Genomic DNA, 115343 nt, shown 5'->3' on the forward strand with positions numbered 1-115343 from the left:
TGGAAACCATCGGTCAGGGTTACACTCAATGGTGCGCTGATCTCGCTTTCTCCGTTATAGGCTGATATAACCTTTTGGGCGGAAGAGCGGCTGCAGAACAGCAGAAATGCTGCTGCAGCGCAAAAATATTTTAGATGTTGTTTCATAGAGGCGTTAGTTTTTATAGTGGTAGTCGGTTTGTTTTAAGATATTTCCCTTTTGGTCTTTAACTGCCTTTAAACGCTGAAAGGCATCGTATTCATAAATGGTCGCCATCCCTTTCGCGTCTGTTTGGCTTGTCATGCCAACCAGAGGTTCGTAATCAAAAGTGGCTATTTGAGCATTTTTTGGCTGAAAACGAATATTGTCAATCTGATAGCCCTCATTAATAGCGATACTATAGGCAGATGTTTCGACCAAAATATCATCTAATACCACAAAAGACCAAAGTCCAGTATTCTCTTTTTTCCAATAACTCAAAAGGTAAGTGCCGTTAGACAAACCGGATATGCTCTTTGTATATCCTCCAATTTTGCTATACCTTCCAGATTTACTATCCCCAACAGTACTTAATCCAGAGCCGGTATATTCTTCAAAGTTTTCATAAAAAATATCTGTAGCCCTAACATTGTTGCCTTGCGCAAGGGGAACAGACAGGTTATTGCCCCACAAAAAACTTGTAACGGCACCCCGATCTGCTGCCTGTTGCGTAAGCCGGTTTTTATAATCATAGGTCATACGGAGCCGACTGGTGTAAGTTGCATTTTTTAAGAAAAGACCGTTTATAACTGTTGAGAAATTAAAAGCGCTAAGTGGTGTGGCAGTTTCAGAGACCAACACCTGTTTTAAGGTAGGCTGATCAGGGTTAAATACGTTAATTGTACCTGCAAAGTACTTTTTAGTTAAATTTGTACCAGGGGTGACCAGTTCTGTAAAAGATTCAAGTGGAAGAATAATATGTTTCTGTTGCAGTAATTTAATACCACCTGAAACAGAGTCAAGGCCAGATGCATTATTCAGATCAGGATAATCCTGTGGATATTTAAAATAGGTATTTAAGGTATCTCCCCGAGAATTCCCAACGGACTTTTTAATCAACTGAAAGTGTCCCTGTGTTTTGTCATACATATAGTTTTCATAAGTTACCTGTGCCTCGTTGCCAGCCATATCATACTCAGTATGTTCTTTTCTCATAACAACATTACGGTAAACGGGAATAGCAAACTGATGTGCATATATTTTGAATTCCTGTCCACCATCATATCCGGGTGAAGTATAACCACTCAGTCCCTGATTGAAGAGCATTTGCCAGATTCTCCGGGGTGTTGCCCGGTCATAGTAATAGTAATCTCTTGCTACCGGTACAAGATTACCAGCAGCGAGTTTATAGTGCTTTTCCTCGATCAGATCTCCCCTTCCGCCAGGAATGGATGGAACAGTAGCCATTACTGGATTTATAATTCCGGCAGAGCTTAACTGGTTGCTGAAATAAAGCATGGAATTAACATTAAAACTGCTTCCTGCATTATAATTGAACTCTGACAACCCGTTTAGATTACCACTAGTGCTTTCAGAAACTTTTACCGTAGCATACCCAAAACATGGAGCATCGCGCCCATCGCTGAAAGGATAAATTGACTGACCATAGCGGTAGCTGAAAATATTTAAAGCATCTTGATGTGGACCCTGTTGAAAATGATCAGATCCCTGTTGCGAAACGTATATAGGCAGGTCATCCTCCCTCCCATCGATATAGGTGAACTTTTTGACATTATTTGTTTGTGTAAGCGGGTCATAATTGGTAATCTTACTGACCCGTAGACCGCCTGAATAGATAGTTTTATTTACATAAATAGTAGTACTACTGATCTTCTCAACATATACCTGGAGCCTGACCTCGCAGTTATTAAAAAAAGCCTGTGAGTAGGGCTCAAAATATACGCGGTAATTACTGCCTCCCTTAATAACAACAGAAGTATCCTGAACAGGTGTGTAACTTGAAGAAGAAGTTGGGATTCTTTTTAAAAAGCTTCCGTTTTCATACACCAGAATATTAAAAAAATAATCTGAAGGATAGGTGCCATGTCTATCAACCAGGCAAAAAATCTTGAGTCGCCTATTGTTCCAGTTATTTGCGGCAACCAGATTACCATTCGCGTCCATAAAACCAGAGACTGACAGTGCAGTCGCTCCTGAAGCTTTGTAGCCATTGCTTACCGTATCCTTATAAGTCGTTACAGGTACATTTCTGATAAACTGATTGGTTTCATATTCAAACGTTGATTTACCCCCAGTAGGATATTGAACAGACGTTAAAATATTAGCTTGCATATTAATTGAACTTGCTTCCCTATCTGCACCCGGAAGAGATTGCCAGGCACCATTTGAAAAAACATCACCACCCGGTATAAACTGACCGTTAAATGCTCCGTTAAAATACCCCCAATGATCAACAGAATACGACAACTTTGCGGGAAGGTTGATATTTTCATTGTAGGAATAAACAGTTCTTTTGTTTATGCTTGTCTCTAAAGAATCTGATTCGGTCACACTATTCAATTTAAGCCTTTTTGTATGGTTATCATCGGTGTACTGGTTAAGCTGCACATTTGATATACCGCCAAATCCGCTGGACATAAAATAGTCATCATTCTCAAGAACAACTTTTTTGATCAAAGCCCCCCTATTGTTTCTAATCTCAATGGCTTTCAAACGGCGGGCGTTCTGAAGATCTTTCCGCTGTTCGGCATAAATAAACTTCACAAATCCATCAGAGAAGTTTATCTTGTTGATATTGAGCTGTTGGTAGATCGAGTAACTGGCCGTGGTAATAACACCACGGGATTGTACAGTATGTGGAGAAACATTGCCCACAAGCTGTGTTTCACCGATGGCCGGTAAGGGATGCGTATAATTCTGTGTTGAATACAGGTAATCAAAATTAATTTCTCCATTTATAGGTGATACGATTTTAGTAAGCCACCAAGTATTTAAGTTATGTGAAACACGGTTTCCAACATAATAAGGATCGCTCGAATTGGTAGAATTTAACTGTTTTTGGGTAAAAAAATAGACAACACCCTTTTCATCGGTAATTTTCCAGTCGGGGTAATATCCATTAGGTATGATTTCGATCTTTAATGAACCATCGCCCAATAAAACCGGCTTAAAATCATTATCAAAAACAAACTTATAGCTACGCTCACCAATATTGATCATATAAAGATCAGATGCAAAATCGGGAGCCTTACCGTCGTACCCCACCTGGAAGTTATAAAAATATTCTTTTTCTACTCCTTTATGCGGAAGGGATAAACCGCTGTAAATAACTCCCGATGCGCCATTCGCTGTAAACTGGTTAAAGTTATTTACCCATAAATAATAGTTATTCTGATAACTGATATAAGGATTTTTTGACTGTTGGATTATTTCTGGATCATCTGGCATATCCTGATAATTATTGGAGAACCCCCCTTCAAAATCGGGAGCCCCACGGACACTGCTGACAATTGTCCCCCCTGCGCTGAGAGCCCATCCGAGTCCAATTTCACTGGCCTCTTCTTTAACCTTTAAACCTCCTGCATGATACATCAACGAGATTGGTAAATTAAGGTCACCATCCCTTATTGTATAAACGGGATAAGTTATACTGGGTATTCCGGAAAAGTTACTGACTGGGATGAGCCCAAATTTACCCAATGCAGATACATCTGGAGCAGGAGGGATTAGCATTGGTGGTTTTACTGTAGTTTGCCCGCTAATCATTTGACAAAAAAGCATGGACGATAAAAGGAGAAATATCCTTAGGATAGAGAGGCGACGTTTCATTTTCAGGTATTTAGTAATAGATTCTGTATGATATTAAATATTGAATAGTAAAGAGGGAATAAATGAGTAATGAACTAAATAAACCGTGATAAATCGGGCAACTAAATACCTGTGTTTTATGGCTTAAATTCGAAATATTTATTGGGCGTAAATTATTGTAGAGCATTAATATTAGAATGTTTATGGTTTAAAAACTACTGCTCATCTGGAACATCGGCAGGTACATCGCAATCAGGATTACTCCTACCACCAAACCTAAAAAGATAATGATCAAGGGTTCCAGTAAGCCACTGATGGCGTTTGTTTTATATTCTACTTCTTCGGTATATTGTTCTGAAAGCTGTTCGAAAAAGTACTCCAAGCGGTTTACCTCTTCGGCGATCTTGATCATCTGGATAAATTTTGCAGGATAAAAATCGTATTTGGAAAGGGCCATAGAAAGGCTACTGCCCAAAAGGATATCTTTTTCGGCCAATTTGAGCGAACTCTCCACAGGATAAAAAGTAATCATCTGCCTCACCAGTTCCAGGGCCTGTAATAATGGGGTATTGGTTTCGGTGAGTAAACGCATGGTATTGGCAAAACGGGCCAGGTAGATTTTCCGGGTAATTTCGCCCACTATTGGGATGCGCAGCAAAAGCAAAGCCGCCCCTTTTTTAAACCAGAATTTATTTCTGTTTACAAAATAGAGGATCACAATGGCAACAATTACCAACAGCATGAGGTAGATATAACGATCGAACCAATCGGAAAAACTTACGATGAGTGAGGTGATATAGGGGAGTTTGCCCCCAAAACGTTTAAAAACATCGGCAAACATGGGTACCACAAACTTGATCATAAAAAACACTGCCGCGAAAGAGGTAAATAACACCAATAAGGGGTAGGTAATGGCACCGATGATTTTCCGTTGCTGACTGATTTTCGATTTATAATATTTCGCTAACTCGCCCAATACCTCGCCCAGCTTACCTGTTTCTTCTCCAATTTTTACGCTATAATACTCGTAAGGGCTGAATTTGGATTCGGCCTGCATGGTTTCTGATAATGATTTCCCTTCTATTACCTGTTTTTGTACCGAAGAAAAAAGTTCCATATCCTTTTTCTGGGTGTAAGAACCGGCTGTAAGTTCAAGCGCCGAACGGATATCAATTCCTGATCGGATCAGCGTACCCAGTTCATTATAAAAACCTTCTTTTTTCTTGTCAGATAGTTTGCCCTTTCCAAAAGAAATGTCTTTGCTTAAAAAAGCAAAAAAACCTGCGCCTTCATTTTCTTTGAGCGGTGTGTCTTTTTTGCGGATTTTTGATATATCTATTGATGGCATGTTATTTAAGTAAATCGTGGGCACTGTACATTTTCCCTATGGTAACCGGAATCATCCGCTGTTTCTCCATTTTGAGCTTAAAACTGATATGATCAACGGTATCCAACTCAAGGGCTTCCCTTCCTTCAAAAAGAAAAGCCGCCTCTACCGGGCTTACATGAAAACTATCGGTACGCAAGCCTTCTGCCTTTCGCAATATTGCCGAATCGGCAAAGTTGTAGGTGATGCTTAAGCTATCGCCAAGGATATTGATCCCTGATTCAGTCCTGATCAGGTACTTTCCTTTCAGGATATCTTTTTCCATCGTTCTTCGCAGGGTAAGCACTTCTTCAGCCAAAGCATTCCTTTTCTGAAAGGCCTGAAAATAATCTCCGATCATGTTATATGCAGTATAACAGATACTCATACATACCGCAGCCAGGAGCATGGCAATGGCCACCTCCATCATGGTATAAGCTTCAATTTTCTTTGTTTTCATTGTTCAATTTTAAAAGAAACCTGATGTTACCTGCCGGAGTTCCATGGTCGCTTGCCTTAATCTCTAACAGATCAGTTCCTGATGAAGCTTGTTCGGTTTTAATCAGTTCATAATCTACACTATCGATAACCAGGTGTTCCTGTTCAATTTTTCCATTTTTGATCACCTGAAGCCTAAGCGATTCCAGCTGTTGATTGATCTGAACTTTACGCATCGAAACCCCACCGCTCAGCACGTTAGAAAAAAGCCCCATGGCAATAGAAAAAACCACCATGATGATCACCATCGCGATTAACACTTCAATCAGTGTTGATCCCTCCAATTTCTTTCCTTTCAATTTTCCCATCTGAGTATCTTTTTATTTCCCGAAACCCCTGTAAATATGGCCGAAGTGAGGTAAACACGGTTTCTTGCCTTTCTATTTAAGGTTACATCTACCAGAAAATTTTCATATAGTGTTGTTGGCGTTTGCATGATAAAACGGTTACAGGAAACCTTTCCTTCTACCTTTATTTTTTTTTCGAGTTTGATCAACCCGGTCGCATAGATCTCGCCCTTAACCACTGTTTTTTCGCCCAGACTAACCAAGGTCTGCAATGCCGATCTTTTGGGCTCATAACTGAGGATGATGCCTTCAAAAACAACGTTACTGCCCAAAGTAATCTTTGCCTGATCAACTATTTTCTCCTTGCTGATCAAGGCCAGCACCGATGGGTAACTGAGCGCAACATCATTCCCTACGATGATCGAATCGCGTGCAAAAAGCTGACAGTTTCCTTTAAAACCATCGGCAATGACAATGCTTTTTGCATAGATGATGGTATTATCGAGTTTTGCGTCGGCAGAAATCCGTACTGTTGTATCCGAATAGAGCGTAATCTGACCCGATAGGTTATTGTTTATTTTTGTTAAACGCGACACATCAAATTCTTTTGCAGCAGCGAAAAAAGAAACATGCTCATTGCCTGCTGTTAATGCAGAAAGCGCTGACGGATCAAAATCCAGTTTCTCTTCTATCTTGGTAATCCATTTCTTTTCAAGTCCGCCGAGCGTTCTTTTGCTCTCCTGTATCTTTCCATAAACCAATTGATCGCCCGAATATGGCCTGCTCTCTACATAAGATTTCCTCATGCCCGCTTTAGGCACTTCCACATCACCTGTGATCCGCGTATCGCCGCTAACCGACAAGGGCCGGTCTTCATCACTCAGGTATACCGCTAAAGCATCATTGGTGGTTTCGAGCCCCATCAAAAAACTGCGCTTAAGTGTATCACTCAGCACAAAACTTTTTACTGTAGCAAGCGTGAAGATGCCCCATTTTTTTTTCGCGATGAGCACACTATCTGTTTGATCGCCGAAAAGATCCAGGCCTTCTAAATTATCGCTTGTATTTTCATTTCCGGTAAGTACATAGGCAATGCCCGAGTCCATATTCCTGCTTAGCCTGGCCATCCGCATTTCTTTCAGGTAGCTTCCACGATAATGCGCGGCCAACATGATCAGCGATGCACAGATCACCGCAATCAGGAAAGCTACAATTATAGAAAAGTATAAAGCGCCGGCTTTGAGCATTCTATTTGATTATTGATTTATTAATTGTTGGTATTGCTGAATTGTTAATTGACAACAGAAAACTGATAACTTAAAACTGTTTACTGATCTAGTTTTTTCTTCAATTTATCAATTTCTTTTTGTTGCTGAATAATGTATAGTGTCAATTCTTCAACCTTTTGTAGCAATTTCGTTTGCAATTCGCTCACGCCAACACCTTCCTGCTGCATGGTTTTAGCCATTGGTATTTCTGGCAGATGTTTATTTTGTTTCACAAATTTTTCCAACTCCGCAATTGGCCGCAAACGATAACCGTTTTCGAATACAAAATCGGCTCCTGTGGTATTCACTACAATTTCATTAGCACGGATTTTACCACCCACATCAACCTTATAAGCATTATTGCTTTGACTCGTTTTTCCAATCAAAAGGTTACCTCCATCTGTAAGTTGCATCGCCGGATCGGCAACAAACGGAGCATCTACCGTTTCCTGACTTGCACTCTTTATAAAAAACTTAATTCCCCCGAAACTGAAGTTATCTCCAAGTACGATCGCATTTCTCGACATATTGGGATAAGAATATACCAATCCAGCCATTGTTGAATTTGGCTTTAAACCATGTGCCAGCACCAAACCAGCCGAAGAATACATACTTCCTAAAGTATTATATTCGCTCAAACCAGCGGCACCAAAACCGAGATAATTTCCACCAGTTGGATTTTCAAGGTTGATACTGCCATTAACCGTGAGCTTTTGCGTAGGATTTGCCGTACCTATCCCAATGTATTTATTTGGCATTATTCTCAGCGCAGTGTTACCACCGCCGCGCCAATTGAATTCAATCGGCAACCTATTCCCATTCGGATCGAGAGGTGCCTCAATCATTAAACCATATGGAAATTCGGAATAAATGACCGTTTGTTGGTAGGTAGAGCCATCAAGGCCACCACCCCAGATAGAGAGCGGTGAGTTTTGGGCAAAGCTATTTTGAGCGGATAGCAGTAACCCAAAGAGCATCAATTTAAATAATGATTTTATTTTCATGTAATTGGTTATGGTTTGATTTTGTCTTTTTTCTGAATAATTTGGTTAAACTTCTGATCGAGATTGGCTATTTTTTCTTCTAGGTTTTTAAGCGCTTTGATTTCTTTATCCTTCTCGATCAAGTGCAGCGTAAGTTCTTCGATCTTTTGAAGCAAAAGTTTGTTCATTTCTCCTAGTTCGATTCCGTTTTCTTTTACGTCCTGTGCGCTGGGTATACCCGGCAGGTGTTTGTTTAGTTTAATAAAACGATCCAGATCTGCCAAGGAAGATATCTTATAATCTTTTTGGAATACAAAATCAGGCCAGCCTGTTGCCTCCACTTTAATTTCTTTTGCCCTGATATTGCCATTAACAGCCAAACGCTCTGTACCAAAAACCTCCGTGCCGATACCAACCTTACCATCTGCGCCCACAACCATGTGAACGTAATATTTACTATCCACCCAATTTGTAGTACCGATTAAAAAGCGGTCATCCCCACTCCCATAATCATCACCTATATTTACCCTTAAATCGCTCAAATTATTCGTCCTGTTAAGTCGATAAATCGAGAGCTCATCTGTATTTGAAGTTACTCCATTAAATGTGAGTCTGTTCCCTGCCCCCGTTACCGCCCCTGCATCTGCGCCAATAGATAAATCACCATTGATGGTTTGACTTTGTGCTTTCGCCACAACTACAGTGATCATAAAAGCGAGCGTTAAATAGATTTTTTTCATAAAATATAGTTTAGTTGATTATTGTCTTTTTTTAAGGTGATCGAGCTGTTTTTGCTGCGCTATACTTTCTTTTTTAAGTTCGATAACATAAAGCGTCAACTCTTCTATTTTTTTGAGCAATAGTTTGTTCATCTCGCCGAGCGCTACTCCATTTGCCTGTGCTTCTTTTGCAGATGGCATTTCTGGCAGGTGTTTATTGGCTCTGATATAACTTTCCAATCCTTCCAACGTTCCAACATTGTAACCTTCCTCAAAAACATAATCAGGCCAGTTGGTGGCTTCAACTTTGATTTCGCGGGCACGGATGTTTCCGTTTACTGAAAGTTTTTCGTGTGGCGTGGCTGTGCCAATACCAAAATTGCCATTGGTTGATATTGTAACAGCCTTAGTTTCATTGTTACCAACAGAAAATCCAATGCCATCAAAAGCTCTGATCAACAGATCATTTCCCGTACGTTTAAAGCCAGCAATTATATTGCCTCCTAAATCAGTGTGTTTTAGCCAGTAACCATCAATGCTATTATACTTAAGATTTACTTCTCCTGCTACTTCAAGTTTAGAAGCTGGCGTGAGCGTGCCCACACCTAAATTGCCCCCAGAGAGCACCATAAAAGTTTGGCCCATATCTCCCCACAATTGTTCTCCTGTAGCCGGATTGCGTTCCCACCACGTTCTGGTATTAACCTGTGGTTGTAAAAACGAAACATCAACCGCAATGCCATCATGTAATGAAGCAGATAACCAATCGCTGCCAGCATTATTACGGTATAACCATGACTTATGCATCATATTATTTGCTATTGTTGTTCCTCCAACACTCGATATTTCGAATGCATCTCCTTTAGCTGCGCCTAATTGAGCCCGTGCTTGACTTAGAAAACTCCCAATGAGTGTAAGCGCTAATATTATTTTGTTCATTTTACTGTTTTTTTAAGTTCGATTTTATTCATTCGTTCAAGCATTTTCTGGAGAACCGCGTCTTGCTGATCCTGTTTTACCCTCAATTGTATATTTTCAGCTTCTACTTTTTTAATTATTTCATTTTTATCGATGAGATAAAGCGTTAATTCTTCTATTTTTTTAAGTAAAAGTTTGTTCATGTCGCCCAATTCTACCCCATTTGCCTGTACTTCTTTAGCGGAAGGAATTTCTGGCAAGTGTTTATTGGCCTTAATGTAGCTTTCCAACTCTTCTAGCGTTCCAACCTTATAACCTTCTTCAAAAACATAATCTGGCCAGTTAGCCGTTTCTACTTTGATTTCCTTTGCCCTGATTTTTCCGTTAACGGAAAGTTTTTCGCGTGGCGTGGTAGTACCTATGCCAACATCGCCTTTACCTGAAATTGTTAATTCTTCTGAATAAAAACTAGAGAAACCTGATGGTATAAGTTGAACATAATCCAGGTAAACATCTGTTATTCCTGGCTGGAAATTCATTCCCCTCATTTCCAGATTGGTGATTCCGTGTGGAATAGTTACAGGAATGGTAATCAGCTGCCACTCATTATTGGTTTTAAACATATTCGGTGCAATCCAGATGGCACTATGTACAACAATACCATACTGGCTTACAACATCAAGCATAAAGAGACCGGAAGAAGCGCTATTGGAGGCTACCTTTATTCTTGCCTGCAATAGATAATTACCAGCAGAAACAGTGATATAAGGCCCTGCCCAAATCGTACCACCATCTGCTGTAGCCGGCCTGAACATACATGTACCCCCATTGGCTTTAGTATCATTAACCATCACGGTTCCTTGGATAACATTCAAACCATTGCTTTCATCCTGAAAAATGGTTGATATGGAGCCCTGTGAAAAACAGTTGCTAAAAATAGCCACAAGGATTAGGCTTATAAATAATTGTTTCATTATTGTATTTATTTTTTATTCTTATTTTCCAAAGCATCCATTCTTTTAAGAAGTAGATCGATCTGTTTATCTTTCTCGATTAAATGTAGCGTGAGCTCCTCTATTTTTTTCTGTTGTATATTCAGCACTTTGCCTAATTCAAGACCATTGGCTTCAATTTCTTTTGCAGTTGGCATGTCCGGGAGGTGTTTATTCGTTTTAATATAACTTTCCAATCCTTTCAACGTTCCAATATTGTAACCTTCCTCAAAAACATAATCAGGCCAGTTGGTAGTTTCTACTTTCACTTCTCTAGCCCTTATTGTACCATTTACCGCTAGCTTTTCATTTGGATTTAAGATTCCGATCCCAACATTACCAGAACTTACCCTGAGTCCACCGCCTCTAATATCAACATAGCTTTTTTCATAAGAGGCGATAGTTTCTAATATTATCCCAGTGTCCCATTGTAACTTTAGCTGTTGAAAAGCTGGTCCATTCCAAGGACCAGGCGTGCGATATATGCCATAATTCAAAGGTGCACCATTAAACCAGGTAATTCCATCTGGTGTGTCTGTACCATCGTTTACATCGTTGAAACTAATTTTTGCCGCTGGGTTTAGCGTACCTATGCCAACATTTCCGCCATTAGTAGGAAATACATTTTGTGCTGACACTATTCCAAAGCAAGTACTCAGGCATGCAAGAGCGAGAATTTTCTTCATATTTTAATGTTTAATTTTTCTTAATAGCTGCGAGTTCTTTGATTACTTGATCGATCTGAATCTGTTGCTTTTGATTTGTTTGAGTTTGTTTTTCCAGCTGTTTCTCCTTTTCGATCAGATGAAGGGTTAACTCCTCAACCTTTTGCAATAATTTAATATTCAACTCGCCCAGGTTTACCCCATTTTCTACCATCTGCTTGGCGGTCGGTACTTCGGGCAAATGTTTGTTTTTCTTAATAAAAGCTTCTATTTCTACCAGACTTTGTAATTTGTAATCCTTTTCAAAAACAAAGTCAGCTCCAGTGGAATTTACTACAATTTCGTTTGCACGTGCCTTTCCGTTAACATCCAGTTTATAAGACAGATTATTCTGGCTCGCTTTACCAATTAACACATTACCGTTATCACTTATAGCGAATCTTGAGCCCATAACAGAAGTATCGTGATTATAACTCCAAAACTGAAGCGAATTGCCGTATGGGCCAGTCATATTATATATGGCCCAACGATAAGCTAAATCATTAGCCGTTTTAAATGGGTTCTCAAGTATGAGGGCTGCACCTTCATTTGAGCCTGCACTGGCAGAGATGTTGCCAGCAACTGATAATTTTTGATTTGGATTAGATGTACCAATACCAAAATTGCCATCTTCATTACTTACCAATAAAGATCGCCAACTTCCCCATCCCGTACTTTCATACCCAGATCGAAGATAAATTTTACTATCATCACCAAAAGCCAGTTCATGGGCTCTTCCACCACTATCATCAGACCAGCCTCTTAATCCCAATACAGTTTGGTAATATCCAGCTGACAAACCTGCCACTGATGTGGCCTTAAAGTGGGCCTCTACCGAACGGCTATAAGAACCAGGTACAGTTGGCGTTGCCCTTGTATCTTGTACTGTTAATGTGGTTTGTGCGAATAAAATCTTTGTGCTTGATAATATTAATGCCATTATAATATACTTTTTCATGTTCCTATTTTTTAGTTTTAAACAGGGACTCCAACCTCGCAATTCTTTCCTCTTGTGATTGGTTCTTTAGCCTCTCTTGATTGAGTTCTTTTTCTTTTTCGATCAGATACAAAGTGAGTTCTTCTACCTTTTGCAACAGTTTAATATTCAGCTCTCCCAGGTTTACCCCGTTTTCTACCATTTCCTTCGCAGTTGGTATTTCAGGCAAGTGTTTATTGGTTTTTACAAACTTTTCCAGTTCAGTTAAATCAGAGAGTTTATAATCAGGCTCAAACACAAAATCGGCACCTGCATTGGTAGAGACTTTAATTTCACGGGCACCAATTTTTCCGGCTACAGTAAGCATATCGGTTGGGCTATTGGTGCCAATACCCAGTTGACCATTAGCGGTTAATACCATCTTTGCAACATTCCAATTGGGGGAGCCATTCTTACTGGTATAGAAATTAATTTTATGATCTTCTGTTGAAACATTGCCTATATATCTAAAATGACCAGCATAAATATTTAAATCATTGCCATAAGTTCTTATTTGTGCATCATAATTATTCTCAACACCTAATTCTAAACTCGGATAATTATCTACAGAACCTATTTTTAAACCAACTGTACCATTCGCGGCACCAGCGCCTAGTGCAATGCTTAATTTGGCAGACGGATTTAAAGTACCTATGCCTACGTTTCCACTTTCGGGAAATGTATTTGTTGCTTGAGCCAAAACAACAGCATAATTTACGGTGATGAATAATAATAAGATTAGGATTTTTTTCATGGTTTATTTTTTGTTGGTAATTGAATTTTGGCTATTCGGGTGCTCCAGTTTTTTTAATCGTTCTTCGAAGGCAACTAAAAGCGCAGTCTGCGAGTTTAACTTTTTTTCTAACTGCATGGCATTTTTATCCTTCTCTATTAAATGTAAAGTGAGTTCTTCTATCTTCTGCTGCTGCAATCGCACTACCTCGCCTACAGCAAGGCCGCTGGCAGCTATTTGTTTTGCAGATGGCATTTCTGGAAGATGCCTGTAAACCTTGATATACTGTTCTAGTTTTGGCAAGGAAATTATTTCATAACCTTCATCAAAAACATAATCTGGCCAGTTGGTGGCTTCTACTTTTATTTCGCGTGCTCTGATATTGCCGTTTACAGATAATTTTTCACGAGGTGTTGCAGTTCCAATGCCAACATTATCCATAAAGTAAGTGTTACTGGAAACCAAGAATTCTTCCGTTAAATCGAGAGCAGTCAAATTAGTAGGAGGATCCAATTTGGCAAGAGATGGTTGCCAGTTTCCAGAAACTGAACTAAGTGATAATACCGCTTCCAGCCCGGTATAACTGGGCATTACGGCATAAAACTCCCAAGTAGACTGATTGACTTGGATCACACGGATTGAAGAGATAATTTTCGTTCTACCTGTATTGTAAAAGCTCCCTGAAGCAAAAAAACCATTCGTCTCCGAAACGCCGTTACTGGTTCTAAAATGGATTTGGCATTCCCCATTTTGGTGATAATTTGCGTTATAACCGCCTCCTGAAACAATCTGGATCGACGCATCTGCTCCTTGTTGCTGTAATGTTAATGTTCCTAGACGGAACCAGCCAAAAAAACCACCAGTATTACCTAAGTTGATATTTTGGGCTTGTACACCCGCAGCCATGCTAAGAACAATTAATAAAAGATAAATTTTTTTCATTAGTCTATTTTTTTTGTCACAATACCATAACACCTCTTACTTCTTTTGTTTTATTAACAATTGTAACTGTTGTTTCAATTCGAGATAACCTTTCTTCAATCCTTCTATCTGGGCTTGCTGCACTTTCATAGCCAATGCTTCTTTTTCAATGGCTTTCTCCTTTTCGATTAAATGCAAAGTCAATTCTTCAATTTTCTCTTGCTGTAACCTAACCATTTCGCCCAGTTCTAAACCATTGTTGACAATTTCTTTGGTTGTTGGCATTCCCGGCAGGTGTTTATTTGTTTTAATGTAGCTTTCCAATCCTTTCAGGGTTCCAAGGTTATAACCTTCTTCAAAAACATAATCTGGCCAATTGGCAGATTCTACCTTAATTTCCTTTGCTCTAATATTACCGTTGACAGAAAGTTTTTCGCGAGGGGTAAGTGTACCAATACCGATCTGCCCATTCAGATCTAAAAACATTGCTGTCTGGTATTCGAGTGCTTCATAACTGCTCTTACTCTTTGCATACTGAAATTGTAAGCCTGGGCCACCATTATCAATATTAGCCATTAATCTTATACCGTACGAGTTTTCTACTGAATTATGATTAACCATTTCCAGGGCCGAATTTCCATTTCCTAACTGGCCAAGCTGAAGCCTCTCGAAATTATAGTTACCAGGAATAAGAACCTGCTTTGGCTGATTTGAGCTGTTAAAATCGCCCAATTGAAGCAAAGCCATTGGATTATTGGTGCCTATTCCTACATTCCCATTATATTGCCAGGTCATGGCATGTTGATCTGGAACATTACTCTGATTATTTGCTCCGTTCACATATAGATCTAACCTTGAACCCCAATAATAAGGTCCACCATGGGCAACCCTAAACTCGGCTGATTCATTATAACTATAGTTTCCTGTACCAAACCGCGATAACTTTAACGTTGTCTGAGCAGCCGAAACCACGCCTGCTGGTTTGCTGTCTGGACCAACGAATATTTGAAGCGGTGCATCTGGAGTGAGTGTACCGATACCTGCCGCTCCATTTGGAGGAAAAGTATTCTGCGCATAAGCCAAGCTGCTGCCAGATAATAAGGAAAAGATTATTAAAAACTTAAAATTCATGACTTATGGTTTTTGTTTATCGGTATTAGATTTGTACTCAAGAACTTCCACTCTTTCGATAAGCGCATCGATTTTCTGATCCTTTTCGATCAGATGTAAAGTCAGTTCTTCAATTTTCTCCAATAATTTTTTATTCATCTCGCCCAGTTCAATACCATTTGCGGCAACTTCTTTAGCCGAAGGCATGCCGGGTAAGTGTTTGTTTTCTTTGATGTATAAATCAAGGTTCTTTAAACTGATTATAGGATAATTCACTTCAAAAACATAGTCGGGCCAAAAGGCAGATTCTACCTTGATTTCGCGTGCCCTGATTTTCCCTTCTACATTAAACTTTTCGTTTAAACTTGCTGTTCCAATCCCAACATTTCCATTAGTACCTGAAATAACCAGCGAATTATTGGTCACAAGCGTACCGTCGCCATTGTAGACCTGGATATGCAGATTTTGATCGCCTCCGCCATTATTGATCTGAAAGGCCTTTCCTGCGGGATCAAAAATTTCTCCTGTTGCCGATTCCCGGTTAAACGCTAATGTGCCGAAATAGGGATTTGAACCAGGATGAATGCTTATTCCCGTACCATTGCCTGATCTTAAAGTTAATGTCGATCCTGGTGTTGTGGTTCCAATGCCTACATTTCCACGAAAAAAACTAGATCCACCTAGGCCAGCAGCCAACGATATGTTGGGTTCTTCACTACTCCATACTGAAAAACGAAAATCATTGCCAAGGCTAGCTATACGGGAAGCACTGCTATTGGACCACCACATCATACTGCTATTATGCCTAATACCACCTGCAGCATCACTACCGATTACAACATCTGCACCATAAGGATTGGCGGGATCGATAACATTGTTACCAGTAGTTACAACCTGAGTTTGAGCCATGGTTATACCGCTATAAAGTAAACAGATGGAAAATAATTTAAATTTCATTGTTTCAGTTTTTAATATTGAATAATCCCTGATTTTTTTATTCTAAAGGTGATTGGTTTTAGCTTTTTAGGTTAATCGTTTCGAATCAAAGCCTAACGTTTTTTGTATTTTACTTTGAGTTTGCGATTTTCAAGTTCCAATGTGCTTAGCTTTTTATCCAGGCTGATCAGATGCAGGGTGAGCTCCTCTATCTTTTTTTGCTGCATTTTTACCATTTCGCCCAATTCCAGGCCATCGGCTTCAATATCTTTCGCAGTAGGCATGTCAGGTAAGTGTTTATTCGTTTTAATGTAACTTTCCAATCCTTTCAACGTTCCAACATTGTAACCATCGGCAAAAACATAGTCGGGCCAGTTGGCAGATTCTACCTTGATTTCCTTTGCCCTAATATTACCGTTTACCGATAATTTTTCTGAAGGTAGATCAGTACCTATGCCTACGCTACCATTAATTACATTGAGGTTACCTACATAAGTATGCGCATTGTCTCTGATCTTATCATAGGTGGTTACTATGCCACCATTGTCATTTAAATTCTCGTCACTGACAGAACCCATTTCCGATGATCCTGCTAAAAGATTGCTTATTTTAAAGGTTCCCAAATCAGCGCCTAATGCTGCTTTTACCCATATCTGACTTTCTGCTCCAAGATTTAACAGCGCGAATTGAGGTTGCAACCATGCATTATAACCCATACTATGGTGTTCCTGAATAGCAAAACTCTGTGAATTGATAAACTGAAACTTACCGGAAACCAACGAAGGCGTATGTGCAGTAGTATGTGTATAGGTATATTCGAACGCACTGTGCATACCACCGACCTTAGCCACCAGGTACCATTTCCCATCGGCAGGCAGGCTGAACTGCTGTGCAGATAAGCTCATTATAGCGCTAAAAAGAGTGATAATTAAAAGGTATAAGTGTTTCATTTGATTTTTTCTTTAAGTTCCGATATTTCCTTTTGCTGTTTGACTAGCACATCTGATTGCTCGTTCATTTTATGCTCGTGTTCGATAAGGTGCAAAGTGAGTTCTTCTATTTTCTTGAGCAAAAGCTTGTTCATTTCCCCAAGTTCGACACCATTTCTTTCTACTTCTTTGGCAGAAGGCATTCCTGGCAGATGTTTATTCGTTTTAATGTAACTTTCCAATCCTTTCAACGTTCCAACTTTGTAACCTTCTTCAAAAACATAATCTGGCCAATTGGTGGCTTCAACTTTTATTTCTTTAGCACGGATATTACCATTGACTGAAAGCTTTTCACGCGGAGTAAGAGTACCTATTCCTACATTACCAAAAGCATCTATCCTCATTCTTTCCAGATTAGAACTAGTATTAAAGCTGATAAACCCTCCTGTTACATCTTTGCCTCTGTGGAAATTGATAGAACTGTTCGTTTCGCCGTAAAAGTTATGTAAAATTGAAAAGCTTTTTCCATCCAGAACATTTGTATTGAAACCTTGTACACCTACAAACGTTCCATTTCCTGTCCCATCACCTTCGGGTAACCTTCCTAATACCGCACCTAACATCCCATCAGGAATATGCGTTGCAATATCTAATACTCCCCTAGGATTAGTGGTACCAATACCAACGTTCCCATTAGTTTCTAAAAGAACTTTCGACCAGGTTTGTCCTGCATTATTACTAGTTTTTCTGAAATAAAGATTCTGATCAAAAAAACTACCTGCAAATTGCATGGCAAAATTATTTACTGAATTACTATGACGAACATCTAATAAATGCCACCAGTTGCTGGCTCCAGCAGGATAGTTTATTGGGTTAACTGTTTCGAAAAAACCCGATACAGCCCCTGCATTGCCCTGAAGACCGGCATTGTCTCTGGTTTGGGTCTGTGCGATAGAAGCTAGCGGAAAAATGCTAATTAATAGGAGAACCGATAATTTGATGGTATTTTTCATTATTTCAATTTCTTTAAAATTTCTTGAAGGATCTTATCTTGTTGAATCAGCTTTGCCTCGAGCTTGGTTACCTGCCCGCCTTGTGTGCTAAGCTGTTTATCTTTCTCGATTAGATGCAGGGTTAGCTCCTCTATCTTTTTCTGCTGTAATTTAAGTATTTCACTTACTGCTATTCCATTCGTTTCAACTTCCTTGGCGGAAGGCATTTCGGGCAAGTGTTTATTCGTTTTAATGTAATTTTCCAATCCTTTTAACGTACCGATATTATAGCCTTCTTCAAAAACATAATCTGGCCAGTTGGTAGATTCTATCTTGATTTCACGCGCCCTAATATTACCATTAACAGAAAGTTTTTCGCGGGGTGTAAGGGTACCCATCCCAATGTTGCCGATACCATCAATTACAATATCATCGCCATAGAACCACTGTTGACTACTTCCATACTTATTGAACATTCTACGGGTTCCCAAAATCATTTTCCCCGTCGCATTGCTATTGCTACCATTACCGGCTACAGTGATAATCCTTCCCTGCCCCCAAGGATTACTTCCATCTGTATTACCTGGTATTACAAATTCAATCTGCGCTCCTTTATCTTCAAACCGTCCCCCCGTATTTGCCCGGATAAGCAGGTTACCAGCAAAATCATTTGCATTCCCTTGATTGAGTACATTTCCGTCGCCGGTTGTCGTCAGGTGATTTAATACTACTTTCCCCTCGCTTTCGGTAACAACCTTTAGCCAGGGTTGGCTGGGATTGTTATTGACTTTTCTAAAATAGAGGTGCTGATCGTAGAAGCCCCCTGCAAACTGCATGGCATAGTTATTTGCCGGGTTGCTATGGCGAACATCTAATAAATGCCACCAGCCACCTGCCCCAGCCGGATAATTTATTGGATTAACCGTATCAAAAAAGCCGGATACTGCTCCAGCATCTCCCTGAAGACCAGCATTGTCCCTGGTTTGGGCCTGACTTATAGTGACAAGGAAGAAAATATAAAATAGTGTGAGTGCGGATAATTTGATGGTATTTTTCATTTTAGTTTCTTTAAAATTTCCTGAAGGATTTTATCTTGTTGAATTAGCTACGCCTCGAGCTTGATTACCTGCCCGCCTTGAACGTTAAGCTGTTTGTCTTTCTCGATCAGGTGCAGCGTGAGTTCTTCTACTTTTTGTAAGAGCTTAATGTTCAGCTCACCAGCTGAAATTGGCTGTACCCCCACAAACTCGATATAATCGCCAATGGAAAAACCTGCAGGAAAGGTGACGTTAGTTTCATAACTATCAGCCAAACGGTGAGCCGGATTTTTATTTATTTTTTCAATGGCCTGAACGCTGTTAAAAAAAAACACCATTAGGATTAAGATTAAGCGATAATTCTTCATCTTCTTTTAGATTTGGTTTTTAGGCTTTGCTGACTGATTATTTTTTTCTCCAGCGCTTTAATTGTTTTTTGCTGTGCGATTAAATGAAGCGTAAGCTCTTCTTGATTTTTAAGGAGTTTTTTTACTAAATCGCCCAGTTCTACCCCATTGCTTTCTACTTCCGTAGCACTAGGCATTTCTGGAAGATGTTTGTTGGTTTTAATATACTTTTCCAGTTCTCCAAGTGAAGCGATCTGATAATTTTTTTCAAAAACGTAATCTGGCCAATTGGTAGATTCTACTTTAATTTCTTTGGCCCTGATCATGCCATTAACAGCTAAACGCTCAGCCGGATTTGTTATTCCGATCCCAACGTTCCCTAAAGCTGTACCATCTGTTTTAGTTGCCAGCACAATAGCGCCATTCATTGATTTGATTACATCCAGGTCACCACCATCCGCATTGTTTCCAACACCAAAAGGATACTGATAAACTCCTCTAAGCGCCCAGTTTTTTGCACCTGTAATACCCGAATATTCCAAAGAAACAATTCCCATTACATTTTTATTGGGGAGGTTGGCCTGATCTAAAATAACTTTGATATTGCCATTTACCACAAGCCGTTCACTTGGACTTTCTGTACCTATTCCAACATTTCCTCCTCCTTTCAACGTCAAAACTGTTTTATGCCCGTTTTTGTACGCCCCTAGTACCAAATATGGATCAGCAGGATTGCTTACATAATTTAAATGAAATTCATCTTCCGAACCGGTAAGCCCTTCCGAAAAAGATCCTTTAAACAAAATGGTTCCTAAACCTCCGCTTACACTGGGCGCTAGTCTTAACACCGGCCTTTGTCCTTCTATCTGCAATACGGGCCCTCCGAAATAAGCATTTGGATTTGTAGTACCAATACCAACATTTCCTGAAGTTGGAAAAGTATTTTGGGCAAACAGCGTTTTGCCAACAAATAGAGAGAGGATAATAAAGATGTTTTTTAATTTCATAACTTATTTTACTTTGGGTTTCTTATCTTTTTTAAAAATGGATTTTAACCATTTGGTAATCTTAACCGCTTTACCTGGCTGATAAGCCATCACTTTCCCTTTTTTGTAGCGGATTACCTGGATACTATCGTTACTGATCCGTTTTTCAAGCTTTCCGTTCAACTGCCCATCATGATACTTTCCTGTTTCCGACAAAACACCATCCTGATCATACTTTTCGAACCTGCCATTAGCCTTTCCAGAAGAATAGTGTACAATAGAATCTAGTTTTCCGTCTTCGCCCCAGCTTTTCCACTTACCAGATTTTAGGCCCATTTCAAAAAGTCCTTGGGTTTTAAGCCCTTTGGTATCGTAAAATTCATTGTATACCCCATCAAGCAATTTGCCACTATAACCACCCTGAGTATATCGGATCTGATTGCCACTAAACCAGGCATATTTCCGGTCTGATTTGACATCGCCCGAACCAATTTCTGGTTTTTGCACATAAAAAACGGCTTTGTAATGGTCGTAGTTAACCGTATGGGTATAGTTATCGACATTAAAATAAGATTTTATGCGTTGTGCATCTGCCTGAAAAAACAGCAGGCACAGCTGGAGTATGGTGATATATATGAACTTCATTATTTTATTGATAAAAATTTTGTCGCATTCTGGTATTCGACTTTTATTGAGTCGCCAACCCTTTTTATAAATTTTAAGCCATTGGCACGTTCCCCTTCACTTAGCATTACCTCTTTACCATTTATACTAATTATGGCTACATGTCTTTTTTCTGCACGATTAAAAATCTGTCCACTGTAAATAATTCCCGACCAGTTTACCTGTGGCTTTATTGGAGCAGCCATTGGCACAAAAGCCTGAACGGAAGACACCGGAACATTCACCGGCTCCGAAGATCCTGAAGCAAAAGGATCACTGTAATTCATTTCAAGCACCACTACATCTTTTGCGTGATCAATCATATTAAAATAAGGTTCACGAGCTGTACGGGTATTAACCTTTGCAGAATCTTCAGTTGCCATGCCCGTAAACACCCTATAAAAAATTATGCCCCATACCCCTGCAACACAGCAGATCAACAGATAGGTCATTTTCTTGCTTTTCATGGCTATTGGATAATAAAAGTTCTGATCTCACTATAGGTCCCTGCATTTCCGGCCTTGTCAAAAGCCCTTATCCGCCAGGCAATTGTTTCACCAACTTCTCCAGCATCAAAAATATGCTCTGTGGAAGTTACTGTTTGAGGGTAGCTCTTATTATAAGCGGTTTGTTCATCGCTTTTATATACAGAAACCTCATAGCGCTCTGCATCGGCAATCCTGTTCCACACTAATCTTACTGGTCTTGATACCGTTTGTTTGTTCAACGGCGTACTAAGGATTACCCGTTCTGGTCCTGTAGCATCGTAACTGAGGGTTCTTACCGTACTCCATTTTGAATTCTCAGTCGCGTTTTCTGCCCGCACACGAAATTGATAGGTACCTTCCTGGGTAAGGGTTTGCAAAAAGCCTAAATTAGTCGTCGTGATGTTCAGTGTCATATTCTTTTCATCCAGAAAATTATTATTATCCACCTGCAGGCGATAAACAGATGCACCGAAAAGTTTAAGCCACTCATACCGAATTTCAGGTTTCGAAAAATAAAGACCGCTTGACGGAACGGTGAGTTGAACACTTTGGTCGGTAAGGCTTGACTGAAAAATTTCCAGCGACCGGGTGCTGTAATTGCTCACGCTACTGCCGTTCTCTCCCCTTATGCGCCATTCGTATTTACCGGGATCCATGGTGTATACAAATTTTTCGGTCGTGATCAAGGTATCCAGCACCAACTTACTCACACTATCAAATTTGGGCGACACGACCTGCAACCTGTAAAAAAGTGCGTCGGCCATTGGGTTCCACCAGAAGGTCTGCTGATAGCTATTGGTTTCCAATCTGTTTGCCGGAGCCAAAATCTCTATTTTTCGGTTTTCTATGGAAGGTTCGATAAACTCACTACATCCTGCCAAAAGGAACAAAATGCTCCCCATCAAAACGCTAATATTCTTCTTCATATTTATAACTGTATACTAAATTCGCCTAATGCCTGTATCTTAAACAGCACTGCCCCAAAGGTAATCAACGCTGAGGCTAACCTGGAATAAGAGAAGATCTGGATTTCAGATTTTTTTCTAATCATTTTTTGCGCCTTTTTTTCAAAAAAAGCTTTTCGGTAAGTGTTTCCTATCAGTAATTTATTGCGCTCATCACCATTAAGTATGACCATGTTCCCTTCTATTGAAGTGATTTTTTCGTCGTTAATAATAAAGGATTTATGTATCCTGCTAAAACAACTGGCCGATAAACTATCTTCCATTTCTTTCATCGAGTTGTGGCATGAGAAACGTTGGTCATTTTCCATATAAAGTACCACATAATTCTGCATCGCTTGTATATAGATCAGCTGATCACATTTGATCAGAAATTCTTTTAGGCCTTTAGAATCTGCTTTGATAAAAAACGAATCTACTACATGTTGCTTCTTTGGGATGTTTACAGATTGGGCCAGCTGTGTAAGGTGATCGAATTTATTAATACTTTTCGCAAAGCGGCTAAAAGTAACTGGTCTGACAAGATAATCAAAGGCTGCATGTTCAAAGGCCTCGAAAGCCTTCTGGGTATCTTCTGAAACTAAAACAATTGAAGAAAACTGTTTGATCCGCTCCAACCAGTTACCGTTGCCCCCCAATAGGGCAACATCAACAAAAACAATATCTGGTCTGATGGAATAGACCGCATCAAAACTTTCTGGCCGTTGCACTGAATACCCTTTCAATTGGGTAAGCGGATAATCGCTTATGTAAATGCAGAGCGACTCTACGGTGTACAGTTCACCGATTACGTAACAGCTAATCATGGAGCATTAAGTTAAATATAATATTGCTGCCTCATTTCAGGGCATTAAAAGGATACTACTATTGATTTTGGCACAAACAGCAACCGACTGGTTTGTTTATGGATCTGGGATGAAAAACACCTGCGTAGCAGAATAAATTGAGAGAAGCATTAATGATAGACAGGCACATATCGTTTGGGTTTTATCTGTGTAATATCCCTAAAAATAAATAAACTTCAAAAACAAAATACAAAAAAAGCTAATATCATCCAAATTAATTGTATTTGAGCAAATACAATTGAAAAGTTAATTTTATTTCAAAAATTAAGGCTACAATAACAAACAAAAAAGTAATTTTAGAACTACAAAAACAATCTAATAAATTATTAATATCTGCGTAAAAGCCTTTTTAAGCGAGAAAATTCTTGTGTTTTCAATAGTCTTTTAGTTACATGCAGTTTCCTTTATTAAAATCAAAAATTCTAAATATAACCCTGAACCACGACTTACGTGACATTAAAGCCAGACTTCTCAAACTTTGACTACTCAAGAACTAACAAAGCCCCGTAATTTGCTGGCACAACGTTTCAACGATGGCGCTAAGATTACCCAGCTCGCCAAACTACATTCCCGCATCTATGGAGCAATTAAAACAAGGCTCCTTAAACTTAAACTCCCATAGAAATAACAAAGCCCGGCAAGCTTTTAAACTGTCAGGCTTTGGATATTATATTGATACGAGCGACACGCTCGCACCAGCATGGGGCATTCTAAACAAGCAAAGCCCAACATTTCTGCTAGGCTTTGCTAAGATTCTATTTATTTCTCATACCCGCCATGCTATGTCATCTTATTGATATAAGTATATTTTTGTAGATATAATTATTCCAGAATCATTTTCAAACTTAACGAAGTTACCGTAAGTGGGATCTTTCAACATTTTTGCAGAATAATTATTTTTATATACTCTAAAATTGATGTCTTCTATCGAATATGGAAATTTAAGCGTTTGTTTTTTTAGGATAGCGGAATGAGGAGGAATCCTAATCAATTTTGGCAATAAAAATTGATTATAATTGACCCCAGCGTCCTGTTCAGATATGGAATCGGCATTAAGCCCCTCTATTTTCTTGTTGGTAATTATTGTTTTACCAAATTGACTGTAATAGTAATTTAATGTCTTGTTTAAATTCTTCTTGTAAACAGCTTCATTATACAGTGTATCACTTAACGTCGAGAATTGGCACCAATAGTCATCAGGTATGTAATAAACACTATTACTTACGTTCTCTATTCGAAAAAATAGAGTTTTTGCATCTTCGTTTGCAACAACATATATGTTTAAATCCTTTAAGTTAGATATATTCTTAACACTGTTCTTACAGGAAGTAAAGGAAAATACTATCAATAAAACAAAAAACAAATTATATAATTTTCTCATCTCAATTCTCTTTATGATTAGGATCTGCTTGTCTCTCTTTATTTTGCCCTGGTAAAAGCTGCTTTCTTACTTTATTTTCATTTGAAACTGCATTACCGGTATCTGTTTTGGTAATTATTGGAATAGCGTGCCCTACCAATTCGTGTGCTAAAATGTCTGCAGGATTATCTCTTAAAATTTGTCCATTAGTATCTTTTATCATTTGATTAGGATTATCCGAAATTGTAACTTCGGCAACTTTTGTGGTACTTACAACCTTCCCTGATGCATCCTTTTTGGTCATTACACCCGATTGAGTAACTCCGCCTCCTGCTACCAAATCAACACTCTTAGCCTGACCATTTCTATCTGTAAAAGTTGAAGCTATTTTTATACTTATTAGATCTGGGTCTTTAATAGCTGCTACCAATTTGTCTCTATAATAATCCGATTTGCCTACGGACGACTTAGACTCCATGGCATATAACTTTCCTTGAGAATTAACACCAAACTTACCTGAGGACAAAGAATTAATATAGCCCAATACCTTTGCTCTATCAGCTTTTGCTATAATAATATCTTTGCCATCTGGATCAATATACTTCAATGGGTTGTTCGCCACATACGCGTAAGGCGATAGCATAAAATATTTTTCTGAATGCGGATCCATGGTTGTAAATCGTCCAATTACCGGATCATAGAACCTTGCGCCGTAATCATACTGCTCCCCTAACTCATCCTGAACCTCTTTTCCATTGTAAAGATATTTATTATTACCGAAAACAGCATTATTGCGCTTGCCAAAAGGATAATAATTATCCACCTGCAACTGTCTGATCTGGTTGTTGTAGATATCAAAAGTATAACGCACATTTCCCAAATGGTCACTGAGGTTGTAGTGGTAGCTATAACTGTTGTCGCCATTGCGCTGTGCTACCCCTTCTTCGGTATGGATAATATCGATATTGCTGCCCTCATATTCAATCCCATCTATATATTCCCGGGTTGTGGTCAGGCTATTTTCTATAGCCACCTTCCTAAGTTTATCGCCTGAAGCATCATACACATATTGAATTACCTTTCCATTGCCGCTCGCCCCAGAGGGTAGGTTCAATAGGTTATAGGTTAGATTCATTCCATTCCGGCCGTCGGTTGTAGCATTTCCATTTGCATCATAACTATAAGTGCCTGCAACATTATCCACCCTGTCCAACCTGTTCCCATTGTAATAATATTGGTTCATTGCACCACCGTTGCGGCTTAACTGGTTAATGTTGCCCATGTTATCATAGTTCAACACCTCGCTCATGTAAATGCCCGTACTGGTACCATTGGTCAACCTGTTCAGTGCATCGTAATTATAGCTGAAGACATTGGGCGAAGTAGCAGGAGAAGCATTCTGGGACCAGAACTGTTTACTGATATTACCATTGTACTGGTTCTCCCCATTTTCCTGGTAACCCAGCTGAATACTGAATTCGTTACTAATGCTGCTTTTCAGCCAGCCACGCTCATTGTAGGCCATTGCCGTAACCTGCATTCCGTTGTGCAACTTTTTCTGTGTCAGCTGACCGATTTCGTTATATACATACTCACTTAAAAGCTCATTCACTCCCGTAACACTGCCGTTATTGATCTGTTTATAGGTTTGAACTTTCCTGCCTATATGATCATAACTATAACCGGAAAGCACGGTTGTTACCGCTCCGTTGGCTTCGTGTGTCCTAACACTTGAGGTCAGTTCGCTGGCAAAGTTATAGTTGTTCACCGTACGGTCTTTTCCACCCAAACGATTATCAGAAATCGTTTCCTTCACCCGTCCATCCTCATCGTAGTAGGTTACCGTAAGCAGCTTGATAGCAGTACCCAGTATCCTCACAAAACTTCCTGTAGTCAACCCGCGGGTACGGGTACTTACCCCTACACTTGCAGCGTAAGCACTGGTATAACCTGGAAAGTTGTAATCATCGTAATAGTTCATGTTTAGAAATTCGACATTGGCATACTCTTCACCAACCTCGGGATGGGTATTGTGGCTGTAACCCTCCGCAGTAGCCGATGTACGGTCTTCCCACTGGATGCTTACGCCATCGTTGTAAGTCTGCATCCCTGGGCGGTTAATACCTTGTCCATTTTCAACACCCGTAAGGATCACCCTGCCCAGCGCATCGTATTTTATCCAGCTCCATTGGCTCAGTGCGCGCTGGTTTGCATCCTGGGTGTGGGTAACCTGATCTAACTTATTGTACACCAAATACTCCCAGCCCTTGCCTGGCACCTTTTTCTCTACCAGGCGTCTCCGTCCATCGTAACGGTAACCGTAAATAAATTGATCGAAAACGATTTGCGTTTCATCAAAGCTGTTTAGCGCGGCCTGTCCATTCTCGTTTACCGCCGGCGGTAGTACATAACGCAGGTTGCCCAGATCATCGTACACATAATAGGTATTGAGGCTTTTGCCATCTGCTTCCCAGACCCGTTTTAGCACCACGCGTCCTTCAAAATCCTTGAACTCATCTGTAGTACCCGCTTTCAGGTCGCCTGGTACCCAGTTTTCGTCCTTACTGGTGGTTTTGTATAGTTTACTTTGCGGGTACACCGTTGCTGCTGCGCCATTATCGGTACCATTGATTATCCACAGCTTCACCTCGTTTTCAAGGTTCGTGCCGTACGCTGCCTTTACGGTATGCCCACCGCTGATCTGCCAGTCTTCACCTGGAGCGCCCTGCTGTAGTACACGGTTTAATGGTGAGGCCTCGAACACCGTTTCTGCAAATGGATAGGCCGTGGCCTTTATCCCGCCTGTAGGGGAATTGTAAAAACCCGCCTGATCGGTAAGTGCACCTGAACGGTAATTCCCTGTCGTTCCGGTCAGTGCTGCGTATGGCTGGTACTTTATCGCTTCGCGACCAAAGGCATCGTAGGCAACAGGCTGTACAATATCCTTAAAGCCCGGGCTGCCCTGTACCTGAATGGTCTGCAAAGGTCTGCCCAGGCCATCGAAATACTGGATCGTTTCGTTTACCTCACAAATGCTGCGACCTGAAAGATTGTTCGGATCCATGCCCGGCTGTTTGAATATCCTCGTACTGATGTAGTTCTGGCCATTGCTGGCCGCCGATACAAAAGGCACGCAGTTTATATAGCTCAGCCCTGTGGTAAAAATACGCACAGAGCCGGTAGTATGGAAACCATCGGTCAGCGTTACACTTAAGGGCGCACTGATCTCACTTTCACCATTATAAACCGATACAACCTTTTGGGCGGAAGAGCGGCTGCAGAGCAACAAGAATGCTGCGGCACAAAAATATTTTAGATGTTGTTTCATGAGGGCGTTAGTTTTTATAGTGGTAATCTGTTTGTTTTAAAATATTACCGTTCTGGTCTTTAATTGTTTTTAAACGCTGAAAGGCATCATATTCGTAATAGGTAGTCATGCCTTTGGCATCGGTCGAACTAGTCATTCCTATCAGTGGATCGAAAGTATAAGTAGTTATTTCCGCATCAGATGGATAAATTCTGATGTCATCATAGGCCGTACCCCCACTTAATAATTTACCATTAGTGGTATAATCCTCTTCCTTGAATTTCCATAAACCTGAAGTTAAATAGAAATAGCTAATCCTATACGCTCTTGAATTGGGTCGGGTCCAATTTACAGTATAAGCACCATCATAAAATTTCAGCCCTGAATGTGAAGTCCCTGATACTCCCTCGGCCTCTTCAAAATTCTGGCAATAAAACTCATTTTGTGCTGCATTTTTAATTTCTGCGATTGGATATTGATCATTGTATCCCCATTTGTAACTATAAACAATACCTGATATTCTTTTTTGCTGTACCAGGTTACCTTTTGAACTATATAAATCCATTGAAGCTATCGGAAAATAACGGCTGTCTTTTGATACTGCTCCAGATGTTACCGAAGAAAGACTGAAATCGGTTAGCGCTTTCGAATTTTCGACCCTGTACATGGTATCAGGTAACACCTGATTTGGCTTATATGAAATAAACTGACTTGATAACATCGCAGCGTTAGCACCATTTACATCTTGCTGGAAGCTTGTTTTTTCAATTTCAGCTGAAAGCACATTTTTGGCCTGGAGGTTCTTTATGCCTAAACTGATATTATCTGCGGCTGTAATATTTTCATATTCGGGGGCATACCTAGTCTTAGTTACTGTTAACCCACCATTGCTCTTATTTTTCTTGATTTCAATCGGAAATAGATGTAAAAGCGGCGAAGCATAATTATAGACAGTTTCTTCGAGGGTTGGGCTTCCACCATCAAAGAGCTCCTCCGTTGTTTTATTCAATTGCGTTAATCCTGATTTAAAATCATATATTCTATAGCTATACAAATTGGGAATAAGCTCTTGAGATCCTGGAAATCCTCGTCTTAAATATTTTGCCATTGCCCCCTGAACTGTTTTCATAAAAACAGGACTATTATAAACATTGGTAGTTTTTTTTACCAAACTAAATGTGTTGGCAACATATTTATAATCTTCTTGCTCTAGTAATAGTCCTCTTTGCCAATCCCGGCTATCAGCGGGTGGATAGGGGAAATTATTTACAGGCCCAGCACTTCCTCCATAATAATCCGGATAATTTTCTGGTGATGTGTATCTAAATACACTTTTACCATTAACAGCAGCATTTTCAGGGTCTATACTTTTAACCGTTACCTCAGCATAACCAACATTACTACCTTGGGTTGTGCTTAAGGGATAATTTGTATCACTATTGATTACTTTGTAAATCAGCTCTTGTGGAAAAGAAGTAAGCTCTCCTTGAATAAGATATACCTCACCATAACTATACACGTGTTTAACATCTGAAAGTAATGAGCCTGAACTAGCATCATCAGCAAATTTATATTCGTAATTTTTTTGTAGGTTTTTACCAGAAACGGGATCAAAATCCTTCATGGATTTTATTCTTAACCCACCTACATTTCTTACCGCCGGCCCGGGTTGAGCTGGAAAAATATTTGACCAGCCATATACCTTTGCATAGGGTAGTTCGTGAAAGGCATTAAAATAGCTGTTGTTATCAATAAAGCTAGCAACTGGTTTAAACACCAATCTATAATTTCCGGGCGCCAGGGGAAAAGTATAATTATATTCGACTGTGCCATTGGTCTGATTAATTGTTTTTTGGGCATTAGCGTCAATGTCAAACATAGAAACCACTACAGTTCCCGATGTGTTAAGAATTTCAAAACTCATTGATCCGGATCGAATAGGCTGAAAGGGATAGCCTTTGATCTGCATATTTATACTAGTGGTTGCAGCGGTTGTTATAACACTAAAATCCTTATAATATTTTTTTAGCCCACCTTCAACGTAGGAATTATAACCCAATGAGCTATATTGTAAATAATTTATGTTGAGATCGTGGGACTGCGGTTCTGAAGTAGGCGGTAATAAGGCTGTCGATTTAACCTGATGCAATTCATAATCGAATTGGGTATTTCCGCCTGTAGGGTAAGTTATTCTTTTTAGCGTGCCACTTTTACAATAGGCTAAATTTGGATCTTTCCCCAAAAGCACATAACTTTCATTAGCCAGGTAATTTCCCGCCAATTGGTATGGAAGATAATTATTAGCTTGGAAAGTATATCCATTATAGTATCCCCAGTGATCTCTCGATTTAGAGTCTCTTGGAGGTAATCCTGTTTCATATTCCATAACATAAGACTTTCCCATTAAATTGGAACTACTTAGTTCCCTAACATTTTCTAATACTAATCGTCTATATTTAGTTTGGTATTGATCATACTTTAAAAAATTATCTTCAACGCCCGTTCCGGTTCCATCAACATCTACCATTGAAGTCCCAATCATATATTTGTAGTCAAATCTGTATTCTTTTTTAACATGCCCATCCAGTTCTTTTATATTAATTGAGGTAAGCATCTTATCACCAATTAAATCCCGTCTATCTTTATCGTAGTTGAATTCAATATTACCGTTTGAAAACGATATCATTTTTAATCTTTTACTTTCGCTTGTCGTTCTATTTACATTTGAAACCAGTGGCTCTTTAACAAATTCAATTCCAGCTAGTATATCCGTATTTAATAATACATACCGCTGATCGGAGCTCGGCATGTCATAACTCAAAGGATAATTCTCATATGTAAAATTGATTTCATTTCCTACCACAGGAATTATTTTTGACATGTACCAACTATTTATTGAAGCTGGAAGAGTGCCTACGCCATGCGGATCAGGTTCAGAATTTGGATTACTCTGTTCATATCCCATATTCTTTGTTATCTCGTAATCGTTAAACTCATAAATAGTTCCGTCTTCAGTTGTAACTCTCCAGCCTCTCAAATCAGAACTCCCGTTTGCTCTTATTGGTACAATGCCAATTTTTTGGTAAGGAATGATGGTGACTTCATCATTGACCCCTAAAAAAAACTTACCTGATTTTCCAGAAAAATTAAAATAAAATACATCAGGCTGATAGTCTTTTTGACCTGAAGCTATTTCTTCGAGCTCCTGTGTAGTTGGGTTAGTAGGTATAGAGAAATTGAAATTTCTTAATTCGTCAGGGGTACCATACATACTGCGGTTAATGACTCCTCCAGCATTTAAATTCCAGCCCAACCCTACAAATGATGCATATTCGGTAACCTTAATACCGCCCGCATTATAATTAAGTTCAATCGGAAGCGTCACACCTGTTTCTTTAATCTCATAAAGCGGTATGTTAATTTTAGGTACTCCAGTATATAATCCAATATCTGCGTTCCCATACTGCCCAAGTGAAGAAGCATTTGGAGAGGCGGTGACCACTTTTTTTAAATCGTTATTCCCAGATGTGGTTTGTGCATCGCAAAAGGAGGCATAGAAACTCATCAAGAATAGTAATAAAATATTAATTTGTTTCATGGTTAATTCAAATTGTTTCTAAATAAATGATTGCTATAGTTTTTTTGTTTATTGTGATCGGTCTTAATTTAATCAATTTGGAAAAGCTCGCTACTTTGATGGATTTGATTGGATGTTCTTCTTTAACCGATAAAGACATTTTTTTTTATTTCTTTTGTTTTATCAGAAGTTCCTTTAACTCAAGGTACCCTTTTCTTAATTCCTCTATCTGCACTTGCTGCTTTCTAGTCATTGAGGCTTCATTTTGCAGCTGTTTATCCTTTTCGATTAGATGCAAGGTAAGTTCTTCGACTTTTTGCAATAGTTTAATGTTCAGCTCACCGAGGTTTACACCATTTTCTACCATCTGCCTGGCAGTCGGGATCTCCGGCAGGTGTTTGTTGGTTTTTACAAATTTTTCGAGTTCTGCCAACGCTGGGAGTTTATAAGCAGGCTCAAACACAAAATCAGCACCTGCAGTGGTAGAGACCTTAATTTCACGGGCACCGATGTTTCCCGCTACGGTAAGCTTTTCTTGCGGGTTAGTGGTGCCAATGCCTACATTACCTAGGGCAGACCCATCAGTTTTAGTGGCCAGTACGGTATTTCCGTTTAGTGATTTAATCACATCCAGATCCCCACCATCGGCATTGTTACCCACGCCAAAACCATGCTGATATACACCCCGAAGTGCCCAGTTTTGTGCCCCTGTAATTCCTGAAAAACCTAATGAGACAATACCAGCCACATTTTTATTGGGGAAATTAGCTTGATCCAGAATAGCCCTAATGTTTCCATTTACCACAAGCCTATCATTTGCGGCGGCTGTGCCAATACCCACATTGCCCATCAAAAAGCTGGCTCCGCCGAAATCTGCCGCAAGAGAAACATTAGGCGTTTGTGGAGTAGCCCATGCCGAAAAATTAAGGGAGGTACCGCTACCACTGATGCGGGTAGCACTATAGCTAGACCACCACATCATACTACCATCATGCCTCGTGCCCCCATCACCGTCGCTTCCGATTACTACATCAGCTGCATAAGGATTAGCTGCATCAATAAGATTGTTTCCTGTAGTTAGTACTTTAGTTTGCGCAGAAGCAACACTGGCTGAACACAGCAAGATTGAGAACATTAAAATTTTCATGTGATTTGATTGGTTTTGGGTTAAAATTTAAAAGGGTATTGGTTTTCAGACCTCTAACAGCTACAGCTAAATTATTTCGTCTTTTTATTCAGGGTTTTGACGTACACATCCTGAGTTTTAACTTTCTTACTTAAGCTAATCAGGCATGGGTTATCCAGCTTTGTGAAAATGCCGATAATAATTGAAAGTATGAGTAACCTGACGAGGGAGCATTGAATAATTCATGTTAGTTTAGATTTGGATGGAACAAGGGCATGTGGTCAATCAGTAAAATGGCACAAAAGCAAATTAATCCGCATTTATTGGACAAACCGAGCCATCTGTACTTTTATTGGCCGAACTGGTTGAGCAATTAATTAAAAAGATTCAGAAATATTACCCTGTTTAGAAGTTGCTGAGAGGAAATAAAACTGGAATGGGCAGAGAAAGTTCTGAGAGACATATCTATTCTTGTTTAATATTTTTAGATGGCACGAAATACCATTTTTGAAAAAACAAAAGCAAAAAAATTACACGAACATATCAGTTTTTGTGACCAAAATTATTATGCTTTATATTGAATGTTATCTAGAAAAAATGTCAGCATATATAACTTACCTAAAACAATGCCTTCACCGCACTATCTATAGTTTGCCTACTTATAAATGGAGATAAAATTTGTTGTCATATAAAAAAATTGATATGAACAGAATATGGTCAATTAATTAGTCCTTCCTTTAAAAGTCACTAAATGCAAAGTAATATAGAATTTTGCTGTGTCGTAAGTGCCATAGTAAGCAGAATCAGCTGTAAAAAGAGTTTATATTAGACACCCAGTAATTGGCTTCCCTTTACGTCAAGCTTGTAATATCGATCACACCCGCATCTTCACTTTATATCTTTAAATTTCCTTCTCCTCATAAATAGTATACTATCTTAACTAATTAAAAACATCCCTCAACCACTCAGCGGCTAAGAGGATACAATGAAAAAATTTCAGTTCCGTAAACTGAAAAAAATTCAGAAAAAATGAAAATTTTTCAGTTTGAGCGTCATAATCACTTTATTTTCACCGTTGGCATAGCGGTTGATTAATCAAAATTGGACCATCAGCGTCCAGAGAAAATTAATTGATTTATAGTCCATTTATTATTAAAAATTTTAAAGGAGAAAACACTATGACATTGGTTAAATTCAATCCAGAAAAAAAGAACAGTTCATTATTGCCAGGCTTTAATGACATCTTTGAATCAGTACTTGGCGACACTTTTTTTACCGACCGTCGTTTAAGCAACGTTCCGGCTGTAAACATCTCGGAGTCAGCCGATCACTATCACATTGAGCTTGCTGCACCCGGACTTAAAAAAGATGATTTCCGCGTTTCGGTAGAAAGGGATATGCTCACGATCTCAACTGAAACAAAAAACGAAAACCTCAGCGAAGGAAGAACTTATAACAGAAAAGAGTATAGTTATTCAGCCTTCACAAGATCTTTCACACTTCCGGAAAGTGCTGACATTGAAAAGATCAGTGCAAGCTATAACGATGGAATTCTGAAACTTGAACTTCCTAAAAAAGAGGAAGCCAAAGTGGTCGCTAAACAGATCGAAATCCAATAAAGAAATGCCGCATATAGCGGCATTTTTTTTACCATAACATCGAATCAATAAGTTTTTAAGAAAGAATACAATGCGCGAGAATGGAAGGTAAATCCACAGGCTTTCGCACTAAAAGCGCTTTGCAGGATTAATTAATGGCAAACTGAAATAAAAAACCGAGCCCTTTGTTAACTGGCTTTCTGCCCATATCTTTCCGCCATGTCTCTGGATAATCTCGGCCGATAGATAAAGTCCTATTCCAAAACCGGCAACAGTACTCATCCGATTGTTTTCTACCCGGTAAAACCGTTCGAATAGTTTTGGGATATCGTTTTCATCTATTCCCATCCCATGATCCATTATGCGGAATACCGCTGTACCGTTCTCCAGATAACTGTCAATAATTATTTCACTATCGGCCGGCGAATATTTCACCGCATTACTGATCAGATTATTGACCACATGCCCGAGTTTGTCCCTGTCTGCGTTCACAAAAAAACCAGGCTGGAATATGTACTTTATATTATGGTTGTTTACCGTTGCAATATATTCCTCTACCACTTCCTTAAGCAGGACAGACATTTCTATGGGCTGAAAATCCATCAGCATTTTTCCCGATTCCAAACGCGAGAGGTTGAGAAAACCATTGATCATACCAGTCATTTTATTGATCTGGCGCTCAGCGCCCTGGAGAGCTTTATCTGCAAAGCCGTTCATCGTACCCCTGGCTTTCAGCTGCATAACCTGAATATAACCTTTCATGGAAGTAAGCGGTGTCTTGAGTTCGTGACTAACCATTGCAATAAAATCGTTCTTCCGCTGTTCATCCCTTTTCTGATCTGTTACGTCCATCAAAACAGCGTAAAAGCTATCAAAATCGCCATAGCTGCCTTTTTTTAACTTGCCTACGATCCTCATCCAACGGTTCTCACCGGAAATAAGATGTCTGATCGGATAGGTATAATCCAGGGGCTTTCCAAGATTGATGCAGTCGTGAAGAACCCCTTGAAGCGCTGATAGGTATTCGGTACCCACACTGCTCAGCACCATTGTCCAGCTCACCTCCCCCTCCAAGGGCAGACCACAGAGTTTCCTGAACCGCTCTGATACTTCAACACGTCCTGTTTTGATATCCAGGTTACAACTGCCCAATTCAGCGGCATCGAAAGCAGACTGTAAGTTATCTTCACTCTCTCTCAGTGCATCGAGTGCATCTTTAAGCTGAGCATTCACTTCTTTCTGAAGATCATTGACTGCTGCAAGTTTTTCATTGATGGTCTCGAGCTCCTGTGTTCGTAGCCTGACTGTATTTTCAAGATTTTCATTGAGTTCATCTGCATTTTTTCTTGCCGCTTCAAGTTCCCTGTTCCTCGTTTCCAAAAGCAACTGGTTTTTCTTCAGCTCGCTCAGATCGGTAATAATGACGCTCAGTGAAGTGCCTTCATCAAGGTTAAGCGCCTTTAAAGAGAGTTGAACTGCCAAGGAAGTGCCTGAGCTGTTGATGATATCGACTTCTGCCCTGGTGTCTACTTCCCAGGCTCCATCGATTGTTTCTCGAACAAAGGCCTGATCTTCTGTTGAAAAAAATGCCAGAAAGTTCAGACCGATAACCTTTTCTAAAGGTAGCCCCAAAAGCCTGGCGAGTTGTGAGTTGCAATACAATACCCTGTATGATTCATCGAGCGTAAGTGCGCTTTCGGTCATCTGCTCGATAAAGATCCTGTAGGTATGATCAGCGCTCTTAAGCGTAAAAAGCTGATGACCATCCTGACCATTTACAATCAGGGCATCAACTTCTCCAGAGCGAATTGCATGGATAATGTCGTTGGCCTCCTCGAGCTGGATACGAAGTTCTTCATAGGCCCGCTCGAGCCTGATATGTTCACTTGACTTCTGCATAACTTAATAACTGATCCCCAAACCTTTCAATACTTTCGCACGGTCAGAGCAGTCCCCGATCAGCTTTCTGATCGGAACTGGCGATTTTTTGATCAACATCGGGATGGCTGTCACATCTTCTTGCTGCACTAACAAGGGCTGCTGATGTGCATCAATGATTTCCAGCTCATACCTGCCGGCAATAAATTCCTCGCATATTGTACGGATGTTGACAACTGCCCTTGCGGAAACTGGTGATGCACCTGCAATGAAAAGCCTAAGCGAAAAAAAATCGTCGCTTTGGGTACTGTCTGGATGATCGGGGTTTCCTATCGGCATAACTAATTATTAATCTTTGTACGTATGTCCAGTCCCACCAGAACCTTTTCCTCATTTGAAAGGTCACCTATAATTTTGCGGACCGGTTCAGGCACTTTTTTTACCAGAGTCGGAATGGCAAATATCTGATCACCTTCAGCCAGCTGTGGTTTTTCCAAAAGATCGATCACCTCAATGCTATATTTTCCTTTCAGGTGCTCCTCGCAGAGTTTTTTCAGGTTTTCCAGTGCAACTACCGATTTATTGGTTTTACCGGCCACATATAGCCGGAGTTCATATGCTTTCCCCACTATTTATTTGTTTTTGTTTACGTTTTTTTCTTTCCGACTATCATCTCCCCTGCGCAGATCGGCAATTTTGCTTATCGTTTCGCCCATGATCTGTTTTTTTAAAGCCTCCTCCACATAAACTTTATTGAGTTCCTCTTCTGCTGATTCATATTCTGATCTTAGACTTTCAATCTTTGATTCTAAAATTTTCCGTTTGCGTTCGAGTTCACGGTCCTTACGGCTGACAGCCTGGGCGTGGATGACCTCGCCAGTTTGCTCCATAAGCATCCTTGCCTCCCGCGCCGAGCCGGTTAGCACGCCATCCTCGGTAAGATATACATCCACCAGATCTAATCCCTTATCTGTAATCACAAATTCGCGTATCTGGTTTGAATGTTTCATTCCCCGGGATTTCATGATATACAATCCACGGTTCCGCTCACCGTTGCTTTCGATATCACGGATCAAAAGCCAGGCATCTACAAGCGAAGAAACCCCTTCATCGGTTTGTTCGTTAACTATATTATTAAGGGTGAGGGCCGTAAACATGACGGTAATCTGTTCAGCCTGCAGAAAATCGATCAGGCGTACAAGCATGGTTTTCACGTCGCTAACCGATCCTATTGTGATCAGGTTGGTAATCGGGTCAAGTATAACAACAGATGGCCTAGACTTTTTGATCGCCTTATGGATCGCCACCAGATGCATTTCCAGTCCGTACAAGGTAGGGCGTGAGGCGTAAAACTCAAGCGTTCCTTCCTTAAGGTGTTTTTGAAGATCTATGCCTATAGAACGCATGTTTCTGATGATCTGTTTTGGGGATTCTTCGAAAGCAAAGAAAAGGCATTTCTCTCCCCTCAGGCAGGCCGCATTGGCGAATGTTGCTGCTATGCTGGTCTTGCCCGTACCGGCCGTACCTGAAACCAGAATACTGCTCCCTTTATAAAAGCCAGAATTTCCCAGCATTTTATCCAGCGAAGCAATACCTGAGGGCAAGCTTTTTGTGGAAACCTCATGATTCAGCTGCAGAGAGGTAACAGGAAGCACTGAGATGCCCTCATCGTCGATCAGAAAGGGATATTCATTGGTTCCGTGGACCGATCCACGGTACTTTACAACCCTAAGCCTCCTGGTGGAGATCTGGTTGATAATCCTGTGGTCAAGTAAAATAACACAGTCTGACACGTACTCTTCAAGGCCCTGACGGGTAAGTCCATTTCCTCCTCGCTCACCTGTTATGACCGCCGTAACGCCCTTCGATTTTAGAAACTGAAAAAGTCTCCTGATCTCTGCCCGCAGCACTGCCGTATTATTTAGTCCCGAGAAAAGGTTCTCGATGGTATCAAGTGCTACTCTTTTTGCGCCTATACTGTCAATTGCGTATCCCAGTCGGATAAAAAGTCCCTCCAGATCGTACTCTCCGGTCTCCTCAATTTCTGCACGGTCAATGTGCACGTAATCCAACCTTATCTTTTTATCCTTTTCTAATTGTTCCAGATCAAATCCAAGTGATGCTACATTCGCTTTAAGTTCCTCGGCCTTTTCCTCAAAAGCCATAAATACGCCAGGTTCACCGTAATCCATGGCTCCTTTTACAATGAACTCTATGGAAAAAAGTGTTTTTCCAGAACCGGCCTCACCACAAACAAGTGTAGGTCTTCCCGAGGGCAGCCCGCCTAATGTAATCTCATCAAGTCCGGAAATACCGGTAAGTGTTTTAGGAATTGTACCAGCTGAGCGCGTTTCCTGTTGATTTTTTGATTTAGCCATTTATTTTTTAACGCTTAAATCTATTAGATAATAGTAATATTGATCAATTCTTTTCAAACAAACAGGGAATGTTAAAAAATGTTTGCAATAAGGAAATATATCGCCCACCGAAAATACTTTTTTTAACCTGGGCAACAGCCTTACATCCGTTGCAAGCCAACAAACAAAGAAGAGAAATCTTATACCCGTCCGTTCATCCGACATCACAGGTTATCCTCAGCTATATGGCAGAACATATAAAAAGCGGGCATGCCATACCGCTGCCCGCTTTTAAGGTGTTAGGCATTTCCGCCTGCATTCCCGGCAAGATCTCCCCCTACGTCATCTTCATCATCAATTTCACCGGTAAGCCCCCGTTGAACCTCGTTATCATCGGCTTCTTTTTCTTCGTTGGGACTTATTTGCGACTGTTCATTGCCGTTTTCATCTTCGTTGTCTTCTTCTTTTGGATCGATGTAATTTTTCATAGTATCTGTTTTTATTGTAAAACAGATACTTTATAACTATAGTTTCAAAAAAATTAGCAAAAGCGGCACCACATATGTTTCCTGCTCAATAGCTGGTCGGGATAGGAAGATTCGAACTTCCGACCTCCAGCACCCCATGCTGGCGCGATACCTGGCTACGCTATATCCCGTTTGCTGACTTCCCTTTATGGAACACAAAAATTGATACAAAGATATATCACATTGCACTTTTGAAGGAAAAATTTTTAAAAATTTTGAAGGATTTTTGATTTTTAAACAGAAAAAATGGACAGCGTTTCCCTTAAACTTTTTAACAATGCAGATGTTATATAAAAATGGAAAACATAGAACAACTCATTATATCTGCTGCAAGAAAAGGCGATACCGAGGTTTTAAAAGAATTAATACGCAGAGGAGCGAATATAAATTTTAAGGACGATAAAGGTTATACCGCTTTGATTATTGCCTGCTACAACAACCAGCTGGAAGCGGCAGCATACCTGATTGCTTCGGGAGCAGACTTAAATCTTGGAGATCAGGGAGGCAACACAGCTTTAATGGGTGCAGCATTTAAAGGCTATACCGATATTGCAAAACTATTGATTGAAGGTGGGGCAGACATTAATCTTCAGCATGGAAACGGCGGGACTGCATTGATGTTTGCCGCAATGTTTGGCCGCAATGAGGTTTTAAAACTACTTTTAGACCATGGCGCTGAAACCGGGCTCCTAGATATCAGGGGACAGCATGCATTAGATCTGGCCATTTTGCAGGGGAACGAAGCCGGAGCTGAATTGCTTGAATTATACAGCAAAAATGCTAATCTTGCAAAAGTGCCTTAACCAGCCCTTTCCACTGAGGATATGAAAAACCCAGTTTGGCCGCCATACCCACCATAAAATTCCTTCCCTTATCATAAAGGCTGCCATTGTCCGTATTTGGAACTTCATTTCTAGCATGTTCTTCGGCACTAACAGATCGTCCGCTCTGTGTAACGATAAAGCTTGATGTAGCCTCACTTTTTAAAAAGTGGGCCGTTTCCTTTTTTCGTGACAAGGGGTGTGCGCAAGGCCTTACCCTCATGGATAATGTCTGCTTTTCACCGTCGCTTTCGGTAATAATCTCCTCGATTTGAACCCAATCATAGCCCATTCCAGCCTGGGTTCCAGGACCAGGAATATCGATTCTAATATAATCATTTAACTGCGCCTGCCTTTCTGCGCGGATGCCTTGAGGATCGATTAATTGGAATGCGGATATGCCTGCGTAACGCCCCCATTCATTTACAGACAATAATCTGGTACACGCCCGTTCAAAAACCTGTACCGCTTCTGCAGGGGTGCTACAATCTCTGCGTTCTATCACATCCATTTCGCTACCTGTATATTGGGCAGGTACGGCTTCTAAGTTGTTTTTATTTTCCATAGCGAATAAATTTGGTGAAGGCCAACAGCCTTCACCTGGTTTGTACCTTAAACTATGCTGGTATTTTTCTTTGAACTTCACGGTCCCAAAAGCGGTGCAGGGCAATCATTTCTGCAAAAGTCTTTGTAAGGGCATCAAGATCCTCAGTAATCAAAATACCTTCACTTAATGCAGTACCGTCGGCGTATTCTGCTGGTAGCTTTTTAGCGAAATAAGTAGATTCCAATACCTGGAGCGCCTGTTTGTCGGCAGCAATTGCCTTACAATGTTTGAAAGCCTCATTTAAGAAATGAATGGCATTGGCTTCTCCACTAAGTGCATTAACTGAATTAGCACCCCCAGGCACATATACTGCATCATAAAGAACGGATGCTGCTGTTAAAAGACTTTCATCCACTGCAATATTTTTACCACCTGCAGAAATAATTTCGCCCAACCTTGGCGCTATAATATGTGCCACCGCTCCTTGTGCAACAAGGAAATCTTTAACCTTGCTAAGTGTCTGTTCATTTACTCCATCTGCCGCAAGTATTGCAATTTTTCTTGACCTGATGGTATCTTTGATCGTTGTGGCCATACTTAGCGCTACAGACCTTGCAAGGCTTCCTTTAGGGTTTACAGAAGCATAATCCTTCCTTTTGCCATCAGCTGGCAAGCTATTGTTAAGGTCTGCCAAAGGGATTTTTGGAATCTGCAAACCTAATGCCTGCGCAACTGCCTCAGCCAGGCCCTTATCTATCTGAATTAATACAGCCAGCATACGCTCCCTTACAGGAATGGCCTTTACTTTGCCGAGTTCAAAACTAAGGGCATCGATAAGGTGGTTCTTTTCGGCATTGCTCTGTGAATTGAAGAACAAGCGGGCCTGCGAAAAATGATCAAAAAAACTTCTGCTCCTTGCCCGGATCTTTCTGGCATCAATTGCTTCATTATGACTTACAAAGCCACCTTGTGCAGCCGGTACCTGCCTTGGGTCGTTTGCGGCGAGTCCGTTCGGACCATAACTGGTTTTACCCCTGTTGATTGTTTGGCGCATATGGCCATCGCGTTGGTTATTATGCACGGGAATTACAGGTCTGTTAATCGGGATTTCATGAAAATTTGGTCCTCCCAATCGGATTAGCTGGGTATCGGTATAAGAGAACAATCTGCCCTGCAATAGCGGGTCATTAGTAAAATCGATACCCGGTACTACATGGCCAACATGGAAAGCAACTTGCTCCGTTTCCGCGAAAAAGTTATCGGGATTTCTGTTCAGTGTCATCTTACCAATGCGCTGTACGGGAACAAGTTCTTCAGGAATCAATTTGGTAGGATCCAAAAGATCAAATTCAAACTTAAACTCATCAGCTTCAGGAACGATCTGCACGCCAAGTTCCCATTCTGGAAAAGCGCCGGCCTCAATGGCATCCCAAAGGTCCCTTCTATGAAAATCGGGGTCTTTGCCCGAAATATTCTGTGCCTCATCCCAGGCTACCGAATGAACACCCAAAAGTGGCTTCCAGTGGAATTTCACAAAATTGGCTTCACCGTTGGCATTCACAAATCTAAAAGTATGTACGCCAAAACCCTCCATCATGCGGTAGCTCCTTGGTATGGCACGATCACTCATCAGCCACATAATCATATGCGACGACTCTGGCATTTGAGAAATAAAATCCCAGAAAGTATCGTGAGCCGAAGCGGCCTGTGGCATTTCATTATCAGGCTCTGGTTTTACTGCATGGACAAGATCTGGAAATTTAACCGCATCCTGGATGAAAAACACTGGCATGTTATTGCCCACAAGATCAAAATTCCCTTCCTGGGTATAAAATTTTACAGCAAAACCCCTTACATCACGAGCCAGATCTGTCGATCCCCTGGAGCCTGCTACGGTTGAAAACCTAACAAACACCGGAGTTTCTGCTCCCGGATCGCATAAAAATGCAGCCCTGGTTAAGTTAGACATGTCTTCGTATACCTTAAAAACGCCATGTGCAGCAGAACCTCTGGCATGCACTACCCTTTCGGGTATGCGTTCATGATCGAAATGTGTAATTTTTTCCCGGAGGATAAAATCCTCTAAAAGTGTTGCGCCTCTTTCTCCGGCTTTGAGCGAATTCTGATCATCGTTAATTTTGACCCCATGGTTAGTTGTTAGAAATTCGCCTGTCGAATCTGCAACAAATGATTCCAGTTTGGCCGTCTTACCATTTTCTGGCTGGGCAGGTTTATTTTTTCCTTTTGGTGTTTTCTTGTCCATAGTTTTTTTAGCTTAAGCCTCTTTTTGGGCTGTTAACATTTAATTTTTTTCTGCGATTAATGCATTACTGGTTGAGGGAAAAACTATCGGCCATGTGCCGTCTGCACGGACAAAGTTTATCTTTGCCAATGTATTTTCGTCAACAATCTCTATAATATGGTTCCGCAGTTGAGGAAAAAAGAAACAATAGCGAGCAAAATGAAGACCTGATTTTTCATAAGATATTTTTTACGGCACCGGATGTATTTTCGATAGCATATAGAGAACCTGCAAAAACAATAAATGGTTTTAACAATTTGCTCTAGCCTCTTCCGTATCAACTCGTTGGCCTCAAATCCCGATAAAGAATATCAAAAAACATTTTTTGGGCAGAATGGGTTGTACAATAATGATGAAGGAAAAAAGAACGGTTGTAATTACAGGCGCTTCGAGCGGTGCCGGCAGAGCAATGGCTACAGTATTTGCTCAGAATGGAGATAAATTGGTGATCTCTTCCCGCAGTATGGACGAACTCACATCACTGGCTACAGAATGTGAATTATTCGGTGCAGAAGTGTTAACAGTTGAAGCCGATGTATCCGATTATAAACAGGTCATTAATTTGGCAGCGGCCGCCGATAATTTTGGACCTGGAATAGATATCTGGATAAATAATGCCGGTGTACTTGCTATCGGCGAATTTGATGTTACACCAATGGAAGTTTCGGAGCAGGTGCTGCGCACCAATCTGCTTGGCTACATGAACGGAGCCCATGCTGTACTCCCGTATTTTAAAAAACATGGATCAGGTATCATCATCAACAATATCTCTATTGGTGGCTTTCTTCCTGTACCTTACGGTGTGGCCTATTCTGCAAGCAAATTTGGTTTGAAGGGTTTTAGTGCAGCCCTTAAAACAGAATTATCCAGGTACCCCAATATTTATATCTGTGATGCCTTTCCGGCATTTTTAGATACACCAGGGATCCAGCATGCGGCAAATTATACCAGAAAAAGTTTAAAACCTGCACCTCCGGTATACGATCCGATGCGTGTTGCGCTAAGCATACTTAAACTTTCTAAGCAACCGAAACCACAAACGATGATTGGAAGTACTTCGATACTGCTCCGCCTATCTTATGCCATTTTTCCGGCAATTACAAGGGGTATAGCCGGAGCCGTGATACGTAGTTACTTAAAAAGTGCACCTGACATCGAAAAAACAAATGGCAATATTTTCTCTCCGCTTCCTTTTGGTAATGCCATACATGGCGGTTGGGGAATGCCTGGAAAACCTAAGGCGCACCGTAAATACCTGGCCGGCGGACTACTTCTCTTTGCGGGCGCAGTGCTTTTAACAGCCAAAAGTTTATCACAACTACCTAAGGGATAACCAGGTGCTTTACAATTTAGCGGCCGTAAAGTTCGGTTTCTGATTTCAACCAGTTTATCGTTTTTTCGGTAATAAATCCTTCATCTACCCGCCATGCCCAGTTACCCGATGCTTTACCCGGCGTATTCATCTTAGCGGCATCACCCAACTGCATAATATCCTGCATGGGAATTATTGCAATTTCTGCAATTGAAGAATAGCAAAGCCTGATCATGGCCATATTAACATTCGTTTCATCAACCCTGGCACCAACATAGTTCGATAGCCGTTTTCGAAGCGCTTCATCTGTTTCATTTTTAAACCATCCCAAAGTTGTATTGTTGTCGTGCGTTCCGGTATAGACAATAAAATTCACTGAATCAAAATTGTGTGGAATATGGGGAGAAACGGCCAGGTCTTCGCCAAAGGCAAACTGTATTACTTTCATGCCGCGCAAGCCGAACTGTTTTCTTAAATGGACTACATCTTCGGTAATTTCGCCAAGATCTTCGGCAATAAAAGGAAGTTCGCCGAATTTTCCTTTCATAGATTTAAAAAATTTAGCGCCGGGCCCAGGTTGCCAGGTACCATTTACCGCATCATCAAGATCAGCTGCAACCTGCCAATAACTCGCAAAAGCCCTGAAATGATCCAGACGTACAAGGTCGTATATTTTACTGCTTTTTTTGAGCCGGTTCTTCCACCATTTAAATCCCTCATGCTCCATCCGCTCCCAATTGTATATCGGCATTCCCCACAACTGCCCTTTTTCATTAAAATAATCTGGAGGTACCGCCGCAACAACGGTTCTGTTTCCGTTTTTATCAAGGAGAAAATTTTGAGGTTCTGCCCATACTTCAACCGCATCGTAATCCAGATAAAATGGAAGATCGCCGATCAATCCTATTCCCTTTTTATTTGCGTAGGCCTTTAATTTGTACCATTGACGGTAAAAAATAAACTGGCTCCATTTTATTTCCTCAAGCTCGGCAAGGTAGTTTTTTTCATATTCAGCAATTGCCTTTTTATTTTTAGACTTAAACTTTTCTGGCCAGTTAAACCACTCACTATTTTTATAAGACTGTTTTAAATGGGTATAAATAGAAAAATCAGTGAGCCAGCGCTCTTCAGCCTTACAAAACGCGTTGTAGCTTGCAATCAGTTTTTTGTTGCCCATACTTTTAAAGCGCTGATAGGCCTTACTTAAAACACGCTCTTTCATTTCTGCTGTTTTTTCAAAATCAACTTGTGCTGTTATTGGTAATAGGAAAGCATCAAGGTCGCTTTTATTCAAAAGCCCATCTTCGAACAAAAATTCCGGACTAATGAGCATGGTATTTCCGGCCATAGCAGAACTGCTGGAATAAGGGGAATACCCGTTCTCCTTTTTTACCGGATTGAGGGGCAGAATCTGCCAATAGCTTTGCCGCGAAGCATAAAGAAAATCTACAAATTTATATGCGCTGGGGCCCAAATCGCCGATACCAAAACTGGATGGTAAGGAACTGATGTGCATCAACACCCCGGCAGAACGTCCATTTTTTTTAGGGGTTAACCTGATTACCGCCAATTGAACTTCGTTGAACAACTGGCTGATGCGTATACCCCTCTGTAACGGGTCCTTAGCCCCTTTTTTCCCCGTAAGTAGATTTTCCCATGTTAAGAGTGCCTCCTGCGGTAAAATAACAGCAGTATCTTCCCAATCGAAATCGCTAATTGGTACATTCTGAATTTTACAGCATTTGGCAAAACCCAGGGGAACAACCGTTATTATCCAGTGGTGTTTGTACCTCCTTGCAAAAGCACAGATATGGTTACTATACTTACCTTCAACCGTTAAGGGTATATAGGTACCAAGTTCGAAAACATCTGCTTCGGATTTTCTGATCAATAGCAAAGTTTTGGTTAACCACATTTTCAACTTTCCAGAAAACCTGTCTTCCCAAAGTTTTTTATAGTCAGCAGGTGTTTCTAGATCCTCCATCATTTTGAATCTGCTGTTATAATCAACAGGTCTTCTATTATCAGGATCAACAAGGCTTAAATCCCATAATTCGGTTCCCTGATAAATATCCGGCACACCAGGACAGGTAAATTTTAAAGTGAGCTGCGCTAAACTATTGATTATTGCAAAATCTGAAATTCGCTTCAAAAAGTCTTTGATCAATTTTCCGCTTTCCATCCTTTCATTTAAAATAACCCGCGAAAACTTATTCAGTTTATGCTCGTAAACCTCATCCGGACTTGCCCAGTCTGACCGTTTTTTGGATTCCCGCAACGCTTTTACAATAAACTGTGCTAAACGGTTATCAATATCATGCTCATCATCTTCTAAAAAAGGAAAGGCCCCAATAATGGTCTGCAGGAGCAGATAAACATCATTGTCGTGTAACTGTTTATAAGCTGGCACCTTATGCTGTAAACTGCTAAAAATACGCTTAAGCTGTTCAACCAGCAGGCTCCACTCCTCAGGAAGATCGCTAAGCACATTCAATCTGGCCCTTACATCCTCCCCTTTTTTGGTATCGTGGGTAGCACTCGCATTTATACTTAGTGGCCATTGCTGCTGGCGATTCTGCATTTCATTATGAAACCGATCAAGCGGTATCCCGAATGCATCCGGAGCATCTCCAACTTCACTGTGACCTACAAAACGGTTGTAGGTAAACATCAGCGTATCTTCAACCCCCTTTGCCATTAACGGACCGGTAAACTGCATACAGCGTTGAAAAAACTGACCAACTTTTTGGCTATACGCAGGATCTGCATTTCGGGGCTTTTCTAAAAATATGGTAGATAACAATTCACCTGCTTTACCCAGTTTTTTATCACCGACGAGGGGCATTAGCAGGCTGCTGATTTTCTTTTCATCGATTTCTGAAAGTGGGAAACTATAATTGTAATACCGATATACAGGCATGCGGATAAGGAACCAGCCAAGCGCCTTTTTTAGTTCTGCGTTTTCTATAGAAGAAAAACCAGGCGGTTTAAGTGGCAAGAGCATTTCAAATAGGTTATCCAATTCGCCCTGCATGTGTTTAAACAATATATTATGTTTTTTTTCATAGATCAGCTGAGATGGATCGAGTTTTTTTCCGGTTACCCGCTTATATAGGCTGGTAAAAGGTTTCTCGGCCTGCCTATTGGTAAAAAGATTGTTTACCATTGCCATAAAATCATAACCGGTATTTCCCTGTACCTTCCAGTCCAGCGGCATCCGCTCTCCCTGTTCCAGAATTTTTTCCACTACAATATAAATTTCCTTTCCAACTGACTTCCGGAGGTTTTGTAAATAGCCTTTAGGGTCATAAAGCCCATCTACATGGTCGATTCTCAATCCCTGAAAAACCCCTTTATCAATCAGTTCGAAAATATAGCGGTGATAAATATCGAATGTTTCCTGATGTTGCATGTTCAGGCAGATCAGACTATTGACTGTAAAAAACCTTCGGTAGTTGATTTTATGATCGGTTTCCTGCCAATTACACAAGCGGTAATGCTGATCGTTGACAATCTGTTTTAAAACAGCTGTATTGCTGTTAACTTTCCTAAAATCGAGTAATGCCAGCATTTTATGCGTATCAGCATTAACGGGCCAATTGGTTTCACCATAACACAGATAATATTCGCCTTTAACTTTCTTGAGCTGTATTGTCTCCTGCTTTATAGCTTCATCAAGCGCCTCACCTAAAAAAGGAACCATTAATCGTCCATCGTCCTTTTCCAGATCAATATCAAAAAATCGGGCAAAATCTGAGGAATTGCCTTTTTGAAGCACATCCATTAACCAGGTATTACCGGGATGAAAGGCCATGTGGTTGGGAACAATATCCTGAAGCCACCCAATCCTTGCATCTTTTAGTTTTTTAGACACATTTAACAACTCTGCCTCGGTACCGATCTCAGGATTTATCTTTAATGGATTTATCACATCATAACCGTGCATACTGCCCGGAACGGCTTCAAAAATAGGCGATGCGTACAATGTACTTATTCCCAATTCGGTTAGGTATGGGATAATACGATCAAGCGATTTAAGGTTAAAATCTTTGTGGAACTGAATGCGGTAAGTGGCGCTAGGTTTATACATCTTTTTTAGAAAGAATAAGAATTGATTCGGGAAATAGGGTAATTTGTTGACCAGGAGGTAAGCTGTTTATTTCTTCGTGTGGTTCATTCCAAACCAATGAGGAAGAGTTAAGCAACACGGCCCAATCTTGAATGGTTTCACCTGTCGAAAGGTTTTGCTTTTGATCTGAAAAGTTAAACAGCACCAGTATTTTTTGTGTACCCTTCCATCGGCTTAACATTAAACATTTTTTTTCTGGGTAAGCCACTGCCTTAACGTTCTTTCGATCTAAATCTGCAAGCACCTCATTTTGCTTTCGGAGTGCAATCAATGTTTTGTAATAAAACAACATTTTAAGGTTTAACGGCACTTGCAGTTTTCGCCAATCCAGTTTTGAATGCTGAAAAGTTGATTCGCTTTGTGGGTCGGGCACGGCTTCATCTCCATGAAAAGCCGAAAACTCCGCTTTTCTGCCTTCTCTAACGGCTTCGACCAGATGGTGATCACTGTGACTTACAAAAAACTGGAAAGGATTTGTTTCCGCCCATTCCTCGCCCATAAATATCAGGGGTAAAAAAGGGCTGCAAAAAACGGCAGCAGCCATCACTTTTAACATTTCAAAGCTCAGCAATGCAGCAGTCCGTTCGCCTAGCATGCGATTACCGACCTGATCATGATTTTGTGAAAAAACAACAAATTTATTACCTGAAACATCGCCTATGGGCTCGCCGAACTTTTTCTGCCTATGGGGTGAATATTGTCCATCGTACACATAAGCGCTGTTAAAAGATTTAGCCAGATCATCCACGCCGTTAAAATCTGAATAATAACCTTTTTGTTCCTGACCTGCGCAAACCCTCAACGCATGATGAAATTCATCTATCCATTGGGCATCCATACCATAGCCATACTCTTTTTGCGGCCTGATAAAACGGCCATCGTTCAGGTCAAGTTCAACAATTAGTTCATAAGTTCTGCCGGTTACCTGAGCAAGTTTTTCGGTATGTGATTTAATCTCTGCCAGAATATGAACAGGGCTAAAATCTTTAATTGCGTGTACCGCATCTAGCCTAAGGGCATCGATGTGAAAATCCCTGAACCACATTAGTGCATTTTCGATAAAGAAATCCCTTACCGCATCGCAGCCTGCATCATCAAAGTTAATGGCCTGCCCCCAGGGCGTATGGTATTTATCAGTAAAGTACGGGCCGAAATCTGCAAAATAATTCCCTTCTGGCCCTACGTGGTTATAAACCACATCCAAGATTACGGCCAACCCCTTCGCATGGCAGATATTAACGAGTTGTTGTAATGCCAAAGGACCACCATAGGTATTTTGTACGGCAAAAGGAAATACACCATCATAACCCCAATTCCTGCCGCCCGAAAATTGTGCAACGGGCATAATCTCGATGGCGGTAATGCCGAGTTCAACAAGGTAATCGAGTTTTTTTTCGATGGCGGCAAAATCTCCTTCAGGTGTGAAAGTTCCGGTATGGAGTTCGTAAATGATGAAATCTTTCAGTGCAATTCCCTGCCAATTGTTATCCGTCCAAGGGAAACTTTTCAGATCAAAAGCTGTTGATACCCCCTGCGGTCCTTCGGCCAGGAGTAACGAGGCTGGATCTGAACGCACAAATTCCTTCCCGTCTTTACGGGTGCTGATTTTAAAGCTATAAGTTTCCAGTGGCTTTATTTGATCGGTTTGTAAATACCAATATCCATACTCCTCATTAAATAGATCAATAACCGCAGCGCTTTCTGTTATTAAAACAGCAACTTGTTCTGCAAGCGGTGCCCAAACCCTTATTTCTGCCTGTCCGCTTTCGTTAAAATTTAATCCAATACTTCTTTTTTGTATATCTATTCCCATTAAAGCCCTTTTTTAGGAGAACAAAAAAAAACAGGCCAAAGTTTTGACGGATATTTATTAAAATATGCTGGAATTTGCATAGGCCTAAAGCAAGCTCTTATGGCGTATTGCTAGGCTTATCATCTACTGGCTCCTGCATTTTACCCATTTGTTCAGCTAATTTGCCATCAGGGGTAATATTGCCCATGGCTACCTGCAGTTTGTTTTTAAATCCTGATACGACCATGTCTTTTCCGTCCATCATCGCTTCATAACCATCTTTAGCTACCGCTGCAGGATCAGCTAATTCGCCTTCCTGTACTATTTTTGAATCCATCATATCAGCTTTTCTAAAAAAGTCGGTATCTGTGGGGCCAGGTAGTAGAGAGGTTATCGTAACTGGCGAATCTTTTATTTCTGCACGCACCGCTTCGTTAAAAGAGTGCACAAATGCTTTTGTGCCATGGTAAACAGCCTGATAAGGCCCGGGCAATTTTCCTGCAACCGATGCAACATTCAAGATCTTCCCTGCTCCCCGTTTTACCATCTCTTTTAAATATAATTTGGTTAAGGTTACCAAAGAAGCAATGTTCAACTGGATAATTTTTAGTTCTTTACTTAGGTCGGTATCTATAAATTTGCCATAAACTTCTTGTCCGGCGTCGTTTACCAATACATCGATCTGCACATTTTTTGCACGTATGTTTTCATATAGGTCAAAAGCCGCGTCCCGTTCAGACAGGTCGGCGGTCATGGTGATTACCTCAACTCCTTCCGCTTCAAAAATGGCTGCTGCACGTTGTAACCTTGCCTCTTCCCGGCCAACAATAATGAGGTTAAAACCATCTTTTGCAAAAAGTTTGGCCAGTTCATAACCAATTCCACTGCTTGCACCTGTAATCAATGCAAAATGTTTTCTATTTTCCATGTTGTCGTATTTACTGTTTTAAAAAAATTAATCCTGATGAGGCGTTCCGCTATCTTCAGCGCGGTCTGTATCCGAATCCGATTTCGCTGCCTGTTTTGATAATTCCTTAGCAGAAGCCTCATCCTGATAAGCACTATCCGCATCACTTGCCTCAATCTGCGAATGAGGTACAATACCAACCTTATTTTCACTGTCCTGCTGATCTGTTTTTTTGTTTTCCATAGTTTTAAGTTTAAACCTTCGAATTATTTTCTGCAAGAAGCACGACCTTCGTTTTAAAACTTGTGCTTCATTAAATAAACAAGGTAAAACTGCTACAGGTTTGATTTATTTAACAGTTAAGGTATGTGGTTACAATACTGCTTAACATCCGATTAAATGTTTCTAAGCAGGCACAGTATTATCATATTTTGAGCACCTTAAAAAAGGGATGGCCTGGGGATTTATGTCCCAAAGGACAGCAAGAGAAAACAAAAAAGAAAACCATCTGAAATCTTCGCCTGTTTATATAAAAAAACAAACCCTTAGACTAATACTAAAGAATATGACAAACAAGCAAAACTTTTTTGAACGTATATCTGACAAGATTACCTATTGGACCGGAAGTGCAAGCGCCTTTACCATAGCTGTTGGCATTATTCTAATTTGGGGCATTAGCGGCCCTATTTTCGACTATTCGGATACCTGGCAACTGGTCATTAATACCGGAACAACAATTATTACTTTTTTAATGGTATTTCTGATCCAAAAAACCCAGAATAAAGACTCAAAGGCCATACAGTTAAAACTTAATGAGTTATTGGCGGCCAGCAGACATGCCAGTAACCGCATGGTCGATATTGAAGACCTCTCGGAGGCAGAACTTGATGTATTGCATAAATACTATGCGAAACTTTCCGATATGGCAGAAAAAGGAGAAGATATCCACCATTCCCATTCAATTGATTCTGCAAAAAAACTTTCAGAAGAAAAATTAACAGGTACGCCCAGGCTAGCTAAAAATAAAAAAAATGGTAAACCTTAGCCATTTTTCCATATGTAATGATCTGAATTAACAATCGGGATGGGATTAAAAGCTCAGCTTTTCTCAATAATAAGGGGCTAAAAGTTTGGTACGGCGCTTTGCAGGCCAAAAAAGGTAAGTGTTAACTCACATAGCAAGGGCTTATACTTTCGGAAGTTCAATATAAAACTTTGTTCCCTTGTTTTCTTCACTATCAAACCAGATTTTCCCTTTGTGCCATTCAACAATAGTTTTGATAATTGACATGCCAAGGCCTGTAGACTGTTCGCCGTTTAAACCGTTCCTGCGGGCATTGGTAAATTTCTCAAAAAGTGTAGCGTGATATTCTTTCGGAATTCCGATTCCGTTGTCAGCAACTGTAATTAGAATTTGTTTTTTGCTCTCTGTGAGATAGACGTCTATGTTTCCGTTTTTCGGGGTAAATTTAAGTGAATTGGAAATCAGGTTATTGATCACCTGCATAAATTTATCTTCATCAATTTCGGCAAAAATACGCTCTTTACTTGAACGGCAGGAAAAAGTAATCTGTAAACCGTCCTGCATATCGAAATATTCCTGGCCAGCCAGGGAGATCTTGCTCACCAATTCTACTCTTTTTTTAACCAGTTGTACACCTGCTGTCTCAAGAAACTCCTGGTTCAGAAAGTCGCGAATTAATTTGAGGCTTTTTTAGTAATCCTGTCAATCAACGCGATGTAACGGTCAATGGAAGGATCTTCAAATCTTCTGGCACCCTTTGCCAGCAGGTCCGAAATATTGCCAATGGCACCTATAGGCCCGGCCAAATCATGTGCGAGAATATTAAGTATGGCATTTTTTTTACTATTGTGGTTATTGAGTACTTCGGCAATTTTCTTGTAATTGGTAACATCTTCAGCAATCCCAATCAAAAGATGTTGCCCGTTTTCACTGAGTAAATAAGGCGTTGTGCTCAACCAGCGCTCGTTATCAGAACGCTGTATCCTGCATTCAACATCGGTTACCGTATTCCCATCTGTACATTCTCTTAACTTGAAAAGTACATAACGCCGGTCTTCGGGATGTACCATATGCAATAAAAGCCTCGAACGTATGTCTATAGACGCTAAACCGAAGAAGGTCATGCAAGATGGGTTCATGTAGATAAATCTATCCTCGTTTAAATCGAATATAAAGAAAAGCCGGGGCGAACGCTCAGAAAGATATACAAGAAGATTTGAGATTTCCATTAAATTGATGAAACGTTATAATCCCATGGGGCGCTCCATTTACAATTTAATTATTTTTTTTAAGGTCTAAGTGTTAGGTGTATAATCGCAAATTATAGAAAAACAAAAAATGCCCACTATTGGCCAAATAACGCATAAAATGTGGTTTGCAACATTGTTTTTTCGCGTACTTAGCCCCTAAAAACAGGGATAAAATACAAAATCATAGCATACCTCAATAGGTAGCGAACTACGTAAGATACCGCAAAAACTACCCCTTTTTAGCTAAAAGCTATTAAAATAACCTTAAAAGCCGTAATTTAACCTTAAATCACAGCTATATGGAAAAGCACCCTTAAAATGCATTTAGACAAACCAGCGTTGCTGAACAACAACATTTAATTCCTGCGCTAAAGATCAGGGCCGGCAGTTTTTTTTGGATTTCATATTAAAATAAAACAATCATGTCAAAAATTCTTGTATTAGACGATGATCAGAGTAATGCCGATGTTATCCAAATGATATTGGAAGATCAGGCATTTATAGTTGTGAGTATTAACCATAGTGATGAGCTGCTGAGCACCATCAAAAATTTTCAGCCGGATTTGATCGTGATGGATATCCTGTTAGATAAAGGCGACGGTAGGGAGTTATGTAATGCCATAAAACGTAATATTGAAACCAGAAATATCCCCATTTTGTTAATAACGGCAATGCTTGAAGCGCAGGCCGAAAAGATTCCAAATATGGCTGATGGAATCATCTTTAAGCCATTCGACTATGTTAAACTTCACCGCAAGGTACGTCGGTTAATACATTGATTAAGACCAACGATAAAAATCATGTACAATAGCATAAAAGACAAGATTGGATAAATAGCTATTGATTAACGCAGCCGGATCTGTTACAGGTAATCCGGTCTATCAATTACATACTCCGATAGAGTGGTCGTCTTTCCCGCGCAGGCCTATTATATGGACACATCTCTGTTTATTTACATTTGTTTTTAGCGTCGTTGCCTAGGTCGATCGTCATGCTGTCCCGAATGTTCGGGATCAGCATCTTTCCTGTAATTAACAGCGTCATGTTCCGAAAAATCGTCAGATGGAAAATAAATGTTTATTTTTCCGCTCTATGCCGCGCTGGCATGGTACTTTGGAGCGCCAAAGTACCCAAAGCGCTTTGTCAATCCAGCAATGGGCCTTTCACACAACCCTACACACATCAAAAAAACAGCGGCACTTCGTTTTGTGTTCAATACTTTTTTAAAACTTTAAATTAGTGTTTATGAACACAAAACCACTACGTTTTAGGTTTGGCAATGCTATTTGTTCTATTCTGCACCTGTTTTTTTTATTTCTCCGGCCCTTGGGATTGACTGCGTTCTTCGGTAAAACCTGTGTATGATTAAAGCTGGTTAGCATAACGCCTAAAAACCCATGCATCAAAGATGTGTCCACACGATAGACGCAAGCGGGAACCACACAGTACTCAGCAAAGCTAATCTTAAAGCGCTTGCATTACGATTATTCATAGGCTTTCTTCTCTTCAAAGGCATTCATGAGCACTGCGTGGTTCCCAATCGGGTTGGGAATGACGAAACGCCAAACCCTATCATCAGCCCTCCGATGTATTTCAAAAATTCTAACTTCCATCAATGACAGATACTAAAAATCGGCGTCATCTCGACTGGAGCAACGCGGAGTGGAGAGATCTTTAACTATGTTTAAAAGATCTCTCCACTGCGGTCGAGATGACGATTTATCTCAACCCCTCATCCGTGTTTACCTGTTTGCATCTGTGGTTAAAAGCGCTTAACTTAACGACATTGACGGAGACATGAACGGGCAGCGGCTCAAGTTATAAAGAGGAAAACCTGATGTAATAATTTCAAAAAAACCAAACCAACTAAAATCTGATCTGGTTATATATGAAGCAATTAAAACTTCATTATGGATAAGAAAAATAAAATCACCCGACGGGAGGCTATTGGCAGCCTCGGTATCGGACTGGCTGGTGTGGCCATATCTCCAAATTTAAATGCTGCGACTTTGATTCAGCAAAATGATGGCCCGAACAATGCTTTGGAAGATCCCACAACAAAATACCCACGCCCTCCTTTTAACCACCAAAACCAGCCCTGGCCGGCACTGGCCAGTAAAATGGTACCAAGGCCCGATCACGGCGAAAGCAGTTACAAAGGTTCAGGCAGGCTAGCTGGCAGAAAGGCTCTCATCACCGGTGGCGATTCGGGCATGGGTAGAGCGGCCGCAATTGCTTATGCCAGAGAAGGTGCCGATGTTGCTATAAACTATCTCCCACAAGAGGAACCTGATGCAAAAGAAGTAATTGAACTGATTAAAAAAGCTGGTCGTAAAGCTGTAGCCATTCCTGGTGATATCAGAAACGAAGCATTTTGTTCTAAACTGGTAGATACCGCTGTAAGCCAGCTTGGCGGCCTTGATATCCTCATTAGCAACGCTGCAAGGCAGCAAAGTACCCCATCACTGGCAGACTTAACCAGCGAACAGTTTGACTGGACGATCAAAACAAATATATACGCGCCATTTTGGATTATCAAAGCAGCATTGCCACATTTAAAACCGGGCTCATCAATCATTGGTACTACCTCTGTTCAGGCAACCGACCCCTCTCCTGATCTTTTTGATTACGCACAGACAAAGGCTGCTACTACAAATTTTGTGAAATCACTTGCCAAACAACTGGGTCCGAAGGGAATAAGGGTAAATGGAGTAGCACCCGGCCCCATTTGGACACCGTTACAGATGGGAGGAGGATCAACGCCCGAAAAACTTAAAGAATTTGGTAAAGATACACCTATGGGCAGGCCAGGCCAGCCAGCCGAACTGGCTTCCATTTATGTCCAGCTTGCCGCAAATGATGCCAGTTTTTCAACCGACCAGATTTATGGTGCTGCAGGCGGAAACGGACAACCTTAAAAAGGCAGGTTTATGAAACCGCTGGAAAAGCTGATCAAAAAGGATGAAAATCTGAATTTTCCAAAAGACGGATCGAGCAAACAGAATGGGTAATCGTTAACTGTGCCAGAAGCAGTATTAATAAGAATTGAAAAAGTAGATCATCGTTTAGCCAACCCCGTATTTCCCGCAAATCAATTACGCAAAATACGGATCTGACAACATCTTTAATACTATAAATCAGGTAGTTACCTCTGTACGATAATATCTAATTTTAATCTCAGTTCTCATATAACTGAGGTTATGCCCAAAAAGATTATCCTTATAGAAGATGACCCATCCAATCTTGATGCCTTAACGCTTGCCCTAACCTGCAACCATTATCAGGTCTTTGGTTTTTTAAATGGCCGGCAGATGATAGAAAACATCAGATCCATCATACCCGATATGATTATCATAGATATCATGCTCGGGTATGAAGACGGAAAAAAGTTATGCAGCATGATCAGGGAAACACCTGATATCAGCCATTTGCCTGTAATCCTTACCTCTGCCAACGGCAATATATCAGTAATAAGGGATTGTCAGGCAGATGCTTTTATTGAGAAACCGTTTGATATAAATGAAATGTATCGGCTAATCGAATCTCATATGCTGATCATGTAAGGGCAGAACAGGTATTCACGCTTCGCATACTTTCCAAAATCATCACATTCAACTGGCTAATAACAGGGTACTTTCCACTACCTGTGGTTTATACCCTCAAATTCAGGGCAGCCTAAAACCGCAGTGCCAAATGGTATATCCTTTGATGGATTTTATACACCTAAAAACATATACCTATGACACAGTACGAATTCTCACAAAACATCAGCCTCTATTCAGGGGCACTGCGCTCACACGCTTTGAAATTTACTAACGATCTTGATGATGCAAATGATCTGTTGCAGGATACTTTGGTAAAGGCTACACGTTTTGCTTCAAAATTTGATCAGGGTACCAATATAAAGGGTTGGCTATTTGTAATTATGCGCAATACCTTTATAAACACTTATCGCAAGCACCAAAGGCACCGCGACCATGTTGTACAGGTTGAAGAAATTTCATCGGTGCAGCTCGGTGGTAGTGCAACTTTAAACCAGGCGGAGAGCAAGTTTGCAATGGAAGACATTAAAAACGCTTTAAAAAGGTTACCCAAGGCCTATTCAGTACCCTTTATCAGATATTTTGAAGGTTATAAATACCAGGAAATCGCACTTGAGCTAGACATACCCGTTGGCACGGTAAAAACCCATATACACCAAGCCAGGCAACTGTTAAAAAAACAGCTCAAACAGTATAAAAAATAATTAACCAACGAGGCTGTATCGCAATGGCAACTTTCACCTCAAATGCTGTCATATTGTCCAAAGGACTCTTACGGAGCTTATCAAGATAATTTACAGGTCTTTCGACAAGCTACCATTTACAGATTCTAAACGAAAGGTCGTCATTGCGAGGAGGAACGACGAAGCAATCTTTCCTGCTAGTGATCTTTGCTATAAAGATTGCTTCGTCGGCTGAAAAAGCCTTCTCGCAATGACGATTTAACACGACCTAAAATGCGCTAAAAACCCTCATACCATTTATGTTGAATTTTATGCGATAAATTAGGCCTCAATATGACAATTATATTTATGATGCAACTGTTCCAAACACTGCACACCGTATTTCTCCGGCTTCCTGCGATTAATACCCAATTTTAAACAAATAATACCCAAAATCCCATCGGGTATAGGAGATAAATGGCAAGCGCTCTACAACAACACGCAACAACTTAAATATCAAATAATTAACACAAAAACAATTCGATTAGCACTAAAAATCCTTAAAAAAACATCTCTATTGATCCCCCAAATTTGAAAACAGAAAAATAGATCCCCTATCTATTCTTTCATTTTCAGCAAGATCGGCATTTTAGATAATTCTAAGTTTTGTAAATCGTTTTAGGCTAAACTTTACAATTTTAGGCACAAACATGTGCAGGTTTTGACTGGCCCGAAATTTCGCTTATATTTATCCTTTAATCATCCTATGGGAGCTACACATGGACTTTCCAGCGTTTGATCTGACCCATAAACCCGGTGGCAAATAAAAATGCGGCATCAGGGCAGTATAGCAAGTATCCGTGTTCCCCTTATCCATTTCACAATGATAATTGAGATGCGAAAAAAATAAAAGAAATGCAAGAAAACCAAGATGGTGCTCAGTCACATCATCCAGCAGAGCTGAACAGGGAAACGCCTCAGCAGGCTGCTTCCTTCCCAATTATAGGTATGGGTGGAGCCAGCGGATCATTACCTGCCTATCAAAAATTCTTTACCCATATGCCTGTCAATGCCGGCATGGCTTTCGTAATTATTGTCCACCAGGATAAAGCCGAAGAACTGGATTATTCCGTCCTGCTCAAGGAATCGACCAGTATGCCGGTATTGACAGCAAAAGATGGTTTGGAAGTACGCGAAAACCACGTTTACATTATTCCTCCTGGCACTGATATGGGTATTCATAACGGCCATCTTTTACTTTTTAGCGCCTCGCGGCCAAAAGGCGCACACATGCCTATTGATTATTTTTTCCAGAGTTTAGCTGAAGATCAATGGAACAAGGCTGTTGCCATCATCTTTTCTGGTTTAGGAGCCGATGGAGAAACAGGTTTGAGAATGATCAAAGAAAAGCTCGGTATGGGTATGGTACAAGAGCCGGATACAGCCGAATTTTCGAGCATGCCTTATGCTGCGATTAAAACACACATGGCCGATTATGTTCTTCCCCCGGAAGAAATGCCCTTAAAACTGATTCAGTACCTTAATCATCCGGTCCTTGTAGGTGAAGCAAACGAAGAATTAACCTCACCCCTTACCAATAAGGTACACATACAAAAAATACTGATGTTATTGCGTTCGCAAACCGGACATGATTTCACTTTATATAAAAAAAATACCATTTCACGCCGCATAGAACGCAGAATAGCCTTTCATCAGCTGCCAGATTATGAAAGCTATGTAAATTATTTAAGGGAAAATCCTGCAGAAATCGATACCCTGTTCAACGAACTTTTAATCGGGGTAACAAAATTCTTCAGAGACCGCCATGCCTTTGATAGTCTGAAAGAACATGTTTACCGTTTGCTTGAACAAAAAAGCCCGGAAGAGCCGATCAGGATCTGGATTGCAGGATGCTCAACAGGTGAAGAGGCCTACTCTATTGCCATTATCATTACCGAGTTTTTAGACAACCTTAAGTCGAAGCGGAAGCCCAAAGCGCAGATTTTCGCTACCGACCTCGATCCAAATGCGATAGACCATGCACGCGCAGGCTTTTATTTTTCAAATATCGTTGCAGAATTGTCTGCACAGCAGCTTGAGAGATTCTTTGTTAAAAAACCGAACGGCTATACTGTAAAAAAGGAAATCAGAGAGATGATTGTTTTTGCACAACACAACCTGATCAAAGATGCCCCTTTTACGAGGCTCGATCTGCTATGTTGCCGTAATGTGATGATTTACCTTACTACAGAGCTGCAGAAAAAGATTATTCCGGTTTTTCATTACTCTTTGCAGCCAAACGGTCTCCTTTTTCTCGGGCCTGCCGAATCTGTGGGTGCTTTTAACGATATTTTTAACAGTATAGATTCGAAATGGAAGATTTTTGAACGTAAAGAAGGTGTAAGCGCCATTGGAAAAATATTGGATTTTCCTTTCCACATCGCCAATCAGGATAAGCTGGGCAAAATAGACAACACTACCAAAGCATCGGCCAAAAATCCAATTGCCGAAAACTTCAATAAGGTTCTGCTCGAAAATTATACCCCGGCTTCTTTATTATTAAATGATAAGGGCGAAATCCTCTATATCAACGGCAAAACAAACCGGTTTATCCAGCTTAATCCCGGCGAGGCGGTAATGAATATCCATAGAATGGTAAGGGAAGAACTCAAATACGTACTGGGAAATGCCATTCACCTGTGCCTGACCAACCATACAAAGGTTGAGATAAACGATATCCGGATCAAAGAAAACAACCGTACTTACCTGATGGGCTTTTCTGTAGACTACCTTAATGAGCCTGCGCTTCAAGGTCTTTTACTGGTTAATTTTTATGAAAAGGGGCTGGTTAGAAAATCTACGGCACGAAAATCTAAATCTGCATCCAATATCAGTGAAGGAGCGGTAGAAGAACTTGAAAAAGAACTTACCTATACCAAACAGCAACTGCATACCACCATTGAGCAGATGGAAACCTCGCTGGAAGAACTAAAATCGACCAATGAAGAACTACAGAGCACCAATGAGGAACTGCAGAGCACCAATGAAGAAGCATTAACCACCAAAGAGGAAATGCAATCACTCAATGAAGAGCTGATGACGATTAACCTCCAATACCAAAACAAGGCAGAAGAACTCACCCAGCTGAACAATGATATGAAAAACCTGCTGGACAATACCGAGATCGGCACCATATTTCTCGATAACCAGCTTAACATTTTACGTTTTACCCCTCAGGTAACCAGGCTGTTCAATGTAATTACCTCCGATATTGGCCGTTCCATTACCCATATTGTTTCAAATTTCGAATATCCTTCTATTGAACAGACCATTAATGAAGTAATTACAACCTTATCGGGTAAAGAACTTGAAATCAAAACCAAAAAAGGCGAATGGTATAACCTACGCATTATGCCCTACCGTACAATGGATAATTTCATCAATGGTGCTGTACTTACGTTTACTAAAATTACACCGATAAAATCGATGAATGCGAGGATGCTGGGCTTATTGCAATATGCGCAATCTACTGCCGACTTACATCCTCAGGCTACTGTTGTATTGGATGCTGACCGAAAGGTATTGGTGTGCAATGAGAAGTTCCAGAACATGTTCCGTATACAAGAATATGAAATAAGAGAACTTTCTTTCACAGAAATTGTTATTAATAAGTGGCAGATGGATCTTCTCTCTGACAAGCTCTCCGATTCATCCCCGGCAAGTGAAGAAATATATGTACAGCACCATTTTAACGGACTGGGCCTAAAACACTTGGAAATTAAAATAGAAAGAATCATGGAAAAAGGAACAGGGAGTACTTTAATCATGATACTGAGTTTTAAGGAAAAATAAAAAAATGTGAGCAAAACATCAAAAGAAGTTATTCTTTCGGCACTCAGGGCTAAGGCAGAAGAACTCCTGGCCGAAAGGGATTTTGCTGGACAAAGAATACCTCCAGACAGCGAAATGGCTGTTTTAATTAACGAATTGGAAATCCACGAAATTGAAGTGGATATGCAAAACGATGAACTCCGTGAATCGTACAGGGCAATCGATATGGAGCGCTCAAGGTTCACCGGTTTTTTCGATGCTGCACCCATTGGTTATTTTATTCTCGATGCGTTGGGCACGGTTAGCGAGGTGAATAATACAGGCATAAACCTGCTCCACACACACAGAGATGCAATTTTAGGCAAACATTTCTCTTTCTGGATTTTACCTGAAGTAAAGGAACATTTTTATGCTTTTATTTTAGGACTGGACAATTTAGATAAAACCAGGAGTTATGAAACACTCATCCGGCTTTCGGATGGAAAGATAATGCAAGCACAGTTGGGAGGAATAGCCATGAAAAACCCGCAAACCGATGCAGCTGAGTATTACATTACCTTAACAGATATTACAGAATCAAAAAATGCTGCACAGGTACTTAAAGAAACTACCGAACGGCTCAACCAGACGTTAAAAGCCTCTTTTACGGGCACATGGAGCATATGGCCCGATAAAAAAAAGGTATATTTTGATGAATTTAGTAAAAACATCCTTGCACTTAATGCCAATGATTTCGATGATACTTTAGATGGTTTACTTAAGCTGGTGATCAGTGAAGACCGTGAAAAAATAAGAGCAGTATGCGAAAAAAGCAACACGCTGAGAGAAATAGACATGGAGTTCCGTTTAAAATCAGACCAAGGGCTGCCAAAAACAATTCTGGCTAAAGGAAGAGAAATTTCAAAACCTGGCGAAGAATGTTATTTTACCGGGATTTTATTCGATATTTCTGAACGTAAACGTGCGCACGAAATTGAAGAGGCGAATAAACGGGCTCAACAGCGTTTGTTAACACAGGCCGTGCTTGATGCACAGGAAAAAGAGCGAAGTAAAATCAGTGCGGCCCTTCACAATAGTATCTGTCAGCTGTTATATGGCATCAGGTTCAACATCAACCACCTTAAAAAAGCAGATGAAGCTCAACTTAAGGCAGAAATGGGAAATGTGACCAAACTGCTCGATCAGGCCATACGCGAAATCAGGGATATCTCTTACGAACTTACCCCTTCTGTACTTAAAGATTTCGGATTTACAGCCGGCATAAAAGAGATGAGCCAACGCCTGAGCAATAGCGTTTTTAAAATCAACAACCAGATACACCGGAATGCCGATAAGTTGCCGGGCGAAGTACAGTTATATGCTTTTCGCATCATCCAGGAACTGATCAACAACAGTATCAAGTATTCGGGTGCTACACAGGCCTCCATATCGGTATGTACCGAAAATGGAAAGGTAAACATTACGGTATGCGATAACGGAAAAGGGATTGATCTGAAAAACGAAAAACACTTACGCACGGGTTCTGGATTAAGGGGAATTAAAAACAGGGTAGCCATGTTAAATGGTACATTTAGTGCCTATAACAACAATGGCGCATGTTTTAGCATCTCTTTCGATCCAGCGGAATTTAAAGAAGAGTGATCATGTCAAAAAATATCAGAAATATTATTACCATAGGTGCATCTGCAGGAGGACTATCAGCGGTGTCTAAGCTGCTTTCTAAACTTCCTGCCGATCTGGATGCTGCTATATTTATTGTAATCCATTTAGGTAAGGCAGCCCTTGTAGATGTTGTACTTAACATGCTTGGCAAAAATTCGCCACTTCCGATCAGCATACCGGAAGATGGTACCCCGATAAGCAACGGACAGGTTTACCTTGCACCAGCTGATGCCCATATGATGCTGCAGAAAGGGCACATTTTAATTAAACGGGGCGCTAAAGAAAACCATTGGCGCCCATCTATTGATGTACTGTTCCGCACGGCTGCTGCTGCCTACGATTCGTGCGTAACGGGCATTATACTAACTGGCCTTTTAGATGATGGAACATCTGGAATGGCCGCAATAAAAAAGTGCGGTGGCCGCTGTATTGTACAAGAGCCTGATGGTGCCGAATTTCCTGACATGCCCAACAACGTGATCAGCAACATGGAGGTTGATTACCGGGTACAGATTGAAGAAATGGGCTATATCCTTAGCGACCTGTATTCCAGAAATGAATGCGAAGCCGGCGCCGTTCCTGAAGAAGTGAAACTGGAATCGGAAATTACCATCAGAATGTCTACCAGCCTCCCGGCTACCGCCCAACTGGGGCAGCTTACGCCTTTTACCTGCCCGGATTGCGGAGGGATTCTTACCCAGATTGACGATCTGAATGGAGAAAAACACTACCGCTGTTTTACCGGCCATGTTTTCAGCGAAAGTTTTTTGGATAATGAGTATGCCGACAAAACAGAAGAAACCCTTTGGGTGGCCATCCGCATGATGGAAGAACGCAGAAATTTTAACAATACCATGCGCAAAGACAATGGCATAAACGAACCGGAGAGGGAAGCCAAAGACAAGGAGCTCCAGGCACACATAGAAAGGCTCAAACTGGTAATGCAAGGGTTGGCAAAAGAACGTCAAAAAATTAAATAATTAAACAATAGAAGCCTTGAAAGTAATACTCGCAGAAGATCATAACATTGTTCGAAACGGCATTAAAATGCTTTTAGAATCGCAGGGAGAGGTAAGGGTTGTAGCCGAAGCTAACAATGGCCTCGAAGTACTCAGCTATTTTGCTGAAGGTGGGCATGCAGATATTGTAATTGCCGACATTAATATGCCCGAAATGGATGGAATCAGCCTGATCGGGCAGCTCAGAACACTGAGCCCTTCTACTCATGTTGTGATGCTCTCTATGCTTGATAATGAAAAATACGTTGCCCAGGCATTTATTGAAGGTGCCAGAGGGTACCTCCTCAAAAATGTAGGCGAGGACGAACTAAATTTTGCACTACGCTACGTAGCTGGCGGAGGCAAATACCTTTGTGCCGAACTGGCCGAAAAGTTACTCGATAAACTCACCCAAACGACCATACAACAGCCCGAAACAAACGGACAGCATATCGATTTTTCACTAAGGGAAATGGAAGTATTACATTTAATCGCCGAAGGATATACGAATACCGAAATGGCCGATAAACTATTTTTAAGTAAACGCACCATTGAGGGGCACCGCCAGGCACTGATCGATAAAACAGGTGCTAAAAATACCGCTGCACTTATCCGCTTTGCGGTAGTCAACGGCTTCATCAGTTAGGCCGAAACCTGCAGTAACCAGTCATAAATAACCTGGCAATCTACCCATAACAAAATCTGTTAAATATCCATTTGCGTATATCCTAGTGATTAAAGCAATGGTAGATAAAAGAGAAAAATTAGCGGTACTTCTTAAAATACGCTCCATTTATTTGAGTGGTTTTGGTGGCTTGCTTAAAAATGGCAGAATAGTAGACCGGAGAGAATTTCCACAGGCGACGCCTATTGGTGAATATGCAAAATTTGGAATTACTAAAAGCCAGAAAATTACAGATATCTAACTTAAATGACGGTTGGTATTTAATTAAGCGTTCTATTAAAAACCTGAGTTCGATAATTATTTGCTAAAAATCATATCTTATATATGCCTAATCCCGCTTTATCGTCATGCTGAATTTATTTCAGCATCTTTTTTGTGTGAAAGACCCTGAAATAAATTCAGGGTGACGACCGCCTTAACAGAAAACTTGATTAAAACGTCACAAAATGAGATTTGATAATCGAACTCATGTTAAAAGATTGGAAGGTTAGTTAAATTTTACACGCCAGGGCTTAAAATACATGAGCATAGCGTTACTGTTTAACTTCTTCGGTTTTTTTTTAAGCAATAAACGTTTTACAGGCTTTAATATCTCTTCAATACTAAAAGGTTTCTCAATAAAACAATCAAATGTACTTCCCTCCAACTGGAGTAAAATACTGCTATAGGCAGAAATGATTACCACCGGAATTTTAGATAAATGCTCATTTTCTTTAAGTGCTGTGCAAATCTCTCCACCATTTACCTTCGGCAAATGGTAGTCAATTATGATGAGGTCGGGCCTGAATGCCTCTATTACACCCATTTCAGGAGCATCTGTCTCTATACGGCAGTAAAATCCCATATCGGTAAAAAGATTTCCGAGCACCTCAGAAAGTGCGGGATCATCCTCAATAATCATTAGCCGCTGCGGCAAATGCACCTGTTTTTCAACTGCAATGAACTGTACCCGTTTTTCCATAATCTTATTGACAACTCTTTTAAGCAATTTACCAAAATACAGTTCCTTCTGCAATGTGGTTAATACTGTTTTAAAAAAGTAAAATACCTGAAATACAAACGTTTAAGCACAGCACATTAATTGAATAAGCTAAACTTATATTCCTGCCATAAAAATAAAAACAACCCGAACCAACATCGCTTTTTTATTGTTTATTAATAAATGCAGCTTTAAGCGATCAACTTAAAATAATGATAAACGATGAGAGACCTACCCTTAAATCATAACCAAGAAGATTTGAATACATTAAAGAAAAAATTTGATGATGGATTAATTGAATCATTATGGAGCGAAAACGGAGAATTGACCTATATTATTAACGATGGGTTGGATTTAAATGAATATGCTAACCTGGCCAAACAAATTTTGGAAAGCGAAGGCGATATTGCCCATGATTTTATTGGCAAGGTTACCAATAAATCGAAAACTTCATCAGCAAGATTCGAATACAGGTCTGGCTGGTTTTTAGATGGCATGGCTGATGGAGAAATTGAATAACAGGTAGCAGCAAAATGCAAACAAACTGATAACGAAATATGAAATTAGGAAAAGCATACATCGGCACATCGGGATGGAAATACCGCCATTGGGAGGGCAATTTTTATCCTGATGACCTTAAAAAGAAAGATCAGTTTAAATATTTTACCGAACATTTCGATACTGTAGAGCTGAATAATTCATTTTACCGCCAACCCAGCATCGATAATTTTAAGCAATGGGAATTGCAAAGTCCGAAAAATTTCATTTATGCTGTTAAAGCCAATAGATATTTTACCCACCTCAAAAAATTGAATGTGGAAAAGGCCGAAATCCTCGATTTTTTAAAAGCCAGTGAAGGGCTGGAAAACAAACTGGGACCTATCCTTTTTCAACTCCCGCCTAAATGGCAATTAAATACAGAAAGGCTGCAGCGGTTTTTAGAAATGCTCCCTAAAAAGCACCGATATACTTTCGAATTCAGAAATCCAAGTTGGTATCATGATGATGTATTTACGCTGCTCGCCAAATATAACTGTGCTTTTTGCATTTATGAGCTGGCCGGGCATCAATCTCCCATTTTGAGCACAGCAGATTTTGTGTATATCAGATTACATGGCCCTGGAGGAAAATATCAGGGAAGTTACAGCGAGCATAGCTTAACAAAGTGGAACAACATGTTGATTTCGTGGATGAAAGAAGGAAAAGATGTGTACCTCTATTTCGATAATGACCAGGCAGGTTATGCTGCTTTTAACGCGCTAGAAATAAAAAAAATGATCGGCCCGGCATAACAAAAATAATTTAGCAAAAAAATAAGCGAAAGTACCCAAGCTTATGTTGGTTAATTTTCGCTTTGCTTAAAACTTTTAATCAGATGGTTCTGTTATTTTAACAAAGTAAATCGCATTATGGCAAATACCAAAAACGACAGAAAAGACCTTGAGAAAGGCAATCAACGGAAAAACCAGAAAGAGCTAAATCAAATCGCTTTGGGTAATACTGACATAAAAAACACGTCGTTAACCAATAACAACGATCTTTTAAGTTTGCCCAAAACCGATGGCACAGGTGCGAACCCTGCCGCGGCCACCCCCCATTCGCTTATTGTACACGAAGATGAAAAGGATAAAGACAGGTATGAAGAAGGCAACAATAAAGATCAAAAAAATGCCCCTACAGCATAACGTAAAAACGCAAATACCATTTTTAATGAACAAATTTTAGTGTACAAACTATTTCTTTATGAGTAAACTGATCTGTATACTTGAGGATGATGCAGGGATAAGAGATATATTACAGTTCCTGCTTTTAGAAGAGGGCTACCAGGTAGCATGTTATACTACCGTTAACGAGTTTCTGAGCAGAAAAAATATCAATCCAGACCTTTATTTATTGGATGTAATGCTGCCCGACGGCAACGGCATGGCGGTATGTAAACTGCTTAAGGCTGATCCTAAAACTGCCGCAACACCAATAATAATGATGAGTGCCCATGCCGATATACAACAAATGAGCAGCGGATGTAATGCCGAAGAATTTGTGGTAAAACCCTTTGATATCTTTGTATTATTAAAAAAGATTGTCGATCTGTTAAATTTAAAAAGTGCTGCAAAGGATACATAATTGCTTAATTAAACTTAAATCAGCCAGGTTAGAATAAAACTTTATATCATTATACAGTAAACACCAGAACGATAAAAACTGGGGTGGCAAGATCAGCTTTGCTTATTTTTTTAAGCCTTGGATTTCATTCAGGTCTGCCGTCCAATGGGCAATTTTTGCTTCAGCCCAGGCCCTCAAATCAGGGTTAAGCAATCCTGTAGAACCAGTAGCTTTTACATGAAAGCCAATCATTTTTTGGTCTGAATCGATGAGGAGTGAATGTAACTGTTCAAATTGGACTGGATTATGTTGACGCAATAGTGTTAGTTTCTGCAAGTGTTGTTCTTTGAGCGAAGTTTGCGAAAATTGATCCTGCGTATTTGTATTTGCAGCTAACTGCTGAATATAGGCTTGATTTTCATTCCCTCTCCTGATGCCTACATTCTTAATTTCTGGCGCATCAGCCATCTTCTGCAGCTCAAGGTTCAACTGCTGCTGATATTGCATTTCGGGATATACCGAGTCGGTAAATTCGCGATCGTGCATGGCAAATTCGGTTCGATCATGTTTGCAGCCAAGCAAAAACAGCGAAACAATAAGAAATAGACAAAACTGAGGATATTTCATGATTTTAACGCTTTTACAAATATTAATTTACCAGTCGATAAACCAGCACAAAATTGTTCCGTTTATTTATTTGGTTTTCACCCATAAAACAAAGTAAAAACAGAGATGGTTTTATAAAATTAACTGGTAGATCCAAAAAAGAAATGCATAAAAAATTCTGATGGTTATGTAGTGAATAATTACACAGACTAAAAAGAATTCAAAAAGAAAAATTCGTAAAACTTTCACAAAAGCACAATTGTTTTATTGCTAGTATTTTAACAATAATTCTATTCTTATGAAAAAACTTATGATGATGATGCTGGCCTGCTCAATCTGCCTGGCATCGGTTGCACAAACACGGCAAGACACCACCAAAAAAAAGACAGAAAAAACAAAACCTGCAAAGAAAAGCAAAGAATGGCCGTCTAAAAAAGACACCACCAAACGTGACACGCTCAAACGTGACACCATGCAAAAAACCAATCCAGTGCATTAAGCAAGGGCCCTCACGGGCCTTTTTTAATGCATCAACAATTTTTCCGAAAAATTTAAGCTATTTAGACATCAGGTGACTTACAAGCTCAACCTCATTGGTTAGATCTAACCGCAATGGCGTAATAGAAACATAACCATGATCAACGGCCCAACGGTCGGTGTCTTCTTCGGCTGGCTCAAGCGGAGTTACCGTAATCCAAAAATGTTTCCGCCCCATCGGGTCTTCTCCTGGAACAACATTTCCATCATAAAGGCGCACAGACTGCCGTGTCCACTTAATACCCTTAGGTTCTGGCGGAAAATTAACATTATACAGGGCAAGCTCGTTGTTTATAAATAATTCCTCGAGCGAACTTACCACAAAGGGTTTCAGTTTTTCGAAATCAGGTTCGGTACGCCCAACAGGCGTACTTAAAGCAATGCCTTTTACGCCCAAAAGAACAGCTTGTTTTGCCGCAGCTAATGTACCCGAATGCCACATTGAATTGCCTAAATTAGGGCCCATATTAATCCCCGAAAGCACCACATTGGTATCAGGATAGAGGTGCAGGCCAAGTGCAACACAATCGGCCGGTGTACCGTTTACGCGAAAAGCATCTATACCCTCAAAAGCAATCGGCGATTTCTTGTAGCTTAAAGGCCGTGAATGTGTTATGGCATGGCCCATAGATGACTGTTCTACATCAGGGGCAACAATTCTTACTGTGCCAAAAGCTTTGGCAATGTTGGCAAGTGCTGCTATTCCGGGGCTGTAAATGCCGTCGTCATTGGTGATTAAGATATTCATGTCTATTTTTTTACTGTTTATACCTCTTAATAAAACTAAGTCTGGCCTATATTGTTCAAATAAAGATGAAAAAGCCAGCGCCTTTAGTTCACGTAATCCATAATCCTGGAGCAGGACAACAAAAACTTTCAGAAAAAGAACTTGCGTCTGCCATCGAGCGCCACGGCTTTTCGGTAGATTATGCATCTTCTGAAAAACGTTCATTAAAAGATATCCGCCCCGAAACTTCATTTATTGCCATTGCCGGTGGCGATGGAACCATAAAAAAAACGATTATCAAACTCCTTGATAAAAAACTGCGTTACAAACGGCCCGTAGCCCTTCTTCCTTTTGGTACAGCAAATAATATTGCAACCTCTCTTGGTATTTCTGACGATCTGGACCGTAATATAGCTTCCTGGTCTAATTACAATCTGCGGAAATTTGATATTGGACAGGTTACCGGAACGACAGAACCACTGTTTTTCATCGAATCTTTTGGCTTTGGTATTTTCCCTAAACTGATGCAAAAGCTTGAAGGTATGGATACAACAGCAATCAAAACGGCTGAGGATGAATTCGAAATTGCACTGGATACGCTATTAGCAATCTCCGAAACCTATGCTGCTCACACTTGTAGCATAGAAGTAGAGGATAAAAAAATAAGAAAAAAATGTATCATGGTCGAAATCATGAATATTTCGCGCCTTGGCCCCAATTTGAGGTTAAGTGAACATGCTGATCCCAGCGATGGTTTTTTCGATGTGGTAATTGTAGAAGAAAACCAAAGGGAAATCCTAAAAAACTATATTGCAGAGGTTGCAAAAGGAAAAGATGTGGTGTTTCCAGTACCGCCGATAAGAACAAAACACTTAAAGATAAAATGGGACGGAAAAGATGCGCACGTAGATGACCAGCTGATAAATGACATCAAAAAGAGCCGTTTAAAAGTAAACCTGATGCACAGCCTTGTAGAAATAATGGTTGAAAATGAAAAACTTAAATAAATAAGAGCCTGTTTAAATTTTATTATGAATTATTAGTATGTGAGTCTAAGGGGTTAATTTATTTCATAAAAACCAATATAAGTGACATACATAATTGATTATTTTTTGCCAAAGCTTATCCTTGCCTCGGCTCGCCGCCGCCGAAGGGCTCTTTCTTTTTGGCATCAAAAAGAAACAAAAAATGCCGGCTGAAAATTTTTCTTTTGAAGGCAGGTGTGCGGCTAGAACAGTGCAGCCCGAAAAATTTGTTAGGCCGGATTTAAGTAGAACGAGGATACAGTGCTATGGCCTAGCTGGACGAAAATGCGAAAGTCGTTAAGATATTGATTAATAATGATTTACAAAATAACGTCAATGGTAGCGTAGTCGAAGACCTATTTTTCGATATATTAAAAGCAATCGACTCCCCTCAGTGTGACAAAAATATTAGATAAGTAAAATAATTGTATCAAATTTAGACAGTTTCTTTGTACTTGAAATATAGCTGATTTACACAAGTGGTCGTCACCCTGACCTGTTGCGCAGCGGAAAACTACGCAGTAAACCGAGCCTTAAGCGAGCTCACCGAAGGTAATTTATTTCAGGGTCTTAAACTTTAGATGCTGCTATCTCAAGTATACTTTAAGCTTATTTCCGAAAAGAGTGCTTGTTGACTAATTTTTTTTATATTAAAAAAGTAATTTTGCATGGCATAATAAAAATCAGCCTTTCAATCTAAACTCGATTGAAGCGGCATCCCCCAATCCTTCATTGGGGATACAGCGCAAAGCGAGACTGCATGACCCGAAGAACTACTGCACACTCATTTTCAAAAAACAATAAAAAAAAAAGGCATGAAAGATGCTGAACTAAATTCAGCATGACGATAAGAAAATAAAAAACAGTTGGCAATTTCTAGATGGCAGTTTTTATATGTTTTGCGCCATTTAAAACCACCGTTACCGATCATCTTACTCATCAAAGATTTATAGAAATTAACCAGCCTTTTTTATCCAAAAAGAACAACTTTCTGTTCAAGGTAAAAAGATAAGCTCCGGAAAAACGCGTACAATTCAAAAACCTTTGCGCTTTACCTCCTGTTTTAATATAAAAACAGCTTATGAAAAACCGTACCGACCTTACGTCCGCCAGGGACGGAGAAAATGAAAGTCTATGGCAGGTTTCGCATCCCCGCCTGGAAATCAAACCGCTCAAAGAAAATACAATTTACGATGTAGTAATCGTTGGTGGAGGAATTACAGGTGTAACTACTGCACTTGAACTACAGCGAAAAGGTAAAAAATGTCTTTTGATGGAAGCGCAAAATCTGGGCTTCGGTACAACAGGTGGTACAAGCGCACACCTAAATACCTTTTTGGATGCCACCTATCCGGAGATCGATAGCGATTTTGGAAAAGAAGCCTCTGCCCAACTTGCGCGTGCTACAAAAGAAACAATCGAAATGATCGGCAGTAATATCAAATCGCTCGAAATCGATGCAGACTTTGAATACAAAGATGCCTTCCTCTTTTCTCAGAACGAGGAAGAGACCGAGCAGCTTAAATCCATCCTTTCCTCTTCACAGCAGGCTGGTGTTAAGGTAAGTGAAGTATTTGAAAATGGCATTGCAATCGATTTCCAACACGTATTACTATTTAAAGAGCAAGCACAATTCCATCCCATAAAATATATACTTGGCCTCGCCAGAGAATTCCTTAAACTGGGTGGAGATATCCTGGAGCATACCTTTGTTGAAAACAGTGCGTATAAAAACGATATTCACTATATTAATGCAGGAAATGTAACCGTTCAAGGCAGGAATTTGGTATGGGCTACACACATTCCGCCTGGAATTAATATCCTGTCGCTCAGAAATGCACCTTACCGAAGTTATGTACTTGCGGCTAAACTTAAAAACGGAGATTACCCCAACTGCCTGGCTTATGATATGCAAGAGCCTTACCACTACTTCCGAAGTCATGAAATAGATGGAGATCAATACCTGTTAATTGGTGGCGCTGACCATAAGACGGGGCACGATGATCCGGAAAAGGCCTTTTCGGCGCTAGAGAAATATGCACTGGAAAACTTTGACATCAGCTCAATCGATTATCGGTGGTCATCACAGTATTATGTTCCCGTAGATGGCCTGCCTTATATTGGCCAGTTTCCGGGTGGTGATGCGAACAGCTATGTAGCAACAGGTTTTAACGGGAATGGTATGATCTTCGGCAGTCTTTCGGCAATGATCTTGACCGATTTGATATTGGGTATTGAAAACGATCTTGCGAAACTGCTCAGCCCTTCGCGATTGAAACCCGTTTCTGGTTTTATGGATTTTGTGCAGGAAAATGCAGATGTGGCCTATCATTTCGTTGCTGACCGGTTTGGAACAGAAATTATCCAGTCTACAAAAGAATTAAACAACGATGAAGGCAAAATAGTAGAATTAGATGGCAAAAAGCTCGCTTTATATAAAGATACAAACGGCAAGGCTATCGCTTTAAGCCCTGTGTGCACACATGCCGGTTGCATTGTTAACTGGAACGCCAGTGAAAAGAGCTGGGACTGCCCTTGTCATGGAGGAAGATATGCTACTGATGGTAAAGTGCTTACCGGGCCACCAAGGAAAGCGTTGGAGAGAATAGAAATCCATAAGACTTAACAAGCCTGATAAAATAAGCTCAGGTATAAATCAAGATTTGGACCGTTACAAAGGGCGACTAAAAAAGATCAATGTCCAAACAAATCCATCAACATTAGGGTTGTAATTTTATGGTTCCATTTAATATTCAGATCGATCATGGTGATGATAAAATAACCCTGACCATTATTCCAAAGGAAGATTATTATATAATCGTTTATTTTGGCGGTATCCTTGGTGCCATCAGAAAAATGGAGCTGGACTGGATACTGCTCCAACAGGAAGAGATTGATCCTGGAATGCTAGCATATTTCGACCATAAACTGAATTCAGAAGTGGCACAGGTCTCATTAGGTATTCATGAAATTAACCTCATTGCGGGCGAAATTGAAAATCACCTTGTAAATCAGTGATAATAGAAGCTTTGGCCAGATCCTCATTTTGTTTATCACAAAAGCTCCGTTCTAACCCCAGGCTACTCAAAACCATTTATCCATAAGGGTTGTTATTTAGGCCAAGAGACCTCCGCACTACCAGCACCAGGATTTGCAAACACCTGCAAACGGGTCTGTTAATGTAGTGGCCAAAATAAGATTTTTATAATGGACAACAAGATGAAAAATGTAGGCAAAATGCTTATTGCCAGAAACCTCACCATTGCTTTTGCTGAAAGTGCAACCGCAGGCCGGCTTTCAGCGGATTTTTCGATGATAGAAGATGCGGGTAAATTCCTTAAAGGAGGTATTACCTGTTATGATGCCTGTTTAAAAGAAGATCTTTTACAGGTTGACGCCTCGCTGATCAAGACCTATACCCCTGAATCAATGGAGGTTACGAAGACCATAACCCTGGGACTCTCGAAATTGATAGCTGCAGACATCCATATCGGCATCACCGGACTTGCAGCTCCCGGGGGAAGTGAAACCGAGGAAAAACCGGTAGGCACCATGTTTATTTACGCTACGCACCATAACGAACTGGCTTTTTCAGAAAGGCTTAACTTTACCGGCAGTCGTGAGGAAATTGTTGCAGCAACAGTACTGACTTGCGCAACCATGTTAGAAGATTACCTCACTTCAGCGGATAACTAACAAATAGATATGAAAGCAAAGAAAGTATTTCCAAAAAAGACCTGGTTGTACCGAAATGGGCTCTCCATAACCTTTATCAGCCTATTTGTTTTTACACTCCTGGCACAGGCGATTACCGGCTGGAAAGAACACAATAGTGAACTCAGCGACGAGGGAGCTTCTCCGATCTCTTTTAATAATTACCTTCATACCGGGCATTTTATTTCTGCCACTTTCGAAAATTTTGAAAGCGAATTTCTGCAAATGGTTCTTTATGTGCTGCTAACCGTAAAATTGCGTCAGATCGGTTCGGCTGAGTCTAAAAAACTTGATGAAGAAGAAGAGGTAGACCGCGAGCCTGTTGCCTCGGAGCGTGCCCCATGGCCTGTACGCCAGGGCGGGCTGATCTTGAAGCTGTACTCCAACTCGCTTTCTATTGCTTTTAGCATACTTTTTCTGTTAAGCTGGTACCTCCATTTTTATGGTAGCTGGCGAGATCACAACGCTGAGCAAATATTAAAAGGTAAAGCAACAGATACCATGACCGCCTATCTTGGCCAGGCCAACTTTTGGTTCGAGACCTTTCAAAACTGGCAAAGTGAGTTCCTTTCAGTAGCTGCTATTGTGGTATTTACCATTTTCTTAAGACAGAAAGGCTCTCCAGAATCTAAACCGGTAGATGCGCCGCATATGGAAACGGGAAAATAAAAAGATCAGAAATATTAAAATTGACCATGATGGATAGATTGGTACAGGCCATTATTGAAAGCCCAAAAGGCAGTCGCCAGAAATTTGATTATGAACCCAAGAGCAATATTTTTATCCTGAGCAAATTATTGCCTGCGGGGATGGTGTTTCCTTTTGATTTTGGCTTTTTACCCGGAACTGTAGGAGAAGACGGTGATCCCCTTGATATCGTGGTCATCTCCGAACTCAAAAATTTTACAGGCTGTGCGGTAGAATGCAGGATAATTGGAGGGATAAAGGCTCAACAGCGCGAGCGGAATGGAAAAACAATACGTAACGATCGTTTTATCGCGATAGCTAACATAAGTACAGCATACGCAAAAATAAATTCATTAAAGGATCTCCCATCGGGGTTATTGACGGCTATAGAAGAATTTTTTGTAAACTACAATAAACAAGCTGAAAAGTCTTTTGATATACTCGGGCATATCCAAACTGATCAGGCCTTCAAACTGATCGAGAAAAGCTATGGAAAAAATCCTGATAAACAGAAACTCATCCAATTGTTTCTGCCCTTTACAGACCTTCCTTCTGCTGATACAAGACTAAAAACACTCGAGCAGCTCCTGATAAAAAAATTCGGTGGGCTTAGTATCTATGCACACCAACCCGTGTTAGGTAAATGGCAGGACCAGACAAGGCTGGAAAAAGATAAAATGATTGTGTTTGAAGTTATGGTAGCATTATTTGATAAAGAATTTTGGAAAGCCATCAAAAGTAAACTCGAAAAACAGTTTCATCAAAAAGAAATACTGATCAGAGTATTTGATATTGCGGTTATCTGAAGTACTGAATACATCAGGGCGCGCTTAAAATGAAATACATAAAACCATTTGAAATTCCAACCTGTTCTATAGACATCAAAAACCTATTAAAATATAATTATGGCAACTACAAAAACAGCGGGCAACAAAGCCTCAAAGTCTACATCTAAAACAGGAAAAATAGAAAATTCTGAATTCCATGATTTTTTTATTGATGAATTAAAGGATATTTATTGGGCAGAAAAACACCTTGCTAAAGCGCTTCCAAAAATGCAGAAAGCGGCCACCAGCCCTGAGCTTGCAGCTGCTTTTGAAAAGCACACAACTGAAACCCAACAACATGTGACTACACTGGAAGAAGTTTTTGGACTTTTAGGTGAAAAACCAGCGGCTAAAAAGTGTGATGCAATGGCAGGTTTACTGGAAGAGGCCGATGGAATTATCGCTGATACCGACAAAGGTACGATGATAAGAGATGCAGGACTTATCCTGGCGGCTCAAAAAGTGGAACATTATGAAATTGCAACCTATGGTACCCTTAGGGTGTTTGCCGAAAATATCGGACACACGGACATTGCCGAACTGCTTTCTCAGACCCTTGAAAATGAAAAGGCAACCGATGTAGCACTCACCGAGATTGCTGTCAATGCGGTTAATGAAGAGGCCGTTGCAGAATAAAAAGAGTGTGTATCATAAACGTAATTTCACCTCAGATGCTGTCATGTTGTCTAAAGGACTCCTATGAATGGCCTGCTTAAACACCTTTAAGGGTATTTAAACAGGCCTTTCGACAGGCTATCAATGACAGACTCCAATAGAGTAGTCGTCATTGCGAGGAACGAAGATAACCGAACGATTGAGCTCATGAATGCCTTTAAAAACAACGGCACAAATGAATAATCTTAATGCGCACGCTGGTAGCGATCGTTGTAAGATTGCTTCGTCGGCTGAAAAGCCTTCTCGCAATGACGATCCTTGGAAGCTTATCCACTGCGAAAGAAATCTATCAGATCACATCCATCCAACAATAACGGACATATAAGCGTTATTTATTATGCAAATGATATGATCAACACAGGAAATCCAATATTCAGCCACAAATTTACTTCTGATCCAACCGTTTTGTTATACGATCAGAAAGTATATTTATACACAGGGCACGATGAAGCACCGCCAGGTGTACAAAGCTACATCATGCGCAACTGGCTCTGCTTTTCTTCTGCTGACCTGATCAACTGGGAAGAACATCTGATACCATTACAGGCACAGGATTTTAGTTGGGCTAGCGGGGATGCATTTGCATCCTGTGTAATTTTTAACAAACAGCAATTTTATTGGTTTGCTGCAGTATCCCATCGCGACATACCAGGCAAAGCAATTGCACTTGGAATATCAGAAACACCTACGGGTCCTTTCCGTGATGCAATCGGATCGGCACTCATCACGGGGAATGATATTCCTTCCGACAAAAATCCGATGGCAAACCTTGATCCTTCCGTAATCATTGACACAGACGGGCAGGCTTATATCTTCTGGGGTAACCAACAGTGTTATTTCGCTAAATTAAGTGACGATATGCTCGGCCTGCAGGGCAAAATCGAAACGATTGAGCTACCTGGTTTCTCTGAAGGTGCTCATGTTTTTAAACGCAACAACTGGTATTACCTAACTTACGGTTATGGCAATCCGGAAAAGGTAGCCTATGCCATGAGCCCCAGCATACATGGGCCGTGGATATTTAAAGGAATATTGAATGAGCTGGCTGGAAACTGCGAAACAAACCGTCCTGCCATTGTCGAATTCAAAGGAAAAAACTACTTCTTTTATCATAACGGTGCATTAAAAGGCGGAGGCAGTCACAGGCGTTCGGTCTGCGTGGATTATCTTTATTATAATCCAAATGGGACAATCAAGCGGGTGCTAATGACCAGCGAAGGATTATGCTAGCGCTCCCTGGCCAAAGCCGGCAATTTTCACGGAAATATCCCCCCTACTACTTTCATATTAATGCTCTATTTGACCTAGATGTCAAATCTGGCCAACAAAAACACCATCCTAATACACTTCAGCAATGATTTGCGGTTCTAATCCAGATCGCTGCAATTGTATTTACAGGAGAAGCGTGAAACAAACAAGTGCTACAAAAAAACACCCGATTATTCAAATGTACTAGTAAAAATGACGAAATAAACTATTCCCATAGCCACAATCCGAATAATTTAGCCTACTGATCATCAAACCAGATTATGAGCCGAAAGCCGAATAAATTATTAGCGATTTTGCTATTTCTTTTCTTAGGAATCCTAACCTTAAGTGCGTATAAAAGAGCCAGCGGGCTTAAAGATTACTATAAAAATTATTTCCCCATAGGTGTTGCCGTTAAGCCGAGCGACCTCCATAATCAAGAAAAAGCCCTGATTTTAACACATTTTAATAGTATCACGGCAGAAAATGCAATGAAAATGGGTCCAATACACCCCTTTGAAAATAGATTTTTCTGGAAAATTGCAGATTCAATTGTTCAATTTGGACTACAGAATAAGATCAAAGTAAGGGGTCATTGCTTAGTCTGGTATGCCCAAACGCCAAGATGGCTATTTAAAGACTCTACAGGAAACCAGGTAACTAAAGAGGTATTACTTTCCAGGATCAAAAACCATATTAACACCGTTGTATCACGCTACCGTGGGAAAATTTATGCCTGGGATGTGGTGAATGAGGTGATTGCAGATGACACCAGCACTTTCCGAAAATCTCAGCTGTATAACATTGCAGGAGAGGAATTCATTGAACAAGCATTTAGGGATGCACATGCGGCAGATCCAAAAGCGCTGTTGTTTTATAACGATTATAATACGGAAAATCCTATAAAACGGGAAAAGATATATCAGATGCTTAAAAAGCTGTTAGCCAAAGGAGTTCCCATCCATGGCGTTGGATTACAGGCGCATTGGTCGATCAGCACCCCTACCCGCTCCGAACTTGAAAAATCTATTGAATTGTTTTCATCTCTTGGTCTTCAGATCCAATTTACCGAGCTGGATATTTCCGTGTATTCGGGAAGACAGGGCGGCCAGATGATTACAGGCGAAAAAAGCACTAATGCAGCTGTTTTTACACCAGAAATGGAACAACAGCAATTGGAAAAATACAAGATGGTTTTTGAGGTCTTCAGAAAATATAAAAAAAACATTACAGGTGTCACCTTTTGGAACCTCTCCGACCGTTATAGCTGGCTTGATGCCAGAGGTAGGAAAAACTTTCCATTACTATTTGATGCCGATTTAAAACCAAAAAAAGCATACTACGAGGTTACAAAGTTTTAAACAAACAAGCATTTGATGATTAAAGGCAAGATGTACTGCTAAATCATCAGTATACATCAATTACGATCAACTATAACCAAATATGATTAAACTCCGTGCCATCTTTACTTGCGCAGCTTTATTGCTGATCAGCATTCCCTCATTTTCACAAGATTCGAATTTTTATATATTTCTATGTTTTGGACAATCGAACATGGAAGGTGCCGCCAAATTTGAAACGCAAGATACTACAGCAGTTGACCAACGGTTTCGCCTGTTGGAAGCCGTTAATTGCGATAACTTAAACCGTATAAAAGGCAAATGGTATACCGCGGTTCCACCGCTAACACGATGTAAAACGGGACTGGGCCCGGTAGATTATTTCGGTCGGACACTTGTTGCCAACCTGCCCAAAAATATTAAAATCGGTGTAATCAATGTCGCCATAGGCGGATGTAAAATTGAACTGTTCGACAAAGAAAATTACCAATCCTACACCGCAACAGCACCAGATTGGATGAAGGGTATGTTAGCTGAATACGAGGGGAACCCCTATGCCCGGATGGTAGAGATGGCTAAAATTGCACAGCAAAGTGGCATAATCAAAGGAATATTGTTACATCAGGGAGAATCAAATACCGGCGACAAAGCCTGGCCAGAAAAAGTAAAGGGCGTGTACGAAAACTTATTAAAAGACCTAAAATTAGAAGCTAAAAATACACCGCTATTGGCCGGAGAAGTGGTAAATGCCGATCAGGGCGGAGTTTGTGCCAGCATGAACACTATTATTGCGACTTTACCGCAAACCATCCCCAATGCACATGTTATTTCTTCTGCGGGATGCCCCGATGGAGCGGACAATCTACATTTTTCTGCCGAAGGCTACCGCATGTTAGGCAAAAGATATGGAGAAAAGATGCTGAGCTTACTTGGCAAAAAATAATCAAACAGCCTAAATTTTCCAAACTGATCAAGATACAATGAGTGCCAAAAATATATTTTCAAGTTATATCCTATTTCTATTCTTCGTACTGGCCTTCGGAGGATGTAAAACGGGTCAATCGCTTTCCAGTAATCAAACAGATAGCAGGGGTTTAAAAGATTTTTACAAAAATTACTTCCCGATCGGTGTTGCCGTTGGCAAAAGAAATCTGAGCGGAGCGGAAAGCGCGTTGATTAAAAAACATTTTAACAGCATTACAGCAGAAAACGACATGAAAATGGAGTCGATGCAGCCTATAGAGGGGAAATTTAATTGGCGGGAAGCCGATTCGATTATCAGCTTCGCAACGCAAAATAACATCAAAGTACGTGGCCATAATTTATGCTGGCACGAACAGGCACCCTCATGGTTTTTCACAGATAAAGAGGGAAAGGAAGTAAGTAAAATAGTATTGTTACAACGATTGAAGGCACATATTGATGCCGTAGTTGGGCGATATAAAGGAAAAATATATGCCTGGGATGTTGTGAATGAGGCTATTGATGACGATTCTACAAAATACTTACGAAATTCGAAATGGTACCAGATCTGTGGTGAAGACTTTATCATCAAAGCCTTTGAATATGCACACGCCGCCGATCCCGATGCAAAGCTTTATTACAATGATTACAATACCGAAAGGCCAGAGAAAAGAGAACGCGTATACAAGTTGCTCAAAAGCCTGAAAGACAAAGGTGTACCTATAGATGGGGTTGGCCTTCAAGCGCATTGGTCTATCTATGAACCTAGTGAAAGTGAACTCGTTACAGCAATTGAACGCTATTCATCTTTAGGCCTTAAAATACAGTTTACCGAGTTAGATCTTTCCATTTATCCATGGGAGAAAAATAAACGCGCCAAACGTGCGGATGAAAGCGATGCTTACACCGCCGAACTTGAAGCCAGGCAGGTTGCAAAGTACAAAATGGTGTTCAATGTGTTCAGAAAGTATAAAAACGTAATCACCAACGTTACATTCTGGAACATTTCTGATCGCCGTACCTGGCTGGATGGTTATCCGGTACCTGGCCGCAAAAATTACCCCTTACTTTTCGACACGCAATTAAAACCTAAAAAAGCCTATTGGAGCGTTATTAAATTTTAAGTAATGAAGAAAATATTTCCGTTAATCTTACTCCTTTTCAACGTCCTCATTGCCCAAGCCGCTGGGCTCGGTCCAATTACTGTAAATACTTATTTGCCTGGAAGTTTTGCTGTGGTGAGCAAAGGTAAGGTCCCATCTATTTTAGTAAGTGCCAACGAATGGCCAGGCGCTATACGTGCTGCCCAAAATCTTCAAAACGATATTAAAAAGGTAAGTGGACTTGAACCCGATTTTTTAACGGATAAAACAAGCGGCATGCCGATCATTATCGGCACTATCGGCAACAGCAAAATCATCGACGAAATAATCAGGAACCATAGTCTAAATGTCTCCGAAATTGCCGGAAAATGGGAGGCCACCATAATCCAGGTGGTTAAAAACCCAATTAAGGGCGTAGATTCTGCTTTAGTAATTGCCGGAAGCGATAAACGGGGAACTATATATGGAATATACGAGCTTTCTGCTCAAATTGGTGTTTCGCCGTGGTATTATTGGGCTGATGTTCCGGTAAAAAAAAGCAATTCGCTCTATGTTATTGCAGGGCGTCATGTAATTTCTTCACCTGCGGTAAAATACCGGGGGATATTCTTAAATGACGAAGCGCCCGCACTTTCGGGATGGAGCAGAAAAGAATTTGGAGGTTTTAACCATAAATTTTATGAGAAGGTATTCGAATTGATTCTTCGCTTAAAAGGAAATTATTTATGGCCCGCCATGTGGGGAAGTGCATTTAACGACGACGATAAACTCAACCCTGTTTTAGCCGACGAATATGGCGTAGTGATTGGAACTTCTCATCACGAACCCTTAACACGGGCCCATGATGAATGGAAAAGATATAAAGGCGGCAAATGGAACTATGATCAAAATCCAGAACAGTTACGTGCATTTTGGGAAAGCGGTCTGCAACGTGTAGCCGATAAAGAACAGATCATTACTGTTGGCATGCGTGGCGATGGCGACGAGCCTATGTCTACAGGCACAGCTACCGCACTATTGGAAAGAATTGTAAAAGATCAACGTGAAATAATTGAAAAAGTAACCAAAAAACCCGCAGCGCAAACGCCACAGCTATGGGCCTTGTATAAGGAAGTTCAGGATTATTACGACAAAGGGATGCGCGTTCCCGATGATGTAACTTTGCTTTTATGCGATGATAATTGGGGCAACATTAGAAAATTGCCAGGTTTAGGTGAAGCGCCCAGAAAAGGCGGTTATGGGATTTATTATCACTTCGATTACGTGGGTGGCCCCAGAAACTACAAATGGGTAAACACCAACCCTATCCAAAAAATTTGGGAACAGATGCGATTGGCTTACGAACATGATGCCAATCAGATCTGGATCGTAAACGTTGGCGATTTAAAACCAATGGAGTTCCCCATCCAATTCTTTTTAGATTATGCCTGGAATCCTGACGCCATCCCGGCCGATAAACTAATGGATTACACAACTAATTGGTCGGCCAACCAGTTTGGGAATGAACACGCCGCAGCAATTGCCAACCATATAGATACTTACCTAAAAAACGCAGGCAGAATTAAACCAGAACTACTTCATGCAAATACCTATAGTTTAAGCAACTATAACGAGTTCGAACAAGTTACCGCTGATTTTAGAAAACTTAAAGAACAAGCTAAAAGCACCAGTAACCAGCTAGCTGACAATCAAAAAGATGCCTATTACCAACTGGTTCTTCACCCCATTGAGGCTGTGGCTAATTTGTATGAAATGTATCTCGCGGTAGCCAAAAACAAACTATATGCCAAACAGGGCAGATTTTCTACCAATAGTTTGGCCGTTAAAGTCGATTCTCTTTTTAAGCGGGATGCCGAAATCAGCACTTACTACAATAAAACAATGGCTGGAGGAAAATGGGACCATATGATGGATCAAACGCATATCGGTTATACTTCCTGGCAACAGCCCGATAGCAATATTATCCCTAAAACTACGCTGATTAACAATACTACGACCACCCTTGGTGTTTCACTGGAAAACTCTGAGCTCCATTTTACTGGAAAAACAAAGGTAGCGCAGGGCTTCACTTTTTCAGCGCTTGCAAATACATCGCATACGCTCGAAATTTTTAGAACAGGTGCGGGTGAAATGAAATACGACATCAAAGCGCCTGATTTTGTTATGTTAAGCAGCAAAAAGGGAACACTTAACGATGATCAGAAAATTCAGATCAGCATCGATTGGAATAAAGCGCCAAAAAACACCAAAACAAGTGAAATTCTCGTTTCTGGCAGTGATAAATCGAGCATCACCATCCCCATTAAAACCGAAAACATTATACCAACTGACTTACCTGCTAATTTATTCCTCCCTGATAAGGGCTACATTTCGATGGAAGCGACAAGTTATAGCAGAGCGGTAAACAGCAGACCTATTTTTTGGAAAACCATCCCCAATTACGGAAAAACCAGAGGTGGAGTAATCGCAACACCCGTAACTTCACCAATTCAGCAACCTGGCGAAGGCTCACCACATTTGGCTTACGATATTTTTGTAACTGAAACGGGCAATTTTACCTTAAATACCTTTATCTCCCCTACTATTGATTTCACCGGGAAAGATGGACTAAAGTTCGCCGTGTCAGTAGACGGGCAAGCTCCCATAGTAGTTAATATCAGCAAGGATTATACCTCCGATTATGCCTGGGGACAATCGGTAGCCAACAACATCAAAATTTTTAAAACGCCCCTTGCCTTTAACAAAACCGGAAAACACACCATCAACTATTGGATGATTAATCCAGGCGTGGTACTGCAAAAATTAGTACTAGATCTTGGAGCATTAAAACCAAGTTACCTAGGACCACCGGAAAGCATTAAAAGCACAGAAAATTAAATTACCAAAACCATGAGCAACATGATTAACGAATTAAAAAAAATCACCCTCTTTACATCCATTATGGGAATGGCTATCGCCAGCTCCTGCCAGCAAGCAAACCAAAAAAAGGAGAAGGAAACGGCAAACACGCCTAAAAAAACCAGCTATTTATCGCAGCCTATAATCTCCAAAATTTATACGGCCGATCCATCTGCGCACGTTTTTAATGGGAAAATTTATGTTTATCCTTCACATGATATCGAGGCTGGCACTCCTGAAAATGATAATGGTGATCATTTTGACATGAGGGATTACCACATTTTGAGCATGGACAGTGTTAACGGTAAAGTTACTGATCACGGTGTGGCACTAAGCATAAAAGATATATCATGGGCCGGCAGACAACTTTGGGCTCCGGATGCTGCCTTTAAAAACGGAACCTATTACCTGTATTTCCCGGTTAAAGATAAATCTGATGTATTTAGAATAGGTGTTGCTACATCAAAAAATCCGGCAGGACCATTTAAGGCTGAACCTGAACCTATTAAAGGAAGTTATAGTATCGATCCGGCGGTGTTTACAGATACTGATGGTGCCAGTTACATGTACTTTGGTGGAATTTGGGGAGGGCAGTTGCAGCGTTGGAACAACGGAAAATACGATGCAAATGGATCTAAAACCGACTCACAGAAAGAAAATGAACCCGCATTGAGCGCTAAGGTAGCGAAATTGAGCAGCGATATGTTATCGTTTGATGGTGAAGTGAAAGATGTTCGGCTGGTAGATAAACAAGGAAAAGCATTACTTACTAATGACCATGACAGACGTTTCTTTGAAGGTGCCTGGATGCACAAATTTAATGGTAAATATTATTTCACTTATTCAACAGGCGATACCCATTATTTAGCTTATGCGATTGGCGACAAACCTTATGGGCCATTTATTTACGAAGGCACTTTTATGAAGCCCGTTCAAGGCTGGACTACCCACCATTCCATTTTAGAGATAAAAGGCAAATGGTATATCTTTTACCACGACACCCAGCTTTCGGGCAAAACACACCTTAGAAATGTGAAAGTGACCGAATTAAAGCACAATGCCGATGGAACTATCGAAATGATTGAACCATGGGTTGAATAAGTATAAGTTGAAAATAAGGTTGTTATGGGGAATTGAAGCGATTGATGAAGTTAATCCCGGTAGTGCTATTATCCCCAGGTTTCAAGAATTGGCAAATGAGAAATCTGGGGACAAAAACACGCAATACAGCGATAATGCCCTTCGACTAGGGTGTCAATAACGGATCCAAAAGAAAGGTCGTCATTGCTGTAAGGGTTTAGTAATTCGGTAACAGAATTAGCTTTGTATTAGCTAATGATTGATTTATGCGAATAAACACGAATGATCTTACCTTAAAGCGTAATTACCTGAACAAATACCGTTTCCTGATCACAGAATATGAACAGGTAAAAGCTGGTCTGCACGCCAATTTTAAACTTGTAAAAGACTTCTACTCTGCGCATGATACTGATGCGCGAAGTTTTTTGAAGTATTACAACAGGTTCAAGCAATCGGGCAATGAACTGGACCTGCTCCCAGCGAAGCGTGGTCCTAAGTACCGTACAAGACGTCCCGACCTACAGGATGAACAAAAAGTGCTTGATCTTCGTAAACTTGGCTGTAATAAATTTGAAATAGCCAGTCAGCTTCAACAAAAATCAGATAAATTTACGCCATCGGCATCTGGGGTATACAATATCCTCAAGCGTCACGGTCAGAACCATTTGAGGTCGGCCGAAAAAGAAGTTAAACGAAAGATCATAAAGGAGTATATGGGCCAGTTGGGACATATTGATTGCCACCATCTTAGTAAAAGTGTAATCAGGGGACAAAATAGAAAGCTTTATCTGCTGTGTGTCCTCGATGATTATTCACGTTTGGCCTGGGCAGAGGTAATGGAAGACATTACCGCTCTTACCACCATGTTCGCTGGTATGCGCTGCATGCAGATGCTCAAACAGGAATTTGGGATACTCTTTGAGGAGATGATTGCTGACAACGGGCCAGAGTTCGGTCCCTCAATCAGTCAGAACAAAAAGAACCATCCCTTTGAGAGGATGCTGATGGAAACCGGGATCAAACGACGTTACACCAAGGCATATCGGCCACAGACAAACGGAAAGGTTGAACGCTTCTGGAGAACCTTAAAAGAGGATCTCATTGAAGATACAGACTTTGATAGCCTAGAGGAATTGCAGGACGAACTTTTAAAGTATATTGTATATTATAACTGGGAAAGACCACACCAAGGAATTAATGGTAAAAAGCCTGTGGAAATGGTCAATATAAATAACAAAAAATAAACTAGTTCGTTACCGAATTACTAAACCTTTACAATTGCGAGGAGGAACGACGAAGCAATCTTAATGCGCGCGCTAGTAGCGATCGTTGTAAGATTGCTTCGTTCCTCGCAATGACGATAATCTGAGGAGATTAATCTTTAAAATTCCCCTGTCGTTTATATTGATTTTATACAAAAATTACCCCTCAGGGTAACATCTTTTTACGATTTATCCCTTGGATAAGATTAGGCAGGAAGCTATTCTATTTTGCTTCAATCCTAAAATAGTCGAAGTCAACATATCCTCCAGCATTTTCAGTTGCGTAATTAAACAATCCGAAACGGTAGCCTATAAAATGGGGAAGCGTATACGACATTTGCAGCGGCTCTCCTATTGGTTTCCAGGTTTTGCCATCAAAGCTGTAAAAAAAATAGCCTTTATCTGTTCGGTTCTCAAAATCACACCTTGCTTTGAGATAAATGGTTTGCTGTCCGGCTGGAACATCTTCGCCATTTACAGTGCCACTTTGGGCGCTTACCGTTACCACCGTTTTCTTTGACCCTGTATGTTTTATGCCAACCCAACCAAATTTGCGTTGGAGCAACATCAGTCCAGCCTGGTCTCCGGCTTTCATATTGGAAATATCAATTGAAGTGATTGCGGTTGATACGGGCCCGATGGTACGCTGGGTTAATGTATTGCGGGCCAGAAGAATATTGGTATCCAATCTGGAGGTGGTAATCCGTAAAAATCCTGGGCGTTTGGTTATCGACCAAAATGCATGTTCTGGATTGTGGTTCCATTGCCATACCAGTGGAAGCGCGGGCTCGCCTTTTTTGCGGATAAACTCATCTGATGCCACAATGCCGGGAATTAGGCCCTTACTAACCGGAAGTTCCAGTGTTTCTGGGACTTTACCATCAACACCCAACACCGGCCAGCCATCTTCCCAGGTAACCGGGACTAAATATGGAATGCGGCCAACGGATCCAAAATCTCTAAAAAGATAAGAAAACCATTTTCCTTCTGGCGTACTGATTAAACCGCCTTGCGCAACACCCTTATCTTTAAGTGCCACCCGCCCTTCATATGGCCCCGTAAGTTTGTCGGAACGGTGTACCACAACCGTACGCATTCCATTTCGTGGCCAGGTAATGTTAAAAAGATAGTATTTGCCATTAATTTTAAACAGTTGGGAACCCTCAGCTGGTAATCCGGCACCCGTACCCGTGGGAAGGCTTGCGTTTTCGATAATCGTTAAGGGTTTCGTGTCAGGTTTTATTCCAGATAAATCTTCCTTTAATTCCACCAAAGTAATTTTGCCGGTACCGTATACCATGTAAGCTTTTCCATCCTCAAAAAACAGAGAGTGATCATGGAGCGAAGGTTTAAATGACATAAGTTTCCACGGGCCTTTTTCGATATCTTTTGTACTGTAGATATACGTTTTGCCTGTGGTACCAGAAAAAGTGCTTACATAATAAATGCCCTGATGAAAACGAAGGCTACTTGCCCACGATCCCCGACCATAATCCCATTTTCCATTGGATAAAGTTAATTCGTCAGCATTTCCGAGGGTATCGTAAGCGTAGCTTACAATTTTCCAGTTTACCAGATCGGTTGATTTCATGATGGGCACACCGGGATTCATGTGCATCGTAGTGCTGCTCATGTAATACATTTTCCCTACTCTGATCATCGAAAGGTCGGGTACATCGGCAAAAATGAGCGGATTTGTTGCTTTTTGTGCCTCAACATTAGCTGTATTTAGCACAAAAAAGAGTAATAATGTAAATAATTTAAGGTTCTTCATACAGGTTAGTCAGCTTTTCAACTTGCGCTGCGTTTATATTTGGTATTCAAAGCTATTCAGAAATGTGTAGATCAACGAACCGCTTTGTTCAAATCTATGTTACAAATGTTTTTAATTCAATCAATCCCGTTACGGAAAAACAGGCAAACTAACCAAATGTGCTAGTAAAATTGACGAAATAAAGTAGTTGCTGACTAAGGTTCTCAATAATTTAGCGGCATTGATTGAAATTAACCAAATTTATCTTTTATGAACCTTAAATCCATCTTAGCCTTCTGCGCTTTTCTGTTTCTTCTTACAACCGCTCAAATCAGCTCCGCCGATGATGTTATAGTCGGTTACCGTCATTTGGCAGACCCTGGCACCCTTGTTTACAACGGAAGAGTTTATCTCTACGCATCTAACGACGATGAGAACTCCTACGATAAAAATAGCGGATACAAAATGAAATCGATCGTTTGCATTTCGAGCAGCGACATGAAAAACTGGACAGACCATGGTGTGGTATTTGAAGCACCGAGAGATGTTGCCTGGGCAGGCAGAACCTGGGCTCCGGCAGCAATTGCCCGCGATGGCAAAATTTTTCTATACTTCGGAAATGGTGGCAATGGCATTGGCGTAGCAACTTCAAGCAGTCCGATAGGGCCATTTAAAGATCCCATTGAAAAAAAACTCGTTGAAACCGAAACGCCAGGTGTACTTCCTGCGCCAAACATGTGGTTATTCGATCCAATGACCTTTATTGATGATGATGGCCAGGCCTATATGTACTTTGGCGGTAACGGCGAGAGCAATGTTCGGGTAATTAAACTTAACCGGGATATGATCAGCGTAGATGGTCCTGCAACATCTATTACTGCTCCTGCATTTTTTGAGGCTTCATGGATGCATAAAAGAAATGGGATTTATTATTTCTCCTACTCAACCAACCCGAAAGCGCAGATGCGCATCGACTATATGATGAGTAAAAGCCCCACAACTGGATTTACTTATGGAGGAATTGTTGCCGCGCAACCGCCAAAAAACAATAACAACAACCATCAGGGAATTTTCGAATTTAAAGGGCAATGGTACCACGCCTACCACAACAGGGCTGTAGCATACAAATTGGGAATCCCCACAGAGTTTAAAAGAAATCTGGCTGTCGAGGTGCTAAATTACAAAGCCGATGGCAGTATAGAACAGGTAACCTACACGGCAGATGGAGTGCCACAGGTGGAAGGATTAAATCCCTACATGCGTGTGGAGGCCGAAACGATGAGTGACCAACAAGGTGTTAAAACTGAAACATGCAGCAAAGGTGGTTTAAATGTTACGCATGTTAAAAACGGAGACTGGATAAAAGTTAGGGGCGTAGACTTCGGCAAAGGAGCAAAAAAGTTTTCAGCTTCTGTAGCAAGTATTGGGAAGGACAATAAAATTGAACTCCGTTTAGGCAGCCCTGACGGAAAAGTAATCGGAACACTGGCCGTACCAAACACCGGTGATGCGCAGGCCTGGAAAGAAGTAAGTTGCAAAGTTAATGGCGCGACAGGAAAACAAGATCTTTTTATAACCATTAAAGGCGCAGAAAAACCAGAAGTAAATATTGATTTTTGGACATTTTCGGCGAAATAGAATTCCACCCTATGTTTAAACAAAAAAACCTCGCAGGTATTGCACCTGCGAGGTTTTTTTATAACTAATTAACCTGGAAGAACTTTTTCACAGATAACGGAAGTAATATCAATTATTTTTCAATATGCTTCAGGCAATAAAATCAACAGAAAACTGCATTATTTATTTTTGCTTGTAAATGGCATCATTACCGCTATAATCTAACCATTTAAAAGAAGCTGTACTTTTAGTGTTTTCTCCTGATGAAGTACCATAAAGCGCATAAAGTGAGCCAACAAAACCTCCTGCGGTTTCAGTACTCAAAAACTTTCCGTCCACTTTATCCTTTAATATTTTCCATTTGCCCGGACTTTCAGCATAGAGAAAATTGTAAAGCCCTCGATCAGCTTCTATTTTAAACTGCAGGGTTTTAGCTTTTACCGGAGTTTCAATAATCAAGTCCATACCTTTAGTGCTTCGGTTTCCTTTGTAAAGCTGAACGACCTGCTTGCCATCTTTTATTGATTTGCAGATGTAATAAAAATTATATTCACCTTGAAAGATAAGCATTCCTGCTTTTTCATTTGGTTGCGATGCGGTAAAGGTCATCTCAGTTGAAGCGCTACCAGTTAAATGCTGCTGTCTTTTGCCGATAAATGCCGGATTTCCTAGCCCCATACACGTTTCTGGCAATAACCTCATTGTTAAGCCATTTTCTTTATCTAACTTATACCAGCTGGTATCATTGGTTCTTAGAAACAATAACGATTGATCAAGTTTTTTATCAAAGGTAGTTCTGTAGGCAAAGTTTCCACTTTGTGGCGGGGCAATCTGTTTTACCTCCTTAAAATCAGCAGTATAACTATATTGAACTTCTTTTTGATCTGGATTAATGATTGGCCAACCATCTACCCATTTAACCGGTGCGATAAATGTTTCCCTCCCAGTATTATAATGATTGCCTTCATAAGGCCTTACAGCCAGAAAAATGGCATAAGTTTTCCCATCTGGACCATCAACCAATTCTGCATGACCAGTAGAAGTAATCGGGTCTTTACGGTTTGGATCTAAATCGCGTTGTGTCAATATCGGGTTTTTCTCATAAGGGACATAAGGTCCGGTGGCTTGCTTACTTCTTAAAATTACCTGTGAGTGATTAACGGAAGTACCTCCTTCGGCAGCACAGAGATAATACCAATCGCCGCGTTTAAAAATATGCGGTCCTTCAATCCAGACCGGTTTTTTGCTGATGTCTACCCCACCATTTACCAGCTGAACTTCTTCACCCACTACTTTTAGGCCTACTGGATCGAACTGAAAAGTACGGATGGTTCGGTGCCCTGGATATAGGGGCTTATTATCCGGCGCATCGCTGTTATAAACGATGTAGGCTTTGTCCTGATCAAAAAACAGTGAGGGGTCAATCCCTCTCACTTGCGGTAACCAAACTGGATCACTCCATGGTCCTTCAGGTTTTTTTGATGTCATTACAAAATTTCCGCGCTTATCGATATTGGTACACGTCATGTAAAATGTTCCTTTATGATAATTGATTGAAGGTGCAAAAAGCCCTCTCGAGGTACGATCACCGAAAAAAGTCATTTGTGATGGGCGGTCGATCACATTGCCGATCTGCTTCCAATTTTTTAAATCTTTGCTATGGAACACCGGAACCCCTGGAAAGTAAGCGAAGGTTGAATTAACAAGGTAATAATCGCTTCCCACTTTGGTAACACTAGGATCAGGATAAAACCCTGCCATAATCGGGTTTGTAAATTTAATTTGTCCATACGAATAGCCAGTATAAAGAAAGGCGATCAATAGAAGAAGTTTTTTCATAAAGTGCACGTTGGTTATGCTCAAAACTAACATCTATGGCCTTACTGGCATGAGCCATTTGTTCAAAAGAAAGCTCCAGATGTTTGTTTTTAAACAGAAATGCATTGAGATCGATTTTAAAGCTTCACGCGTTTATCTTTTCGTTTTACATTGATATATTCGGATGGAAGCATATTAAACTGGGCTTTAAAAAGCTTCGAAAAATAGCTTGGTGTACCAAAACCAGTCATATATGCGATTTGGGCAACGTTGTAATCACTTTTCTCCAATAATTCTACTGCCCTTTCCAGTTTTACGGATCGAATGTATTCGATTGGTGTTAAACCGGTAATTTCGAGCAGTTTGTGGTAAAGGGAACCTCGGCTCATGCCCACATGCCTGCTTAGTTCCTCTACTGAGAGTTCTGGATTATTAAGCTTTTCATCGATATACTGGACGATTTTATTCAACAACTTAACTTCACTAGACTCAATTTCGATTTCTTTAGCCTGTACCTGCACCTGTTTAGAATACGCATTTTTTACCGAGCGATTAAACAACAATAAGTTGTCGATTTTCGCATGGAGAATATCAAAATTAAAAGGCTTGGTGAGGTAGTCATTGGCACCGGATTTCAGGCCTTTAACCTGGTCTTCTTCTCCACTGATTGCGGTTAACAGGATCACCGGGATATGACTTGTTCTTTTGTCTGCCTTTATTTTCTGGCTTAGCTCAATGCCATTCATTTCCGGCATACTGATGTCGGTAACAACTAATTGTGGGTGTCCGGAAAGTGTTTTCTGCCAACCTTCTTTACCATTTGACGCTTCTATAATATGATAAAAAGGCTGCAGGCTATCTTTTAGGTAAAATCTAAATTCCTCATTGTCTTCAACCAAAAGGATTGTGGGCATCTTGACCTCATTAGTTGCTGGTTCAGTAACGGATTCATCCTGTTCTTCGTTCGTAAAACTATAGGCTGTATCATCAAGCTCTTGATCATCTTCTTCAGCCATTATGTCAACTGGAATCAAAACCAAAAATGATGTTCCTTTTCCAAGTTCACTCTCTACAGTAATCTGTCCGCCGTGCAGTTCTACAAACTCTTTTACAATTGACAACCCAATTCCACTGCCTTGATTTAAGATAGAACTCACATTATTATCCATAAAAAAACGATCGAACACCCTGTCTTTACTTTGATGTGCAATGCCTATCCCGGTGTCTGAAACCTCAATACAAAATACAGGCTTAGCCTCATCGGCAGCGGCTCTTATGAACATGTTAAGAGATACTTCGCCACCTTCTTTTGTAAATTTAAATGCGTTAGAAAGCAGGTTAAATATAATCCTTTCCATTTTATCCTGATCAAAGTGCGTTTTCAGGTTTTTAATATCGCTGTTAATGCGAAGTGAAATTTTCTTACGCTCGGAAAGGTCCTGGAATGCTTCTGCAGCTTCACTGATAAAAGTAATGAGATCGGCCTCGTTTAGGTTCAACTTCAGTTCCTGTTCTTCCATTTTTCTAAAATCGAGCAGTTGATTGACCAGATTTAATAGTCTCCGTGCGTTTCTACGGATCATCTTTACCTGACCGGCTACAGCAGATTCCTGTTTAACAGCAAGCAACTTATCAACGGGTGCCAAAATCAATGAAATTGGTGTTCTAAACTCATGGCTTAAATTGGTGAGGAATTTAATCTTTTGTATATCCAATGCATGGGCACGTTCGGCATCCTTTCGCTGCTGTAGGATCCTTTGTTCAGCATTGATCTGGGCTTGTTCAATAGCAAGTTGCTGTTTGATGCGCTGAATTCCCCGTCGCCTGATGGCAAACAGGATTGTACCAATTAAGATTACATAAAAAACATAAGCATAAATGGTTCTCCAGAAGGGCGGTTGTATATGAACAGAAATTGAAGTGATTTTATCGCTCCAAACGCCGTCGTTGTTACTTGCTCTTACCTGAAAAATATAATCTCCGGGATCCAAATTTGTATAATATGCTGTTTTCTCTTTACCAACTTCGTTCCAGCCATCATCTAAACCAACAAGGCGATAGGAATAGTGGTTTTGTTGCGGCGCTGTATAATTTAACGCTACATAACTAATGGAGAAATTTTGCCCATAACTCAGTTTAATTTTTTTCGCAAAACCAATCTGCTCATCAATAGGTGATTTTTCGCCAGGAAGTACAACAGCATTGGCTACCTTTAGCTCGGTAAGCAATACATTTGGAACCACATTATTGGAGGGCAGTTCAAGCGGATTAAAATAGTTGAAACCGTCTTGCCCGCCAAAATAAAGCTCGCCATCTGAAGTGCTGATTCCCGAACCCAATATAAAAGGGCTGTCCTGAACCCCATTAGGACGCCCAAAGTTTTTTATTTTTTTTGTTTCTGGATCAAGACAACTGATGCCATTATCGGTACTGAACCAAATCAGTCCGTCTCTGCCTTCCAATATGCTGTAAACAATAGCATTAGGCAATCCGTTTGTTTCGTTAAAATTGGTAAATTTTCCGGTACGGCGATTGAAAAGATCGAGCCCCGCACCATCAGTTCCGGCCCATATATCCCCGCTACTATCACATAACAAACTCAATACCACATCATTAGAAAGACCGCTATTTGCTTTTCGGTATACTTTAAATTTCCCGTTGTTGCGTTGAAATACGGCTATTCCCGTTCCGCTGGATGATATCCACATATTTCCGTAAGGATCTTCGACAATTGCACGTATAAAACCATTGCTAGGGAGCACCATAGGTGGCGAGGACTGAGTGCCATACCTGGTAAATGAATTCGTCTTATAATCAAATACATTCACTCCGGTTCCGTTTGTACCAATCCATATCAAACCCTTGCTATCTTCTTTAATAGCGAAAATTTCGTTTTGGCTAAGATCAGTTGCCGATGATCCGGCCAGATATTGTTTGTAAGTTTTAGTTTTGGGATTATAGGCAAATAAGCCATGCTGGTATGTGCCCACCCAAAGCGTGCCCCTTGAATCGAGCATTAGCGTAAGGATGGCCAATGGATTTCGGGAAAAATCAATTTTGCTTTTCATGTCGATATGCTCGAACACGCCTTTGTCCCGATCGAAAAAATGTAGTCCTCCGCCATCCGTGCCCACAAAGATTTTTCGTTTTGATAATTCGGCAAAGGAAGTGACAATGGGTGATGAAAGTCCTTTAGGATCAAATGGACTACTACGCTTGAGGTTAAACAGTGCTAAATTTGGATCGAATTTATTAACGCCACCTTGGTACGTACCAAGCCAAATAATACCATTATTGGCCATACAAATGCTTCTAACCGACTTATGACTAAGGCCAAAGGTTTCGCGTTTGTTGGGACGAATATTTGAGAAAACCTCGGTGGCGGTATCGAAAATAGTTACCCCATCCTCGGTTCCTAACCACAATTTACCTCCTTTTTCCAATCTGGCAGCATAAATAATATCGTTTGAAAACAGCTTATCACCCGATTGCAAAAAGGATTTGAAATGCTTTTCATCATCCAGCAACATATTAAGGCCATTGTAGGTACCAAAAAATATCCGCCCTTTTTCATCCTTTACAATGGTTTTAATGAAATTATCAGTAAGGCCTGAACGGTCATTGGGATGATGGGTAAATTTCTCAGTGGCACCAGTGGTTAAATTAAGCGCCAAAAGTCCTAAATTGGTGCCTATCCATATCTTATTGCCACTACCTTGAAGAAAAGAAAGCACACTGGAACCGTTGCCCATCAATGCACCGATACCTACATTTTTTACCTTAAACGTTTTGGTATTGATCACCCGGTAGCCGCCAAAAGTACCTACCCAGATATTTCCGGTTCTATCTTCGTAAAGTGTTAATACATTAAATGGGACGTTGCGATTCGGGATACCTTCACCTACAAATGATTTAAATGTATTTTTCTTAGCATCATAGTAAGCCAGGCCCCCTCCGTTTGTGCCCACCCAAAGTCTTCCACTCCTGTCTTCTAAAAGTGCCGAGATATTGTTAGACGGAATGCTCGTGCTGTCGCCACTTTTAGTGGTATAAACGGTAAAATTGGTACCATCGAACTTATTCAGTCCATCGCTTGTACCAAACCATACAAGGCCATTATGATCTTGCAGGATCGTATTTACAGTATTTGAAGAAAGGCCATTTTTAGTATTAAGGGTAATGAAATTGGGGTTACTTTGCCCCTTGACAATAGTGTACGTTAATAACAATATCACTAGAAGTGACATTGCGCTTATACCTGATACTCGTTTTAACATCATAACAATAGATTCACGCTTTAGCGATCTGGATTGTGATTGTACTAGTGCAGGGCTTGCTTCGCTCGCCTTTGGTACACTTTGGATTTATATTTGCTTTGTGCGTAAATATAGTTAACACCCCTAATTTAAACTATTTTATTTCAGCCTCGAACGGAGATGCCGGCAAGCCTTCTGCGTTATATAAATTTGCACCGTCGGGATTATCCGCCCAAGCGTATCGAACAGCAACAGGGCTGGAAATGCTATCGTTCCAAACAATTACGGTGTTACCTTCAATTTTAGCTTTGGCCCAAATATATTTTTTATCGGCACCTGCAATGGCAAAATGGTAAAGTTCGGGTTCACCTTTTGCAATTAGTCCACTTCCCATATGATCAAAATTCAAAATCACCTTATTGCCTTGTACTGTTGCTGATCTGTAGATCGGACCTGAGTAAACGATGTTTTTTTCACCATAAATCAGCTTTTGGGCCCACAAAGCCAAACGCTCGCCAATTGTTTTTTTGTTCAGGGGATGAATATCGTTCCATTCGCCGGCACCAAGCCCAACAGACATTCCTGTATTTGGTACTTTTAAGGTTTGGAGCTGGCTCTCCCGAAGTTGTGCCCAGTCGCTCTCAACGGGAACATAATCAACCTCCATATAATTGGGTAGTTGTGCAAATAAAAACGGAATATTGCCTAAGCCCCATTTATTTCTCCAATCGTTAATTAGTGCGGGTAGCAGCTTGGCGTATTCTCTTGGCTTGCCTGCATTTGTTTCACCCTGGTACCATAAAAAGCCACTTATACTATAATTGATTGCAGGTGCAACCATGGTATTGTAAAGTCCAGTGGGAGAACTTTGCGCCACAATTGGCTGGATAATTTGTTGCCCTGACGGGGAATAGCTTGGTTTAGGAAATACCTGGTTCACCTGGTAATCCCATTCGCCCCTTAAGTCAATTATTTGTCCGTTGGCCTGTAATGAATAATTTTTATCAGGCACAAAGCCACCTTTGCCCGTTGTATTTGTTACTTTTACTAAAATGGTATTTTTACCTGGTTTTAACAGGTTAGCTGGCACATTGTATCTTCTTGGAGGATACTGATAAGTGATATTACCTACAAAAACGCCATTTACGAAAGTGGAATCGGCATCGATAATACGCCCCATAAAAAGTTTTGCCTGCACACCTGTCATCCCCGCAGGAACATCAATTTCCTTTTTAAAGTACAGGATGCCATTCAGGTTTCTCACACCTTGGTCTGCCCAATAGCCCGGCATCCAGAACTTATGCCATGTTTTTGGCACATAGGACAATTGCAAAGTTTTAACTGGCATAGGTAACACCTGTTTTTTTAGGTTGTTCATATAAATGGTATCCCTAAAGTTTTTGATCTGGGCTTCAGTTGCAGGGAAATCCTTAAATGCATCCATACTCATCCAGGCCTCTATTGGCGTTCCACCCACACTGGAATTAATAATCCCAATGGGAATTTTGTATTTTTGATAGAGTTTTTTTGCAAAGAAATAAGTAACTCCTCCAAACTCAAGCAATTCTTTACCTGATGCCAACTTCCACTCTCCTTTTGGTAGATCCAGTGATTCTTTGGATACATCAGCTTTTGTGGGTACAAAGAAATTCCTGATCTGGGGAAAATTGTCGTTCTTAACTTCTTCTGGATAATTTTCCTTCAGCCTTTCCATTGCTAACACCATGTTAGATTGACCGGCACAAAAATATACGTCTCCAATTAAAATATCGGTTAATGTAATCAAATTCCGTCCTTCAATAGTCATGGTATATGGTCCTCCGGCTTTCATTTTGGGAAGCATAATCAACCACTTCCCATCGCTGTCGGTAATTGTCTCAAACTTTCTATTGTTAAAAGAAAGTTTTACTTTCTCATTTGCATTGGCCCAACCCCAGATCTTTAAATCGGTATTTCGTTGTAGCACCATTCGATTACTGATTAGCTGTGGAAGTTTTACCTCAGCTTTTGACTTTAGGTTTGTGAACAAAACTGTAACGAGCAAAGCGCAAAGCGGAAGATAAGATTTTACGGTCATGCTTATAAAGTCTGGAAAATATTGCAATGGATAATTTTCGGGGAAATGTGGACGTTTACAATCCTTCCCCCAGTTTCATAACAGAAATACATCGTTTAATTGTTAATATTTGGTTATTTTCTTTTAAAAAAATTACGCTCATGTAAAGCTCGTACCTGAGTAATTTCTACCCGAATATATCATTTACTTTCGAAAAAAACAATCGGTTGCATAACTATATTAAATTTGTTATAATCTGGCTGGTAAATGGCGTCCGAGAAAATGAAACGGTAAATTATGCGGGTGGAAGAGACAGCATAAACTGCAATTAGATTTGAGTCAACCTCATTGGTAATTTCCAATAAAAAAGCCAGGAAAACGGTTAACGTTGTTCCTGGCTTTAAGCGCGTGGTAAATTTATTTATTTTTTTAAGCCCTCGGCTGTGCCAACATAGGCAGGTTTTCGAACAAAACCTTCTGTCCACAAGCCAATTGGCTCCCCTGCTCTCCAACTTGAAGTAGCTGGACTATCCTGAGGTGCCCATATGGTAATTCCATATCGCTGAGCGGCCGGAATAAGCTCAAAGTATTTCTTGATTACATATTTGTACATCTCAGCTTGAGCTGCATATTGCTCGGCTGTTGCCTGTGCAGTTTTTATATTTCCTGCAAAACCCATATCCAATTCTGATATTTTGATCAGTTTACCGGTTGCGGCCAATAATTTGAACATTTCTTCAATCTTGGCTTTATCAGAAGTAGCTACAATGTGCATTTGGGTACCAATACCATCTATTTTTGCGCCTTTGCCTTCTAAATACTTTACGTAATCAATTAATCCTTTGCATTTATCGATGCTATATTCGAGGTTATAATCATTAATAAAATGGATATCAGTCGCATTACCATACTGCCTGGCCAATTGAAATGCCTTTAGCGCATAATCCTTACCCAGGTAATCTTGCCAAAAGAATTCATCAGCCGCAATGGAAGTTCTACCCGCTGCAGTTTTAAGCTCAGCTGGCTTTGCATCGTCCATCGGCTCGTTTACCACATCCCAAGCTTTAACATAATCTTTTGAAGCGGTAACTATACCTTTAATCCAGGTATCTAATGCCGTGGTTAAAATGGTCTTTTTCTGCTCGGCAGTTTTTTCTACAATTGTAGTGCCGCCAAGCGGATTGTATTTTTTAAGCGTGATGTTATCGAAATAAAAATTTGTTGCTGTTTTACCCAGATTAAAAGCAATTGTACCAGTGTTTGCCAAGTCTTTTTGAGTAATGGTAATCTGTTTGGTATAGGTTGTCCATGTTGTTGTTGAGGAAATTGTACCAAAAAAATCATGCCATAAGTAAGACCCAGGGGTACTATGTGCTTGTGTAGGATAAGATGCTGCCACATCGGAGCGTACATCCATTTTTAGCTCATATATTTCGTTGAGCTGCATAGCTGGGGAGAATTTTACAAATAACTGTGCGTCATAATCGTTAGCCCGAACGCTTGCATTACTTATTTTCAATGCCCTACCTATACCATTTGCTCCCTGACCTACGGCTGTAAATGAGGCTACTGCATTGGTATTGGTTTGATAATTTGCAGCATTATCGGTTTCAAAATCAGCGCCTGTTACCAAATCCCATGTTGGGCTTCCGTTTGATGGAGTTACAACTGGGGCAATCAGTCCTTTTAGGTAAGTTGCATTTTGATTGGCATGCCAGGCCAGGGTATGCCCAAACACGGTGATGCCAGCTTTAGATGCTGTTTCCAACAGGTTTTTCACATTGGTTAAGGCCAAACTTCCGTCAGCCTGTACAACGGCACCGTGTTTCATCTCATAACCTAGTGTAATTTCATCAAAATTGCTGTTAATGAGCCTGTAAATTACGCCTTTGGAGAGATAAGGTTGCAGACTGGCTCCGGCACCAAATTTAAATTTAGGATTTGCCGTTCTATCAATATAGGTTTTTAATGGCTGATAGGCATCGATCTGCTCTTGGGCCACAAAGCTTGTTGGCTTGGCCACCTGAAATTCGAGTGCCTCATATTTGTGGCAGGAAGCAAGCAACATTGCCCAGGAAAGACCAAATGCTATTTTGTATAATCGTTTCATTTTCTCGATTGTTAGATTAATATTAATTATTTGACCGGCGTAAATGTTTCGGCTTTCACGCCACGGTCGCGCATTACCAGGGTATCTACGCTATTCACTGTTCTATCATTCAGATCGATCTGATAGTTCAGATAAAGGGCATCGCGATCCTGGCTGCCCCAGCTGTTTTTCTCTCCCCGTTTAACAAATTTTCCGGTGCCACTCGCCGTAAAACTGGCATCACCAGCTGCAATTGTACAGTTGCCCGTATTATCAAAAGTTAACAATAAGGTTCGGCTGATACTGGTTCCGCCTGTTACTTTAAATGTGACAGGAAACTCGGCCTGGGTTAGCGAACGTGTGTTTAACTTGTTGATTTCATCATTCTCCACATATTTCATATGGCGAACTACGGTTTGATTGAGTGCGGTGTTACCACCTTTGCCAGCAATCACATCCTTTCCTCTGCGGAGATAAAAACCCTGCCATGTATTGATATACTTTACTGCATATAAGGTGTATTTTTTTTCGGGCAAGATCATTTTGTTCTGATCAACACTGGTCATCGTTAAAGGGATCACATAAGCGGTATTGATAGCCAATGGGTCTGCGAAAAAAGCATCGGTTAGCTGTACATCTACTCCACCTACTAAACTTCCTTTCGGGATGACAATTTTGTTGGTCGCAAGCGTATAATAATTAGTCGGCATGGGCCTTACAATACCGCTGTAGGGTGATGGAAAAGATAATCCCTGGGTTAGCGCGTTATCCACACTGATGCCAACGGTAATATCTTCCTTATTTGAGTAAACACCACCAACTGTACCCATAATTTGAAATTTACGCTGGTTATCCAATGACGTATCAAAAATATCTTCGCCCATGGTGATGGTCCGAATTGGCCCTTGATAGGCAAAATAAACGGTTTGGGTATCATTGTCTGGAAATGCCCATTCTTCGTTTTTGCAGGCGCCAAGTGTTAAGACGAGCGCAAGTAAAATATATACTTTATTTTTCATGATGTTATTTGTTATAGTGAATGAATATTACCATCCCGTGTTTTGTTGCAAAGCATTATACTTTAGCGTTTCGCTGTAAGGAATTGGTCCAAATCTCATATACTCCTGATAGTTTCTTGCTTCTACATTGATTTCCTGGTAGATACCTTGTGAGATACTCACCCCTTTCACCGGTTCGGTTAATGCTGCGTTCCACCTACGAAGATCCCAGAAACGAAATCCTTCAAAAGCCAATTCTAACCTACGCTCATTCCTAATCAATGTTCTCATGGCATCTTTATCTGTTTTAATAGATTCGAGGTAGGCATCACCATTTGCAGTTCCAACGCCGGCCCTGGCACGAATAGCTTTAATGATATCATAAGCAGAATAGGGATTGCCACCATTTGCTGTAGGTCCCCATGCCTCATTCGCTGCCTCGGCATAGATCAGGAATATTTCGGTATAGCGGATATGTGGCCTATAGTGTTTCTGATTATTTACGGTTGGTGTACGACTAACATCCTGTCTTAACAATTTTTTCATGTAGTAACCAGTTCTTGTAGAAACTTCTTTTCTATTCAGTCCATCATCATTCGTTGCCACATCTGTTGTGGTATTGATTACTTTGTTTGTTGGCCCGATCGTATTTCCGTTATACACTATAAATTTTGCTAAACGTGGATCTCTACCTGTAAATGGAGCGGCAGGATTGTATCCGCTCTGTGGCGTATTGGCAATTGGATAACCGTTTTGCATCGGGAAAGCATTAACCAGATTTTGAGTTGGGTTTATGCGGCCCTGTCCAGACAAGGATGGTGGATAGTTAGCAGCTTCTAAATCACTATTTGATCCAACATTTGTGCGCCAAAGCACTTCTCTTGGACTAGCCCCTGAAGCTAATGCATCAATTTCTGCTTTGTTATCATACCAGGTAACACCATTAGGATCTAAGTTGGCTAACCAGTTATTAAGCGAAAGTACCTGTGCTGCATAGGTGGCGGCATCGGCCCATGTGGTAGAATTACCGGTGCTGAAAGCCGGACTTGCACCCATTAATGCTACACGGGCACGAATGGCTTTGGAAATACGACCTGTCATGCGCTGATTAAAAAACTTACCAAAAACCCGGTTATAGGTCTCTACATTAATTCCAGCATATTTTGTCGGGATCTGGCTAGTGCTATTAATATCAGCATAATCTAAAGGAAGCAATTGCTCGGCCTTGTCCAAATCACCATAAATCTGTTTAATACAGGCATCAAATGTGGCTCTTGGCTGGTTAAAGTTAGAAGCCGGATTTTCGGGCTCGAGTACAATAGGGAAACCATATAAATTACCCCCTACTTTTCCGGCGTGCGCCTGTAGCATATACGACATTAGGTAGGCTCTCAAAGCATATGCTTCACCTTTTTGCCTGTCATTAAACATCCTGCTCAACACCGGGTCTTTAGAATCCCAAAGCACCTTATCTGTCTCTGCCAAAAATAAGTTGATATATTGGATACCTGCTCTTGCATTGGTCCATTGATCTAATGGATTAAATGCAGCCGACCATTGCCCGGTGGCAATTTTCCTAAAATTGTTATTGATATCATTACTTACTGCATCATCTGTAGCTACATCGTTAAAAGACCAGCCATTTGATGGAAGCCTTGTGTAACCATTTAGCAATAACCCATGGGCAAGTGCGGGTTCTGTGTAGATGTTCTCAAAATCTCCATTATTTTGTGGAGCGGGGTCAGTAAACTTTTTACAGCCCGAGAGCATCACAACGACAACTATAAATCGTATTAATATTCTGTTCATCTTTTCTAATCTAATATTCAATTAAAACATTGCCTTTACGCCCAGGTTATATAACCTTGTTTGTGGGGCACCCCCTAAACTCAGTTCAAGTATTTCTCTTTCCTTCGCTATTGTTAAAAGATTAAATCCTGCCACATACAGCCCCAGTTCTTTCAACACTTTACTTTTAAACAATTTATCGGAAACTGTGTAGGAGATTTGAACTTTAGATAAATCAAACCGGTCTGTGCTGTACAACCAGAAATCAGACGCTCTGAAATTATTATCACCATTTAAAGTGGTAAGCCGCGGAAAGGTTGCCGTATTTTTTGTTTGAGGCGTCCATCTGTCGCGCACCACTGCCGAATACTTATCGCTTCCGTTAACCCAAAAATAGTTATCGCTTTTCATGGCACTTCCACCGAAGCGGCCTGTACCCAAAACAAATAGGGTAAGATTTTTCCATTTGGCAGTTATATTCAATCCTGCTGTAAACGGAGCACCGAACCATCCACCGCGACCAAGATATACCTGATCCTTATCATCAATGATTTTGTCACCGTTCTGGTCGATATATTTGATATCGCCAGGAGCCAATGCTGATCCAAATGCTGGTTTTGCACTACTAATTCCATCGGCCGCTGCCACTTCACTGGCATCCATGTAAAAACCATTGCTTTTTAATCCCCAGATCGCATCAAGTGGTTTGCCGGCACGGTATTGATAGCTGTTTTCGTAAGTTAACAGATCGGCGCGTTTAGTTGCTTTGGTGGTATAATATGTTCCTGACGCTCCAAAAGTCCAGTCAATAGCGCCAATGCGTTTGTTAAAATTTAAGTAAAAATCTAAACCGGTACGCTGATCACTATTATAATTGCTGTAAGGAACAAAAGAAGAACTCGGAAATCCGGTAGTGAAATAGTTTGGATAAAGAACATTAATCTGACCGATAATCCCGGTGATGTTATTTCTAAAAACATTTGCTCCGAAATTAAACTGATTTTTGAACATTCCACCTTTTATGCCGATACTGATTTCTTTCCTTTTAGCGAAAGTTAAATCCATGTTGGATCCACGGCGCGAATCTGTAGACTGTGTACCTGTACCATCGTTCCAACCATACCAGTTACCCCCTGTGCCTGTATAAATGCTCTCATAGGCAAAATACTCCTCAAAGTCAAGATCGGTATTTAAAATACCTGCTGATGCGGTCAATGTTAGATCGTTGATGAACGAAACTTTTTTCAAAAATGGCTCTTCGCTAAGGTGCCATCCAATAGATGCTGCAGGGGAAAGTGCAATCCTGTTTCCTGGTGGCATTTTTGGTGAGCGTACCACAGCTCCGGTAATTTCGGCAAAATACTTATGGCTGAAATCATAATTTAACTGCAATCCTAAATTAGAATTTGTTGTTGGCTGGTAGATTTCAGATTGCGATTGACGATATGCCGCAGCCAGCAATACTGCAGAGATATGATGATTATTACGAATTGTAGTATTGTAGTTAAATTGACCAGACAACGAAATAGTCTGTCTATAATAACTATCTGCAATGTTCTGAACTCCGGTTTTAGTATCTTCTCCCCAGCGCGTTAAGCTTCCAATCATCGTTGTACCAGAGTAGGTTGTCCAATTGGGCTGGTAAGTTGCATATCCGTTTCTATAACCTTGATTATAACTGTTCAGGTAATCAACCCCCATAGTGGTACTAAAGGTAAGTCCATTCAAAATTCCTTTCAAATCAGCATCAATACCAGTGGTAAACTGAAACTGGCGTTGTACAAATTTATTGTTACCGCTTGCATAAATGGCTGCAAAGGGATTGGTTTGATCTAATTGCGTACCACCAAGGATGTATTGCCCATCAATAATTGTAGCGTTTTTAATCATCGCTTTGCTCACTTCATCGCTCTGTTCCAATAAATTAATTGGGATTAAGGGCGTAAATAAATGAGGACGCAGGGTGGCAGCGTTAGCCCAGTAATTCGTATTTACTCCACCGCTGCTAGAAAACACAGCGCTTGCATCTACACGGGCCTTTAGTGCTTTGGTCAACTGCATATCAACATTTCCCCGAATGTTAAAGCGTTCTGATGTATTATTTTCTTTGGCTTCGCCGAAATTAAGCAGCGAACCCGTAGATGCAAACCCAACATTGGTGTAATAACGTGCACGATCATTCCCTCCCGAAATTTCTGCCACGCCATCATAGCGTGAAAAACTATTTTTCAGGTATTCTGAAGCGTAATAATCTACACTTGGATAACGATAAGGATTAACACCAGAGTGATTATAAATAGTTTCCGGGGTATAAGCCGCCGCCAAACCATCATTTGATAAAGCCTCATTGTACAAAGTCATGTACTCTGAAGAACCCAGATATTGAGCAAATCTTTTTGGCGTATTTAATCCGATATTGGAACGAACGTTTATTTTTTGCTTAGTTGGCGTACCCCTTTTTGTGGTGATCAAAATTACTCCTTTTGCACCGCGACTGCCATATAGGGCAACTGCCGAAGCGCTCTTGAGAAAAGTGATCTCCTCAATTTCATTTGGTGTAACACTGTTCACATCCCTGGGAACGCCATCGACCAATATTAACGAGGTGTTCATACCCCAAAGGTTGTTGCCATTAAAGCCTGGAGCAAAAGCCTCCATCCCGTCCAATCCATAAGTTATAAAGTTTTTCTCAAAGAGCTGTGCCAGGTTAACGCTTGAAACGCCAGCTGGAAGATTACTTTCGGTGGCATTTTTAAAACCCACATTTATTAGTCTATCCTCTTTAATTAAGGTAACCTGCTTTAGGTTGGCTAATGCGATTACCGGCAAGGTTTTATAACCTTTGGCATTTACCGTAAATGTGCTGTTCTCCTCTACCGATAAAGAGAATTCACCAGCCTGGTTTGCTATGGTGAGCACGTCGTTTCCTTCAATAGTTATGGATGCTCCTTTTATCGGATTTCCATTGATATCCCGAACAACAGCTTTTATAGGTATCTTAACGGCGTCCTGACCTTTGATTACACCGACAAACAGTGTAAAAAAGACACACAGCGCCAATGCATTTCTTAAAAATTTCATCATTCTTGTCTTTAATTATTTGTGATCATGAACTACCTTACCATCCAGGGTTTTGCGCAAACTCCTTATACATATTTACATCTGCTCGTTTAAGTGGCAACCAATAATGCTTTTCACTAAACGGACGTTGTAGTATTAATCGCTCACGATAGTTTACAACCCTGTTTAATTTGCTGTCGACCGTAGGGCTTAAAGGAGCAGCGCGATCAAATTCTGCGGCTGTTTTTAAGGTATAAGGCACTTCGGCGAGCAAATGCCAGCGGCGAAGATCATTAAACCGATGTCCTTCAAAGGCAAGTTCAACAGCACGTTCACGCCTTACTTCTTTCATAAACTCTGTTGTAGATACTAAAAACTGTGCGGCAACACGTCCAACGCCAGCACGATCTCGGATCACATTGATCGCATCTACGGCAGTTTTGCTAAATCCTTCTGCGGTTGCACTTGGGGAGTCGTACCCTGTTGCAACCGATTCTGCGTACATCAGGTAAACATCGGCCAAACGCATATATGAAACCTTAATATTCAGGTTCTGTCCATAATTCCAGCCCTGATCGAAGTTATTGGCAGTTCTGGGCACAAATTTGAACATCATATACCCTGTACGGCTACCAGAACGTTCATCTCTATAGCTTCCGTTTGTGAACAGGTTTGCATATCGGTGTGGCTCCATGTTCGCTGCCAAAGTTCCCTGCACCACTTTAACTCCATCATATATAATATCATTATAGAACCTCGGATCGCGATCGCGCCAAGGAAATTGCGGATCATATCCTGAGCCAGAAGGATCAGCCTGGGCAGAATTCGAAATGGGCAAACCGTTTTTCATCCCATAATAATTAACGTAATTTGCGGTAGGCGCAAATACCAGTGCATCGGCACCTACAATTGCTGGTGTATATTGTTTTGCAGTGCCATAGGTTGAACCATGTGCGCCCCAATATGGACCTCTAAATATGGCTTCAGTACCTCCCGGAATCAAGAAATTTTGACCGGTTGTGTAAAAATTGGTGCTGTATTGTGCAAAAGGCAATAACTTATAAGGAGTAGCCCCACTTTCTGTTAGTTTTAATAACTCGGCAAATGCAGCAGCCGCTTTTTTACTCAGCTCTGCATTGTAGGTTTTGCTTCCTGTAGATTCTAAGTTCATTAACGGACTAGCGGCCCACAGGTAGTTTTTACCTAAATAACCTAGCGCCATGATTTTATTGATGCGCAACTGATTTTTACCCAGTGTTTGGATCCCGGCCGTTGTATTGTCCCAATTGATTGGCAAAAGGTCGGCAGCGGCTCTTAAATCAAGTGCTGCCTTTGCTGCGCATTCCTGATACTTTAGCCTTGGTAATCTCAATTCTTCATCGGCTGGCAATACCTTATCAATGTATGGCAGTCCTCCAAAATATTGCATGAGCTGGAAATGGAACCAACCCCTAAAGAACAATAGTTGACCTCTGATCAGGTTACGTTCTTCATCAGTTGCGTTTACCATCAGGCTTAGGTTCTCGAGGCCTAAATTCGCTTTACGAATGCCATACCAGGCCAATGGATACAGGCCCTTGGTAAAACGATCGTTATTTGTATTTGCGTTGGCATTATCTAAAAATCCAGCTCCCCATCCATCAAACTCTCTTTGCCAGCCCCAAAAATCGCCATTATCTATTTTGTTAACCAAGTGGAAATTTTGAACTGTAGACTGGATTTCGTCTTCACCCCAGTTGAAACTGTTGGTCCAGTACCGGTTGGTAAAATCTGGAATACAATTATATAGCTCCTCGGTAAAGCCCTGAAAACTGCGAAAGTCTTTGAAGGCAGATTCTGCTGACACAGTTGCTTCAGGATCTCTGTCTAAATATTTTTTACAAGATACCATGCCGGTTCCCGCCCAAATCATTCCTATCAATAATAGGCGTGTTATATATTTTTTCATAATGATCATGTTTAGAAGATGAAATTAGCGCCTAGATTATACCGCTTTACAGTAGGATAAGCACCCTGTGAGGCCCATCCCTGTCCACCAGCGCTTTGATAATTTGCTTCACGGTCATCCGGCATCTTAGTCCATACGTGTAAATTGTTTCCATTTAGGAATATACGTATACTTGAGATTCCTGCTTTTTTAACCCAATCTTGCCTAAAAGTGTAAGCAACCTCAGCATTTTTTAAACGCAGGTAAGAAGCATCATAAAAGTACCTGTCTCCTGTGTAAAAACCCGCTGGCGTTGTTTCCCAACGCGGCATCGGGCCATCAGGGTTTGTATTGTCTTTTGACCAATAACTTCCTTCATCATAGGCAACTGTATTCTTTCCTGAAAAAGATCCAAGCACTACCTGGCGGGTAACATTGTTCACACCGTAAAACTGAGCAAATGCGCTAAATCCTTTCCATTCAAAACCTATAGTGGCATTGTAGGTGTTTTCAGGAGCACCAGAATAACCATAAGGAATGTTATCATTCGCATCAATTATCCCATCAGCATTGTAATCTACCAGATGATAGTTTCCTGGGATTTTCAATTGGTCATTGGCATTGTGCATGGTACTTCCATAAAGCTGATCCCAAGTATTGTAATAACCAGCGCTCACATAAGAATAAGCCTGTCCAATCTGTTTATCAAGAGGCTTGGCATATAACGGCAACAATCCGGCAACATCAGCATAAACAACTTTGTTCTTAGCATGAGTATAATTAATGTTGCTCCATAAGGTAAGGTTATTGTTGATTTTCTTAGTAAAACGAAGATCTATTTCAAATCCTCTTGATTTCACTTTCCCAACGTTAAATGTAGGTGGTGTGGCACCATAGTAACTTGGAACAGCACGAGTGTTGGTAAGGATATCACTCCTGTCGTCCTGGAAGAAATCTACACTTCCAGAGATCATGTTTCCAAAAAACCCAAAATCAAGCGCAATGTTCTTCTTTACAACCTTTTCCCAACGTACGTTTGGATTACCTACCGAAGTTTCCCTATACCAGTTGTAAGGGCTATTTTCTGCAGCTTCACCAGTAGTACCCAGTGGCGTAGTGCCTCCAAATGCCCAGTTCGTCAAGAAGGCAAACCTAGGAGAACCACCATCATCACCAATTTCACCATACGATCCACGTAATTTCAATGAATTGATGAATTTGATCGGTTTCATGAATTTTTCTTCAGAGATCATCCATCCAAGTCCTCCAGAAGAAAAGAAATCAAACCGATAGGCAGGCGCAAATCGCTCAGAACCATTATAAGCTCCATTATATTCTACACTATACTTACCTGCATAATTGTACGTGGTACGGAAAACCCAGTCTTCACGGTAAGAAGGGATAATACTTCCCGTAGCGGTATTATCTCTGCTCCAAAGCCCCATAGCTGTTAAATTATGATTTTGAGCAATGGTTCGGGCATAATTGATCTGCATCTGAGAAAACATTCTGCGGTAGGTTGCGCCATCGCTAACGTCGCCTGCCCGGCTTGCCCATCTTACACTTTCCCTCCATTCAAGCTCTGTTGCCGCATCTTTGGTTTGTGAATAACTTACTACTCCTGTTTCAGGGTCGATGTATTTACTTAATGTTCCATTATTCCGGTCATCAATTCCACGACCAGCTTCGATAAATGTATTATCGATAGAAAGGGTTCCTTTTAAGCTCAAGCCCTTAACAAGAGAATTTAAGCTTTGATCTAAGGTAAAATCTGTGGTGATGCGGGAAGTTGTGGTCGTTTGAAGACCACTGGTAGATAAAATCCTAACAGAGTTTAAACTTTGTTGTTCATTGGGTTTGTAATATCCCCATGTGCCATCCGAATAAACTGGGAGATAGAGATTTGGTGCCGCAGAATAAGCAGCTGTCCAAGTGTTGTAAGGGTTAACATCAATCCATGGGCGCTCTGATGTACCTCTTGAACCAGAGATATTTGTTCTGAATACCGTTGATGGTGTTAATTGAAAATCTAAGTTGCTTCTTACGTTCAATCTTTTGAAACTGTAGCCACCGCTATAACCGCGATCGTTACCAAACCTTCTGAATAAATCTCCTTCATCAAGGTAATCAACAGACGAAAAATACTTCACAAACGATGTTCCACCGCTTACATTAAGATTGGCATTGTAAGACATTGCATTGTCTCTAAACAATGTATTTACCCAGTCTACGTTTGGATAACGTTCAGCTTCTTCGAGATTGGCAGGTGAGCGGTATTTTTGCATCACAGCTTCAGGAAGATACGAACTCCAGGCGCCCGGAGCGAGTGCTAATTCGTATTCGATTGTTCGGTTACGCACCTGGAACATATCATACGAGTCGAGCTTACCTGGCAATTTAGATGCAGATTTAACAACTGTATTAGCAGCTGCTCTGATTTCTGCCTTCCCTTCTCGCCCCCTTTTGGTGGTAATCAAGATTACGCCGTTTGCTCCTTTTACCCCAAATACCGCAGTGGCTGAAGCATCTTTAAGTACAGATACTGAGGCTACAGAGCTGATATCGATGTTATTTATCGATCGTTCAACGCCATCTACTAAAATAAGCGGACTGGCATTGTTCCAGGTACTTCGGCCCCGAATAAGAATCTGAGGATCTTCATCCCCTGGCATTCCAGTGCTGGCGGTAGTAATTACCCCAGGCAAATTTCCAGTTAATGCTGCACCTAAACTAGATACACCACCTGTTCGTTCCAGTACTTCACTTGTGGTTTGTGTAATTGCACCAACAACACTCTGTTTCTTTTGAACGCCGTACCCTACAATCACTACATCGCCCAATTGATCAGCGTTGGATTTCATGGTTATGTTTACCGTATTTTTGCCGGCAATACTCACATCCTGAGTTTTCATTCCTATATATGCAACGGTAAGCGTCTGCCGATCAGCAGGCACCTCTATAGCAAATTCTCCATTTGTGCCAGTTTGCACTTTAGAATTAGTACCTTTTACAGTAATAGTAACTCCTATTAATAGCTGCTTTTGTTCATCAACTACCGTCCCGGTTATTTTTCGCCGTTGTTGTGCGGCAGCTGTATCAATCAACAGTGCAGAGATAATCAGTGTTAAATACATCACGAGTAATAACTGCTTTGCTCCCCTATATCTGGAGCGCGCATCATTACCCATATTGGTTATTTTTTCCATTATTTAAAATCATTTAAAGAGAAATAGATTTGGATAATTGTATGCCAGTCCTAGTTAGTTAGGATCACCAAAACAGATTTTTCAATTGTTTTAGTTCGCGTAGAGCGGAGTAACCCCTCTTTGAAGTAGTAGTAGTTTTTAGTCATAAAATTTGGTTTATTTTGGTTAGGATTAATATTCGATACTATTGAACGGATTCAATCTGTATCGGTGTGAGATCGATTTGGATTTAACCAGGTGCTTTCATGAGCGTTTGTTCAGTTTGGTTCATATTTATTTGGTTAGCCCCTTACTGTAAAAACCAATTTAGCTTTCCTGATCATTGAACAATCTGCCTTTGGCATCACACTGAGATTTAAGATCAGCGTTAAGCACTAGTCGTGTAAGTATTAGTTTGTACTTACATCAGCATCATGTTCGAACGGAAAGGTATTGGTTTACCTGTATTGAGTATTCGAAGCTAAGACAACTATAATTTTAAGGATAGCACAATTGTTTAAATTTATACCCAGTTTGTTTAAGTGGTGTAGAAAGTGCCTGTATGCATCAAAAAAGGCATTAAAGTGATAACATCCATTTTATTTTAAACACAATTGTCTTATCTATATTAGCATATGGGTAGGGCATAAATCCAATGTGTATCGTCTTTTAGCTATTATGCGTCACGCTGTTTTCCATTTAGCGAACCTATATTTACATATGTAGCAGACAAAAATGTCGTTTAACCCTTGCCCAAAGTTTTTGTAGATATATATACAGAAATAAGCTTAAATAAATCATCACAAGAGAAAAAAACTATAGGCTTATCTTTATAACGATTGCTCAGATTCCTGTAAACAAAAAATGGCACCACAATAACTAAAGCAGATAATGGCTAAATATATATTATGGAGCCAGCTATACCTGCCCCATTATTTATTATCTGTATATTGAACTGCTAATAATTTTATTGTATATCAGGATATCAAAAGCCGCGATTATCCTTCAAAATAAAACAAACAGATGAAATATAAAATATACTTTCTTGCTGCATTTTTGATAATGGCATCTGCTAAAACAAGGGCGCAAGCTTATCTTTCTTCATCAGCTGAACTGATCAAAAGGGTTCTGCCCAAACAGCATCAGCTTTTTTTAATCCAAAGCATCGTTTCTGAAAACGGCATGGATGTCTTTGAAATTGAAAGCAAAAAAAACACCATCATTTTAAGAGGTAGCAGCGGCGTAGCTATTGCTTCGGCTTTTTATTATTATTTAACGGAATACGTCCATTGCCAGATAACCTGGAACGGCGTTAACCTTAAATTGCCACAAAACCTACCGGTGGTTAAAAATAAAGTAAGGAAATCTACACCTTACGAGTACCGCTATTACCTTAACTACTGCACTTTTAATTACAGCATGAGCTGGTGGGATTGGGCCAGGTGGGAAAAAGAAATAGACTGGATGGCACTCCATGGCATTAATATGCCCTTGGCTATTACCGGAGAAGAATATACCTGGTATCTTTTGTATAAAGAAATGGGTTTTAGTGATAACGATCTGAAGGATTTCTTTACCGGACCAGCCTATTTTTCGTGGTTCTGGATGGGAAATATAGATGGTTGGGGTGGTCCCCTGCCATTGGACTGGATGAAAAGCCACTTCGAACTGCAAAAGAAAATCTTGGCCAGGCAGCGTTCTCTTGGCATGAAACCGGTTCTACCTGCATTTACAGGGCATGTACCAGCAGCGTTTAAAAAGAAATTTCCAAATGCGAAACTGAAGGCTACCAACTGGACCAATGGTTTCGCAGACACTTATATCCTCGATTCTGAAGATCCTATGTTCGCCGCTATCGGAAAAAAGTTTTTACAGAAACAGACCGCGTTGCTGGGTACCGATCACCTCTACTCTGCCGATACCTTTAACGAAAATGAACCACCATCATCAGCACCTGATTTTTTAGGTAAACTGAGCGCAAGAATTTATGACGGGATGTCGCAGGCAGACCCCAAGGCTATTTGGGTGATGCAGGGCTGGCTATTTTATAGTGATAGAAAATTTTGGAAAGAGCCCCAAACAGAAGCCCTTTTAAAAGCCGTACCCAACGACAAGATGATATTGTTAGACCTGGCCACAGAAATAGAACCGGTATGGAAACGCACTTCGGGTTTTTATGGAAAACCCTGGATCTGGAATATGCTGCACAATTTTGGCGGAAATACCAATCTTTTTGGACGGATGGACGTAATTGCCACCGCACCTGCAAAAGCCTTGAACGATCCGCAAAGTGGCAAGATGAAAGGTATTGGCCTTACAATGGAAGGCATTGAACAAAACCCGGTATTATACGAGTTGATGATGGCCAATGTTTGGCAATCGAAACCGATAGACCTAAAAACATGGCTGCCTAATTTTGTTTTTAACAGATACGGAAAAAACAATCCCAATGCCCAAAAGGCATGGGAAATTTTAAGAAAAACAGTTTATAATGTACCCCAGGATAAATACATCAGAGATGGTGCAGAATCCATTATTCAGGCACGTCCCACACTTGATTCACTGACCCGCTGGGCCAAAACGACCTTAAATTACCATGAGCGGGACCTATTACCAGCCTGGGATGAGCTCATAAAGGCAGCGCCTACCTGCGGTAGTAGTGATGGTTTTCAATACGACATAGTGGACGTAACCCGACAGGCCATGGCAAATTATGCCCTGCCCTTACAGCGAAATTTTGTAACCGCCTACAAAAAAAAGGATATGGTTACCTTTAAAGCAGAAAGCCAAAAATTTCTTCAGCTTATTGACGATATGGACAAACTATTAGCTACCCGAAAAGATTTTATGCTTGGTCCGTGGGTTGAGCAGGCAAGAACATGGGGAAACAATCCAGCTGAAAAAGCACTTTACGAAATGAACGCGAAAGATTTAATTACCCTATGGGGTGATGAAAAAAGTCCGTTAAACGAATATGCCTGCAGACAATGGAGTGGATTGTTCAGTGATTTTTACAAACCGAGATGGGCGCTTTTTTTCAGATATGCATCAAAGGCCATCGACAATCAAAAAGAAATCGATATCAAACAGTTTAACAGAGAGGTAAGTGCCTGGGAATGGGGCTGGGTAAACCAAAGGAAAGATTATCCCCTAAAAACGGTTGGCAGTTCAGTAAGTATAGCCATTGAGATGCATAAAAAATACAGAAGCATAATTGAGAAAGCGCATCAGTATCACTAGGCTATCATTAATAGGGCACTTGCAGGTTCCTGCAGGGTAAGAACCCCGTGTCATCAGCCTGAAAATATTGTACTTTTGTGACGATGGATATACTACAAAAAACCGTGTTTATCACTGCTCCAATACATGCGGTATGGGATAGCCTTACTATCCCTGAGTTTATTCAGGAATGGACATATGATAGCCCTATTGAAATACAGACGGATTGGAAAGTCGGTAGCGCAATAATCACAAGCGGGAATCTGCATGGGATCCAGTTCATCAATTCAGGAACAATCCTCGAACTGGATCCTTGCAGCAAACTCTGTTATAGTTTTTTAAGTTCGCTCTCTAATTTACCTGATACCGAAGAAAGCTATTGTATATTGGAATTTAATTTGACATTTAAAGATAAACAGACCAAGCTTGAGCTTACCATTCGCAATTTCCCTGACGAAGTGATCCGTAAGCACTTGGAGCTATATTGGGGGCCAACAGTTGAACTCATCAAGCAACAAACAGAAAACCGTCAAATATAATTTACTTGCCAGATAAACTCAATACCTTAACTTTTCAATTCCTATCAAGTATCCAGGTTTGGACCTTACAAGCTGCTGACTACTCCTGCAAAGCCGCCTCTGGGCAAGCATTGAATTTGCAATATACCCGATTTTTTGATGCTTTTGGTTTCGCTGGTAATCGATTTCGTATCTGCTCCATCTTTAAATAACTGGAGAGAATAATCTGAATTGCCCAAAAATTTCAAATTTAGATCGAGTGTTTGTGGTGTGTCTTTTCCATTAAGTCCGGCTACATACCAGAGCTTTCCTTTTCTTCGTGCAATAACGATCATTTCACCGGGATAGCCCTCGATTAGTTTGGTTTCATCCCAGGTTGTGGGAAAATCTTTTAGAAAATTCTGTGGTCCAGCTGATAAATTATAATAGGCAGATGGCCTGTCTGCAAAATGTTGTAAACCAGACTCAAATACCACTGCCAATGCCAGTTCGTGTGCAAAGGATGTTTTGTGCTCATGCTGCGAATCTGAAAACGTTACCGGCGTGTAATCCATAGAACCGATTATATTACGGGTAAATGGAAGCGTGGTATTATGTGCAGCAGCTTTGTCCGTTAAAATTGAGTTATTGTTATACCATTCTGCC

General features: G+C 40.6%; 90 protein-coding genes and 1 tRNA gene (1 of these 91 running past the window's edge). 35 read left to right on the plus strand and 56 right to left on the minus strand.

Annotation, left to right across the window (positions count from 1 at the left end; genetic code table 11):
* Positions 1–153: 153 nt before the first annotated feature.
* From LQ201_RS20270 to LQ201_RS20405, 28 genes are all read right to left on the minus strand, one after another.
* On the minus strand, positions 154–3807 hold the full coding sequence (locus LQ201_RS20270) for a hypothetical protein (protein ID WP_230145366.1): 3654 nt from the start codon (positions 3805–3807) through the stop codon (positions 154–156).
* Positions 3808–3994: 187 nt separating this feature from the next.
* Positions 3995–5134 (minus strand): type II secretion system F family protein, encoded by a 1140-nt coding sequence (locus tag LQ201_RS20275; protein ID WP_230145365.1) that lies wholly within the window; start codon positions 5132–5134, stop codon positions 3995–3997.
* A 1-nt stretch (position 5135) separates the two neighbouring features.
* Positions 5136–5612, minus strand: coding sequence for a hypothetical protein (locus tag LQ201_RS20280; RefSeq protein ID WP_230145364.1), 477 nt, complete (start codon positions 5610–5612; stop codon positions 5136–5138).
* The gene (locus LQ201_RS20285; RefSeq protein WP_230145363.1) at positions 5593–5958 is read right to left on the minus strand and encodes a type II secretion system protein; all 366 of its coding nucleotides are present in this window, start codon (positions 5956–5958) and stop codon (positions 5593–5595) included. Before LQ201_RS20285 ends, LQ201_RS20280 begins: the two co-directional genes overlap by 20 nt.
* Positions 5946–7184 (minus strand): hypothetical protein, encoded by a 1239-nt coding sequence (locus LQ201_RS20290; RefSeq protein WP_230145362.1) that lies wholly within the window; start codon positions 7182–7184, stop codon positions 5946–5948. Before LQ201_RS20290 ends, LQ201_RS20285 begins: the two co-directional genes overlap by 13 nt.
* Positions 7185–7264: 80 nt before the next feature.
* Positions 7265–8209 (minus strand): hypothetical protein, encoded by a 945-nt coding sequence (locus LQ201_RS20295; protein WP_230145361.1) that lies wholly within the window; start codon positions 8207–8209, stop codon positions 7265–7267.
* A gap of 8 nt (positions 8210–8217) precedes the next feature.
* Positions 8218–8928 carry a hypothetical protein gene (locus LQ201_RS20300; protein WP_230145360.1) on the minus strand — a complete coding sequence of 237 codons (711 nt, stop codon included), beginning with the start codon at positions 8926–8928 and terminating at the stop codon, positions 8218–8220.
* 18 nt (positions 8929–8946) lie between these two features.
* Entirely contained in the window at positions 8947–9846 is a 900-nt protein-coding gene (locus LQ201_RS20305) for a hypothetical protein (protein ID WP_230145359.1), read from the minus strand.
* Entirely contained in the window at positions 9843–10799 is a 957-nt protein-coding gene (locus tag LQ201_RS20310; protein WP_230145358.1) for a hypothetical protein, read from the minus strand. Before LQ201_RS20310 ends, LQ201_RS20305 begins: the two co-directional genes overlap by 4 nt.
* Positions 10800–10807: 8 nt before the next feature.
* Positions 10808–11503: an ELKS/Rab6-interacting/CAST family protein gene (locus LQ201_RS20315; protein ID WP_230145357.1), complete on the minus strand. Its 696-nt coding sequence runs from the start codon at positions 11501–11503 to the stop codon at positions 10808–10810.
* A 10-nt stretch (positions 11504–11513) separates the two neighbouring features.
* The gene (locus tag LQ201_RS20320; RefSeq protein ID WP_230145356.1) at positions 11514–12479 is read right to left on the minus strand and encodes a hypothetical protein; all 966 of its coding nucleotides are present in this window, start codon (positions 12477–12479) and stop codon (positions 11514–11516) included.
* 4 nt (positions 12480–12483) lie between these two features.
* Positions 12484–13251, minus strand: a complete 768-nt coding sequence (locus tag LQ201_RS20325) for a vacuolar protein sorting family 37 protein (RefSeq protein WP_230145355.1) — start codon at positions 13249–13251, stop codon at positions 12484–12486.
* Between the two features lie 3 nt (positions 13252–13254).
* On the minus strand, positions 13255–14172 hold the full coding sequence (locus LQ201_RS20330) for a hypothetical protein (RefSeq protein WP_230145354.1): 918 nt from the start codon (positions 14170–14172) through the stop codon (positions 13255–13257).
* A 36-nt stretch (positions 14173–14208) separates the two neighbouring features.
* Positions 14209–15282 carry a hypothetical protein gene (locus tag LQ201_RS20335; RefSeq protein ID WP_230145353.1) on the minus strand — a complete coding sequence of 358 codons (1074 nt, stop codon included), beginning with the start codon at positions 15280–15282 and terminating at the stop codon, positions 14209–14211.
* A gap of 3 nt (positions 15283–15285) precedes the next feature.
* Positions 15286–16218 (minus strand): hypothetical protein, encoded by a 933-nt coding sequence (locus LQ201_RS20340; RefSeq protein ID WP_230145352.1) that lies wholly within the window; start codon positions 16216–16218, stop codon positions 15286–15288.
* Between the two features lie 92 nt (positions 16219–16310).
* Entirely contained in the window at positions 16311–17147 is an 837-nt protein-coding gene (locus tag LQ201_RS20345) for a hypothetical protein (protein ID WP_230145351.1), read from the minus strand.
* Positions 17144–18139 carry a SlyX family protein gene (locus LQ201_RS20350; RefSeq protein WP_230145350.1) on the minus strand — a complete coding sequence of 332 codons (996 nt, stop codon included), beginning with the start codon at positions 18137–18139 and terminating at the stop codon, positions 17144–17146. Before LQ201_RS20350 ends, LQ201_RS20345 begins: the two co-directional genes overlap by 4 nt.
* On the minus strand, positions 18139–19176 hold the full coding sequence (locus LQ201_RS20355) for a hypothetical protein (RefSeq protein WP_230145349.1): 1038 nt from the start codon (positions 19174–19176) through the stop codon (positions 18139–18141). Before LQ201_RS20355 ends, LQ201_RS20350 begins: the two co-directional genes overlap by 1 nt.
* A gap of 47 nt (positions 19177–19223) precedes the next feature.
* Positions 19224–19493 (minus strand): hypothetical protein, encoded by a 270-nt coding sequence (locus tag LQ201_RS20360; RefSeq protein ID WP_230146681.1) that lies wholly within the window; start codon positions 19491–19493, stop codon positions 19224–19226.
* A 26-nt stretch (positions 19494–19519) separates the two neighbouring features.
* Entirely contained in the window at positions 19520–20509 is a 990-nt protein-coding gene (locus LQ201_RS20365; RefSeq protein ID WP_230145347.1) for a hypothetical protein, read from the minus strand.
* Between the two features lie 3 nt (positions 20510–20512).
* On the minus strand, positions 20513–21133 hold the full coding sequence (locus tag LQ201_RS20370) for a toxin-antitoxin system YwqK family antitoxin (protein ID WP_230145346.1): 621 nt from the start codon (positions 21131–21133) through the stop codon (positions 20513–20515).
* The gene (locus LQ201_RS20375; RefSeq protein ID WP_230145345.1) at positions 21133–21618 is read right to left on the minus strand and encodes a hypothetical protein; all 486 of its coding nucleotides are present in this window, start codon (positions 21616–21618) and stop codon (positions 21133–21135) included. Before LQ201_RS20375 ends, LQ201_RS20370 begins: the two co-directional genes overlap by 1 nt.
* Positions 21619–21620: 2 nt before the next feature.
* On the minus strand, positions 21621–22565 hold the full coding sequence (locus LQ201_RS20380) for a hypothetical protein (protein ID WP_230145344.1): 945 nt from the start codon (positions 22563–22565) through the stop codon (positions 21621–21623).
* A 2-nt stretch (positions 22566–22567) separates the two neighbouring features.
* On the minus strand, positions 22568–23407 hold the full coding sequence (locus LQ201_RS20385) for a LytTR family DNA-binding domain-containing protein (protein ID WP_230145343.1): 840 nt from the start codon (positions 23405–23407) through the stop codon (positions 22568–22570).
* Positions 23408–24236: 829 nt separating this feature from the next.
* Positions 24237–24827, minus strand: coding sequence for a hypothetical protein (locus tag LQ201_RS20390; protein WP_230145342.1), 591 nt, complete (start codon positions 24825–24827; stop codon positions 24237–24239).
* Position 24828: 1 nt separating this feature from the next.
* Positions 24829–28134 (minus strand): DUF6443 domain-containing protein, encoded by a 3306-nt coding sequence (locus tag LQ201_RS20395; RefSeq protein WP_230145341.1) that lies wholly within the window; start codon positions 28132–28134, stop codon positions 24829–24831.
* A 7-nt stretch (positions 28135–28141) separates the two neighbouring features.
* Positions 28142–31711 carry a hypothetical protein gene (locus LQ201_RS20400; RefSeq protein ID WP_230145340.1) on the minus strand — a complete coding sequence of 1190 codons (3570 nt, stop codon included), beginning with the start codon at positions 31709–31711 and terminating at the stop codon, positions 28142–28144.
* A 145-nt stretch (positions 31712–31856) separates the two neighbouring features.
* On the minus strand, positions 31857–32837 hold the full coding sequence (locus LQ201_RS20405) for a hypothetical protein (protein WP_230145339.1): 981 nt from the start codon (positions 32835–32837) through the stop codon (positions 31857–31859).
* Between the two features lie 1157 nt (positions 32838–33994).
* Between LQ201_RS20405 and LQ201_RS20410 the strand changes: the two genes are divergently transcribed.
* On the plus strand, positions 33995–34435 hold the full coding sequence (locus tag LQ201_RS20410; protein ID WP_230145338.1) for an Hsp20/alpha crystallin family protein: 441 nt from the start codon (positions 33995–33997) through the stop codon (positions 34433–34435).
* 108 nt (positions 34436–34543) lie between these two features.
* Here LQ201_RS20410 and LQ201_RS20415 read toward each other — a convergent pair whose 3' ends face one another.
* The 6 genes from LQ201_RS20415 to LQ201_RS20440 form a co-directional block, all read right to left on the minus strand.
* Positions 34544–36313, minus strand: coding sequence for an ATP-binding protein (locus LQ201_RS20415; RefSeq protein WP_230145337.1), 1770 nt, complete (start codon positions 36311–36313; stop codon positions 34544–34546).
* Positions 36314–36316: 3 nt separating this feature from the next.
* Entirely contained in the window at positions 36317–36631 is a 315-nt protein-coding gene (locus LQ201_RS20420) for a circadian clock KaiB family protein (protein WP_230145336.1), read from the minus strand.
* A gap of 2 nt (positions 36632–36633) precedes the next feature.
* Positions 36634–36921, minus strand: coding sequence for a circadian clock protein KaiB (kaiB, locus tag LQ201_RS20425; protein WP_230145335.1), 288 nt, complete (start codon positions 36919–36921; stop codon positions 36634–36636).
* Between the two features lie 3 nt (positions 36922–36924).
* Complete coding sequence (gene kaiC, locus LQ201_RS20430; protein WP_230145334.1) at positions 36925–38670, minus strand: circadian clock protein KaiC; 1746 nt, start codon at positions 38668–38670, stop codon at positions 36925–36927.
* 278 nt (positions 38671–38948) lie between these two features.
* On the minus strand, positions 38949–39137 hold the full coding sequence (locus tag LQ201_RS20435; RefSeq protein ID WP_230145333.1) for a hypothetical protein: 189 nt from the start codon (positions 39135–39137) through the stop codon (positions 38949–38951).
* A 93-nt stretch (positions 39138–39230) separates the two neighbouring features.
* Positions 39231–39307: transfer RNA gene (locus LQ201_RS20440), tRNA-Pro, on the minus strand.
* 165 nt (positions 39308–39472) lie between these two features.
* On the opposite strand from LQ201_RS20440, the gene LQ201_RS20445 reads away from it, so the two are divergent.
* Positions 39473–39979: an ankyrin repeat domain-containing protein gene (locus LQ201_RS20445; RefSeq protein WP_230145332.1), complete on the plus strand. Its 507-nt coding sequence runs from the start codon at positions 39473–39475 to the stop codon at positions 39977–39979.
* Here the strand turns inward: LQ201_RS20445 and LQ201_RS20450 are convergent.
* Together LQ201_RS20450 and LQ201_RS20455 are read right to left on the minus strand one after the other, a co-directional pair.
* Positions 39957–40562: a hypothetical protein gene (locus LQ201_RS20450; protein WP_230145331.1), complete on the minus strand. Its 606-nt coding sequence runs from the start codon at positions 40560–40562 to the stop codon at positions 39957–39959. The two genes, LQ201_RS20445 and LQ201_RS20450, sit on opposite strands and share 23 nt — an antisense overlap.
* Before the next feature lie 52 nt (positions 40563–40614).
* Complete coding sequence (locus LQ201_RS20455; RefSeq protein WP_230145330.1) at positions 40615–42807, minus strand: catalase; 2193 nt, start codon at positions 42805–42807, stop codon at positions 40615–40617.
* Positions 42808–43195: 388 nt separating this feature from the next.
* Between LQ201_RS20455 and LQ201_RS20460 the strand changes: the two genes are divergently transcribed.
* The gene (locus LQ201_RS20460) at positions 43196–44179 is read left to right on the plus strand and encodes an SDR family oxidoreductase (protein WP_230145329.1); all 984 of its coding nucleotides are present in this window, start codon (positions 43196–43198) and stop codon (positions 44177–44179) included.
* A 16-nt stretch (positions 44180–44195) separates the two neighbouring features.
* On the opposite strand, the gene treY is transcribed toward LQ201_RS20460, so the two are convergent.
* The 4 genes from treY to LQ201_RS20480 all read right to left on the minus strand — a co-directional run bounded on the left by treY (position 44196) and on the right by LQ201_RS20480 (position 51229).
* Positions 44196–48248 carry a malto-oligosyltrehalose synthase gene (gene treY / locus LQ201_RS20465; protein ID WP_230145328.1) on the minus strand — a complete coding sequence of 1351 codons (4053 nt, stop codon included), beginning with the start codon at positions 48246–48248 and terminating at the stop codon, positions 44196–44198.
* Positions 48241–50100 carry a malto-oligosyltrehalose trehalohydrolase gene (gene treZ, locus LQ201_RS20470; protein WP_230145327.1) on the minus strand — a complete coding sequence of 620 codons (1860 nt, stop codon included), beginning with the start codon at positions 50098–50100 and terminating at the stop codon, positions 48241–48243. The genes treY and treZ overlap by 8 nt, the downstream gene beginning before the upstream one ends.
* Before the next feature lie 97 nt (positions 50101–50197).
* The gene (locus tag LQ201_RS20475; RefSeq protein ID WP_230145326.1) at positions 50198–51007 is read right to left on the minus strand and encodes an SDR family oxidoreductase; all 810 of its coding nucleotides are present in this window, start codon (positions 51005–51007) and stop codon (positions 50198–50200) included.
* 27 nt (positions 51008–51034) lie between these two features.
* Positions 51035–51229: a hypothetical protein gene (locus LQ201_RS20480; RefSeq protein WP_230145325.1), complete on the minus strand. Its 195-nt coding sequence runs from the start codon at positions 51227–51229 to the stop codon at positions 51035–51037.
* A gap of 322 nt (positions 51230–51551) precedes the next feature.
* Here LQ201_RS20480 and LQ201_RS20485 point away from each other — a divergent pair, with 322 nt between their 5' ends.
* The gene (locus LQ201_RS20485) at positions 51552–52031 is read left to right on the plus strand and encodes a low affinity iron permease family protein (RefSeq protein WP_230145324.1); all 480 of its coding nucleotides are present in this window, start codon (positions 51552–51554) and stop codon (positions 52029–52031) included.
* A 141-nt stretch (positions 52032–52172) separates the two neighbouring features.
* Here the strand turns inward: LQ201_RS20485 and LQ201_RS20490 are convergent, their stop codons facing one another.
* Complete coding sequence (locus LQ201_RS20490) at positions 52173–52613, minus strand: sensor histidine kinase KdpD (protein ID WP_230145323.1); 441 nt, start codon at positions 52611–52613, stop codon at positions 52173–52175.
* Between the two features lie 71 nt (positions 52614–52684).
* On the minus strand, positions 52685–53239 hold the full coding sequence (locus tag LQ201_RS20495) for a PAS domain S-box protein (protein WP_230145322.1): 555 nt from the start codon (positions 53237–53239) through the stop codon (positions 52685–52687).
* A gap of 443 nt (positions 53240–53682) precedes the next feature.
* On the opposite strand from LQ201_RS20495, the gene LQ201_RS20500 reads away from it, so the two are divergent.
* The 9 genes from LQ201_RS20500 (at position 53683) to LQ201_RS20540 (ending at position 64881) form a co-directional block, all read left to right on the plus strand.
* On the plus strand, positions 53683–54039 hold the full coding sequence (locus tag LQ201_RS20500; RefSeq protein WP_230145321.1) for a PleD family two-component system response regulator: 357 nt from the start codon (positions 53683–53685) through the stop codon (positions 54037–54039).
* A gap of 1131 nt (positions 54040–55170) precedes the next feature.
* Complete coding sequence (locus tag LQ201_RS20505; RefSeq protein WP_230145320.1) at positions 55171–56178, plus strand: SDR family oxidoreductase; 1008 nt, start codon at positions 55171–55173, stop codon at positions 56176–56178.
* A gap of 282 nt (positions 56179–56460) precedes the next feature.
* A complete protein-coding gene (locus LQ201_RS20510) occupies positions 56461–56823 on the plus strand; it encodes a response regulator (protein WP_230145319.1) in 363 nt (120 codons plus the stop codon).
* 176 nt (positions 56824–56999) lie between these two features.
* Entirely contained in the window at positions 57000–57506 is a 507-nt protein-coding gene (locus tag LQ201_RS20515; RefSeq protein WP_230145318.1) for an RNA polymerase sigma factor, read from the plus strand.
* An 873-nt stretch (positions 57507–58379) separates the two neighbouring features.
* Entirely contained in the window at positions 58380–61316 is a 2937-nt protein-coding gene (locus LQ201_RS20520; protein WP_230145317.1) for a CheR family methyltransferase, read from the plus strand.
* Positions 61317–61322: 6 nt separating this feature from the next.
* On the plus strand, positions 61323–62936 hold the full coding sequence (locus tag LQ201_RS20525) for a PAS domain S-box protein (RefSeq protein WP_230145316.1): 1614 nt from the start codon (positions 61323–61325) through the stop codon (positions 62934–62936).
* Between the two features lie 2 nt (positions 62937–62938).
* Positions 62939–63937: a chemotaxis protein CheB gene (locus tag LQ201_RS20530; RefSeq protein ID WP_230145315.1), complete on the plus strand. Its 999-nt coding sequence runs from the start codon at positions 62939–62941 to the stop codon at positions 63935–63937.
* A 16-nt stretch (positions 63938–63953) separates the two neighbouring features.
* Positions 63954–64601, plus strand: a complete 648-nt coding sequence (locus LQ201_RS20535) for a response regulator transcription factor (RefSeq protein WP_230145314.1) — start codon at positions 63954–63956, stop codon at positions 64599–64601.
* Positions 64602–64698: 97 nt separating this feature from the next.
* Complete coding sequence (locus LQ201_RS20540) at positions 64699–64881, plus strand: hypothetical protein (RefSeq protein WP_230145313.1); 183 nt, start codon at positions 64699–64701, stop codon at positions 64879–64881.
* 246 nt (positions 64882–65127) lie between these two features.
* Here the strand turns inward: LQ201_RS20540 and LQ201_RS20545 are convergent, their stop codons facing one another.
* A complete protein-coding gene (locus LQ201_RS20545) occupies positions 65128–65601 on the minus strand; it encodes a PleD family two-component system response regulator (protein WP_230145312.1) in 474 nt (157 codons plus the stop codon).
* Positions 65602–65841: 240 nt separating this feature from the next.
* On the opposite strand from LQ201_RS20545, the gene LQ201_RS20550 reads away from it, so the two are divergent.
* The 4 genes from LQ201_RS20550 (at position 65842) to LQ201_RS20565 (ending at position 67743) form a co-directional block, all read left to right on the plus strand.
* Positions 65842–66138 (plus strand): hypothetical protein, encoded by a 297-nt coding sequence (locus tag LQ201_RS20550; protein ID WP_230146682.1) that lies wholly within the window; start codon positions 65842–65844, stop codon positions 66136–66138.
* A gap of 38 nt (positions 66139–66176) precedes the next feature.
* Positions 66177–66911 carry a DUF72 domain-containing protein gene (locus tag LQ201_RS20555; protein WP_230145310.1) on the plus strand — a complete coding sequence of 245 codons (735 nt, stop codon included), beginning with the start codon at positions 66177–66179 and terminating at the stop codon, positions 66909–66911.
* Positions 66912–67028: 117 nt separating this feature from the next.
* Positions 67029–67304 (plus strand): hypothetical protein, encoded by a 276-nt coding sequence (locus LQ201_RS20560; RefSeq protein WP_230145309.1) that lies wholly within the window; start codon positions 67029–67031, stop codon positions 67302–67304.
* Between the two features lie 58 nt (positions 67305–67362).
* On the plus strand, positions 67363–67743 hold the full coding sequence (locus LQ201_RS20565) for a response regulator transcription factor (protein ID WP_230145308.1): 381 nt from the start codon (positions 67363–67365) through the stop codon (positions 67741–67743).
* Between the two features lie 102 nt (positions 67744–67845).
* On the opposite strand, the gene LQ201_RS20570 is transcribed toward LQ201_RS20565, so the two are convergent.
* Positions 67846–68349, minus strand: a complete 504-nt coding sequence (locus LQ201_RS20570) for a hypothetical protein (protein ID WP_230145307.1) — start codon at positions 68347–68349, stop codon at positions 67846–67848.
* A 277-nt stretch (positions 68350–68626) separates the two neighbouring features.
* Between LQ201_RS20570 and LQ201_RS20575 the strand changes: the two genes are divergently transcribed.
* Positions 68627–68827, plus strand: a complete 201-nt coding sequence (locus LQ201_RS20575) for a hypothetical protein (protein ID WP_230145306.1) — start codon at positions 68627–68629, stop codon at positions 68825–68827.
* 57 nt (positions 68828–68884) lie between these two features.
* On the opposite strand, the gene surE is transcribed toward LQ201_RS20575, so the two are convergent.
* On the minus strand, positions 68885–69613 hold the full coding sequence (gene surE / locus LQ201_RS20580) for a 5'/3'-nucleotidase SurE (protein WP_230145305.1): 729 nt from the start codon (positions 69611–69613) through the stop codon (positions 68885–68887).
* A gap of 65 nt (positions 69614–69678) precedes the next feature.
* Between surE and LQ201_RS20585 the strand changes: the two genes are divergently transcribed.
* The 14 genes from LQ201_RS20585 (at position 69679) to LQ201_RS20650 (ending at position 86396) form a co-directional block, all read left to right on the plus strand.
* Complete coding sequence (locus LQ201_RS20585; RefSeq protein WP_230145304.1) at positions 69679–70599, plus strand: diacylglycerol kinase family protein; 921 nt, start codon at positions 69679–69681, stop codon at positions 70597–70599.
* A gap of 1099 nt (positions 70600–71698) precedes the next feature.
* Entirely contained in the window at positions 71699–73243 is a 1545-nt protein-coding gene (locus LQ201_RS20590; protein WP_230145303.1) for an FAD-dependent oxidoreductase, read from the plus strand.
* A 110-nt stretch (positions 73244–73353) separates the two neighbouring features.
* Positions 73354–73635, plus strand: a complete 282-nt coding sequence (locus tag LQ201_RS20595; protein ID WP_230145302.1) for a hypothetical protein — start codon at positions 73354–73356, stop codon at positions 73633–73635.
* 189 nt (positions 73636–73824) lie between these two features.
* A complete protein-coding gene (locus tag LQ201_RS20600) occupies positions 73825–74313 on the plus strand; it encodes a CinA family protein (RefSeq protein WP_230145301.1) in 489 nt (162 codons plus the stop codon).
* A 9-nt stretch (positions 74314–74322) separates the two neighbouring features.
* Complete coding sequence (locus tag LQ201_RS20605; protein WP_230145300.1) at positions 74323–75000, plus strand: DUF6766 family protein; 678 nt, start codon at positions 74323–74325, stop codon at positions 74998–75000.
* A 26-nt stretch (positions 75001–75026) separates the two neighbouring features.
* Complete coding sequence (locus LQ201_RS20610; RefSeq protein WP_230145299.1) at positions 75027–75824, plus strand: inorganic diphosphatase; 798 nt, start codon at positions 75027–75029, stop codon at positions 75822–75824.
* 99 nt (positions 75825–75923) lie between these two features.
* Positions 75924–76481 carry a ferritin-like domain-containing protein gene (locus tag LQ201_RS20615; RefSeq protein WP_230145298.1) on the plus strand — a complete coding sequence of 186 codons (558 nt, stop codon included), beginning with the start codon at positions 75924–75926 and terminating at the stop codon, positions 76479–76481.
* Positions 76482–76868: 387 nt separating this feature from the next.
* Positions 76869–77750, plus strand: a complete 882-nt coding sequence (locus LQ201_RS20620) for a glycoside hydrolase family 43 protein (RefSeq protein WP_230145297.1) — start codon at positions 76869–76871, stop codon at positions 77748–77750.
* 299 nt (positions 77751–78049) lie between these two features.
* Entirely contained in the window at positions 78050–79129 is a 1080-nt protein-coding gene (locus LQ201_RS20625) for an endo-1,4-beta-xylanase (protein WP_230145296.1), read from the plus strand.
* Positions 79130–79211: 82 nt separating this feature from the next.
* Positions 79212–80051 (plus strand): sialate O-acetylesterase, encoded by an 840-nt coding sequence (locus LQ201_RS20630; protein WP_230145295.1) that lies wholly within the window; start codon positions 79212–79214, stop codon positions 80049–80051.
* A 37-nt stretch (positions 80052–80088) separates the two neighbouring features.
* A complete protein-coding gene (locus LQ201_RS20635; protein WP_230145294.1) occupies positions 80089–81195 on the plus strand; it encodes an endo-1,4-beta-xylanase in 1107 nt (368 codons plus the stop codon).
* 3 nt (positions 81196–81198) lie between these two features.
* A complete protein-coding gene (locus LQ201_RS20640; RefSeq protein ID WP_230145293.1) occupies positions 81199–84051 on the plus strand; it encodes a glycosyl hydrolase 115 family protein in 2853 nt (950 codons plus the stop codon).
* A 21-nt stretch (positions 84052–84072) separates the two neighbouring features.
* Positions 84073–85173 (plus strand): glycoside hydrolase family 43 protein, encoded by a 1101-nt coding sequence (locus tag LQ201_RS20645; protein ID WP_230146683.1) that lies wholly within the window; start codon positions 84073–84075, stop codon positions 85171–85173.
* A 245-nt stretch (positions 85174–85418) separates the two neighbouring features.
* Positions 85419–86396, plus strand: a complete 978-nt coding sequence (locus tag LQ201_RS20650) for an integrase core domain-containing protein (protein WP_230145291.1) — start codon at positions 85419–85421, stop codon at positions 86394–86396.
* A gap of 241 nt (positions 86397–86637) precedes the next feature.
* Here the strand turns inward: LQ201_RS20650 and LQ201_RS20655 are convergent, their stop codons facing one another.
* Positions 86638–88188, minus strand: coding sequence for a glycoside hydrolase 43 family protein (locus LQ201_RS20655; protein WP_230145290.1), 1551 nt, complete (start codon positions 88186–88188; stop codon positions 86638–86640).
* A 249-nt stretch (positions 88189–88437) separates the two neighbouring features.
* Here LQ201_RS20655 and LQ201_RS20660 point away from each other — a divergent pair, with 249 nt between their 5' ends.
* Entirely contained in the window at positions 88438–89805 is a 1368-nt protein-coding gene (locus LQ201_RS20660) for a glycoside hydrolase family 43 protein (protein ID WP_230145289.1), read from the plus strand.
* Between the two features lie 162 nt (positions 89806–89967).
* On the opposite strand, the gene LQ201_RS20665 is transcribed toward LQ201_RS20660, so the two are convergent.
* The 9 genes from LQ201_RS20665 to LQ201_RS20705 all read right to left on the minus strand — a co-directional run bounded on the left by LQ201_RS20665 (position 89968) and on the right by LQ201_RS20705 (position 110982).
* Positions 89968–91623: a glycoside hydrolase family 43 protein gene (locus tag LQ201_RS20665; protein WP_230145288.1), complete on the minus strand. Its 1656-nt coding sequence runs from the start codon at positions 91621–91623 to the stop codon at positions 89968–89970.
* Positions 91624–91739: 116 nt separating this feature from the next.
* Positions 91740–95882: a two-component regulator propeller domain-containing protein gene (locus tag LQ201_RS20670; RefSeq protein WP_230145287.1), complete on the minus strand. Its 4143-nt coding sequence runs from the start codon at positions 95880–95882 to the stop codon at positions 91740–91742.
* Between the two features lie 130 nt (positions 95883–96012).
* Positions 96013–97827 carry a sialate O-acetylesterase gene (locus LQ201_RS20675; RefSeq protein ID WP_230146684.1) on the minus strand — a complete coding sequence of 605 codons (1815 nt, stop codon included), beginning with the start codon at positions 97825–97827 and terminating at the stop codon, positions 96013–96015.
* Between the two features lie 508 nt (positions 97828–98335).
* Complete coding sequence (locus tag LQ201_RS20680) at positions 98336–100024, minus strand: endo-1,4-beta-xylanase (RefSeq protein ID WP_230145285.1); 1689 nt, start codon at positions 100022–100024, stop codon at positions 98336–98338.
* A 26-nt stretch (positions 100025–100050) separates the two neighbouring features.
* A complete protein-coding gene (locus LQ201_RS20685; protein ID WP_230145284.1) occupies positions 100051–101022 on the minus strand; it encodes a DUF5627 domain-containing protein in 972 nt (323 codons plus the stop codon).
* Positions 101023–101049: 27 nt separating this feature from the next.
* Positions 101050–102810 (minus strand): RagB/SusD family nutrient uptake outer membrane protein, encoded by a 1761-nt coding sequence (locus LQ201_RS20690; protein ID WP_230145283.1) that lies wholly within the window; start codon positions 102808–102810, stop codon positions 101050–101052.
* A 21-nt stretch (positions 102811–102831) separates the two neighbouring features.
* Positions 102832–105873 (minus strand): SusC/RagA family TonB-linked outer membrane protein, encoded by a 3042-nt coding sequence (locus tag LQ201_RS20695; protein WP_230145282.1) that lies wholly within the window; start codon positions 105871–105873, stop codon positions 102832–102834.
* A gap of 34 nt (positions 105874–105907) precedes the next feature.
* A complete protein-coding gene (locus LQ201_RS20700; protein WP_230145281.1) occupies positions 105908–107797 on the minus strand; it encodes a RagB/SusD family nutrient uptake outer membrane protein in 1890 nt (629 codons plus the stop codon).
* Between the two features lie 11 nt (positions 107798–107808).
* Entirely contained in the window at positions 107809–110982 is a 3174-nt protein-coding gene (locus LQ201_RS20705) for a SusC/RagA family TonB-linked outer membrane protein (RefSeq protein WP_230145280.1), read from the minus strand.
* Between the two features lie 1002 nt (positions 110983–111984).
* On the opposite strand from LQ201_RS20705, the gene LQ201_RS20710 reads away from it, so the two are divergent.
* Together LQ201_RS20710 and LQ201_RS20715 are read left to right on the plus strand one after the other, a co-directional pair.
* Entirely contained in the window at positions 111985–114201 is a 2217-nt protein-coding gene (locus tag LQ201_RS20710; RefSeq protein ID WP_230145279.1) for an alpha-N-acetylglucosaminidase, read from the plus strand.
* Between the two features lie 83 nt (positions 114202–114284).
* Positions 114285–114719: an SRPBCC domain-containing protein gene (locus LQ201_RS20715; RefSeq protein ID WP_230145278.1), complete on the plus strand. Its 435-nt coding sequence runs from the start codon at positions 114285–114287 to the stop codon at positions 114717–114719.
* Between the two features lie 65 nt (positions 114720–114784).
* Here the strand turns inward: LQ201_RS20715 and LQ201_RS20720 are convergent, their stop codons facing one another.
* On the minus strand, positions 114785–115343 hold the final stretch of the coding sequence (locus LQ201_RS20720; protein ID WP_230145277.1) for a glycoside hydrolase family 97 protein. 1355 nt of this gene lie beyond the right edge of the window; 559 of the gene's 1914 nt are visible here — the last part of the coding sequence; its start codon lies off the right edge, out of view; its stop codon occupies positions 114785–114787.

Origin of the sequence: Pedobacter sp. Bi126, from assembly GCF_918698245.1 — a bacterium.
GTDB lineage: Bacteria > Bacteroidota > Bacteroidia > Sphingobacteriales > Sphingobacteriaceae > Pedobacter.

What these genes read in the sequence shown, in the direction of transcription:
- LQ201_RS20600 (WP_230145301.1), top strand. Translation starts at nt 73,825, where the DNA reads ATGGACAACAAGATGAAAAATGTAGGCAAAATGCTTATTGCCAGAAAC.
- LQ201_RS20560 (WP_230145309.1), top strand. Translation starts at nt 67,029, where the DNA reads ATGGCAAATACCAAAAACGACAGAAAAGACCTTGAGAAAGGCAATCAA.
- LQ201_RS20665 (WP_230145288.1), bottom strand. Translation starts at nt 91,623, where the DNA reads ATGAAAAAACTTCTTCTATTGATCGCCTTTCTTTATACTGGCTATTCG.
- LQ201_RS20340 (WP_230145352.1), bottom strand. Translation starts at nt 16,218, where the DNA reads ATGAAATTTAAATTATTTTCCATCTGTTTACTTTATAGCGGTATAACC.
- LQ201_RS20485 (WP_230145324.1), top strand. Translation starts at nt 51,552, where the DNA reads ATGACAAACAAGCAAAACTTTTTTGAACGTATATCTGACAAGATTACC.
- LQ201_RS20605 (WP_230145300.1), top strand. Translation starts at nt 74,323, where the DNA reads ATGAAAGCAAAGAAAGTATTTCCAAAAAAGACCTGGTTGTACCGAAAT.
- LQ201_RS20320 (WP_230145356.1), bottom strand. Translation starts at nt 12,479, where the DNA reads ATGAAAAAGTATATTATAATGGCATTAATATTATCAAGCACAAAGATT.
- LQ201_RS20655 (WP_230145290.1), bottom strand. Translation starts at nt 88,188, where the DNA reads ATGAAGAACCTTAAATTATTTACATTATTACTCTTTTTTGTGCTAAAT.
- LQ201_RS20280 (WP_230145364.1), bottom strand. Translation starts at nt 5,612, where the DNA reads ATGAAAACAAAGAAAATTGAAGCTTATACCATGATGGAGGTGGCCATT.
- LQ201_RS20460 (WP_230145329.1), top strand. Translation starts at nt 43,196, where the DNA reads ATGATGAAGGAAAAAAGAACGGTTGTAATTACAGGCGCTTCGAGCGGT.
- LQ201_RS20415 (WP_230145337.1), bottom strand. Translation starts at nt 36,313, where the DNA reads ATGCAGAAGTCAAGTGAACATATCAGGCTCGAGCGGGCCTATGAAGAA.
- LQ201_RS20335 (WP_230145353.1), bottom strand. Translation starts at nt 15,282, where the DNA reads ATGAATTTTAAGTTTTTAATAATCTTTTCCTTATTATCTGGCAGCAGC.
- LQ201_RS20680 (WP_230145285.1), bottom strand. Translation starts at nt 100,024, where the DNA reads ATGAAACGATTATACAAAATAGCATTTGGTCTTTCCTGGGCAATGTTG.
- LQ201_RS20510 (WP_230145319.1), top strand. Translation starts at nt 56,461, where the DNA reads ATGCCCAAAAAGATTATCCTTATAGAAGATGACCCATCCAATCTTGAT.
- LQ201_RS20300 (WP_230145360.1), bottom strand. Translation starts at nt 8,928, where the DNA reads ATGAAAAAAATCTATTTAACGCTCGCTTTTATGATCACTGTAGTTGTG.
- LQ201_RS20705 (WP_230145280.1), bottom strand. Translation starts at nt 110,982, where the DNA reads ATGGAAAAAATAACCAATATGGGTAATGATGCGCGCTCCAGATATAGG.
- LQ201_RS20455 (WP_230145330.1), bottom strand. Translation starts at nt 42,807, where the DNA reads ATGGACAAGAAAACACCAAAAGGAAAAAATAAACCTGCCCAGCCAGAA.
- LQ201_RS20590 (WP_230145303.1), top strand. Translation starts at nt 71,699, where the DNA reads ATGAAAAACCGTACCGACCTTACGTCCGCCAGGGACGGAGAAAATGAA.
- LQ201_RS20520 (WP_230145317.1), top strand. Translation starts at nt 58,380, where the DNA reads ATGCAAGAAAACCAAGATGGTGCTCAGTCACATCATCCAGCAGAGCTG.
- LQ201_RS20715 (WP_230145278.1), top strand. Translation starts at nt 114,285, where the DNA reads ATGGATATACTACAAAAAACCGTGTTTATCACTGCTCCAATACATGCG.
- LQ201_RS20675 (WP_230146684.1), bottom strand. Translation starts at nt 97,827, where the DNA reads ATGGTGCTACAACGAAATACCGATTTAAAGATCTGGGGTTGGGCCAAT.
- surE (WP_230145305.1), bottom strand. Translation starts at nt 69,613, where the DNA reads ATGAATATCTTAATCACCAATGACGACGGCATTTACAGCCCCGGAATA.
- LQ201_RS20400 (WP_230145340.1), bottom strand. Translation starts at nt 31,711, where the DNA reads ATGAAACAAATTAATATTTTATTACTATTCTTGATGAGTTTCTATGCC.
- LQ201_RS20435 (WP_230145333.1), bottom strand. Translation starts at nt 39,137, where the DNA reads ATGAAAAATTACATCGATCCAAAAGAAGAAGACAACGAAGATGAAAAC.
- LQ201_RS20370 (WP_230145346.1), bottom strand. Translation starts at nt 21,133, where the DNA reads ATGAAGTTCATATATATCACCATACTCCAGCTGTGCCTGCTGTTTTTT.
- LQ201_RS20355 (WP_230145349.1), bottom strand. Translation starts at nt 19,176, where the DNA reads ATGAAAAATACCATCAAATTATCCGCACTCACACTATTTTATATTTTC.
- LQ201_RS20710 (WP_230145279.1), top strand. Translation starts at nt 111,985, where the DNA reads ATGAAATATAAAATATACTTTCTTGCTGCATTTTTGATAATGGCATCT.
- LQ201_RS20330 (WP_230145354.1), bottom strand. Translation starts at nt 14,172, where the DNA reads ATGAAAAAAATTTATCTTTTATTAATTGTTCTTAGCATGGCTGCGGGT.
- LQ201_RS20620 (WP_230145297.1), top strand. Translation starts at nt 76,869, where the DNA reads ATGATCAACACAGGAAATCCAATATTCAGCCACAAATTTACTTCTGAT.
- treY (WP_230145328.1), bottom strand. Translation starts at nt 48,248, where the DNA reads ATGTATAAACCTAGCGCCACTTACCGCATTCAGTTCCACAAAGATTTT.
- LQ201_RS20670 (WP_230145287.1), bottom strand. Translation starts at nt 95,882, where the DNA reads ATGATGTTAAAACGAGTATCAGGTATAAGCGCAATGTCACTTCTAGTG.
- LQ201_RS20350 (WP_230145350.1), bottom strand. Translation starts at nt 18,139, where the DNA reads ATGAAAAATACCATCAAATTATCGGTTCTCCTATTAATTAGCATTTTT.
- LQ201_RS20635 (WP_230145294.1), top strand. Translation starts at nt 80,089, where the DNA reads ATGAGTGCCAAAAATATATTTTCAAGTTATATCCTATTTCTATTCTTC.
- LQ201_RS20685 (WP_230145284.1), bottom strand. Translation starts at nt 101,022, where the DNA reads ATGAAAAATAAAGTATATATTTTACTTGCGCTCGTCTTAACACTTGGC.
- LQ201_RS20270 (WP_230145366.1), bottom strand. Translation starts at nt 3,807, where the DNA reads ATGAAACGTCGCCTCTCTATCCTAAGGATATTTCTCCTTTTATCGTCC.
- LQ201_RS20575 (WP_230145306.1), top strand. Translation starts at nt 68,627, where the DNA reads ATGAAAAAACTTATGATGATGATGCTGGCCTGCTCAATCTGCCTGGCA.
- LQ201_RS20325 (WP_230145355.1), bottom strand. Translation starts at nt 13,251, where the DNA reads ATGAAAAAAATCCTAATCTTATTATTATTCATCACCGTAAATTATGCT.
- LQ201_RS20570 (WP_230145307.1), bottom strand. Translation starts at nt 68,349, where the DNA reads ATGAAATATCCTCAGTTTTGTCTATTTCTTATTGTTTCGCTGTTTTTG.
- LQ201_RS20360 (WP_230146681.1), bottom strand. Translation starts at nt 19,493, where the DNA reads ATGGTGTTTTTTTTTAACAGCGTTCAGGCCATTGAAAAAATAAATAAA.
- LQ201_RS20390 (WP_230145342.1), bottom strand. Translation starts at nt 24,827, where the DNA reads ATGAGAAAATTATATAATTTGTTTTTTGTTTTATTGATAGTATTTTCC.
- LQ201_RS20640 (WP_230145293.1), top strand. Translation starts at nt 81,199, where the DNA reads ATGAAGAAAATATTTCCGTTAATCTTACTCCTTTTCAACGTCCTCATT.
- LQ201_RS20615 (WP_230145298.1), top strand. Translation starts at nt 75,924, where the DNA reads ATGGCAACTACAAAAACAGCGGGCAACAAAGCCTCAAAGTCTACATCT.
- LQ201_RS20445 (WP_230145332.1), top strand. Translation starts at nt 39,473, where the DNA reads ATGGAAAACATAGAACAACTCATTATATCTGCTGCAAGAAAAGGCGAT.
- LQ201_RS20310 (WP_230145358.1), bottom strand. Translation starts at nt 10,799, where the DNA reads ATGAAACAATTATTTATAAGCCTAATCCTTGTGGCTATTTTTAGCAAC.
- LQ201_RS20275 (WP_230145365.1), bottom strand. Translation starts at nt 5,134, where the DNA reads ATGCCATCAATAGATATATCAAAAATCCGCAAAAAAGACACACCGCTC.
- LQ201_RS20375 (WP_230145345.1), bottom strand. Translation starts at nt 21,618, where the DNA reads ATGAAAAGCAAGAAAATGACCTATCTGTTGATCTGCTGTGTTGCAGGG.
- LQ201_RS20410 (WP_230145338.1), top strand. Translation starts at nt 33,995, where the DNA reads ATGACATTGGTTAAATTCAATCCAGAAAAAAAGAACAGTTCATTATTG.
- LQ201_RS20650 (WP_230145291.1), top strand. Translation starts at nt 85,419, where the DNA reads ATGCGAATAAACACGAATGATCTTACCTTAAAGCGTAATTACCTGAAC.
- LQ201_RS20385 (WP_230145343.1), bottom strand. Translation starts at nt 23,407, where the DNA reads ATGATTAGCTGTTACGTAATCGGTGAACTGTACACCGTAGAGTCGCTC.
- LQ201_RS20475 (WP_230145326.1), bottom strand. Translation starts at nt 51,007, where the DNA reads ATGGAAAATAGAAAACATTTTGCATTGATTACAGGTGCAAGCAGTGGA.
- LQ201_RS20315 (WP_230145357.1), bottom strand. Translation starts at nt 11,503, where the DNA reads ATGAAGAAAATTCTCGCTCTTGCATGCCTGAGTACTTGCTTTGGAATA.
- LQ201_RS20290 (WP_230145362.1), bottom strand. Translation starts at nt 7,184, where the DNA reads ATGCTCAAAGCCGGCGCTTTATACTTTTCTATAATTGTAGCTTTCCTG.
- LQ201_RS20395 (WP_230145341.1), bottom strand. Translation starts at nt 28,134, where the DNA reads ATGAAACAACATCTAAAATATTTTTGTGCCGCAGCATTCTTGTTGCTC.
- LQ201_RS20345 (WP_230145351.1), bottom strand. Translation starts at nt 17,147, where the DNA reads ATGAAACACTTATACCTTTTAATTATCACTCTTTTTAGCGCTATAATG.
- LQ201_RS20565 (WP_230145308.1), top strand. Translation starts at nt 67,363, where the DNA reads ATGAGTAAACTGATCTGTATACTTGAGGATGATGCAGGGATAAGAGAT.
- LQ201_RS20550 (WP_230146682.1), top strand. Translation starts at nt 65,842, where the DNA reads ATGAGAGACCTACCCTTAAATCATAACCAAGAAGATTTGAATACATTA.
- LQ201_RS20695 (WP_230145282.1), bottom strand. Translation starts at nt 105,873, where the DNA reads ATGATGAAATTTTTAAGAAATGCATTGGCGCTGTGTGTCTTTTTTACA.
- LQ201_RS20380 (WP_230145344.1), bottom strand. Translation starts at nt 22,565, where the DNA reads ATGAAGAAGAATATTAGCGTTTTGATGGGGAGCATTTTGTTCCTTTTG.
- LQ201_RS20545 (WP_230145312.1), bottom strand. Translation starts at nt 65,601, where the DNA reads ATGGAAAAACGGGTACAGTTCATTGCAGTTGAAAAACAGGTGCATTTG.
- LQ201_RS20305 (WP_230145359.1), bottom strand. Translation starts at nt 9,846, where the DNA reads ATGAACAAAATAATATTAGCGCTTACACTCATTGGGAGTTTTCTAAGT.
- LQ201_RS20660 (WP_230145289.1), top strand. Translation starts at nt 88,438, where the DNA reads ATGAACCTTAAATCCATCTTAGCCTTCTGCGCTTTTCTGTTTCTTCTT.
- LQ201_RS20420 (WP_230145336.1), bottom strand. Translation starts at nt 36,631, where the DNA reads ATGCCGATAGGAAACCCCGATCATCCAGACAGTACCCAAAGCGACGAT.
- LQ201_RS20450 (WP_230145331.1), bottom strand. Translation starts at nt 40,562, where the DNA reads ATGGAAAATAAAAACAACTTAGAAGCCGTACCTGCCCAATATACAGGT.
- LQ201_RS20690 (WP_230145283.1), bottom strand. Translation starts at nt 102,810, where the DNA reads ATGAACAGAATATTAATACGATTTATAGTTGTCGTTGTGATGCTCTCG.
- LQ201_RS20645 (WP_230146683.1), top strand. Translation starts at nt 84,073, where the DNA reads ATGATTAACGAATTAAAAAAAATCACCCTCTTTACATCCATTATGGGA.
- LQ201_RS20480 (WP_230145325.1), bottom strand. Translation starts at nt 51,229, where the DNA reads ATGGAAAACAAAAAAACAGATCAGCAGGACAGTGAAAATAAGGTTGGT.
- LQ201_RS20625 (WP_230145296.1), top strand. Translation starts at nt 78,050, where the DNA reads ATGAGCCGAAAGCCGAATAAATTATTAGCGATTTTGCTATTTCTTTTC.
- LQ201_RS20365 (WP_230145347.1), bottom strand. Translation starts at nt 20,509, where the DNA reads ATGAAATTAAAAAACATCTTTATTATCCTCTCTCTATTTGTTGGCAAA.
- LQ201_RS20610 (WP_230145299.1), top strand. Translation starts at nt 75,027, where the DNA reads ATGATGGATAGATTGGTACAGGCCATTATTGAAAGCCCAAAAGGCAGT.
- LQ201_RS20495 (WP_230145322.1), bottom strand. Translation starts at nt 53,239, where the DNA reads ATGGAAATCTCAAATCTTCTTGTATATCTTTCTGAGCGTTCGCCCCGG.
- kaiC (WP_230145334.1), bottom strand. Translation starts at nt 38,670, where the DNA reads ATGGCTAAATCAAAAAATCAACAGGAAACGCGCTCAGCTGGTACAATT.
- treZ (WP_230145327.1), bottom strand. Translation starts at nt 50,100, where the DNA reads ATGGGAATAGATATACAAAAAAGAAGTATTGGATTAAATTTTAACGAA.
- LQ201_RS20405 (WP_230145339.1), bottom strand. Translation starts at nt 32,837, where the DNA reads ATGAAAATTTTAATGTTCTCAATCTTGCTGTGTTCAGCCAGTGTTGCT.
- LQ201_RS20595 (WP_230145302.1), top strand. Translation starts at nt 73,354, where the DNA reads ATGGTTCCATTTAATATTCAGATCGATCATGGTGATGATAAAATAACC.
- LQ201_RS20530 (WP_230145315.1), top strand. Translation starts at nt 62,939, where the DNA reads ATGTCAAAAAATATCAGAAATATTATTACCATAGGTGCATCTGCAGGA.
- LQ201_RS20555 (WP_230145310.1), top strand. Translation starts at nt 66,177, where the DNA reads ATGAAATTAGGAAAAGCATACATCGGCACATCGGGATGGAAATACCGC.
- LQ201_RS20295 (WP_230145361.1), bottom strand. Translation starts at nt 8,209, where the DNA reads ATGAAAATAAAATCATTATTTAAATTGATGCTCTTTGGGTTACTGCTA.
- LQ201_RS20700 (WP_230145281.1), bottom strand. Translation starts at nt 107,797, where the DNA reads ATGAAAAAATATATAACACGCCTATTATTGATAGGAATGATTTGGGCG.
- LQ201_RS20540 (WP_230145313.1), top strand. Translation starts at nt 64,699, where the DNA reads ATGGTAGATAAAAGAGAAAAATTAGCGGTACTTCTTAAAATACGCTCC.
- LQ201_RS20500 (WP_230145321.1), top strand. Translation starts at nt 53,683, where the DNA reads ATGTCAAAAATTCTTGTATTAGACGATGATCAGAGTAATGCCGATGTT.
- LQ201_RS20585 (WP_230145304.1), top strand. Translation starts at nt 69,679, where the DNA reads ATGAAAAAGCCAGCGCCTTTAGTTCACGTAATCCATAATCCTGGAGCA.
- LQ201_RS20505 (WP_230145320.1), top strand. Translation starts at nt 55,171, where the DNA reads ATGGATAAGAAAAATAAAATCACCCGACGGGAGGCTATTGGCAGCCTC.
- LQ201_RS20285 (WP_230145363.1), bottom strand. Translation starts at nt 5,958, where the DNA reads ATGGGAAAATTGAAAGGAAAGAAATTGGAGGGATCAACACTGATTGAA.
- LQ201_RS20515 (WP_230145318.1), top strand. Translation starts at nt 57,000, where the DNA reads ATGACACAGTACGAATTCTCACAAAACATCAGCCTCTATTCAGGGGCA.
- LQ201_RS20630 (WP_230145295.1), top strand. Translation starts at nt 79,212, where the DNA reads ATGATTAAACTCCGTGCCATCTTTACTTGCGCAGCTTTATTGCTGATC.